This is a genomic window from Mesorhizobium erdmanii USDA 3471 (genome assembly GCF_000472705.1).
Classification (GTDB): domain Bacteria; phylum Pseudomonadota; class Alphaproteobacteria; order Rhizobiales; family Rhizobiaceae; genus Mesorhizobium; species Mesorhizobium erdmanii.
Map to the genome: position 1 here is coordinate 115,344 of NZ_AXAE01000014.1, position 109,069 is coordinate 224,412.

Genomic DNA, 109,069 nt, shown 5'->3' on the forward strand with positions numbered 1-109,069 from the left:
ATGTGCAATAACTGCGACTACACCATCCACGGGCGCCATCACCACTTCGGCTGGGACAATTCTTTTGCCCCGGCTGAGCGTGTGGCGCCCGGCTCAACCATCGAGTTCCAGTGCCTCGATTCCTCCGGCGGCCAGTTGCAGGCCGACAGCACGGTCGCCGACATCGCCAAGCTCGACTTCGCGCAGATCAACCCGGTGACCGGGCCGATCTTCGTCGAGGGCGCCGAGCCGGGCGACGCACTCAAGGTGACGATCGAGATGTTCAAACCGTCCGGCTTCGGCTGGACGGCCAACATTCCGGGCTTTGGTCTGCTCGCGGACGACTTCAAGGAGCCGGCGCTGAACATCTGGAAGTACGACGCGGCTTCGCTCGAGCCGGCGCTGTTCGGTAGACAAGCGCGCGTGCCGCTGAAGCCGTTTGCCGGCACCATCGGCAATGCGCCGGCCGAGAAGGGTCTCCACTCGGTGGTGCCACCGCGGCGCGTCGGCGGCAATCTCGACATCCGCGATCTCGCCGCCGGCACCACGCTCTATCTGCCGGTGGAAGTGGCGGGCGCGCTGTTTTCGGTTGGCGACACGCATGCCGCGCAAGGCGACGGCGAGGTCTGCGGCACCGCGATCGAAAGCCCGATGGACGTCGTGCTCAAACTCGACCTGGTCAAGGACGCCAGGCTGAAGACGCCGCGCTTCACCACGCCAGGCCCGGTGACGCGGCATCTCGACGCCAAGGGCTATGAGGTGACCACAGGAATAGGCCCGGACCTGATGACCGGGGCGAAGGAAGCGGTTGCCCAGATGGTCGACCTCATCTCCGGCCGCTACAAGATCGATCCGGTCGAAGCCTACATGTTGGCCTCGGTTTGCGGCGATCTCAGGATCAGCGAGATCGTCGACATGCCGAACTGGGTGGTGTCGTTCTACTTCCCACGCTGCGTGTTTGAATGAGAGGTCTGCGCCGCACCCCCCTCTGCCCTGCCGGGCATCTCCCCCTCAAGGGGGGAGATCGGCAGTTGCATCCGTGCCCCACAAGACATCTCGGAATCCTGCCCTTGCAATGACCTCGACCCCCGAAACAATCCTCGACATCGCCAACCTCTGCGTCTCCGTGCGCGGCGAGGATGGCTCGCGCGAGGTCGTCTCCAGCCTGTCGCTGACGCTCAAGCGTGGCGAAACGCTCTGCATTGCCGGCGAATCCGGCTCCGGCAAATCGATGACCGCGCTGGCAATCATGCAGCTCTTGCCGCAGCCGGCGGGGCGTATTTCGTCAGGCCAAATCCGGCTCGGCGACACCGAGCTAACCACCCTCGACGAACGCCAGATGCGCCGCATTCGCGGCGACCGCATCGCCATGATCTTCCAGGAGCCGATGACCTCGCTCAATCCGGTGCTGTCGATCGGCCGGCAGCTCACCGAATCCATCGAAGCCCACACCAGCCTGTCGCAGGCCGAGGCCCGCCAGCGCGCCATCGAGGCGCTGAAGGCGGTGCGCATTTCGGAAGCTGAAAGCCGGCTAAAGCAGTTTCCGCACGAATTGTCGGGCGGCATGCGCCAGCGGGTGATGATCGCCATGGCGCTGGCGCTCGAGCCCGACGTGCTGATCGCCGATGAGCCGACGACGGCGCTCGACGTCACCGTGCAGGGCGAGGTGCTGGAGCTGTTGCGAGACCTGCAGCGCCAGCACGGCACCAGTGTCATCCTCATTACCCACGACATGGGCGTAGTCGCCGAAATGGCTGATCGCGTCATCATCATGCGGCAGGGCCGCATGGTCGAGGAAGGCAAGACATCGGACATCTTCGCCCGGCCGCGGGCCGACTATACGCGCGAATTGCTGGCTGCCGTGCCGCGCATCGGCGGCGGTGTCGGCCGCCAGAAATCCAGGGAGCCGACCGAGGTTTCGAAGCCGGCAAACGTCGCCGACGTCAAGGACCTGCATGTCCGCTTCGACCTGCGCGGCGGCGTCTTAGGACGGGTGAACCGGCGTGTTCACGCTGTCGAGGGCGTCAGCTTTTCCATCGCGCCCAACGAGACGCTGGCGCTGGTCGGCGAGTCCGGCTGCGGCAAGTCGACCACCGCCAAGGCGTTGGCCGGGTTGGTGCCTTACGGCGGCGACATCGTCGTCGGCGGACGCAATCTCTCCGGCCTTGGCCGTGACGAGCGCAAGGCGGTTCGCCGCGACGTGCAGATGATCTTCCAGGATCCGTTCGCCTCGCTCGATCCGCGCATGCGCGTCGGCGACCTCGTCGCCGAGCCGCTGGTCATCCATGGCATTGCCTCGCGGGAGGAGCGGCTGAGCCGGGTGGCGACGCTGTTCGAGCGCGTCGGCCTGTCGGCCGATCAGATGGAGCTTTATCCCCACGAATTCTCCGGCGGCCAGCGCCAGCGCGTCTGTATCGCGCGAGCTCTCGCCTTGCGGCCGAAACTGATCATCGCCGACGAAAGCGTGTCGGCGCTCGATGTGTCAGTGCAGGCGCGCGTCCTCGACCTGCTGAAGGAATTGCAGCGCGAGTTCGGCGTCGCCTATCTCTTCATCTCGCATGACATGGCGGTGGTCGAGAATATCTCCGACCGCGTCGCCGTCATGTATCTCGGCCAGATCGTCGAGATGGGCACGCGCGACCAGGTGTTTTCCAACCCGCGCCATCCCTACACCAAACGGCTGATCGAAGCCGTGCCGGTGCCCGACCCGGCACAGCGCAGAAGCCGCTTCGCTCGCCTCGACCAGGAAATCCCGAGCGCCACCCGCAGGATCGGCGATGCGCCGCTGAAACTGTCATTGCAGGATGTCGGCAACGGGCATCTGGTCGCTGCCGAAGGCTAATGCATGTCGCCCAGAAGTGACCTCGGTTCTGGGAGAACGACATGCAGAAAAACAAAGACCTAAAGCGCGCCGCATGAATCCGTTTCGACGCGACGCGCTTTAGGCGCGGATCGCTTCGTCGGCAAAAAGGGCGGACGCGTCGGCAGGTTGGATCCGATATTTGGCGCGGGCAGCAGGCGCTTCCACCTTAGCCCGCCAGCCCATAACAGCCGCGCTCCACCGCAAGCCGCTTCACCAGCGCCGACACCGCATCGATGGCCGGCGTCGGCTCCCCCACCAGCCGGCCAAGCTCCTGCACCGCGCTCACCAGCGCGTCGATTTCCATCGGCCGGCCGCGCTCCAGATCCTGCAGCATCGAAGTCTTGTGCTCGCCTACATCGCCGGCGCCCTTGATGCGGCGGTCGACCCCGACCGGAAAGCGCACGCCGAGGCTTTCGCCGATCGCCTGGGCTTCCAGCATCATGGTTCGGGCAAGCGTACGGGTGCCCTCGTCGGCGACAATTGCCGCAAGCGTCGAGCCGGTCAGCGCCGAGATCGGGTTGAAGGAGAGGTTGCCCCACAGCTTCACCCAGATTTCGCTGCGGATGTCGTCGCGCACCGGCGCCTGCAGCCCCGCCTTGACCATTTCCTCGGTCAGTTGCGTCACCCGTTCGCTCTTCTCACCCGAGGGTTCGCCGAGCGAGAAGCGCTTGCCTTCGACATGGCGGATAAGGCCGGGCGCATCGACCTCGACCGCAGGGTAGACGACCGAACCGATGACGCGCTCCGGCCCGATCCGCTGCCAGATCGCGCCGCCGGGATCGACCGTGTTCAGCCTGGTGCCCTCGAGCGGCCCGCCGACCTTGTGGAAATACCACCACGGCACGCCGTTCTGCATGGTGACGACGGATGTGTGCTCCCCGAGCAGCGGCGCGATCTGGTCCAGCGCCGGGGTGAGGGAATGGGCCTTCAGCGCCAGCACGACAATATCCTGCACACCGAGTTCATCCGCCTTGGCGGCGGCGCGGACGGGGGCGGCCGCTTCCTTGCCGTCCTCGATCAGGCGAAGTCCGCTGGTCCTGATCGCCTCGAGATGGGCGCCACGCGCGACGATCGAAAGATCGGTCCGACCGGCCACGGCAAGCTTGGCCGCGAGATAGCCGCCGATCGCACCGGCGCCGAAGATGGTGATCTTCATCGTCAAAGCCCGAGTTTGGCGGCGAGCCCGATGCGCTGCAGCTTGCCGGTCGCGCCCTTGGGGATCTCGTCGAGGATCAGCACCTTGCGCGGCACCTTGAAGTCGGCGAGCCGCGTGGCTGCATGGGCGCGTATATCGCTTTCGCTGGCGCTCATCCCTTCACGCAGCACGACCGCCGCCGCCACCTCTTCGCCAAGCTTGTCATGCGGCATGGCGAAGGTGACGACCTGCGCCACCGCCGGATGGTCCATCAACACGTCGTCGACCTCGAGTGGCGAGATCTTTTCGCCGCCGCGGTTGATGATCTCCTTCAGCCGGCCGGTGACGCGCAGATAGCCATCCTCGTCGAGCACGCCCTGGTCGCCGGTGTGGAACCAGCCATGCGCGAAGGCCGTGGCGTTGGCGTCCGGGTTCTTCTCGTAGCCCGCCGTCACATTGGGGCCGCGAATGACGATCTCGCCGGTCTCGCCGGGGCTCATCAGCCGCCCGTCCGGCGCCATGACGGCGACCTCGGGCCCTGCGGAAGCACCGACGCTGCCGGGCTTGCGCAGGCCAGGCGGCAGCCGGTTCGACGCCATCTGGTGGGCGGCCTCGGTCATCCCGTAGGATTCGATCACCGGGCAGCCGAAGGTTTTCTCCAACTCGCCCATCACTTGCGCCGGCAGTGATGCCGAGGACGAGCGGATGAAGCGCAGGCGCGCCGTCGCCAGCACTTCGGCATTGCGCGCCGCCCGCGCAAGGATCGCCTGGTGCATGGTTGGCACCGCCGTGTACCAGCTCGGCCTGGCGTCGCTCAGCCACTGGAAGAAGCGCAGCGCGTTGAAGCCCGGCGTGCAGTAGATGCTGCCGCCCGCAGCCAGCGACGACAGCACCGCCGCGATCAGGCCGTGAATGTGGAACAGCGGCATGATGTTGAGGCAGCGGTCATCGGCGGTCAGGCCGAGCGTCGCGCCGATATGGCGGGCGGAGGCCGCCATATTGGCATGGCTGAGCGGCACCAGTTTGGGCCGCGATGTCGTCCCCGAAGTGTGCAGCAGCAGCGCGATGTCGCCATCCCCAGCCATATCGGAAGCCGCGCGCGGGCCGGCCGCCGCGCCCTCGATGGTGAAACTCCCGGCCGGGGCGCTTGCCGGCACCACCAGCCGTAACACGGCAATGCCGAGCCGCTCGGCCACCGTCACCGCCGGGCCGTTCTCATCGGCGGAGACCAGGATCGCCTTGGCGCCGATGTCGGAGAGATAGAAATCCAGTTCGTCGGCCCGGTAAGCGGGGTTGAGCGGCGCCGTCGAGGCGGCCGCCGCCACCGCGACGAAGCTTGTCGCCATCTCCGGCCCGTTCGGCAGCACGATCGCCACCCGGTCGCCCCGGCCGATGCCGAGTTCATGCAACCGCTCAGCCGTGGCCGCGACGAGCGCGCGCAGTCCGCCATGGGTCAGCGTTGGCCTGTCCGGCGCCAGGATGGCTGGTGCGTTGTCCGCCCCGGCGACGAGGCGGTGGGAAAGGTCCAGGTGGGTTTCAGTTTGGGTCATGGTCACCGACTATGTTCAAACGACTGCTTCCAGAAAGTCCGGTAGATCTCTTTTCCCTTTACGGGGGGGAGGTGCGGGCAGATGGATGAAGGGCAGCGCCAACGCTTCCGCTTGCCTGCCATTCCTGCGCCAATCACCTCAATAGCCCAGCGCCATCCCGTCCTTGCGCGGATCGGAGGCGCCGGTCAGTGTGCCCTTCTCCCAGTCGATCAGCACCGCTTGCCCGCCGCCAAGCGGGTGCTGCGGCTCGACGATGCGGTGGCCCCGCTTGCGCAGCCCTTCGATGGCCTCGGCGGGAATGCCGCGCTCGGCCTCGACAGTGTCATCATTGTAGAACACCCGTGGCGCGTCCAGCGCCTGCTGCGGGTCCATGCCGAAATCGATCATGTTGGTCAGAAGGTGCACGTGGCCGAACGGCTGGTAGCCGCCGCCCATGACGCCGAACGGCATCACCACGCGGCCGTTCTTCGTCGCCATGCCGGGCATGATCGTGTGCATCGGTCGCTTGCCGGGCGCGATGGCGTTGGGATGTTTGGGGTCGAGGCGGAAGCTCGAGCCACGGTTCTGCAGCACGACACCGGATTTCGGCCCGACGACGCCGCTGCCAAAGGAATAATAGGTCGAGTTGATGAAGGAAACCGCGTTGCGGTCGCGGTCGACGATCGAGATGTAGACGGTGTCGCTGCCGGGCAGTTCCAGACGCGGCAGATGTGTCATGGCCCGCTCCCGGTCGATCTCGGCGCGCAGCCGGTCGGCATAGGCGCCGGATAGGAGCTGTTTTACCGGCACCGGGACATGGTCCTGGTCGCCGACATAGCGGTCGCGGTCCTGGTAGGCGAGGCGTCCGGCCTCGATCTCCAGATGCAGGCGCTCGGCGCCATTGGGGTCGAGCCCGCCGAGCTTGAAGCCGGACAGCACGTTCAGCATCAACAGCGCGGTCAGTCCCTGATTGTTCGGCGGCATCTGATGGATGTCGTAGCCGCCATAAGAGGTGCTGACCGGCGCCACATAGTCGCCTTTGGTGGCGGCGAAATCCTCATGTGAATGCAGCCCGCCCAGCTCGTTGAGCCGGCGCACCATGTCGTCGGCGATGGCGCCCTCGTAGAATCCGGCGCGGCCCTGTTTGGCGATCACTCGCAAGGTGGCGGCGAGTTCCGGCTGGCGGTGGACGTCTCCGGCCTTCGGCGCTTGGCCGCCCGGCAGGAAGATGCGTGCGGCATACTCGTCGGCCGACAGGTCGGTCTCCGGCTCGGCCCAGTCGAAGGCGACGCGGTCATGCACGACATAGCCGTTCTCGGCATAGTGGATGGCCGGAGCCAGCACCTCGGCCAGGCTCTTGCGGCCGTGATCCTCCAGCAGCCGGCTCCAGGCGTCGACGGCGCCCGGCACCGTCACTGCGTGCGCTCCCTGCTTCGGAAGCTCGCTGAAACCCTTGTCCAGATACCAGTCGACGGTGGCCCCGGCGGGCGCGCGCCCTGAGCCGTTGAACGCCAGCACCTCGCTCTGTCCCTTCGGGCAATAGAGGACAAAACAGTCGCCGCCGATGCCGGTCGACTGTGGCTCGACCACGCCTTGCACTGCGGCGGCGCAGATGGCCGCGTCCATGGCATTGCCGCCGGCGCGCAGCATCTCGATCGCCGCGAGCGTCGACAGTGGGTGCGACGTCGCCGCGACCGCTTCGGTGGCACGAACCGGCGAGCGGCCGGGAAACTGGAAATCACGCATTCTCTCTGGATATCCCTTGGTCTGATGGATGCGGCGTTGCCATGGCGTAACACGACACGGCAACGGATCGCTTCGGCTTCTCGACACGGTGCATATTGCCAATTCTCCTCGTTAAGCCAGATGCGTATCAGGCTCGGACCCGATAAGGCGTCAGCCAGGTTTCCAGCGCATTCAGTGCCGAGATGATTGTGAAATTGATGGTGAGATAGATCGCGCCCGCGGCCACGAAAACCTCTACGGCGCGATAGGTCTGTGAAATAAGCCCCTGGGCGATGCCCGTCACTTCCATCAGGGTGACGATCGATGCGAGCGACGTACCCTTTACCATGAGGATGATCTCGTTGCTGTAGCTCGGTATGGCTTGGCGCAGCGCCAAAGGCAGAACGACGAGGCGCAGGGTGTGGAGCCGTGTCATGCCTAAGGCCGAGGCCGCCTCGAGAAGGCCGCGTGGCACACCCTGTATCGCACCCCGCAGGATTTCGCTGCCATAGGCCGCGGTATTGAGGCTGAGCGCGATGATGGCGCACCAATAGGGCTCGCGAAACAGCCACCAGAGCCCAACTGCCTGAAGTGTAGGGCGGAACTGGCCGAGTCCATAATAGATGAGGAATATCTGGACGAGCAATGGCGTGCCGCGAAAGACGGCAACGAAGGAGCGTATGGGCCAGACCAGGATCCGATGGTTTCCTTGCTGCGCCAGTGCGAGCAACAGGGCCAAGGCAAAGCCTATTGCGATCGACAACGCCGCAAGTTGCAAGGTCAACGGCAAGCCGGACAGAAGGGTGGGAACGATCTCTACAAAGAAGGCGAAGTCGATCATGCGTGGACCATGCCTCGCCACGCCCGTGCCTCGCCGTAGCGGAAGACCGATCCGGTCACCGCGGCGATGAGGAAATACAGCGCCGCGGCGGCCAGATAAAAGACGAAGGGCTCCCTCATCGATCCCGCGCCGATCTGAGATTGCCGCATCAATTCCACCAAGCCGATCACGGAGATCAAGGCCGAATCCTTGAGCACAAGCTGCCAGACATTTCCGAGGCCCGGCAGGGCGTGCCGCGTCAGTTGAGGCACGATGACGAGACGCAGCAATTGGAACCGGGACAGGCCGAGCGCCTTGCTGGCCTCGAACTGGCCGAGATCGACGGCAAGATACGCTCCGCGATAGACCTCGGCTTGATAGGCGCCCGAAATGATGCCGATCGCCAGGACGCCAGTCGCGAATGTCGGCAGCCCGACGAAGCCGGCGCTGCCGAAGAATTTTCCAATCTCGGTCAACGCTATGCTGCCGCCGTAGTAAAGCAGGTAAATCGTCAACAGATCGGGCACGCCCCTGAACACCGTGCCATAGCCCTTGGCTAACCACGACGGCACAGCTCTCGTGGAAAGCCGACCACTCGCAGCCACTGCGCCGAAGAGAGCGCCGAGCAGGAAGCCGAGGACGGACAGCGCAAACGTCACGCCTGCTGCCAAGAGCAGTGCGCCGCCCCAGCCGCCCTTGCCCAGGGACAGGATATGAAGTGCATCGGTCATGTGAAACCTGGTTGATCGGGGGGCGTCCGGCCGATCGGTCGACACCGATCGGCCGAACAAGTCCCCAAATGGCTACTTGACCGGCGTCACGTCCGTTTTCACCCATTTTTCCGAGATGCTCTTGATGGTGCCGTCGGCGATCGCGGCGCTGATCGCGTCGTTAAGCATCTGCTTGAGCTTGGTGTCTTCCTTCCTCAGGCCCGCACCCGTTCCGGCGCCGAACAGGCCGCCGACAAAGCCAGGCCCCGCTACCGTGAAGCCCGCGAATTCGGGTTTTGCGAGCGTCGCGGCGAGCGCTGTCTTCTGAGCGAATATCGCGTCGATGCGGCCCGCGGCCAGATCGAGATCGTGCTGCTCGGTCGTCTTGTATTCGCGAATCTCCACCGTGTCGCCGAAGTATTTCTTGACGAATTCGAGCATCGCCGTGGCCGCCTGGACACCGACCACCTTGCCCTTCAGCAGGGGCTTCAACTTGTCGACCGCGGCCTTGGTAGCTGCCTCATCGTCCAGTTTGAATTTCTCGGCCGAGGCGCCGAGCTTCCCCAGATCGCTATCCTTGGCGGCTGCGAAACCGCCCGGGTCGATCGCATAAGGCTGGGTGAAGTCGATGGTCTCGAGGCGTTTCGGCGTGATGAACATGCTGGCCATGATCACATCGAACTTGCCGACCTTCAGCGAAGGAATAAGTCCATCCCAATCCTGAGCGATGATGGTGCATTTGACCTTCATCCGCTCGCAAAGATTGTTGGCGAGTTCGATCTCCAGTCCGTCGAGCTTGCCGTCTGCATTGGTGAAGTTCCACGGCGCGTAGGCGCCCTCCGTGGCGATGGTAATGGCCTTGGGCGCGTCCTCGGCCAATGCGGTGTGCATGAAGCCGAACATGCTGAGTGCGGCCGCAACTGCGGCCAAACGAGAGATTTTCATATGGTTCCCCTTTTTTGATAGGCTGATCGATCTGTTCCTGCGTCCGGCCGCCTTTGCCGGTTCAAGGCCATTCTTGTCCGGCCGGCGTTCGTCACCGGCTCGGACTCACGAACTCGGCCAGCATCGGTGCTGTGCTGAGAATGTGATCCTGCATCACCTTTTCCGCGTGAAGTTCGTCGCCTGAACGCAAGGCCGCGATCACGACGGCATGCTCCTCGCGCGCGGAATGCGGCTTGTCACAATCGTCGAACCAGATGCGCATGTAGGGCTCTATCACCACATGCAGCGCAGATATCTGGTGGATGAGCTTGGGCCTCCGGCTTAGCGCACAGATACGGCCATGGAATTCCTGGTGGCGGACCACCCAGTCGCTGCTGCCGCTCTGGCCCGCGCGTTCCATGCGCTCGAGCAGGCGCTCGAGTTCCTCGAACTCCTCCTCATCGATCCGGGGCATCGCCAGCCTTACGGCTAGTCCCTCCAGAACCGAGCGAATTTCGAAAATCTCGTAAAGCTCATCGACCGTGAGGCCTGCGACCACGCATCCACGATTGGGCCGCAGAACCACCAGCCCGTCGGAGGCCAGGCGCCGAAAGGCTTCCCGCACCGGCATGCGACTCATGCCGATCTCGGCGGCAATCTCCTCCGGAATAAGCCTGTCGCCGGGTTTGTAGCGGCCGAGGCGAAGGGCTCTCTGAATGTGCCTGTAAGCCTCTTCCTCCGCAGTGGCGGACATCTGTGGCTCTGCCGGAAAGGCTGCTGGCATGGGGCACCTAAAGTATTTTTGTATCCACGTATTATCAAATCCGCATTTTATTTCATCGTCAATACCCTGTGACGACGGTTCGGAAGCCGACACCGGTGCGGTGCACCATCGGCACGATCTGTTTCGGGGCCGGGCGAGTCTTCGGATGGTGCCGAACTGGCGGCCGCCGCGGCGGCCGACAAGGACAAGGCGCGCGACGAGCATGCCGGGTTCGTCGAACCCATCTGCGCCGGCGATGCCGGCCACGCTGGCGCCCTGGCTCGCGCCCATGTACGCGGCTCCCGCGAAAATGTGCGCGGCGGCTGCAGGCGAGATCGGATTATCCGAGCTTTCTCGCCAAGGCGTCGTGAGGACGCCACGGCCTGTACACTCTCTCCAAAGAGCGTTGATCGCCGAGAAAGTGAAAGCGAGGCTACTGATGCGTGTCTTGGGTCGAGGCCTTGTTTGCCTGAGCCAGCACAGCCAGCGCCTGCTCGACATTTTTTGCCTGCGCATCGGTGCGCTCGATATGCCTTATCATCAGGTTTCGCAGCACAGCGAGCCTTGCCGCGCGATAAGCGCCACTGTTCGTTGGTTCGAAGATCATCATTGCCGCCGGCCAATCAATGCGTCGTTGCATCGATCTGACGCAGGCGCGAGCGCGCTTCGGCCAGCTGCTTTTGCTGGGATCTGATCCGGCAGCACAGCGCGAGGCTGATGCCGACGCCGCGCTCTTCGTCCAGCATTTCATTCGCTCGCGTGAGAAAGAGTTCCGCGCGCTTGACGCGCTGCCTGGCTCGCGCCAGCTCCATTTCCAGATGGTCGTGCATCGTTCCGCACCCTTGCCGTTTGCGGTCCCTTCGAAGAGAAAACCGTGGCTGGGCGCTTTGGTTCCCAATCTCCGGTAGAAGCGCGGCAGGGAGATTCAGCCCTTGTGCTCCTGAAGGCTGTTGCCGCCGTCGACCACCAGCAAAGCACCATTGACATAACTGGCGCCTTCCGAGGCCAGGAACACGACCGCTGCTGCCACCTCATCGGGCCGCCCGGCCCGCGCTGGCGGCGTATGCAGTGCCGCTGTCCGCTCCATCTCGCTCGACGCGCCGGTTTCGATCCAGCCTGGCGCCACGGCATTGACCGTGATGCCGTTTTTCGCGACTTCGAGCGCCAGTGTGCGTGTCAGCCCGACCATGCCGGCCTTGGCCGCGGAGTAAGCCGATGTGCCCTCGAACGACACCAGCGGCCCGGTGACCGACGCGACGTTGACGATGCGCCCATAGCCGGCCTCGACCATCGCGGGCAGGAACGCATGGGTGACCAGGAACGCCGTCTTCAGGCTGACGTCGATGCCGCGATCCCACTCGGCCTCGGTCATGGCGAGAAACGCCTTGTCGACCGACGGCGACGCCAGCGAACCCATGCCGGCATTGTTGACCAGTATATCGACCGCGCCGACGGTTGCCCGCAGCCGCGCGACTTCGCCGGCCTTGGTGAGATCGGCGACGACGCCCTTGGCCTCGATGCCTTCGGCGCGGAGCTCGGCGGCGCGGTCAAGCACACGCGCACTGGCGCCGGTGAGGAACACGATATGACCGGCGCTGCCAAGCTGGCGGGCAATGGCGACGCCTATGCCGTCGGCGGCTCCGGCGCCGGTGATCAGGGCGCTTTTGGGAAGGGGCATGGTCGGATCTACTCCAAAGGCTGCGTCTGCCGCTCGCGAACGGACAGCATCGGTGGCATCAGCACAAGCCTTATAATCCATCGGGAGGTCCGGCGCCGTACCGCGTGATGACCGTAGCCGCTTGCAGGTACCGGTCGCCTGGCTTCCTTAGCCGGACCTCAGGCGGGCGAGTTTGCCAAGAGGCCTCGCCAGGGCTTCGAGATCTGCAATCAGGGTGCTGGCGCGCCATTCCGCATCGACGGCGTCGCCGAGAGCGCCCGCCGCGAGTCGAAATGCGGGGTCGTTCAGCTGGCGAACGAGCGCGGCGCGGATCGTTTCCGTCGGCGCCGTGCGCGAGAGCGTGAGGCCCGCCCCGCGCTCCGTGACACGGACGGCGTTATCGGCCTGATCGCGGCCATGCGGGATGATGAGAATCGGCAGCCGATGCAGGAGTGCTGCCATCACGGTGCCATGCCCGCCATGGGTCACTACAAGCGAAGCCTCCTTCAAGATCTCGAGATGCGGCGCGCTGCGAACCACGACGGTATTCGGGGCCGGCGCCAATTCCGAGGGCTCGATCGAGCCGCCCAGCGTGACCAGAAGCCGGACGGGCAATGAGGCCGAGGCATCGATCACCCGCTGCAGGACGGCGGCGTGGTCCTGGAAGCTCGTTGAAAAGCCCGCGAGTACGAGCGGGCGGTCATCGTCCTTGCTCCAGGGCGAGGCCCAAGGTTCGGCCCAGACGGGATCGCCGAGGAGTGGACCGGCATAGCGCATATTGGGCCGCAGCACCGCCTGCTCGAAGTCGAATGCCCGTGCCGTGCCGAGCCAATGCACCGACGCGGCACTGGATTGATCGGCGAGGTGATCGAGGGGGGCGAGACCGAGCCTGGCTCGCGCCGCGTTCAGTTCCGGCAGGGCGGAATCGAAGAGGGCCTGCATCTCCGCACGCGAGGCGTCCTGGACGGCCTGCTCATGCGCGCTGCGCGCGATCCCGAGGCCCGAGCCGAGGGGCGCGATCCCCGGCAACGGGAAGAAGCTGATCATCGTGCCGAGCAGCGCCAGCTTCTGGCCGATCGCCTCCGCGCCGAGCATGGGGCCGAGCAGCATGTCGAAGCCGACAACAAGATCGGCCGGTTCGCGCCGCAACTCGTCGATCGTGTCCTCCGCATAGGCCAGCGCCGTGCCCGCAAGGAATTGGGCCACCATGCCGATGCCCTCCTTGTCGCTGACGCTCCAGTCGGGCGGATCGCCTTCGCGGGCGCGATCGACCCGGTTGGGCGCGCGCACCCAGGATCTGAACCGCGCTCCCGCCGCTTGCGCATCGGCGCGGTTCACGTCGTCGCTCATGAAGCGCACGGCATGGCCAGCGGCAACCAGGCTCTGCACGACGGGCACGATCGGCGAGACGTTGCCGCCGAGATGGGCGGTCGCAAACAGAAAGTTCAATGGCTGGCGCCTCATCATGAAGGCTCCCTTTTATGCGAGTGACGACGCTTGCGTCAGGACGGCCCTGACAAGCGTGAGCATGATCTGCGTGGCTTCGCCGCGCGAGCGCCCCATGTCGCGCCGCGCGAGTTTCCAGACATAGACATCGGTTGCGGCGACGAGTGCATCGAGCGTCCTCATCCGATCCGGGGGCGGCAGGCGCTCGAGCCAGGGCGCATAGGTCGCGGCCGTGATCGCGCGATGGCGCCCACGGCCGAGATCGAGCAGCCGCTTCAAGGCGGGGTGGCGCGGTTCCTCCGCGAGGTTGCGGATGACGCTGTCGCCCCAGGTCTCATAGATGTGGAAGAGCCGGTCGATGGCGGCCGCGACATCCCCTGGCGGTGTCTCGCGATCGACCGCGACGGTTGGAATGAAGTCGTCGACAAAAGCTTCGAGCAGTCCATCCTTGCCGCCGAACCGGCGAATGACCGTCCGTACATTGACGCCGGCCCGCCCCGCCACGTCTTCGAGCGTCACCTCGTCGAACCATTTCCCGCGCATGCTCTCGCTGAACGCGGCCAGGATTTGCCGCGCCGTTTCCTCGGCAGCCTCGGCACGGCTGGTTTGACGATAGCGGCGAGGGGTGGGAGCGCGGGTCGATTTCATGTCAACAATGATGACATTGATTTTGACCTGAGGCAATAATCATGTCATGGTCCATGACATGGAATTTGTCGGGAAGGTCCTGTCGCTCGTCTACGGTCGATCCGCATTGGCTCGAAAGCGACAGCGGCACGATTGCCTGGCGAACCGACGCTCGACGGCCCTATTGACGCAAGGACTCGGCCAACGCACGATCCCGACTTTCGGTGGCTGAAGGGGTCCGTCGTGGCTGCACTGCGCCTCAATCATGTTTCCCTGCGCGTACGCGATCTGGCAGCCAGCGCGAAGTTCTACCAGGACGCGCTCCAACTGCCCGAGATTGCCTGTGGCGCGGGGAAGCCGAACATCCGCTGGTTCGGCCTTGGCGAGGGGCAGTCGCTTCATCTGATCGAAGGTGATTTCGGCAAGACCTTCGTGACGATGTCGACGCATTTTTGCATCTCCACCACCGATTTCGCGCAGGCTTTGCAGCATTTGAAAAGCAAGGGCATTTCGTTCTGCAACCTTGCTGGCGAGATCGGCAAGGAGCATGTGAGGGCGGACGGGCAGCGATCCGTTTATCTAAGGGATCCCGATGGCTACTGGATCGAGGTCAATGGCGACTATTAAATGGTGGGCAACCGAGGAGCGTCGACTATCCAAAACCGGCTGAATTCCAAAAGTCTAGCCGGTACCAACATCGCCCGATGTGTCAAAAAGCGCTGGGAAGTCAATCGGATGGAATGGCGCGCCCGAAGAGATTCGAACTCCTGACCCCCAGATTCGTAGTCTGGTGCTCTATCCAGCTGAGCTACGGGCGCGCATCAGGCCATGTTTTCAACGGCCCCGCGATCCGATCCAAGGACCGGCCGCGATGTGTGGCAGTTCCCTAACGACTGAATTTGCGAAAAGCAAGTCGATCCGGCAAAAGTTTTGTCGCAGGCGCTTTCGCCAGTGCAGATCAGGTGTGGATTGAGCGCGGGCCGGCCTTAGCTCAAGACCAACACACTTGAAAGCGCGTCGCTCTGAAAGGGATTCGGGCGACACGCTTTAAGTCTTTGTTTTGATGCATGTCGTTGTCCCAGAACCGCTGCGCACTTCTGGGCGACATGCATTAGGCCGGGCGGCGCAGGCTGCCGCGGGCCTGGTCGAGCCGCACCGGCTGGTCGGGGATGGTAACCGCGAAAGTGGTGCGGCCACCGATCGACTCGACCAGTTCCACGTTGCCGCCATGCGCCCGGATCAGTTCGTGCGCGATGGCCAGGCCAAGGCCGGTGCCGCCGCTGCGCGCCGAGCCGCGGAACGCCGCGAACAGGTTTTCGCGCGCTTTCGGCGGCAGGCCGGGGCCGGTGTCGGAGACGGCGATGCGGCTGACGCTGCCCATGCGCTCGGCCGACACGGCGAGCCGCCGCACCACGGCGCTCTCGGTGTCCGCCGCCATTGCCTGCACCGAGTTGCGGCACAGATTGGTGAGCACCCGGAACAGCTGGTCGGAATCGGCGTCGACCTCGAACGCCGTTTCGACGGCGTTGATGAACTCGATGCCCTCCTCGATGTCGAGCAGGCCGTGCACGTCCTCGACCAGCTGACGCAGCCGCACCCTGCGGCGCGAAGGCGGCGGCTCCTGCGTGCGGCCATAGTGAAGCACGCCTTCGGAATAGGATACGGCACGGTCCAGCGCGCGCAAAAGCTTCGGCGCGAAGGCCTGCACTGTCGGATCCCTGACCTGGCGCAGGCGGTCCGAAATCAGCTGTGCGGAGGCCAGGATGTTGCGCATATCGTGGTTGATCTTCGAGACCGCCAGGCCGAGATCGGCAAGGTGCTTCTGCTCCGAGAGCATCTTTTGCAGCCGCTCCTGCATCTGCGACAGCTCGCGCTCGGCAACGCCGATCTCGTCGGCGCGGGCGGCGGGATGGATGATGCGCCCGGGGTCGTCAGGGGCTTCGGAGAAGGACAGCATCGAGCGCGTCATCGTACGGATCGGCCCGATCATGATCAGGTCGATCGCGGCATAGACCAGCATGGCGGTGAACAGCGAGATCAGCAGCGAGACGAAGGCGACGTTGCGCGAATAGATGAGCATGGCCTTGCGCAGCGAGTAATCCGGCATGATCAGCTCGAATTCCTTGTCGCTGTCGCCGACCGGACCGAAGACGCGCAGCATCCGGTCACCGCCGAAGAACAGCGTGTCGAGCGCGCCGGCCATGCCCTTGATCATGCCGATGCTGGCGAGATCGATATGCTCGTCGACCTGCGGCGGCATGTCCGCCACCACCAGCAGCCGCGAGACGCCGCCATCGCGCACCGCGATCGCCTTGGCGCCGATCGCCATCAGCACGTCATTCTGCGCCGTGCGCGACAGCGAGGTCGACTCGCCCTGCACCAGCACGATCGACACGGCCGCTGCCGTGCTCAGCCGCTCCTTGAGCCAGCTCAGCCGGTAGCTGGCGATCCAGGGCAGGAAGATGAGCACTTCGGCCAGAAGCACGAAAACGATGGTGAGCAGCAGGAGTTTTGTCGACAGGCCGCGCGACAGCGGCACAGAACGGACGGCGGCTGGCGCCGTTCCGATACCTTCCCCCGCTTGGCTGGCTTCGCTCATGCGACTCTGTCTTCACAATCACTTGATCAGCCAACATTAGGCGATTACGGCATTTTTGCCAATTTCATCCTTTGGCCGGAACATTAAATTACCGTCATGAAGCCTGCGTCCACGGTGCGACGACCCCGGATTGACTTCCAAAACCCTTCTTTCTATAAGCCCGCTCACGCTCGGGCCATTCGTCCCGGCGCGGTTTCGATCGCGCCAAAGCCGGCCCGGCAAAGCTCCTGTTACACAGTGACAGAATCAAGAAGGGCCGCACCCCGCGGTATTAAAACAAATGAAGCGTACCTACCAACCGTCCAAACTCGTCCGCAAACGCCGGCATGGTTTCCGTGCTCGCATGGCCACCAAGGGTGGTCGTGGCGTCGTCGCAGCTCGCCGCAATCGCGGCCGCAAGCGGCTCAGCGCCTAAGCGAGACGAGATCGTTGCCCGCAACCGGCAAGCCAGTGGGGCAAAATCCCAAGCGGCTTCTGAAACGCGCGGAATTCCTGGCCGTCCGTCGTGGTGAAAAGCGACGCGGACGGTTTTTCCTCGTCGAGGTCCTCGACCGCGGCGACGGCGGTGTGCCGCGCGTCGGCTACACCGTCACCAAGAAGGTCGGCAACGCTGTTGTGCGCAACCGCGTCAGGCGGCGGCTGAAAGAAGCCGTCCGCGTCCATGCCGCGGATGACATGGTGCCCGGCAATGATTATGTCATCGTCGGGCGCGACGATGCGCTGCGCGCCGCCTTCGGCCAGTTGAAGGCCGAACTCTCCCGCCGACTTCGCGGAACACGATAGGCCAAGGGCTCTCGATGGAAAACAACCGGAACTTCTTCATCACCATCGCGCTGTCGGTGCTGATCCTGACTTTGTGGCAGGTTTTCTACATGAACCCGCGCGTCGAAGCGCAGCGCGAGGCCGCCAAGGTCGAGCAGCAGCGCGTCGAAGAGCAGAAGAAGGCGGCCGAGGCGGCCAACCCGGGAGCCGGCACGCCGGCTCTGGCTCCGGGCACCATCCCCAACGCACCCGGCGGCGACCTCGTCACCGCCGCCAGCCGCGACCAGGCGCTTGTCACTTCGAAGCGCGTCAAGATCGACACGCCCAGCCTCGAAGGCTCGATCAACCTGACCGGTGCGCGCCTCGACGACCTCAAGCTGAAGCACTACACCGAGACCGTCGACAAGAATTCGCCCGAGATCAGCCTGCTCAACCCGCAGGCTCTGCCCACCGGCTACTTCGCCGAGATCGGCTTTGTCGGCAACGACAAGACCGGTACGGTGCCGGGTTCGGAGACGGTGTGGAGCGTCGAAGGCAATCCGACGCTCAGCCCGTCGACACCGGTGACGCTCACCTACACCAATGACAAGGGCCTGACCTTCAAGCGGACCTTCTCCGTCGACGCCAACTACATGTTCACCGTGTCGGACACGGTGCAGAATTCCGGCTCGAGCGCGGTCTCGCTGTTCAACTACGGCCGCGTCACGCGCTATGACAAGCCGGCCGTCGCCAGCACCTATGTGCTCCACGAAGGCCTGATCGGCGTCACGGGCACCGAGGGTCTGGCCGAATACAAATACGCCAAGATCGAATCCGACAAGCAGATTACGCCCGGCAAGTCGACCGACGGCTGGCTCGGCATCACCGACAAGTACTGGGCCGTCACGCTGGTGCCGACCGAAAAGCAGCCGTTCCAGCCGCGCTATGCCTTTTTCGAGGACGGCCGCCACCGCTACCAGTCCGACTTCCTCACCGATGCGATCAATGTCGATGCCGGCCAGTCCGCGACCGTCGAGACCGAGATCTTCGCCGGCGCCAAGGAAGTCGCCAAGATCAACGCCTATGAGGCGGACCGTCATATTCGACAGTTCAATCTGTTGATCGACTGGGGCTGGTTCTATTTCATCACCAAGCCGATGTTCTGGCTGATCGACACGCTCTACAAATTCTTCGGAAATTTTGGCCTGGCGATCCTTGCCACCACCGTCATCGTCAAGGCGCTTTTCTTCCCGCTCGCCAACAAGTCCTACGCGTCGATGGCGAACATGAAGAAGGTGCAGCCTAAGATGCTGGAAATCCGCGAGAAATACGCGGACGACAAGATGAAGCAGCAGCAGGCGATGATGGAGCTGTACAAGACCGAGAAGATCAATCCGCTTGCCGGCTGCTGGCCGGTGGCGCTGCAGATCCCGGTCTTCTTCTCGCTCTACAAGGTGCTCTACATCACCATCGAGATGCGCCACGCGCCGTTCTTCGGCTGGATCCAGGATCTGGCGGCGCCCGATCCGACGTCGCTGTTCAACCTGTTCGGCCTGATCCCGGTGACGCTGCCGCACATGCTGATGATCGGTGTGTGGCCGCTGATCATGGGTGTCACCATGTTCCTGCAGATGCGCATGAACCCGACGCCGCCGGATCCGACACAGGCCGCGATCTTCACCTGGATGCCTGTTATCTTCACCTTCATGATGGCGGGTTTCCCGGCCGGCCTTGTCATCTACTGGGCCTGGAACAACACGCTGTCGATCCTCCAGCAGGGCGTCATCATGAAGCGCCAGGGTGCCAAGATCGAGCTGTGGGACAATCTGGTCGCGCTGTTTCGAAAGAAACCATCGCCGGCGGAGTAAAGAACCCTGTCTTCTCGAAAAGCCCGGCTCGTCCGGGCTTTTTCTTTGCGCTGGTGTTCGTTCACGTTCCCGTGATCGGCGAAACTGCCGACGCTCGCCAGGCGTGACTGCGTGTGCATTTCCAAAGGCTATCAATTCCGATCAGCCCTCACCCGGAGGAAGACCACATGCGCTTGCCATCATTCAGGACCATTGCCATTTCCGCACTCGTCGCCGGCGTGGCGATTGCCGCCCCGGCCTACGCCAAGAACCCGAATGTCGGCGGCGCGCCGATGTACGCCACCAAGAACATCGTCCAGAACGCCGTCAACTCGAAGGACCACACGACGCTGGTCGCCGCCGTCAAGGCCGCCGGCCTGGTCGACACGCTGCAGGGCGCCGGCCCGTTCACCGTCTTCGCGCCGACCAACGAGGCCTTCGCGGCACTGCCCAAGGGCAATGTCGATACGCTGTTGAAGCCGGAGAACAAGGACAAGCTCACCAAGGTGCTGACCGCGCATGTCGTGGCCGGCAAGATCTCGGGCGCCGAGATGATGAAGAAGGCCAAGGCGATGGGCGGCAAATACGAGATGAAGACCGTCTCGGGCGACACGCTCACCGCCGAGGTCAAGAAGGGCAAGCTCTACATCATGGACGAGTCCGGCGGCGAGGCGAAGGTGACGATCGCCGACGTCAACCAGTCGAACGGCGTCATCCACGTCGTCAACAAGGTTCTGTTGCCGAAGTAACGGCTTCCGGCGAAAGGGTGATCGGCAGGTCGCTAGGCTTTCTCGACCCGCCATCCCCGCCTCATGACGAGGTGCCATGTTTCTTGGGAAGCCGCATCGGCGAGGCCGGGGTCCTGTAGTCCCTCACAGGACCCCGGTTTCTTTTTGCGTTCAGTCGAGACTGCCAGGCTCGGCGGCCGAACTCCGGGCGCCGCCCTTCACTCCATGACGGCGCTGTGGTCGACCTTGGCCGGCGTGCCCGGCTTGCGCAGCAAAAGCACCAGCGGAATGGCGGCCAGCGACAGGATCATCATCAGCTTGAAGTCGTCCATGTAGCTGATAACAGTCGCCTGCAGCGTCACCACGCCGTCCAGCGCCGCGCGGCCGGCTGCCGTGTAGGGGTTCATCGCCTGCGCGATCGCCGGATTGCCGAACGCCTGGTTGAAGGGCGTCACATACGCGGCGATGTTGGCATGGTTGATCTGCACGTTCTGCGTCAAGAGCGCGGTGACGACCGATATGCCGACACTGGAGCCGATGTTGCGCGACAGATTGTAAAGCCCCGTGCCTTCCGCCCGCCGTTCCGGCGCCAGCGTGGCGAAGGTGATGGTGGTCAGCGGCACGAACAGGAAGCCCAGGCCGGCGCCCTGGACGAAACCGGTGCTGATGATGGTCCATTGCGAGACATCGGGCGTCCAGCCGGTCATGTCGTACATCGCCCAGGCGGTGATCGCGAGGCCGATGAACAGCAGCCATCGTGTATCCACCTTGCCGATCAGCCTGCCGACGAGGAACATGCAGGCCATCGTGCCCAGGCCGCGTGGGCCCATGACGATGCCGGCCGTCACCACCGGATAGCCCATCAGCGTCTGCAAATAGGGCGTCATCAGCGCCAGCGAAGCGAGATAGGTGATGCCGATGATGAAGATGAAGATCATGCCGACGGCGAAATTCCGGTCGAGGAACAGGCGCGGATTCACGAAGGTGTTCTTGGCGGTGAAGGTGTGGACGAGGAAGATGTAGAAGGCCGACGCACAGATCAGCGCCTCGACGATGATCTCGGATGAGGAAAACCAGTTGAGCTGCTCGCCGCGGTCGAGAAACATCTGCAAAGCCGCGATGGTGATGCTGAGCATGCCGAAACCCAGCCAGTCCAGCCTCGCCTTGAAGTCCAGTTTGGTTTCCAGGACGTACAGCGACACGCCGGCGAAGGCCAGCGCGCCGATCGGCACGTTGATGTAGAAAACCCAGCGCCAGGAGACATTCTCGGTCAGCCAGCCGCCGATGACGGGACCCAGCACCGGCCCGACCATGACGGAAACGCCGAACAGCGCCATTGCCGAGCCGCGCTCTTCGACGCTGTAGATGTCGAGCAGGATCGACTGCGACAGCGGCACCAGGGCGGCGCCGAACAGGCCCTGCAGGAGGCGGAAGCCGACGATCTGCGACAGCGACTGCGCGAAGCCGCACAGCACCGAGGCGACGACGAAGCCGGTGATCGAGGTCAACAGGATGCGCTTGCGGCCGAAACGATTGGCGAGATAGCCAGATGGCGGCGTCATCACCGCGGCGGCGACGATATAGGAGGTCAGCACCCAGTTGATCTGGTCGGCACTGGCCGAAACGCTGCCCTGGATATAGGGCAGCGCCACATTGGCGATGGTCGTGTCCAGCGCCTGCATGATGACGGCCAGGATCACGCAAGCCGTGATGGCGCCGCGATTGGCAACCACCGGTGTGGTACCTGCCGCGGTCGCGCTGGTCATGATTTCTGTCCGAACCGGTTGACGAGGTTGGTGACGAAGTCGGGCAGGCCGCGCGCATGGCCGGTCTCGACGTCGACCACGACGCTCATGCCGCCGCGCAGCGGCAGCTTGCCCTGCGGATCATCGACCGTCACCCGCATCGGAATACGCTGCACGACCTTGACCCAGTTGCCGGTGGTGTTCTGCGCCGGCAGCAGCGAGAAGCTCGACGACGAGGCCGGGCTGATCGAGGCCACTGTGCCGTGCCAGACGGCACCCGGATAGCTGTCGACGCTGATCGTCGCCGTCTGTCCCGGCCGCACATAGGTCAGCTCGGTTTCCTTCGGCTCCGCCTCGATCCACAGATCGGTCGACGACACCAGGCTGAAGGCCGGCTGCGAGGCCGGCAGATACTTGCCGACCTGCAGCGCGTCGACATTGGTGACGATGCCGTCGAACGGCGCCTTGACGATAGAGTCGTTGAGATTGCGCTGTGCGTCGTCGACGCCCGACTGGGCCTGCAGATAGAACGGGTTCTTCTCCACGGGCTGGTTGGCGTCGCCGCCCAGCTGGGCAAGCATGGCCTGCGCCTGCGCCTTGGCGACGGACACTTTCTGGCGCGCCGCGACGAGGTCGTGCTGGGCACTGTCGAAAGTCGCCTTGGAAGCGGTGGACGTCTTGAGCAGGTCCTGCTGCCGCTGAAAGGCGGCCTCGTAATAGGGAATGTCGGCCTCGGCCTGCTCGATCTGCGACAGCGATTGTTGGTAACTGGCCTGCAGGGTCAACACCTGGTTGCGCACCGTCCCAAGCTGCGCCTGGGCGGCGGCGAGCGCGGTTTCGAAGGCGGCCGGTCGCAGCCGGAACAGCACGTCGCCCTTCTTCACCGCCTGGTTCTCGTGCACGTCGATCTCCTGCACCGTACCGGAGACGTCGGTGGACACGCCGAGCGACTGCGCCTGGATGTAGGCATTGTCGGTCGTCATCACCTGACCGCCGGTCACGTAATAATAGCCGCCGACCACCAGCGCGACGGGCAGCAAGGCAAACAGCACCGGCCGCGTCAGGCTACGCTTCGGCCTGGCCGGCGCGGGAGCAGGAGGGGCAACGGCGATCGGGGCCTGCTGCGGCTGCGGCTCCCTGGCCGGCGCCTCGAGTGCGGCCGGCTCCAGGGCAACCGGGGCTTCCAGCTCTTCATTGTCGACGGCGGCATTGGCTCGCCTCTGTTCGCGCTCGCTGTCCAGCCGGATGATCTGATCGCCGGCTCGACCCGTGGACGCATCGTCTTTGGCGGGTTTCTTGGGGGATGTTGATTCAGCCATGTACTTTCTCCGGGTCGACGGCTGGCTGGGTGCAAGCCGCGAGCAGATTGGATTTGATCAAGCTTAGGGTTTGCAGCAGGTGCTGCTGTGCATCGGACGAGAGACCGGCGAAGGCCTCGTCGCGTGTTTTCTGGCCGTTGCCACGCATGGTCGCGACCAGCGGGCGGGCCTTCGGCGTCAGGTAAAGCAGCCAGGCTCGGCGGTCGGCGGGGTTGGCGCGGCGCTCGACGAAGCCGCGCGCCTCCATCTTGTCCAGCAGCCGTGCCAGCGTGATCGGCATGATCTCGATAAGATCGGCGAGCTTGTTCTGGTGAATGCCTTCATGCAGGCAGAGACAGGCCAGCACCTGCCATTGGGCTCGGGTCAGCCCCGACATCAGCGAACGCTGCTCAAACCGCTTTCTAAGCAGGCGCGCAACGTCGTGCAGCACGAAGCTGATATTTGGCGAGGAGGACATGGGAGATGGGAGCAACTTTTCGTGAGCATGCTTATTATCATCATGCACATAATCCTGCTGGACGGCTCGCGCAAGACGGGCTAAGCCGCGAAAAAGAAAAATTGCATGGGCCACGACAGCGACTAGGCGCTTGGCGGTGGGAATTCGCCGGCAAGGATTTGACGAATGAACTGGATCAAGATCGCAGCGGTCGCGGCTCTCCTGGGCTGCCCCGATGTGGCGGTTGCGAAGCAAGCGTTCAGTTGCGGCGGCGCCGCCGTGCTTGGCGGTGCGCAATTGAATTGCAGCCACGTCGAACCCAAGGCGCCGCCGCAATTCTGCACGTTTAGCTGGGCTCTGCACACCACGGCGGGCGATCAGAAAATTGTCGAAGGCTCCTTCCTGCTGCCGCCCGGAGCGTCAAATGTCACGGTCTACCAGGGCAGCGGTTTCGACAGCGCGCTGTCCGATCCGATCGTAATCTGTCGCGGCAACAAGTGAGCTTGTCCGCAACGGAAGGCTCGCTCTTCAGTCGATTGGTGCTATAGGGCGGATCACGTTATTTTGACCAGGCGCCTTCGGTTCCGGATGCGCCTGTCTGCCAATTCCCGGACGAAACGACATGGACGGACCCAACCCTGGCATCAAGCACCCGATCCCGATGCACACACGCGTCGGCTTCCTGAAGCCATTGGTGACCGCGCCGAACATCGAGGTCGGCGACTTTACCTATTATGACGACCCGGACGGGCCGGACAAATTCGCCGAAAAGTGCGTGCTGCACCACTATCCCTTCATCGGCGACAAGCTGATCATCGGCAGGTTCTGCGCCATCGCCGAAGGCACGCGCTTCATCATGAACGGCGCCAACCACGCCATGTCCGGTTTTTCGACCTATCCGTTCAACATCTTCGGCCATGGCTGGGAACAGGGCTTCGACCCGGCGACATGGTCGAAAGAAGTGCGCGGCGACACGGTGGTCGGCAGCGATGTCTGGATCGGCATGGAGGCGGTGATCCTGCCCGGTGTGGAAATCGGCCATGGCGCCATCGTCGCCGCCAAATCGGTGGTGACGCACGATGTGCCGCCCTATGCAATCGTTGCCGGCAACGCGGCTAAAATGGTGAAGATGCGTTTCGACGACAGGACGATCAATCGGCTGCTGGCATTGGCATGGTGGGACTGGCCGGTGGACAAGATCGGCCGCAACCTCGATGCCATCAGGGGCGCCGATATCTCTCTTCTGGAGGCAGCAGCTTGAGCGCTCAAAACAGCACGACGATCGGCACGGATCTGTTTACGCGCGAGTGGATATTCATCCGCGGCGTGCCGGCCATGAAATTCCTGCCGCCGGAAGGGCCGCCGGAAATCGCCTTTGCCGGCCGCTCCAATGTCGGCAAGTCGTCGCTGATCAACGCGCTGGTCAACCAGAAGGGGCTGGCGCGCACCTCCAACACGCCGGGCCGCACGCAGGAACTCAACTATTTCGTGCCGGGCGGATTTTCGGGCGAGGGCGCCGATCTGCCGCCGATGGCGCTGGTCGACATGCCGGGCTACGGCTATGCCAGCGCGCCCAAGGAAAAGGTCGACGACTGGACCAAGCTGGTCTTCGACTATCTCAAGGGCCGCGTCACGCTGAAGCGGGTCTACGTGCTGATCGACGCCCGTCACGGCATCAAGGCCAAGGACGACGAGGTGCTGTCGCTGCTCGACAAGGCGGCGGTGTCCTACCAGATCGTGCTGACCAAGACCGACAAGATCAAGGTCGCCGGCGTGCCGCGGCTGATCGAGGAGACGCTGCAAAAGATCAAGAAGCGTCCGGCTGCGTTTCCGTTCGTGCTGGCGACGTCATCGGAAAAGACCGAGGGCCTCGAAGAACTGCAGGCGGCGATCGTGCTTGCCGCCAATGGCGGTTAAGCCGGCATAGAGTGTGCTCCTGTCCAACAGGGCCGGCGGTGCCTTACGGCCTTGCCTCCAGGGCAATCATCTGGTGGCGTTCTTCCTCGGCCAGCCTTTCGGTGCCGTAGGCCTTCAGGAAGATGTCGACGCCCGATCTGACGATGTGATCGATTTCTTCCTGGCTCGGGGCCTTGGTGCGGTAAGCGAAGATGCATTGGCGAAACAGGCCGGCCAGGCAAAGTTCGGTGAACTGATAGGCGGCAAGATCGACATCGTCGATCTTGAGCAGGCCGCGTTCGATGGCGGCATTGAGGAATTCCATGACCTTGTCATGGCCGCGTTTGGGGCCGCGTTCGTAAAACCGCGCGCCCATGTCCGGTATTCTGTCGGAGGCGCCGATCACCGTGCGCTGCGCCTGGACGACCCTGGCCGAGGTGATCTTCATGGACAGCGCCTTGCCGTACTTCACCAGCGTCTGGCGCAAATCGTCGGCGCGGTCGAGCATCTCGTACATGTTCTTGAAGATGGTGCCGCGCTCTTCCTCGATCAGCGCCTCGAACAGCTCTTCCTTGTTGGCGAAATAGACATAGATGGTGCCCTTGGAGACACCGGCTTCGCGCGTGATGTCGTTCATCGAAGCCGCCTCGAAGCCCTTGTCTATGAAGACCCGGCGGGCGCCGTCGATGATCTGGCTGCGCTTGACGGGATCCTGTCCGGCCGCCGGGCGTCCGCGGCGCAAGCTCTCCAGCAGGTCGCACTGCTCCTTGTCGAGATTGGCTGAGGTTTTGGCATTGGGTAAGGTTTCGGCCATGGGGTGACACCTCGAAAAATAATTCGAACCAACCGGTTCGATTGCCTCTTGATATGGTCCTCTTTTCGCGCTATGTCAACGGCCGGATCGAACCGAACGGTTCAGTATTATTACTTTAGAGAGATGTCATGTCCTCGAACGCGCCCAGCACCGCCGAAGTCCGCCCTTTCCCAAATGCCAAGGTCGCTCCGGCGACGGAAGCCCCGGAAATCCCCGTCCGGCCGGTCGTCGCACCGCCGCCCGCGGCTGAAGCTCCGGCCAAGAAGAAGCGCTCGGTGCGTTCCTTCCTGCTGCCGATCATCGGTCTTGCCCTGCTGGGCGGCGGTGCCTGGTACGGCTATGACTACTGGACCACGGGCCGTTTCATGATCTCGACCGACGACGCTTATGTCCAGGCCGACATGGCGTTCGTCTCGCCGAAGATTTCCGGCTATGTCGACCAGGTCAAGGTCAGCGAGAACCAGATGGTCAAGGCTGGCGACCCGCTGCTGACGATCGACGATGGCGACTACAGAATAGCTGTCGCCCAGGCCGAGGCGCAGATCGCGACGCTGGCCAAGACCCTCGACCGCATCGACGCGCAGACCAAGGCCGCGCAGGCTTCCCTGCAGCAGGCCCAGGCGCAGAAGGTGGCCGACCAGGCCGCCGCCGACAATGCCGGTCGGGCCCAGCAGCGCGCCGCGCAACTGCTCAAGACGCATGTCGGCACGCAGGCGCAGCTGGATGACGCCCAGACTGCGCTCGACCAGGCCAATGCCGCGCTGGTTGGCGCCGACGCCCAGATCGCTGCGGCGCAGGCCAATATCGGTGTGCTCGAGGCGCAGCGCGCCGAGTCGGCGAGCACGCTCGCCTCCTTGCAGCTGAACCGCGACAAGGCCGCTCGCGACCTGTCCTTCACCGTGCTCAAGGCGCCTTATGACGGCGTCGTCGGCAACCGCTCCGTCGAGCAGGGCGACCTCGTCAGCCCCGGCCAGAAGCTCGCCGTCGTCGTGCCGATGGACAAGCTCTACATCGTCGCCAACTTCAAGGAGACGCAGCTCGCCCGGCTGGTTCCCGGCGAAAAGGTCAACATCTCGGTCGACGCCATCGACGGCCAGCCCATCCAGGGAACCGTCTCGTCGCTCGCTCCGGCTTCGGGCGCGGTGTTTTCGCTGTTGCCGCCGGAAAATGCCACCGGCAACTTCACCAAGGTGGTGCAGCGTGTCCCGGTCCGCATCGATGTTCCGGCTGATGCCTTGAAGACCGGCAAGCTGCGCGCGGGCTTGAGCGTTGTCGTCAACGTCGACAGCCGCACCGCACCGGCCGCCACGACCAACTAAGCGCTTTTCGGAGGGCGGCCCGGTGGCTGATTGAGCACCGAGCCGCCCGGCCTGCCTCAAGGAGGCCCATTGAATGGCAACCGCAACCATCACCGCAGGAGCGCCGCCGGCAATGCCGGCTGTCCCCGACACCATTTCCACACGCCGCATCATTGCCTTCCTGGCGATGGTCTTCGGCATGTTCATGGCGATCCTCGACATCCAGATCGTCTCGGCCTCGCTGTCCGAGATCCAGGCGGGCCTGAGCGCCAGCTCCGATGAAATTCCGTGGGTGCAGACGGCCTATCTGATCGCCGAAGTGGTCATGATCCCGCTGTCGGGCTTCCTAAGCCGCATGCTGTCGACGCGCGTGCTGTTCACGATTGCCGCTGCCGGCTTCACCGCGGCCAGCGCCCTTGCCGCGACCGCCACCAACATCGACCAGATGATCGTCTACCGCGCCGTGCAAGGTTTCATCGGCGGCGGCATGATCCCGAGCGTCTTCGCCGCGGCCTTCACCATCTTCCCTCCTTCGCGTCGCGCCATCGTCTCGCCGATGATCGGCCTGGTGGCGACGCTGGCGCCGACCATCGGCCCGACCGTCGGCGGCTATATCAGCCACGCCTTTTCATGGCATTGGCTGTTCCTGGTCAATGTCGTGCCCGGCATCCTGGTGGCGACCGCCGCCTGGTCGCTGATCGATTTCGACAAGCCGAACCTCAAGCTGTTCAACAAGTTCGACTGGTGGGGCCTCGCCGGCATGGCGGCCTTCCTCGGCTGCATGGAGTATGTGCTGGAGGAAGGTCCGAACAATGACTGGCTGCAGGACCAGGGGGTGTTCATCTGCGCCATCGTCATGACCGTCGGCGCGCTGGTCTTCTTCTGGCGTGTCTTCACCGCCGAGGAACCGATCGTCGACCTCCGGGCCTTCAGCAACATCAACTTCGCTTTCGGCTCGCTGTTTTCCTTCGTCATCGGCATCGGCCTCTACGGCCTGACCTATCTCTATCCGGTCTTTCTCGGCCGCATCCGCGGCTACGATTCGATGATGATCGGCGAGGCGCTGTTCGTCAGCGGCCTGGCGATGTTCGTCACCGCGCCGATCTCCGGCTTCCTGTCGAGCAAGATGGATTTGCGGCTGATGATGATGATCGGCTTCTTCGGCTTCGCCACCGGCACCTGGTGGATGACGCACCTGACCGCCGACTGGGATTTCTACGAGCTGCTGATCCCGCAGATCCTGCGCGGCTGTTCGATGATGCTGTGCATGGTGCCGATCAACAACATCGCGCTCGGCACTTTGCCGCCCGACCGGTTGAAGAACGCTTCCGGCCTGTTCAACCTCACCCGCAACCTCGGCGGTGCGGTCGGCCTTGCCCTCATCAACACCGTGCTGATCGACCGCAACGCCTTCCATTATGCAAGGCTCGCCGAGCATGTGCAGTGGGGCAGTGCCGCCGCGCAGACCAAGCTGCAGAACATGACACTCAACTTCGAGCAGACCACCGGCCTCGACGCGGCCAGCGCGGCGATCTCCAAGCTGTCGGGCATGGTCCAGCAGCAGGCGGCGCTGCTGTCCTTCATGGACGTGTTCTACATGCTGACTGTGCTGTTCGCGACACTCGGCCTGTTCACCATGCTCATCAACAAGCCGGCCGCGCCGGGGGGTGGAGGCGGCGGCGGGCACTGAGCAATTCCAGGACAAGTGTGAAGCGGGTTTTCCGGGACAAGCGCGTAGCGCTTGTCCTTGGGAGTTGCGTCAAACAAAAACTACCATTCGCGGGCAGCGGTTTCGGGAAGCTCCTCCAGTCCACGCCCGAAAGCCTAGACCGCGCAAAAAAACTCCGGGCCGCAAGACCCGGAGTTTTTTGCATGTATGGCCTGTTCAGGCCGTGGCAGGCTTGAAGGTCAGCGCCACGCCGTTGATGCAATGGCGCAGGCCGGTCGGCGCCGGACCATCGTCGAAGACATGGCCGAGATGGCCGCCGCAGCGGCGGCAATGCACTTCGGTGCGGGTCATGCCGAGGGACCGGTCCTCGGTCTTGCCGATGCCATTGGCGATCTCCTGCCAGAAGCTCGGCCAGCCGGTGCCGGAATCGAATTTCGTCTCCGAGGGATAGACCGGCAGGTCGCAGCCGGCGCAGGCGAAAATGCCCTTGCGGTGCTCGTTGAGCAGCGGGCTGGTGCCGGGATATTCCGTGCCTTCCTTGCGCAGCACGTCGAAGGCGGCCGGCGATAGGATGGCTTTCCACTCGGCGTCGGTCTTGGTGACCTCGAATTTTTCGGCCGCCTGCGCGGTCTGCGGGTCGCCGATGCGCAGCAGTGTCGCCGCGGCGCCGATGACGCCAATGGCGGCGGCTCCACTCAAAAGAAAGTCCCGACGGTTCATGACCAGTTCCTCCTGTCGTCTGTTTTGCCAAACTATTGCGCCACACGGAAATAAAAAGCGGTGACGCTCACCCTCGAACGCAACTCCGCGCCGTTCCACGTTTGACCGTGGCCGGCGCGGAGCACGCGTGTCGATTGCGGATCACGGGAGCGGGATGACGCGATCGACTAAGGGCTCTTGCTGCAAGTACGTCGCGGCAAGCCCTTTGTTACAGTTTCGGGCCGATCACATCTTCGGCAACAGAACCTTGTCGATGACATGGATGACGCCGTTCGACTGCTCGACATCGGCAATCGTCACATTGGCGACATTGCCGTTCTCGTCGGTGACGGTGACCTTGCCGCCCTCGGCCTTCAGCGACAGCTCGCAGCCGCCGACGGTCTTGACCTTGTGCGTGCCGCCGTCGGCCTTGGCCATCGAGGCCACGTCCGCCGCCATCGCCTTGGCGCCGATGACATGGCAGGTCAGGATCTTGACGAGCTTGTCCTTGTTCTCGGGCTTGAGCAGCGTGTCGACCGTGCCGGCCGGCAGTGCGGCAAAGGCCTCGTTGGTCGGGGCGAACACGGTGAAAGGACCGGCGCCCTGCAGGGTCTCGACAAGGCCGGCAGCCTTGACGGCGGCTACGAGGGTGGTGTGATCCTTCGAATTGACGGCATTTTCGACGATGTTCTTGTTGGCATACATGGCGGCACCGCCGACCATCGGATTTTCAGCATAGGCAGCGGTGGCAAGCGCGGAAATGGCGATCGTACCGGCGAGCAAAAGGGTGGCGTATTTACGCATGATGTCTAACTCCTCGGGTTTTTCTCTTCCCATTCTTGGGAACGCGAGGAGATACGGAACACGAATGCGTGAGTTTCAGAATATTTTTGGATTTTTAATTTATTCACCCGGCCAAAGAGATTTATCGAGTGCAACGTTTAGCCGAATCACGCGGTTTCCTGGGCGCATGATACATAAGATAGATTTGAACTATACGGGAAAAATCTTGGCTGCGAGGAGAAGATCAGATGCTCTTCAGGTCACCCGCGGCAACCACCGGTCCTGTCGGCTGTCCGGTCGGCGAGCCGCCCGCAGGCTCCAGGCTGACGGCCAGCACCGCGCCTTGCGCGAGCTTCTGCTGCGCCGCGGGCGAGACGACGATGTGGGCCGTCGCTCCGGCCGGGATGACGCCCATCGACACCGGCGCGTTCTTGCCTTCGATCATCCACAGCTCAAAGTCCTTGCCGGCGGCGCGTTCACCGGAGACGTGAGACAGGCCCACTTCATGATGCGCGGCGTCATAGACGGCGAGGTATTTGACGTCGCTGCCGTCGGCGGCCAGCGAGGCGACAAGTCGCGCCTGCGGTTGCACGGCTGGAGGATTGAGGTAAGGCACGGCAATGTAGATCGCCAGTGCCGCGACCGCTGCCGCGGCGAGGCCGCGCCAGAAGGCGAGGCTGGACCACAGGCCAGCTGGCGCCTCGGCCGAGGTGGTCGCGGTCGATGCAAACAGCCTGCGGTCGATCGCCGGCTTCACCGCGGCCGGCGGCTCGATTTCCGGATAGGCGGCGGCCAGCGGCGAGAGATGGATCTCCCAACCATCGACAAGGCGCGCGAAGTCGGTGTCGGTGTCAATGCGCCTGGCCGCGATCTGCCGCTCTTCCGCCGGCAGAACGCCGAGAACGTATTCGGCCGCGAACATGTCGTCGCCCCCACGTTCCGGTCCATTGTCCTCTGCCAGCGTCATCTTTCCAGACATTCTCTGAGTTTCATCAAGCTGCGGCGCAGCCAGGTACGCATCGTGTTCAACGGCACGCCGTGGCGTTCCGCCAGCTCGGCATAGCTTTCGCCCTTGAGATAAGCGCCCCGGACGGCCGCCGCCCGGTCTTTCTCCAGCTCATCGAGGCAATGATGGATGCGTTCGGACTCGTCGCCCGCCACCACCATCGCTTCAGGTCCCGGTGCCGGATCGGCCACGTCGAGCGCGGCATCGATATCGGCGGCAGGCTTGCGCCGCGCCCTTATGCGATCGATCGAATGGTTTCGCGCGATCGCCACCAGCCAGGAAATCGGACTGAGATCGGAAACAGCAAAACGATCCGCCTTCATCCATATCTTGACGAAGACCTCTTGTAGCGCTTCTTCCGCTTCTCCCCGATCATTCAATACACGAAGGCAGACGCCGAAAAGTTTCGCGCTGGTCTGCCGGTAGAGCAGATCGAACGCGGCCCGATCCTTCATCGAAGTCCGGACGATCAGCTTGGTGATGTCCTGCGGCGTCATGCGTGCCAACCTAGGGGATTGCGTTGCATTTGCAACGCCGTAAATATTCTGTGCACCTAAAGTTCCGCCGCCCGGTCCAAGCTTTGATTGCCAACAAAAACGCTGCTGGCTAGCTTGGCGGGAATGGAGGAGCGCTGATGTCGGTCGAACGGATTCTGTGGGAAGAAGACGCGACCGGCCTTGCCGGCCTGGTGCGTAAGGGCGAGCTTTCCGCGACCGAGCTGACCGACGCGGCGATCGCGCGCGCCGAGGCCACAAGGCCCGAAATCAATGCCACGGCCGAGCCGCTCTATGAGGCGGCGTGGGCCAGGGCGAAGAGCATCGACCGCTCGCTGCCGCTGGCTGGCGTGCCTTTTGCCATCAAGGACCTCGGCATCGCCATCAAGGGCGTGCCCTCGCATGGCGGCAGCCGCATTCCCGCCTCGGTGCCCCAAATCAATTCGGTGATGACCGAGCGTTACCTCGCCGCCGGGCTGATCCCGATCGTTACCTCGACATCGCCGGAACATGGGCTGCGGCTGATGACTGAATCGAAAGCCTTCGGCATCACCCGCAACCCCTGGAACACCGGCCACACCAGCGGCGGCTCGTCGGGCGGTGCGGCGGCCCTTGTCGCTGTCGGCGTCGTGCCGGTGGCGCATGCCTCGGATGGCGGCGGTTCGATCCGCGTGCCGTCCGCCTGCACCGGGCTGGTCGGCCTGAAAACCTCCCGCGGCCGCGTCCCGCTGACACCGCTGGTCAGCGAAAGCTGGTACGGCATGGTGGTCGACCATGCCGTCACCCGTTCGGTGCGCGATTGCGCGCTGCTGCTCGACCTCACCCACGGGCCCGACGCCTTGTCGCCCTATGCCGCGCTGCCGCCGAGAGGCACGTTCACTGCCGCCGCCGCGCGCGATCCGGGCAAACTCAGGCTCGCCGTCTACCGCAAATCGCCGCTTGGGCTGCCGATCTCGGCCGAGACGATGAAAGCGCTGGACATTGCGGTGGCACTGGCGCGCGAGGGCGGCCATGCCGTCGAGGACATCGACCTGCCCTTCATCGGCCGCGATTTCTTCGCCGACTTCTGCAGGACGGTTGCTTCCGCCGTTGCCGGCACGCTGCGGGCCGAAGCGCTGCGTGTCGGCCGTTCCGTCACCGGCGACATCGAACGTGCCACGCGTGTGCTCGGCCGGTTGGGCGAAATGGTCTCGGCTGGCGAGGTCTATGCCGGCCTGCAGCGGCTGCATGCCGCCTCGCGGCGGTTGATCGAGGAAACCGCGCGGTATGATGCAGTGCTGATGCCCGTCATTGCGCACCCGCCGCTCGCCTGCAGCGCCATGGATCCGAAAGGCGCCGACGAGCTGATCGAAAACCTGCTCGACAAGCTTCATCTGACGCCCTTGCTCAAGCTCAAGCCGCTGTTCGGACAGTTGATGGACAAGAGCCTTTTCTTCACCCATTGGCCGGCGATCCACAATGTCAGCGGCCAGCCGTCGATCGCGTTGCCCGTCCACGTCACCGAGGCCGGCCTGCCGCTCGGCATCCAGGCCGCCGGGCGCCCGGGCGACGAGGAGACGCTTTTGTCCTTCGCCGCGCAGATGGAGAAGCTTTCGGGTTGGCTCGGCCGCAGGGCGCCCTTGATGGTGCCGTCGCGATGACGAGGCCGTGAGACGTTCGAATATGACAGCAATGCCATTTGCCCCCCGCGCCAATTCCCGCTAAGACGCCGCCGTCTTTACCAGGGCATGTCGCCCAAAAGTGCTCCGCGGTTTTGGGCCAACGACATGCATGAAACAAAGAGCCAGGGAACCAAGCCGATGACGGACATCGCCGCCACCGCCGAAATGCAGGCCGCCCTGCTGTCGCGGGCGCTGCCCTACATGCAGCGCTACGAACACAAGACGGTCGTAGTGAAATATGGTGGCCACGCCATGGGCGATATCGAGCTTGGCAAGGCTTTCGCCCGCGACATCGCGCTGCTCAAGCAATCCGGCGTCAACCCGATCGTCGTCCATGGCGGCGGCCCGCAGATCGGCGCCATGCTGGCCAAGATGGGCATCGAATCCAAATTCGAGGGCGGCCTGCGCGTCACCGACCAGAAGACGGTCGAGATCGTCGAGATGGTGCTGGCCGGCTCGATCAACAAGGAGATAGTCGCCCTGATCAACGCCGAGGGCGAATGGGCGATCGGCCTGTGCGGCAAGGACGGCAACATGGTGTTCGCCGAAAAGGCGCGCAAGACCATGATCGACCCGGACTCCAACATCGAGCGGGTGCTCGATCTCGGCTTTGTCGGCGAACCGGTCGAGGTCGACCGCACGCTGCTCGACCTTCTGGCACGCTCCGAGATGATCCCGGTGCTGGCGCCGGTGGCGCCCGGCCGCGACGGCCACACCTACAACATCAACGCCGACACTTTCGCCGGCGCCATCGCCGGCGCCTGCAAGGCCTCGCGCCTGCTGTTCCTCACCGACGTGCCCGGCGTGCTCGACAAGAACAAGAAGCTGATCGACGAGCTGACGGTTGCCGAGGCCAAGGCGCTGATCAAGGACGGCACGGTCTCGGGCGGCATGATCCCCAAGGTCGAGACCTGCATCGAGGCGATCGAGCGCGGTGTCGAAGGCGTCGTCATCCTCAACGGCAAGACGCCGCATTCGGTGCTGCTGGAGCTGTTTACCGAACACGGCGCCGGCACGCTGATCGTGCCCTAGAAAAATATCAGCCGGCTAATCTTTCATCCGGCAGCCCACGATTTGTGGCAGGGGAAAGCGCCGGTTTTGCCGCCGTGCGCCGGACAGTCATGGATTCCTCCTCGGCGTCCTGCGGCGCACCCCAGAATTCGGCAAGCGTCGGGCCGTCGGTCACCCTGATGTCGCGGGCGAGGAATCCCCAAACCTCGCGGAACCAGACGCGGCGCCCCATTTTTGTGTACCAGCGCATCGAATGCCGCTGCTCGGGATCCTTGTGGAACAGGATGCGGGCCAGCGCCTTTGGCCGCGACTGCACCGCCAGCTCGATCAGCTTGACGCTGAAGAACAGCATCCACGGCTTCAGCCGGGTCATATGCATCACCTGGTGCTTGTAGTCCCACAGCCGCGCGTCCTGCTGGATGACCTTGCGGTCCTTGGCGATCCGGAAGAACGGTGTCCAGCGATGCGGCGTCACATAGAGCGCCTGGATCTGGTCGGGGTCATAGGCGAGGAGCTGGCGAAAGCCGCGCCAAAGATCGCGAAACCCCTCATCCTCGAAGCCGGCCACCCAGGTCGCCATCGACAATATGCCGTGGTTTCGCAGCAGCCTGATCGCTTCGCGGTCGGATGAGGTGCTGCCGCCCTTGCGGATCAATTGAAGCGTCTGTTCGTCGGTGTTCTCCATGCCGAGCAGCCAGCGGATGACGCCGGCCTTGCGGTAGAGATGGAGGATGTCGGCGTCGCGCACGATGTCGTCGGCACGGGTCGAACCGACGATCAGCACCGGCACGTTCTCGGCGATCAACGCGTCGAGGAAGGCGCGCCACGCCTTCTTCGAAACAGTCGGGTTCTCGTCGGCTAGGTTGATCAGTTCGACGCCATGTTCGCGGTGCAGCCAGGCGATCTCCTGTGCGAATTTTTTTGGGTCGCGATGTCGCCAGCGGGTCCAGAAACCGCGCTGGCCGCAATAGTTGCACAGATGCGGACAGCCGCGCGAAAACTGCATCACCACCGCGCGCTTGCCGCCCCAATAGCTGTAGCGCCGGTGATCAATCAGCTCCCAGCCGACGCGATAAGCGTCGAGCTCGGCAATGGTCATCGCCGGCTGCGTGGCGAAGGGCCGGCGCAGCTCGTCGCGATAGGCGATGCCGGCGACGCTTGCCGGCGGCTGGTGCATTTCCAGCGCCTCGACCAGCGCCACCACGGTCGCCTCACCCTCGCCGCGCACGATGAAGTCGAAGACGTCGGTCGCGCCGAGGATATCGCGCCAGTGATAGGTCGGAAAAACGCCGCCATAGATGATTGTCGTCGCCGGTTTGCGCTGCTTGATCATTGCCGCGATCAGCAAGGCGGTCGGGTGCGCCGAGGTCGAGCCGGAATGGCCGATCAGGACGAAGTCCGGAAAGCCCTCCAATGCGTCGCGCACCGCCTTGTCGAGCGGCATCGGGCCGAACTCGGCATCGACGAGCCGCACCTCATGACCGGCATCGATCAGCGGGCCGCCGATCGCCAGCAGACCGAGCGGCGGCAGGTGATCGTCCGGCACCCGGCTGCCGATGGCGGTATGCGGCGGATTGATCAGGACGATTTTCATGGCGGACCTCCAGCAGAGATGGTCCGCGCATCCTGGTCGGCGATGTGGACGCCCGATTGGCCCGCTTCAGCAGTTTGCGTGCAGCTTTTCAGCAGTAACGGCGGGCGCTACTTCCTGAGATGCGCGAGCGGCACGTGGCCGGGTCCCTTGATGTTCTGCAGCACCAGCTGCGTGTGGACGTCGCGCACGCCATCGAGCCGCATCAGCCGGTGCATGACGAAGGCGTTGAGTTCGTCGACCGACGGCACCATGACATGCAGCAGGAAATCGTGGTCGCCGGTCATCGTCCAGCACGACGACACCTCGTCCATCCGCTGCACGGCAGCGATGAACTTTTCCGGCGAGCCGTCACTGTGGCTGACCAGGCGCACCTGGATGAACACCTCGACCATCAGGCCGACGGCGCGGCGGCTGATCACAGCGGTGAATCCCTTGATGATGCCCGCATCCTGCAGCGCCTCGAAGCGCCGCGCGCATGGCGTCGTCGACAGGCCGATCTCCTGCGCCAGCTCTGAGACCGGCTTGCGGCCATCGCGTTGCAGCACATCGAGCATCTTGATCTCGAAATCGTCGAACTGAGGCATTTTCACTCCTGTGACGCGGATCATGAGTGAATATTATCTAGAATGACGCGGATAGGCCACCATCAAAACCAGATTGCCTCGGCAAGCCCGGTTACCCTTTGGCCACGTCATCCCTGTGATTTGCGAGGAGAAAAACCATGACGACGATGACCGTTGCCGAATATGCCCGTGACTGCGCAGCCCAGGGTCTGCGCGGCGACTATTCGGTCTGCCGCGCCGATTTCACCGTGGCGCAGGGCTATGACTACAGCGCCGAGGAACAGGCGGTGTGGCGTACTTTGTGCGACCGCCAGACCAAACTGACGCGCAAGCTCGCCCACCATTCCTATCTAGACGGTGTCGAAAAACTCGGCCTCATCGACCGCATTCCGGATTTCGACGACGTCAGCGCCCGGCTGCGCAAACTGACCGGCTGGGAAATCGTCGCCGTGCCGGGTCTCATTCCCGCCGCCCCTTTCTTCGATCATCTCGCCAATCGCCGCTTCCCGGTCACCAACTGGCTGCGCACCAGGCAGGAACTCGACTACATTGTCGAGCCGGACATGTTCCACGATTTCTTCGGCCATGTGCCGGTGCTGTCGCAGCCGGTGTTCGCCGACTTCATGCAGATGTATGGCAAGAAGGCCGGCGACATCATCGCCCTCGGCGGTGACGAGATGATCACAAGGCTCTACTGGTACACGGCCGAATACGGCCTGATACAGGAGGCCGGCCAGCCGCTGAAGGCCTTTGGCGCGGGCCTGATGTCGTCCTTTACCGAATTGCAGTTCGCCGTCGAGGGCAAGGACGCTCACCATGTGCCCTTCGACCTCGAAACGGTGATGCGCACCGGCTACGAGATCGACAAGTTCCAGCGCGCCTATTTCGTGCTGCCGTCCTTCGACGCCTTGCGCGATGCATTCCAGACCGCTGATTTCGAGGCGATCGTCGCGCGCCGCAAGGGCCAGCCGGCGCTCGACCCGGGGACGGTCTCGTAAATCCGGCACCAGTGTTTAAGGCGCGTCGCCGTTCAGAGGCGACGCGCTTTAGACGCTTCGATCCCGATACGCTAGTGCATGGCGGCGGGGTTCATCCACAGGAACTCCCAGACGTTGCCGTCCGGGTCTTCGATGTGGCGGTTGAACATGAAGCCGAGATCCTGCGCCGGATTGGGATCAGCGCGGCCGCCTGCCGCCACGCCCTTCTCGATTATGGCGTTGACCTCGTCCTTGCTGTCCGTGGTGAGGGCGATCAGCATCTGGCTTTCACGTTTGGGGTCGCCGATCCGCCGCGCCGTGAACTGGCCGTAATGCTGGTGCGTCAGCAACATGACCCCGATGGAGTCCGAGAACATGATCGAACTGGCCTGGCCGTTCGAGAACTGCGGATTCAGTGTGCCCCCGATCGCGAGATAGAAGTTGGTCGCTGCCTGCAGATCGCGCACCGGTAGATTGAGGGAGATCATTTTGTTCATCGGCTCAAGCCCCGCTTTCGTTGACGGGTACTAGTCAGTCTAGTACTATGACGGTGACTACCACACGGGAACGGTACCGTCTAGTACTGACAAGGGGCGCTCATGGAAATCGACGGCGAGACCAGATCGGCCCGTAAGGATCGCGAGATCATCCAGGCGGCCACGGCGGCGTTTATCGGCAAGGGCTATGATGGAACCAGCATGGAGGAAATCGCCACCAGGGCGGGAGCTTCCAAGCAGACCGTCTACAAGCATTTCAAGGACAAGGAGACGCTTTTCGGCGAAGTCGTTCTATCAACGGCTACCCAGGTCAACGATGTCATCGAGTCCGTGACGACCCTGCTTTCCGAGGCGAAATTCATGCAGGGGGGCCTGCAGCAGCTTGCTCGGCGTTTGATAACGATGCTGATGGACGACGAGCTGTTGAAGTTGCGGCGCCTGATCATCGCCAACGCGGATCGAATGCCGCAGCTCGGCCGTAGCTGGTACGAAAAAGGCTTTGAGCGCATGCTTGCCTCGATGGCATCCTGCTTTGAAAAGCTCACAAATCGAGGCCTGATGCGAACCACTGACCCCCATCTGGCAGCGAGCCATCTGTTTGGAATGCTTCTCTGGATTCCCATGAATGAAGCGATGTTCACCGGAAGCAACCGGCGCTCCAAGGCCGAACTTGAACGGCACGCGGATGCCTCGGTGGAGGCGTTTCTTGTCGCCTACGGGGTCCAGCCGAAATAGTTCCGCTGCCTGCCGGCGTTTGCAGGACCGCCGCGAGCACCTAGCACCACCCTATCGCTCTGCGATATCAGACCCTTCGGCCTTCAGCCGCTCGAGCTGGGCGCGCTGCAGGTCGAGCGCGGCGTTGACGAAGCGCGAGATGGTCGCGAGCTCGGCGTCGCTGAAGGTGGCGATCACTTTTTCGCCCTCTTGAGCGATGGCGCCGTAATAGCGCGCCGACAGCTGCCGCGTCGCCTCGGTCGCCTCGATCACCACCTTGCGCCTGTCCTCTAGACTGCGCGTGCGGGTCAGCAGGCCGCGCGCCTCCAGCCGGTCGATCAGCGCCGTCACCGCGGCCGGCGTCAGCCCGGTCGCGCTCGCGACCGCGCCGGCCGATTGCGGGCCGCCATGGAGCAGCCCGATGCAATGGCGCTCGGCCATGTTCAGCCCGAGCCTCACCCCCACTGCCTCGTCATAGGCCTGGGTCGCGTCCTGCCATTGCATGACGGCAAGGCCGATCGCGGCCGTCATTTCGTTGCGATTCTTGCTTGACGAATTTATTTCGATCATCTAACTATCAATCTGTCTAACATTTAGACTATTTCAGCAATATGCAACCGCGGCCTGGACAAGGCAAGAGCCGGCCGCCGACAAGGAGTGAAAAATGAGCTTGATTCAACAACGCCCCCCTCTCTCGCACGAGGATGAGTTCAAATACGCCAAGCTGGCGATGGAATGGTATGGCTGGGGCTCCCCCATCGGCCTCGGCATTCTGCTCGTGGCGCTGGCCGCCGCGGCGGTGCTGGTGCGCATTGCCATCTACGGTTTCTGAGCATGTCTAGCGCAGCCGGCGCCTTCATTGGCGCCGGGATGCTTCAAGGTCATGGTGCAGTTTTGCGCAGGCCGCTCAGACCGCGACCACCTTGCTCAGATGTTCGCCCAGCCGGCAGGCCAGCGCGGTGATCGTCGTCGTCGGGTTGGCTTGACCGGATGTGCAGAACACCGAGGAACCGCCGACATAGAGATTGTCCATGCCATGCACCTTGCAGTCGGCGTCCACCACGCTCCTGGTGAGATCGGTGCCCATGCGCGTGCCGCCCATGTGGTGGTGTCCGGCGGTTTCCTCGTTGGTCGGATAGTCCTCGCCGTTGGCAATCCAGTCCATGAGGCGGACGCGGCCAAGATCCTTCTCGATCAGCGTCGTGCCGAACAGTTTCAGGCCTTCGACCAGCGTGCGGCGTTCCAGTTCCGATTTCTTCCAGTGCAGTTCGATGCGCGGCACGCCGGCATGATCGACATCGGTCTTCGACAGTTCGATCTGGTTGGAGGCGAGCGGCGCCTGCTCCCAGGCGACATAGAGCTGGGCCGCGCAGCGCAGATTCTGGCTGAGCTGATAAGCGGCCCATTCGGCCGCGTCGGGCGCGGTGCAGGCGAGGTCGGCGATCAGCCTCTTGACGCCGGCATAGGGCGTCTCGATCAGCCGGATGCCGAAGTTCATGATCTGAAGGCGCTGCATCGCCGCAAGCGTCGGCGAGAAGAAGGCCTCGTTGACGGCATCGACCTCGAACTCGTCATAGTTGGCCAGGATGGCATTGCCGCCCTCGAAGGTCGGATGTTCCATCCAGTAGCGGCCAAGCGCTGCCGCATTGGGCACGACACCGCCGTTGGACCGCTGGTTCGACCACAGAAGCAGCCGCGAATTCTCCAGCCCGCCGGTGCAGGTAATGAAGTAGTCGGCGCTGAAGGTACCGGCATCCTGGCCGTTCGACCACAGCCGGGCGCCCGTCACCGTCTTGCCGTCACCCGCGAGTTCGGTGGCGTAGGTGTTGAGCACGACGGCGATGTTCCTGCTCTTGTCGAGTTCGTCGGCGAATTTTTCGGCAAAGCGCACCGCCGGGCTCTTGATCAACTGCACCCAGCGTATGTCGTCCGAGATTGGCACATCCGGCCGGAATTCGGGAAGGTCGAGTATATCGCGCACTTCCGGCAGAAAGGGTTCGATGTCGGTACGGCGGATCGGCCAGCCCGTATCCGGCGCCCACACCTTCGGCTCGAAATCCAGTTTGTCGAGCACGCGGCACCAGCCGGCCCAGTGGTTGGAGCTGCCGCCCATGTACCGCAGCCTGGTGATATCTAGGTCGAAATAGAAATCGCCGACTTTGGCTCCACGGTAGAAGTCCTGCGACTCGTCGCTGAACTCCCGCGAGCCGGCTTCCAGCACCACGACCGGGATGCCGGCGGCACCCAGCTTGCGGGCAACGGTGGTGCCGGCCGGGCCCGAACCGAGGATGCAGACCTTGGGTTTGAAGTTGGCGGCGCGATACGCGTTATAGCTGTCGAAGATCATGCCAGGTCGCTTCGCTTCAGGATCCAGCCATTGACCACGACGATCTCATTCTGATCGACTTGGGATGGACCGGCATCGGCCTCGGGCAGCTTGCGGAACAGGGACAGGGCAGGCAGGGCGACCAGCGCCTGGACGATCATGCGGCGCGGCATTTTCTTGATGAAGAAACTCATGACAGGTCTCTCGGATAGGGGCTTCGATCCGCATGACATTCCCCGAACGGCACACGCATCGTCATGGAAGCCAGTATCGTGCCAAGCCCGGCCTCAAGGCAGTGAGGCGGCACAACCGAATGCAAACAGGGTTAGAAATTCCTTAACAGGCCGGTTGTGCCGGATCGGTCGGCTCAAGCGGCGGCTGAGATGTCCGTATCGAGGATCGTCAGGTTGCGGCCCCGATGCTTGGCTTGGTAGAGGCGCTGGTCCGCGGCGCGCATCAGTTCCGATACGGTGACATCCTCGCCACAGACGGTGCCGCCGATGCTGACGGTCAGTGGAATGGTGCGTTCGTCCACGGGTCGGAAACGGATCAACTCGACCTCGCGGCGAATGCGCTCGGCGACGCGCTTGGCCTCCTGCTCGGTGGCTCCGACCAGAAACGCGCAGAATTCCTCGCCGCCGATGCGGCCGAGCACGTCGCCGCTGCGCACGCCTCGCTCGATGGCGCTGGCGATCAACAGCAGCGCGTCGTCGCCAGTCAGGTGACCGAAACTGTCATTGATCTTCTTGAAATGATCGGCGTCGATGATCAGCAGCGCGCCGCGGTCGGACTTGCGCCGTGAACCATCCAGCGCGGCAAAGAAACTTTCCCGGTTGAGCATCCCGGTCATGTCGTCACGGCTCGCCTTCTCCGACAGGCGGCGGTGCGCCGCGGCGAGCTGGGCGTGCGCGCGGGCAAGTTCGCGATGCGCGTTTTTCAACCTGTCGCTCTGCCAGAAGGTGCTGGCGCAGGCCACCCAGGCAAGCACCAGCGGACAGAGCGTCGAGGCAAGCCAAATCGTCCGGTTGACCGGGAATCCCAAGGCGGGAACGATGATCAGCGTCAGAAGAAGGGAGGCGGCGACGGAGGCGAAAGCGATAGCGGCGGATTTCAGAATGATGCTGTTCATCGCGGGCTCCCCACAGGACTGTCTCTGTGCCAGCAAGCCCTGAAGGCCACCTTTCCCGGTTGCTTAAAATTTGAATCGTAGGACCATTTCTGCCACTGAAAGCGCGTGAAAGTTGTGGATAAAGTCCCTTTCGGATTCCCCGTTTCATGCCATAAGGGGCGCATGACCACGCTGCCTGATCCCGCCCGCTTCGCCCATGTCACCGACTGGGTGTTCGACCTCGACAACACGCTCTATCCGCATCATTCGAATCTGTTCTCGCAGATCGACGTCAAGATGACCGCCTATGTCGGCGAATTGCTGGCGCTGCCCCGCGAGGAGGCGCGCAAGCTGCAGAAGGAGCTTTATCGCGAATACGGCACGACGCTGAACGGGCTGATGACACGCCACGGCATCGATCCGGATGATTTCCTCGAGAAGGTGCACGACATCGATTATTCATGGCTCGTGCCCGATCCTGTCCTCGGCACCGCCATCCGCCAGCTTCCCGGCCGCAAGTTCATTTTCACCAATGGCGACCGCAGGCACGCCGAGCGCACCGCGCGCCAGCTCGGCATCCTCGACCATTTCGACGACATCTTCGATATCGTCGCCGCCGATCTCAATCCCAAGCCCGCGCGCCAGACCTACGAGAAGTTCGCCGAACTGCACGCCGTCACCGGCCACAATGCCGTGATGTTCGAGGATCTCGCCCGCAACCTGGAGGTGCCGAAGGCGCTGGGCATGACCACCGTGCTGGTCGTGCCGCGCAATTTCGAGCCGACCTTTGCCGAGATCTGGGAGCGCGATCCCACGCAGGAAGACGATGTCGATTTCGTCACCGACGATCTCGCAACGTTTCTTACGACAATAGTCGCAAAGGGGTAGGGCAGTAGGGCAGTGGGAAGTGTCTTCGGGCCTTGACTTCCCCTACTGCCCTACTCCCTTACTCCCCTAATTTGTAGAACCGGCTGATAATGCCCCAGGCTTCGTCGGCGGTGTCGACGAAATCGATGATGTCCTGGTCGCCGGGGCTGATCGTGCCTTGCTCGGCCAGGAAGTCGAGATCGATCGCCCGCTTCCAGAACGACTTGCCGAACAGGATCACCGGAACGCGCTCCATGCGTCCGGTCTGGATCAAGGTCAGCGTCTCGAAGAACTCGTCCATCGTGCCGAACCCGCCGGGAAACACCGCCACCGCCTTGGCGCGCATGACGAAATGCATCTTGCGGATGGCGAAATAGTGGAAGTTGAAACATAGCTCCGGCGTCACATAGGCGTTCGGCGCCTGCTCGTGCGGCAGCACGATGTTGAGGCCGATCGATGGCGCGCCGACGTCATCGGCGCCGCGATTCCCCGCTTCCATCACGCCAGGCCCGCCGCCGGTCACCACGACATATTCGCGGTAGTACGAAGCGGCCGACTGCTGCGAGCAAAGCCGCGCGAATTTGCGCGCCTCCTCGTAATATTTGCTGTTAGCCTCGAGGTTCTTCTTCTGCGTCTCGTTCTTGGCCGCCCAGGCTTCGCCACCGGGCTCCGGCAGGCGCGCGCCGCCAAACAGGATCACCGTCGAACGGATACCGCGCTCGGCGAGGATCATTTCCGGCTTCAGCAGCTCCAGCTGTAGCCGGACCGCGCGCAATTCGCGCCGAGTCATGAAGTCGGGATCGTTCCATGCCAGCCGATAGGTCTCGGCCCTGGTCTGCGGCGTGTCCGGCACGCTTTTCGACCGCTCCAGATCCTCGTCCGAATGCGGCAGCGGGGTCCACCCCGCCTTTTCCATGGGAGTCATCGAATCCACCGTCCAATTCCTTTACTTGCGCCGTCCCATGACGCAGGCGCGATTGACCCCCATTGAGCCTTAACATAGGGTCCGCGCGACTTTCAAAACAGGTTAAGGCGCAGCCCCTTAACAGCTTGGTAATGGAGCGGAATCATGTCGAAGCCCGATCTGGCGAGCCTCGAAAAGACCATCGAGAGGGCCTTCGAGGAACGCGACACGATTTCGACCGCGACCCGCGGCGAAACGCGCGATGCCATCCAGTCGGCGCTCGACCTGCTCGACAGCGGCGCCGCTCGCGTCGCCGAACGCCAGGCGGACGGCAAGTGGCACGTCAACCAGTGGCTGAAGAAGGCGGTGCTGCTCTCCTTCCGGCTCAACCCGATGGAGATCATCAAGGGTGGCCCGGGCGAGGCAGTCTGGTGGGACAAGGTGCCGTCGAAGTTCGATGGCTGGAGCGCCGTCGATTTCGAGAAGGCGGGCTTCCGCGCCGTGCCGTCGTCGATCGTGCGCCGTTCCGCCTATGTCGCTCCGGGCGCCGTGCTGATGCCGTCCTTCGTCAATGTCGGCGCCTATGTCGACACCGGCACCATGGTCGACACCTGGGCCTCGGTCGGCTCCTGCGCCCAGATCGGCAAGAATGTCCACCTTTCTGGTGGCGTCGGCATCGGCGGCGTGCTGGAGCCGATGCAGGCCGGCCCCACCATCATCGAGGACAATTGCTTCATCGGCGCGCGTTCGGAAGTGGTCGAGGGCTGCATCGTGCGCGAAGGCTCGGTGCTCGGCATGGGCGTCTTCATCGGCCAGTCGACCAAGATCGTCGACCGCGCCACCGGCGAGGTCTTCTACGGCGAAGTGCCGCCGAATTCGGTCGTCGTCGCCGGCTCGCTGCCGGGCAAGCCCTTGCCCAATGGTGAGCCTGGCCCCAGCCTGTACAGCGCCGTCATCGTCAAGCGCGTCGATGCCAGGACCCGGTCGAAGACCTCGATCAACGAATTGCTGCGCGATTGATCTTTCCGCAAAGCGGGCGCACCTTCCGCCGGCGCGACAATCCGTCGCGCTGATTCAACATGGAGGGGTGACATGGACTGGAAATATCTGCTGACGAGTTTCGACGGTCGCATCAACCGCGCCAAGTTCTGGGCTGGTATCGGCGTGTTCATCGTTATCGGCATTGTCGCCTTCATTCTCGACTCGATCCTCGGTACGCGTTTCACCACCAGCAGCGGCGCCCAGGTCGGCATCATCGGCATCCTCTTCGCGCTGGCATCGATCTATTTCGCCCTTGCCCTGTATGCCAAACGCTGGCACGACCGCAACAAATCGGGCTGGTGGACGCTGATCGGCCTGGTACCTGTTATCGGCGGCATCTGGCTGTTGGTCGAACTCGGCATCCTCCAAGGCACTGGTGGTGCCAATCAATACGGACCGGACCCGCTTGCCTGACAGTTCAAATCTTACCTGGCTTTTCTTCAAGACATCGGGCCGCGTCAGTCGCGCGGCCTATTTTCTTGGCGGCTTGCTGGTCGCCATCATTCAGGCATTTCCACTCTACCGCTTCACGCTGGTGCCGGAAGGCTCGGCCGAGAGCAACATGTGGTCGTTCATCTTCTTCATCGCCTTCATCGCCTCGCTGTGGTCGAACATCGTGCTGGCGGTGAAGCGGCTGCACGACCTCGACAAGCCGGGCATCGCCGCGTTGATCCTGTTCGTGCCGGTGCTGTCGATCGTCGCCTTTCTTGTGTTATGCCTGTTTCCAGGGCAGCCTGGGCCAAACCGTTATGGCCGGCGCACCAACGAGCCGGCACAACCCTAGAGCCGGATGATCTCAGGTCGGATCGACCTGAGATCTGAATCCGGCTCTAAATCAAAGAGATAGAGCATGATGTCGTCCGAAAACCGCTTCACACTTTTCGGCATAATGCTCTGAGGACCGATCGGACATGCGCTACCGTACGCTTGATCCGAACCTGATCATCGACACCGCCGAACGGCTGGAGGGCCGCGTCGCCGAGCGTTTTCCCAATGCCGGGCTGCGCGGCGTCGCCGCCGAGCTGGTCTCGCTGTCGCGCGATCTGGCCAAGGCGGCGAAAGGGCTGGAAGAACCGATCTGGTGGCTGCGCGGCCTCATCATCGCCGCCTTCGTCGCCGGGGTGCTGGTGTTCGTTTTCGTCGGCACCATCCTGCCGCTCGATCGAATTTCAGGCAATGACGATGCCCTGCAATCGGTGCAAGGCATCGAGGCATCGATCAACACCTGCATTCTCGCCGTGCTCGGCCTGCTGGCCCTGATCCGCACCGAGGAGCGCATCAAGCGCAAGAAGGTATTCCGCCAGCTGCACGGCCTGCGCTCGCTGATCCATGTCATCGACATGCACCAGCTGACCAAGGATCCGGCGGCGCTTTCGGCCAGTTTCAAGCCGATGGCCCATTCGCCGGCCCGCATCACCAATGCCGCCGATCTTGCCCGCTACCTCGATTATTGCTCGGAAATGCTGTCGATCACCGGCAAGATCGCCGCACTCTTCGCCCAGTCGGTCAATGACGATGTCGTCATCGACGGCGTCAACGACATCGAGAACCTTTCGTCCAACCTGTCGCGCAAGATCTGGCAGAAGATCACGCTGATCGAGAACCAGCCGGCGGCACAACCTGTTCCGGCGCCAGTCCCGGCGAGCCAAGCCGCGCCGCTTCCGCGGCGCGCACCAAAGCGGTAACGCTTTTCAAGAGCGGCGCCGGCGTGCCTGTTCTTTCGGCCAGGCCAAGCACCGCTCCTTGCAGTTCGCTGATCTCCGTCGGCCGGCCGCGCTGCAGGTCGTCCCACATCGACGAGCGTGCCTGAGGGTCGATCGCCAGCATGCGCCGCGCCAGCAATTTGAACAGCCAGTCCGGCAGCCGCAGCACCTTCGGCAGCAACGCCGGCCGCAGCCCGGCGATCCGCGCCGGCTCGATGCCGGTGGCCTTCATCGCCAGCAAGGCCTCGTCGATCTGGCCGGCCAGGATCAGCCGCCAGCGGCGATCGGCGAGTTCGCTCGCCAGCGGCAGTCCGGACAGCGCCACCAACGCGTTGTTGAGGTTCATCAAAAGCTTGCCCCATAGCACCGCCTTCATGTCGCCATGCGTCTCGACGGCCAGCCCCTCGACATCAAGAAGACTGGGGACGTCGAGAAGGCCGGCAAGACGGCGATCCTCGATCATCACCTTGCCGTCGCTGGCGCGGTGGACGCGCAGCGGCAAGGTGCCGTCCGGCGATTGCACGACATTGAACGGCACCATGCCGGCGAGCACCGTCCGCGAGCCGAGCTCGGCGCGAAGCCTGTCGGCATTGTCGACGCCGTTCTGCAGGCTGATCACCACGGCATCGGGGCGGGCATGGGCCTTGATCAGCGCGGCCATCTCCCGCGTCGCGCCGCTCTTGACGGTGACCAGGATCACGTCCGCCTCGGGCAAGGCGGCTGCCGGATTGGCGGTGATGCCGAGCCGGTCCGGCTCGACCAGGCGATCGCGGCCTTCAAGGTCGCTGATGCGCAATCCGCCCAGCCGCAGCGCGGTCTCGATGCGCGGGCGGGCGAGCAGAATCACCTCTCGCCCGGCTATCGCCAGGCAGCCGCCGACATAACAGCCTATGCTGCCGGCGCCGGCGATGACGATCCGTTTACCCCCGTTTGCCATCTCTCGCCCCGCACCTGTCGGCAACTATACGACATGAAAACCATAATGTCGGCGGCGTGTCAGGCCATTGGGCTGGCCTCTATGTCGGACCGTGACAGGCCCTCAGCTTTCGACTATCGCTTTTGCCATGACGCTGCCGATTGATCCCGCCACGAACCTCGCCGCCCTCATCCGTTGCGCCTCGGTGACACCAGCCGAAGGCGGTGCGCTGAGCGCGCTGGAAACGATGCTGAAACCGCTCGGCTTCCTGGTCGACCGGCCGGTCTTCTCGGAAGACGGCACGCCCGATATCGAAAACCTTTATGCCAGGCGGTCCGGCAACGGCCCGCATCTGATGTTCGCCGGCCATACCGATGTCGTGCCGGTTGGCGACGAAGCCGCCTGGACGCATCCGCCTTTCGCCGCCGAGATCGCCAATGGCGAGATGTATGGTCGTGGCGCGGTCGACATGAAGGGCGGCATTGCCTGCTTCGTCGCGGCGATAGCGCGTCATGTCGAGAAGCATGGCGGCCCCAAGGGCTCGGTCTCGCTGCTGGTCACCGGCGATGAGGAAGGCCCTGCCATCAATGGCACGGTCAAGCTGCTCGAATGGGCCGCTTCCAAAGGCGAAAAATGGGACGCCTCGATCGTCGGCGAACCGACCAACCCGGATGCGCTCGGCGACATGATCAAGATCGGCCGGCGCGGCTCGCTCTCAGGTTCGGTCATCGTCAATGGCCGTCAGGGTCATGCCGCCTATCCGCAGCTTGCCGACAATCCGGTGCGCGGCCTGATGAGCCTGGTCGACGCCTTGCTGCATCCTGTCTTCGACAAGGGAACCAGGGATTTCCAGCCGACCAATCTGGAGGTCACCTCCATCGATGTCGGCAACCCGGCCACCAATGTGATTCCGGCGAAAGCGACCGCGACCTTCAACATCCGCTTCAACGACACATGGACGGCCGAGACCGTTCAGGCCGAAATCCACAACCGGCTCGACCAGGCGGCAGAGCGCAAGAAGTATCGGCCGGGCAAGACGACGCCGGTCGATTACGATCTCGTCTGGCGCGACCGGCCGAGCCATGTCTTCCTGACCCGCGACGACAGGCTGATCGAGACGCTTCGCGGCTCGATCAAGGCCGCGGTCGGCAAGGAGCCGGCATTGTCGACTTCCGGCGGCACCTCGGATGCGCGTTTCATCAAGGATTATTGCCCGGTGGTCGAGTTCGGCCTGGTCGGCAAGACCATGCATATGGTCGACGAGCGGGTCGCCGTCGCCGATCTCGAAACACTGACGCGAATCTACCTGCGTTTTATCGAAGACTGGTTCGGACAGGGCTGAGCAGCATGCTTACGGCGGACGAAACCCAAGCTTCGCTAACCGGCGCCTGGCGGCTGATGCTCGGCAAGGTCGACGGCCTGCGACTGCTCGACCTGTCGGCCGATGGGTTCTGGAATTCCTTTTTCGCCATCATCGTCGCGGCACCGGCGCTGATCGTCGGCTGGGTCGGCATCGCCAACGAGATCGGCGATCCCGACGCCTTCGCCGGCCGCTTCAGCATGCTGTTGCGCCTGGCGACGGTCGATATCGGCTCCTGGGTGCTGCCGCTCGTCGCACTCGCTCTCGTCGCGCCGCGCGCCGGCATTGGCGGCCGCTTCGTTCATTATGTCGTCGCCAGCAACTGGGCCTCCGCTATCACCGCCTGGCTGATGCTGCCCTCGGCGCTGATCAGGCTTTTCCTGTCCTCGGCAAGCCAGGTTTCGAGCCTTGTGTCGCTGCTGCTTTTTGCCCTGTCGATGGTGCTGACCTGGCGCATGACCAACGCGACGATCGGTAAGGGCGCGGCGGTCGGCACCGCCGTTTTCGTCGGCATGTTCATAGCTTCGCTGCTGGTGCTGTTCGGGCTGCAGATGCTGCTTGGCATCACCGTTCCGGACGATATCGGGGCTCAGAGCCTTTCAGGGCTCTCCCCCGGGTAGAGCCTGCGGACTCTCTTCAGGCATAATCGACGCCGATGAGGAAAAGCCCATCGGGCGGCGCCACCTGGCCGCAAGCGGCGCGGTCTTGCGCCTCCAGTGCCGCCTTGAGGTTATCGGCGGTCCAGCCGCCGTCGCCGACGCGCTTGAGCGAGCCCACCATCGAGCGGACCTGGTTATGCAGGAAGGACCGTGCCGAAGCTCTCACCTCGATCATGTCGCCCTCCCGGCTCACATCGAGCCGCTCCAACGTCCGGACCGGACTGTTGGCCTGGCACTGGGTCGAGCGGAAGGTGGTGAAGTCGTGCCGGCCGAGCAGCACTTTCGCCGCCTCGTGCATGGCGCCGGCGTCGAGCCGCTTCGGTACCCACCACACCTTGCCCTTCTCCAGCGCCGCGGGCGCACGGCGGTTGAGGATGCGGTAGAGATAGTGGCGGCCCGTGGCCGAGAAGCGCGCGTCGAAATCGTCCGGGACGATTGTCGCCTTCAGGATGGCGACATGCGCGCCCGCCGCCTGCAGATGGGCGTTGATGGCATCGCGCACCTTGTCGCCAGCCCATGCCTTGGCCAGGTCGGCATGCGCCACCTGGGCGGTCGCATGCACGCCGGCGTCGGTGCGGCCGGCGGCGCGCAGCCGCACCGCCTCACCACTGAAATTTTCGATCGCCTGCTCGATCGCCTGCTGCACCGAAGGCTGATCGGCCTGGTGCTGCCAGCCGGCAAACAGGCTGCCGTCATATTCGATGTCGAGGCGAAAACGCGGCATGCCGGGCGGCTACACGCTCTTGCCTTAAGCGGCGAGAGCGGTGAAGGCGGAAGCATAGACCAGCTTGCCTGCCTCTGGAGCGTCGCCCCAGGACAGCGCCTGCAGCGCTTCGCCTTGGTACTCGCTCTCGAATTTTTCGGCCCGCGCGTGGCTATAACCGAAGCGGCCGTAATAGGCCGGATCGCCGAGCACCACGGACAACGTCTCGCCGGCGTCCCTGAGGCGGATATGCGCCTCGCGGATCAGCGCGCCGCCAATGCCGCTGCCATGGAACGAAGGCTCCACCGCCAGCGGCGCCAGCGCCACGGCCGCGGCACTCTTTCCGCCGGTCTGAACGAACAACCGCGAAAACAGGATGTGGCCGACCACCTGGCCGTCTTCTTCCGCCACCAGTTCGACGACGGCGTCACCGCCCGTCACCAGAGCGTCGACCAGCCCGGCCTCCGCCTGCTGGCCGAAAGCGTGTTCCTCGACGAGGCGAATGGCCTCGCGATCCCGCGGCGTTGCCGCGCGTATCGACATCATGCTCATGAGAACTTCATTCCTTTTACGATCTTGGCTCCGCGCAGGAATTCCGACGCGGCGGCGGGCTTTCCGCCCGCACGTTGAACTTCGACCAGCCTGACCGCGCCTGCCCCGCAGGCGACCGTCAGCCGGTCATCGAGAATTCCTCCCGACTCGCCCAAATTGTCCGAAAGCGCCAAATCTTCGGAAAGCGATTGGCCCTCGGACAGCGTCGAGCGAAGCAGTTTCAGCCGTTCCACGCGGCCGCCAATGTCAATTTCGGACCAGGCGCCGGGAAACGGCGACAGGCCACGAAGGTGGTTATGGACCTCGGCGGCAGGCCGCGTCCAATCCACATGCGTCTCGGATTTATCGATTTTTCTGGCGTAAGTCACCCCTTCCGCCGCTTGCGCGGTAAATGTCAGGGTGTTCTCTTCCAGCCGCGCCAGTGCTTCCACCATCAGGGTGGCGCCGAGGCTCATCAACCGATCATGCAGATCGCCGGCCGTCATATCGGGTTCGATGGCGCATTTTCCAAGCAATCCGACCGGGCCGGTATCCAAGCCCTCTTCCATGCGCATCACCATCATGCCGCTTTCCAGGTCGCCAGCCATGATGGCGCGCTGGATGGGTGCGGCACCGCGCCAGCGTGGCAAAAGCGACGCATGGCCGTTGATGCAGCCCAGGCGGGGTGCATCCAGAATCGCCTTCGGCAGCAGCAAACCATAGGCGACGACCACGGCGATATCGGCCTGCAGGGCGCCGAAAGCAGCCTGCTCGGCTTCGCTCTTGAGCGACGTCGGCGTGCGCACCTCGATGGCCAGCCGTTCGGCCTCGCGCTGCACCGGCGACGGCGTCAGCTCCAGTCCGCGGCGGCCCGCCGCGCGCGGCGGTTGCGTATAGGCTGCCGCTATCTCATGTCCCGCTTCGGCGATGGCGCGCAGCGTCGGCACCGAAAACTCTGGCGTGCCCATGAAGATGACGCGAAGGGGCATCCCCTATCCCACCAGCTTGCCCGGCGCCTTGTCCTTGGCGAGCTTCTTGAATTTCTTCACCACCATGTCGCGCTTCAGCTTCGAGATGTGGTCGATGAACAGCACGCCGTTGAGATGGTCGATCTCGTGCTGCAGGCAGGTCGCCATCAGCCCCTCGGCCTCCATCTCCTGCAGCTTGCCGTCGCGGTCGAGATACTTCACCCGCACGGAAGCGGGGCGTTCGACCTCTGCGTAATAGTCGGGGATCGACAGGCAGCCTTCCTCGTAGACGGAGCGCGCTTCGGCGCTTTCCAGGATCTCCGGGTTGATGAAGACATGCGGCGCCGGCGTCTCGTCTTCCTTGGCGAGGTCAATCACCAGCATGCGCAGCGGCTCGCCGATCTGAATCGCCGCCAGGCCGATGCCGGGCGCGTCATACATGGTCTCCAGCATGTCGTCGGCCAGTTTGCGCAAGGGCGCGTCGACGCGCTCCACCGGCTTGGAAAGCTGGCGCAGGATGGGATCGGGAAGGATGATGAGCGGCTTGATCGGCATGGCGTCCCACGTAAGACGTCCAGCGAAAAGCGTCAACCGTTGGACCTGAGCCTCGTTCACGTTTTGATCTGTGCGAGCCCCACGAATCGGCTATGCTGTCCACATGAATGATCTGAGCACCATCCTTTCCGAGCCCGTCGCGCGGCTTGGCGCCTCGACAATCACGCTCGGCCACGCTCTCGCCTTCGGCGCCTTGTTGTTTTTCGGCCTGTTCGTGGCGCTGGTCGTCGCGCTGTGGCGGTCGGCCAAGGCGCGCGCCGTCGCCGCGGCCGAAGCCGCCGATCATGCTCGCGACGCGGAAGTGCGGATGGCCGGCATATTGCAAAGCCAGGCCGAGATGCAGGGCCGCATGGGCGCCATCGCCGAAGTGTTCGGGGCTCGCCAGGCGGAGCTGACGCAGTCGATAGGCCAGCGGCTCGACGCCATGACCGGCCGCATCGGCCAGACCATGACCGAGCAGACCAAATCCACGCATGAGAGCCTGGCCAAACTGCAGGAGCGGCTCGCCGTCATCGACACCGCGCAAGGCAACATCCAGTCGCTCGCCGGCCAGGTCGTGCAGCTGCAGGCGATCCTCTCCAACAAGCAGACGCGCGGCGCCTTCGGCCAGTCGCGCATGGAGGCGATCGTCGCCGATGGCCTGCCGCATGGCGCCTATGAATTCCAGGCGACGCTGTCCAACGGCAGCCGGCCGGACTGCCTGGTGAAGATGCCGAACGGCGCGCCGTCGCTTGCCATCGATGCGAAATTTCCCCTGGAAGCCTGGAATGCCATCCGCGCCGCCGATGGTCCGGAACTGCAAAAGGGCGCGGCCCAGGCCTTCCGCCGCGACATCGAGATCCATGTCCGCGATATCTCGGAAAAATACCTGATCCAGGGCGAGACGCAGGATACCGCCTTCATGTTCGTGCCGTCCGAATCGGTGTTCGCCGAAATCCACGAGAATTTCGAGGCGATCGTCCACAAGGCGCACCGTGCCCGCGTCGTCATCGTCTCGCCGTCGTTGCTGATGCTGTCGATCCAGGTCATCCAGGCGATCCTGAAGGACGCCCGCATGCGCGAGCAGGCGCATCTGATCCAGGGCGAAGTGATCCGGCTGATGGAGGATGTGGCGCGTGTCGACGAGCGCGTGCGCAAGCTGCAGGGCCATTTCGGCCAATCGGCCAAGGACATCGAGGACATACTGGTCTCGACATCGAAGGTGACCAAGCGCGGCCAGAAGATCGAGGCGCTGGAGTTCGGCACGCAGGCCGACGGCGATGCCGGCGCCGAGACGCCGTCACGGGCACCGACCGCGAGTCCCGGCCCGCGCGTTGCCGATTCCAAGACCGGCCAGCTCAGGCTGCGGGTCGTCGAGGGCGACGACTGAACGGATAATTCCAGACTAGACCGTCGCCACGATGACGTGTGCCTGAATTTTGGCGGCAACCGCGCCGCTGCCATGTCTTTGCTCAATCGCGGATGCCGCATAGTCCGTCGCGGCGTCGAGTTTACCGGGATCGCGGGCCTCGATTTCGGTACGAAGAACCGTTCCCTGGCAATAGGCAACAGCAGGGATGCGTGGTGACGATGCGTGGCTCTGTTCGGCCCTCGTGTCGATTGCCACGGTGGAGAAACCTGCCTCATCGAGGTCGCTGCGGATCAATGCGGTATCGTGGTAGCCGTGCGGCGTGCGGGCCAGGAAGCGTGGCGGATCGTTCGGAAAAATCCTCGCCAGCGCATTGGTCACATCATCGGCAAAGACATTTTCCTCGATGCGGTCCCATACGTTGAACAGAAAACGGCCGCCGGGCTTCAGCACCCGCCTTGCTTCGCGGTAGGCGGATGGGCGGCTGGGAAAGAACATCGCGCCGAACTGGCAGCAGACCAGATCGAAAGCCGCGTCTTCAAACGGCAGCGCCATGGCATCGGCTTGGCGCCACTGGATGCGGCCGTCGGGAGCCTGTCGCGAAGCGGCGTAATCGAGCATCGGCTGGTTGAGGTCGGTCACGACATAGCTGGCGCCAGGAGACAGCCTTGGCGCCAGGGCACGGGTGACCACGCCGGTACCCGCGGCGACTTCCAGGACGGCGCTGGGCGAGAAGGACGCTGCTCGCTGAGCAAGGTTCGCGGCGAATGGCTCGAAAATCAACGGCACCATAAAGCGGTCGTAGTTTTCCGGAATCGAGCCGGAAAAGAGCTTGTCGGCCTCCAACATGCGATTACCCACCCGTGTCCATGGCGAGCCAGCATAGCATGGCTGGATCCGCCGAGGCGAACCGTTGCTATTGGTCTTCGGCGGTCGCCATGCCTTCGAATTCCGGCAGCCAGTGCAGAGCCGATCTGTGCCACTTCTGTTGTCTTGGAATCAAATCCTGGCGTTGCCGCGCGGTGCCCACCCGGATCCCATAGATTTTCGGGCCATCTCCGACCGACGTGGCGTAAAGGTGCGAACCGCAGTCGGCGCAAAAAGCCTGGGCGCGCTTGGCGCCGCTCGCCCCGGTCTTGGTATAGATTTTCGGCGTGCCCCTGGTGATCCGGTAGTGATCTTCGGGCGCCGGAACGGTGACGCGAAAGGCGGTGCCGGTCAGTTGCTGGCAGTCCGTGCAGTGGCAGATCGAGGTCTTTTCCGGGTCGACCTCAGCCTCGTAGCTAATGGCTCCGCAATGGCAGCCGCCGTCGATCTTCATCGTCGCTCCTCCAAATCCATCGACCGATCTTATCAAGGCGACGCGGCAGGGCAACGGCGCAGTTCTGGTCCAGGGCTAGTCCGACGCGGCCTCGATCAGCTTGCGCCGCTGTTCCCAGGTCCCCGTGGTCTGCGGCTTGACGAACAGCCGCGTGATCTCCGGCATCTCCTTCTTCAGCCGTGCCTCGATGCGTTCCACGCAGGCCTCGATCTCTGGCGCCGCCAGATGGTCCTCGAACTCGATGCTGAGGCCGGCGACGATTTCTTCCGGCCCCATATGAACCGTCAGCACGCCGTTCGCCCGTTGCACCGCCGGATCCTGCTGGGCGATCGCCAGCACTTTTTTCTGCACATCGGGCGAGGCCGGCTCGCCCATGAGCAGGCCCTTGCTTTCGCGGGCGAGGAAGATCGCCGTCGCGCCGAGGATGAGTGCGATGCCGATCGAGGCGGCGCCGTCGAGCTCCGGCATCTCCAGCATCTCCGCCGTCAATATGCCGGCAAAGGCGACGATCAGCCCAAGCAGTGCCGCGCTGTCCTCGAACAACACCGTATAGACGCTCGGGTCCTTGCTCGATTGCACGGCGTGCAGCCAGCCTTCTCCGCCCTTCTGCCGGCGGAATTCCTTCAGCGCCACCAGCCAGGAGCTGCCTTCGAACAGGAAGGAAGCACCAAGAACGATATAGTTCACTTTGACGTTGGCGACCGGCTCCGGCGCCATGATGTGGACGATACCCTCGTAGAACGACACGCCGGCACCCAGCGCGAAGACCAGCAGCGCGACAATAAAACTCCAGAAATAGAGCTCGCGGCCATGGCCGAGCGGATGTGTGCGGTCGGCCGGGCGCGCCGCACGATGCATGCCGTAGAGCAGCAGGCCGCCATTGCCGGTATCGACCAGCGAGTGGACGCCTTCCGACAGCATTGCCGAGCTGCCGGTGAAGAAAGCGGCGGCGAACTTGGTCAGCGCGATCGCCAGATTGCCGGCGAGCGCTGCGTAGATGACCGTCTTGGAGCCGCCATGCCCGGCCATGGTGTGATGTTCCCGTTCAATCAACCAAGTTTAACGGCCGAACCGCCGAAGCTCCGTAAGCCATCGCAACGCGTGAAACTCCGGGACGTTCAGCAAAAAGGCAAAAAAGGCTGGCTAGGCCGCGATCTCGTCGGTCCACACTTTGAAGCCGGCAAGTGTGCCGGGGCCGAAAATATGGGTCAACGGCACGTCCGCCGCGTCACGGCCGGAAGCAATCAAGATCCGGCCGATGCGGGGCGCGTTGTTACGCGGGTCGAAGGCATGCCAGCGGTCGCCGAGATAGACCTCCATCCACGCGCAGAAATCCATGCTTGCCCAAGGCTTCGGCATGCCGATATCGCTGATGTAACCGGTGCAATAGCGCGTCGGGATGTTGAGTGCCCTGCAGAAGGTGACGGCGAGGTGGGCGAAATCGCGGCACACGCCGCTCTGCTCGCGATAGGTTTCCGCCGCGGTCCGCGTCGGCCGGGCGTTGCCGTAGTTGAAAACGATGTGATTGTGGACGAAGTCGCAGACGGCCTGCACGCGCGGGATGCCGAGCGGCGTATGGCCGAACAGCCGCCACGCTTCGCTGGCCAAAAGGTCGCTCTCGCAGAAGCGGCTGGGCAGCAGGAAGAGCAGTGTGTCCGCCGGCAGGTCGCGCACCTCGTGCTGCCAGGCCATCAACTCGCCCATTTCGAACGTACCGGGGTCGCGGATCACCGCATCCGTACCGAAGGTGAAGCGTCCGGGCGGGGCGACGAAGCGATTGCACCAATTGCCGAAACTGTCGCGGTAACTTTCGATCGGCACCGACGGGTTCGAGGTCAGGAAATCCGGTCGCTCGAGATCGGAGGCGCGGGAATAGTGCACGTTGAGCATCGCAATGAGTGGCGTTTCCTGCGGGAAATCGAAGCTCATCTCGCAGCCGATGTGGATCCGCATTGTCGTCCTGACCGGCCTGCCTGACGATCACCCGGCGGAAGCACGGGTCGATGCTGCAGTGCGGAAACGACCTTGGCACGGACCGCCACGATTTACGAGCAAATTAGAAACCGGTTGAAAGCGGTCGACCGGCTGCTGCTGCAGGCGCTGCCCCCTTGCGGCAAAGCGTTTCTCTTGTTTCACTTCGCTTCCCGCAACTGGAGGAACGAATCATGGCTAAAGGTGCGATGAAGGCAGGCAAGGAAGCCCGCAAGCCGAAGAAGGATGCCAAGAAGCCGGCAGCCGCTCCCGTCCTGAAGGCGCCGCCGGTCAAGGCGATGCGCATCAAGGAAAAGTAGGCCGCGGCAAGTCAGGCGCGGCAAAGTCCCACCGGCGGCGTTCGACAATGCCGCCGGGGCCGCCGGGTTGATCGGGCGTTTGGACAGCCCTATATGTCGGGCGCGGGGACGACCTCGCGCTCCCAGAAATGCGGTCGGGACGACCCGCCCATTGTGATCCAGTGTCTGCGGATCGGATTCTGTCTCCGCTCCGATGCTGGATGGAGCGTTCCAGATGTCATGGATTCTTCTGTTTTTCGCCGGCCTGTTCGAAATCGGCTGGGCGATTGGCCTCAAATACACTGACGGCTTCAGCAAGCTCGTGCCGACCGTGCTCACGGTCGCGTCGATGGTCGTCAGCCTTACATTGCTCGGCCTGGCGCTGAAGGCGCTTCCCGTCGGCACCGCCTATGCGGTGTGGACCGGCATCGGCACGGTCGGCACGGCGCTGCTCGGCATCTGGCTGCTCGGCGAGCCCGCCACCGCGATCAGGCTCGCCTGCATCGCGCTGATCGTCGGCGGCATCATGGGGCTGAAGTTCGCGGCCTGACCGTACCGGCGCACAAGCACGTTCAGGGCCGCTGCAAGGCGACCCTGATTCAATGTTCGAACTTGGCTGCGCCGAAGCTGCTAGCGGGCCGAGAAGCCCGGAGGCGTCCTGCCGGTGCGCTGCTTGCGCGCCGCATAGCGTGCGTCGCGTTTCGCCTTGCGCTCGGCCTCGTCCGCCAGCAAACGGGCGATGCGCTCGGTCTCTTCGGCTTCCTTGATCTTCGCTTCAGCCTGAGCCGCCTCTTCGGCCGCAATGCGCGCCGCTTCAGCCGCTGCCTCGCGCTCGGCCTTCTCGACCGCCTCGCGTGCCAGCTTCTCCTGCTTCAGCCTTGCCTTCTCGGCTTCGCGGATTTCACGAGCCTCGAGGATCGCCTTGCGCTCGGCCTGTCGCGCCAGCACCGCAGGATCGTCTGCCGCCGGCTTTGACTTGAAGCGCTCCAGAAGCGCCTTCTTTGCCTCGTTCGCGGCATTGCGCCGCTCGAAAATGTCTTTTTCCCTGTAGATAGCCAAGTCCACTTCCCTGAAGTCAATTTGCGAGGCTTACATACGCGCGAATGCCAAGAGTTCAAGCGCCAAAACGGTATGCCAGCCATGAAATTCCGCGATGTTGCAGCCGGGAGACGCCTTTTCCTGCCCAAACCGACATGCACTGTTCACCGTCTGCCTCTCTGGCGGGCAGGTGCGTGCGTCGCTACCTCTAGCGTAACAATCACCACACCAGGATGACACCAGATGGAACTCGGTCTCTACACTTTTGCCGACGTCAGCCCGCTACCAGGCCCCGGCGCCATCGGCCCGCACGAGCGGCTGCGCAACCTGATCGAGGAGGTCGAACTGGCCGATCAGGTTGGTCTCGACGTCTTTGGTCTCGGCGAACATCACCGGCCCGATTATGCCGCTTCCGCGCCGGTCGTGGCGCTGGCCGCTGCCGCCGAGCGCTCGAAACGCATCAAGCTGACCAGCGCGGTCACCGTGCTCTCCTCGGACGATCCGGTGCGCGTCTTCCAGCAGTTCGCCACGCTCGATCTCCTGTCGGGCGGCCGTGCCGAGATCATGGCCGGCCGCGGGTCGTTCATCGAATCCTTCCCGCTCTTCGGCTACAATCTCGAGGACTATGACGAGCTCTTCGCCGAAAAGCTCGACCTGCTGCTTGCCATCCGCGACCAGGTGAAGGTCACCTGGTCCGGCAATCTGCGCGCGCCGATCAACGATCGCGGCGTCTATCCGAGGCCGTTCCAGGACAGGCTGCCGGTCTGGATCGCCATTGGCGGCACGCCACAGTCCGCTGCCCGCGCCGGCGCGCTCGGCCTGCCACTGGCGCTTGCCATCATCGGCGGCGAGCCGGCCCGCTTCGCGCCGCTGTTTGATCTCTACCGCGAGGCGGCCAAACGCGCCGGCAGCGACCCCAAGGGTCTCGCCACCAGCATCAACGTGCATGGCTTCATTGCCGAGACGACCGAACAGGCGGCCGACGATTTCTACGGCCCGCAGGCGGAGGTGATGAACCGCATCGGCCGCGAGCGTGGCTGGGGCCCGACATCGCGGGCGCATTTCGACCAGTCGCGCGGTCCCGATGGCGCGCTGTTCGTCGGCAATCCGGAGCAGGTGGCGGAAAAGATCGTCGCCCAGCACAGGATCTTCAACAATGACCGCTTCCTGCTGCAGATGGCGGTCGGCACCATGCCGCACGCCAAGATCATGAAGGCGATCGAACTCTACGGCACCAGAGTGGCGCCGATCGTGCGCAAGGAGACGGCGAAGTCCGCGCCGGCCGTGGCAGCGCCGGTAGCGTAAGCCCCGTCCCATAACCAAGGGCAAGGTCCGTCTAGGGCTTGCCGGCTAACGGAACCTTGAAGCCGTGCCGGCGTTTTCGGTCGACGGGTTGCACCAATTGCGGTGCGCCGTCGAGGGACTGTGATGAAACCCGAACCCGACGCGCTGGCCGCAGGCGCTGCCGAAGCGACCGAAGCGCGCGCCGTGGCGCGTGCCGACACGCATCTGATGCGCTCTTTGCTGGTAGGCATCTTCATCTTCATGAGCGTCTATGCGCTCTATTTCGGCCGCGCCTTTTTCATGCCGGTCATGCTGGCTTTCCTGCTGGCGCTGACCTTGACGCCGATCGTGCGCCTGCTGCGCAAGCACGGCATTCCCGAAGTAGTCTCGGCGACGCTTCTGGTGCTTCTGTCGATCTGCGTCTTCGCCAGCGCCGGTTACCTGCTTTCCGGCCCGATCATCGAGCTTATCAACAACACCTCGTCGATCGGTCATCAGCTTGGCGAACGGCTGGCCCAACTGCGCCGCCCCTTCGAGAAGATGATGCAGATCTCGCATCAGATCGAACAATTGACCGAGACGTCGCAGGAGCCCGGCGTCCAGAAGGTGGCGGTGGCCCAATCCGGCATCCTTTCGTCGGCCGCTAGCAACATCCTGTCGGCGGGAACAAGCCTGACCATCATCTTTGTGTTGTCGCTGTTTCTGCTCGCTTCGGGCACGATGTTCTACGAGAAGATCATCCAGTCCTTCGCCAGCCTCAGCGAAAAGAAGCGGGCGCTGCGCGTCGTCTATGACGTCGAGCGCGAAATCTCGCACTATCTGCTCACCGTCACCATCATCAATGCCGGTTTAGGCTTGGTCATCGGGCTTGGCCTGTGGGCGCTCGGCATGCCCAACCCGCTTGTCTGGGGCGTCGCCGCCGCACTCCTCAACTTCCTCCCCTATGTCGGCGCACTGTTGACCATCGTGCTGGTCGCGGTGATGGCGCTGATCAGCTTCGACACCATTTCCTACGCGCTTCTGGCGCCGGCCTTCGTGCTGTTGTGCGATATCGTCGAAGGCCAGTTCGTGACACCGATGGTGGTCGGCAGGCGCCTGGAGATCAATGCCGTGGCCATCTTCATCGCCATTGCCTTCTGGTCGTGGCTGTGGGGCTTTGTCGGCGCCCTGATGGCGGTGCCGCTGCTGGTCGTCATCAAGGTGTTCTGCGACCATTTCGAGGGGCTGGCCCATGTCGGCAATTTTCTCGCCGCGCAGCAGACCGCTGTGGTGGATGACGAGCCGGTAGAAGAGAACACCGAGGCCGCCGCGTAGCCAACCCGTCATATTTGCGGTGCCCCGACCGAATGCCTATATCCGGCCGGACAATGGCCGGTGCCCCCTCCCGATGAACGACGTTTCCTTCGACCTCGACGCCTATTTCGCTCGCATCGGCCATATCGGTTCCAGGGATGCCTCGCTGGACACGCTGCTGGCGCTGCATTTCCTGCATCCGCAGGCGATCGCCTTCGAGAACATGGATCCGTTTCTTGGCCACCCGGTCCGCCTCGACCTTGCCGCGCTGCGGGACAAGATCGTCGTCGGGGGACGCGGCGGCTATTGCTTCGAACACAATTTGCTCCTCATGCACGCGCTGAGGGCGCTTGGTTTTCAGGTCGGCGGCCTGGCCGCGCGTGTGCTCTGGGGCCAGAGCGAGGACGCCATCACCGCACGCGGCCACATGCTGCTGCGCGTCGAACTCGATGGCCGCACCCATATCGCCGATGTCGGCTTCGGCGGCCTGACCCTGACCGCGCCACTGCTGCTCGAACCGGGCCTGGAACAAAGAACCCCGCACGAGACATTCCGCATTGTCGAGGCCGACGATCACTTCCGCCTGCAGGCCTTGATCGGCGGCGACTGGCGCTCGCTTTACCGCTTCGACCTGCAGCCGCAATACGAGGTCGACTATTCCGTCACCAACTACTTCCTGTCGACCAGCCCGACATCGCATTTCCTCTCCTCCGTCATTGCCGCACGCGCCGCGCCGGACCGCCGCTATGCGTTGCGCGGCAACCGCCTGTCGATCCACCACCTTGGCGGCCGCACCGAGCAGACGGAGATAGCCACCGCCGCCGAACTCGCCGACACGCTGGAAGGTCCGCTCGGCATCATCATTCCCGACCGCGCGGCCTTCGAGGCCAAGGTGCGTGAAAAGAAGATCGTGGAGACCAACGCATGACCGAACTGTCCGTTCTCGACCTGTCGCCGATCGTCGAAGGCAGCGATGCCTCGCAGTCGCTGGCCAACTCGCTCGATCTTGCCCGCCATGCCGAGCGGCTGGGCTACAAGCGCTACTGGCTGGCCGAGCATCACAACATGCCGGGCATCGCCAGCGCCGCCACATCCGTGGTCATCGCCCATGTCGCCGGCGGCACCAGGACCATTCGCGTTGGCGCCGGCGGCATCATGCTGCCCAATCATGCGCCGCTGGTCATCGCCGAGCAGTTCGGCACGCTGGCCGCCTTGTTTCCCGGCCGCATCGATCTAGGCCTCGGCCGGGCCCCCGGCACCGACATGAACACCGCGCGCGCCTTGCGCCGCAATCTCGAGGCCGGCGCCGACAATTTTCCGCAGGATGTCGTCGAACTGATGGGTTATTTCCTCCCGGCCGAGGAAGGCCAGCGCATCAGGGCCGTGCCAGGCGAGGGCCAGAATGTGCCGATCTGGATTCTCGGCTCCAGCCTCTATGGCGCGCAGCTCGCCGCCATGCTCGGCCTGCCCTATGCCTTTGCCTCGCATTTCGCGCCGGCCGAGCTCGATCACGCGCTGGACATCTACCGTTCGCGCTTCCAGCCGTCGGAACAGCTCGACAAGCCGCATGTCATGCTCGGCCTCAATGTCTTTGCCGCGCCTACCGATGCCGAGGCGCGCCTGCTGTTCACTTCGCTGCAGCAGGCCTTCGTCAATCTGCGCACCGGCCGGCCGGGACGACTGCCGCCGCCGGTCGAGAACTATGATCGCGATCTCGACCCGATGGCCAAGACCATGCTCGGCCAGGCGTTGTCCTGCGCCGTCGTCGGCTCTCCCGAAACGGTCCGCCAGGGCATCGACGCCTTTGTGCGCCGCACCGGCGCCGACGAGCTGATGGTCACCGCGCAGATATTCGACCACGCTGCGCGGGTGCGGTCGTTCGAGATCCTGGCCGAGGCGCACAAATCGCTGTCCCAGGCGGCCTGATGTTTGTGTCTCGCCGGGTCCTTTTGTCGGTAGCGATGCTCTGCTAAGTGCGGAGCATCCAGAGGCAAGAGCGAGCTTTCCCATGACCCTTGATCTTGACGCCCGCACGCAGTTCGCCATCGACCTAGCGCGGCGGGCAGGCGAGCTTGGGCTCAAATATTTCCGCGATCTGGAAAGCCTGACCATCGAGAGCAAGGGCCATCAAGACCTGGTCTCGCAAGCCGACCGCGAGGTCGAGCTGTTCATCCGCGCGGCCATCGCTACCGACTATCCGCAAGACGGCATCGTCGGCGAGGAACATGCCTCGGTCGCAGGTTCGACCGGCTATGTCTGGGTCATCGATCCCATCGACGGCACCGCCAATTTCGTGCGCGGCATTCCTGCCTGGTGCGTGGTGATCGCTTGCGCAAAGGACGGCGAGACGGCCGTCGGCGTCATTCATGAACCATCGACCGGCGAGACGTTCCACGGCCGGCTCGGCGGCGGCGCCTTCGTCAACGGCAGGCCGATCAAGACGAGTGCGGCGACCAGCCTTGAAGAAGGATCGGTGGGGACCGGATTCTCGAACCGCGCCGAGGCCGACAACATCGCCGTGCTGATCAAGAAGATCCTCGCCGAAGGCGGTGTCTTCTTCCGCAACGCGTCCGGCGCCCTGATGCTGGCCTACGTCGCCTCGGGCCGGCTTCTTGGCTATGTCGAGGAACACATGAATGCCTGGGACTGCCTGGCCGGCATGCTGCTGATCGAGGAGGCCGGCGGCACGGTTCTGAAGGCAGATCCCAAGACGGTGCTGCAAAGCGGCACACAGGTCATATCAGGTGGCAAGGGTGTCTTTTCGAAACTGCAGGCGCTGTGTTCAGGCGTGTTCGCGGCTTAAGCGCCCACGTTCTGCATTATTGCCGCGACCGTTCGGCGCGAATTGCGCATCACCAACCGGCTTTAGGCCAGCTTCGCCAGCAGTCTCGTGAAGGTGGCGATCTCCTTGGCCGAGAGCGGCGCCAGCGTTTCCCTGGTGATCTCGCGCGCCAGCGGGATGAGCCGGTCGATCGCGTCGCGGCCCTCAGTGGTCAGATCGACCAGCAGCCGCCTTTTGTCGACCTCATGCTTGGAGAGCTCGACAAGGCCGCGCGCCTTCAGCCGGTCGATGACACCTTTTACCGTCGCCGCATCCATGGCGATCAGCGTGCCGAGCTGGTTCTGCGAGGTCTCGCCGACATCGCGCAGCTTGGCCAGGGCCGCGAATTGCGGCGGCGTCAGGTCTCCGATATGCGAGGCGAAGATCGAAACATGGCGCTGATGCGCCTTGCGCAGGATGAAGCCGACCTGGTCCTGCAGGAGGTAGTCCTGATCATCCGGCGCCTCGACCTCGACCAGTTTGAGCAGATTGTCCTCGCCGCTCACCGCAGCCCGTCCCAGGCTTTGATGTCGGTGGCCGCCAACCCGCCCATGCGGTTGTGAACCCGTGGCCCGCAGGTCATGGCCAGGCAGAAAACAATCTCGTCGGGGCGAGGGCCGTCACTGACACCGACTTCCATGGCGTCGAAATGGCTGCGCACATAGGCGGCGTTGATGTGGCCGATCGGCACGTCGAGCTTCGAGCCGAAAGCCCCGACCTTCTTGGCCGACGGCACGATCGCCCTGGCGTCGCCGAGCCGTTCGCGCATGGCATAGCCGCCCGGCACATGCCACAGCGCGCCGTGCTCCAGTTCGCCCGCCGTGCCGACGATGGCGCCCTTGCCATAGCCGTCGATCTGCTTGACGTCGCCGCCGAGTGCGGCGATCAGCCGGTCGGCGAGCAGCAAGCCAAGCGGCTTCAGATCATCCATGGCGCTTTGCAAATCCTCGGCATAACGGCCGGCGAACGGGTTCTTGACCACGGCCATGGCCGCGGCACGCCGGCGCGGCACGTCAACGGCCGGCCCGCCCTCATGAAAGATCTCTTCGCTCAGCACCGCGATCTTGCGGATCGGAAACTCAGGCATGGGCAATCTCCTCCGGTTCATGCTTGTTGGGCGCGGCGAGCGCAACGGCGCCGCTGATGCGGGCCTCACCGCCAAGAAACAGCGCCGATCCGGCAATCAGCCCGCGCCGGCGAAAATCTTCGGCGACGGCAAGGCCATTGTCCAGCGCCCGCGTCACGTCGGCAAATCCCAGCGTGCCGACCGCCTGCGTCACCAGGCGCTCGCCAAGATCGCTGTCGGGCGACAGGTCGCGCGCGGGCATGCGGCGGATGGCCGGGTTGCCGGGCAGGTCCACCGCGTTGGCGATCAGCGTCGCCGCCGCATCGGCTTCGGCGCCTGTGCGCGCCAGCACGGTGACGGCATCGGCAATGCCAAGCGAGAAAGACCGGCCGCGCCAGCCGCTGGTGGCGACGCCACCTATGCCATCCTCGGCGCGGATCGTAATCCGGTCGGCCATGCCGTTGCCGGTGCCCGCGACCGCCAGGCCGATCGACGTGCCCGTGCCGAGGTGAAGGGCGCTGTCGCCGCCATTGTTGACGTAGGCACGATCGAGCCTGCGGCCGGCCAGCAGCGCGGCGAGCATTTCGTCGGCTACCGATCCGGCGACGGCCGCCATCGGCGTGATGAAGCATTCCGCGAGCGGCATGACGGCCGCTTCCATGCGCCGCGCCGTCGGGCCGGCGAAGCTGCGCGGCGCCAGGAAAAATGCCGGCAGCCGCAATTCGGGAAGCTCCTCGACCAACTCGATCAGCATCGTCTGAAAGCGCGTGACGGCCTGCTCGTAGGCCGCGCGACGCTCATCCGCATCGCCAAAAGCCTCGACGATCAGGTCGATCGGCCCATGATTGAGATGCAGCCGCCTGCCATCCTGCAGCCAGTGCGCTTGCGGGCCGTCCATCACCCGATCCCGTTCGAACCGGCGCGGTGCAATTGCGCCAGCGGTGGCCATGGATTGCTGGTCGGCGCACCGGTGCCCCGCCGCGGATTGAGATACTCGCCGCCCTTGGCGACGATGTCCTCGACACTGCGGATTTCGGCCTCGTAGCCGCCGAGCCTGACATAATCGTCGCGGCGCAGCGTGAATTCGATCGGCGCCACCAATGCCGGTGTCGGCACATAGCCGAACGCGCCTTCCGGCACACGCGTAACATCGACCATCAGCGTTATGCCGCCGCCCGGCCAGACATAGACCGGCGCGCCGCCGACGGTGACATAGGTGTTCAAGCCTTGCACGGAGCGGGTGAGATTGACCGGGTTTTCGGTGACGCCGGCGCGCAGCGAGCCGCCGGCGCCGCCGATGAACAGCACCGTGCACAGTGCCGGCTCGCAATTGTCCTCGATCAGCCCCACCGACTTCTGCAGCCGCTCTGGAAATCGCTTTTCGACCGGCTTCAATTCGTCGTCGAGTTCGTAATAGGCGAATTGCTCGCCGGTGGTCGAAACCATCAGCAGCGACAGGCCGGGACGGGCGCCCTTCTTGGCGTTCCACTCGCCGAGGATCGACAGCGGGTCGGAAATCGAGGTGCCACCCCAGCCGAGCCCGGGCTCGGAGACCTTGAAATAGCGGCCCGGCGTCGAACGGCGGCCGATGATTTTGATGCCCGTATCCTGCCAGCCCAGCACCTTGCCGGCCTGATGCTCGGAGACAACCCCGGTGATGTGGTCGTCGACCACCACCACCTCGTCGACCAGCCCGCGCCATTGCGTGGCGAACATGCCGATGGTGGCCGAGCCGCAGCCGACGCGCATGCGGTGTTCCTGCTTGCCGTCGATGACAGGTGGTTTGCCGGCTTCGACAATGATGGTGGCGCCGCCATCGATGGTCAGTTCCACCGGTTTGCGGTTGCACAGATCAAGCAGCGCGTCGCAAGTGGCGCGGCCTTCCGATTTGGAGCCGCCGGTCAGATGATGCACGCCGCCCAGCGACAGCATCTGCGAACCGTATTCGCCCGTCGTGACATGGCCGATCGCCTCGCCCGCCGCGCGCACGATGGCTGTCTCGGGGCCGAGATGACGATCGGTGTCGATCTTCACCTTGACGCCGCAATACGAAAAAATGCCCTCGGTGACGACGGTGACGAGATCGACGCCCTCGACCTCCTGGCTGACGATGAAAGGCGCCGGTTTGTAGTCGGGATAGGTGGTGCCGGCACCGATGGCGGTGACGAAGCGGCGGCCCGTGTTGACCAGTTCGCCGTCCCATGCCCCGCCTTCAGCGATGAAGGGCACAATTGCCGCGCCGGTTTCCGCCGCATGGTCGAGGATGGTCAGCGGGTCCATGCGCACGATCCGGCCGCCGGCATTGCCGTAGCGGTCGCAGGCGCCGGTGCGGCCATCCGCGATGTAGCACATGACAGGGCAGGCATCGCAGCGGATCTTCTCCGCCACCAGCTTCTCGCCGGGATCATGGGTCTCAAAACGCTCGGCAAGCTCGCTCACGCGCGTGCCTCCTTTTCGCGGATGCCATCTTTTTCACGGATGCCAGCGCGAATCCGCGTCGGCGTCGCCGGAACCTTGGTGATGAGAACGCCGGTGGCGTGGCGGATGGCGTTGAGGATCGCCGGCGCCGTCGGGATCAGCACATGCTCGCCCAACCCCTTGGCGCCGAACGGCCCCTCGGGATCGGGAACCTCGACCAGTATGGTCTCGATCGGCGGTACGTCGCCGATGGTCGGAATGAGATAGTCGTGCAGGTTCTCGGTGCGGCCGGGAATGTACTCCTCCATCAGCGCCATGCCGATGCCTTGCGCGATACCGCCTTCGATCTGGCCCTCGACCAGCAGCGGGTTGATCGCCTTGCCGACATCATGCGCGGCGGTGATTTTGATGAGCTTCACCGTGCCCAGCTTGATATCGACCTCAAGCTCGGCGATCTGCGCACCGTAGCCGTAGACGGCATAGGGCTTGCCCTGGCCCTTGGCATCGAGCGGCACTGTCGGCGGATCATAAGTCTCTTCGGCGCGGAAGACGAAGCCATCGGCATCCACGTCGAGCGAGGCGAGATCGATACGGCGTGTGGCTTCGCCCTCGCGGATGACGATCGCCGTGCCATCCAATTGTAGAGTGGCCTTCTCCGAAACATTGGCAAACCGCAGGATCTTGTCGCGCAAGGCCCGACCAGCCTTCTCGGACGCCTTGCCGGTGACGAAGGTCTGGCGCGAGGCCGATGTCTTGCCGGCGTCGGGGCTGATCGCCGTATCGGCGCTCTTCAGCCGGAATCTTTCCAGCGGCAGGCCGAGCGCGTCGGCGCAGATCTGGGTGATGACGGTGTTGGAGCCTTGGCCGATATCGACGGCGCCCTGGTGAAGAACGACGTCGCCGTCAGCCGCGATGCCGACCCGGATGGTCGACGGGTTGGGCAGTGAGGTGTTGCCGCAGCCATACCAGCACGAAGCCACGCCGACACCGCGCTTTTTATCCCGGTTGGCATTGTTGAAGGCATCCACGTCAGCCTCCGCCCGCGCCCAATGCGGCCGCAAGGCGTCAAGGCATTCGGCAATGCCGACGCCGGACTCCAGCCTCTGCCCGGTAACCGTTTCGGAGCCGTTCCGAAGGCAGTTTCTCAAGCGAAACTCAAGGCGGTCCAGGCCAAGCTCACCGGCCAGCTCGTCGTAAAGCGTCTCCTGCATGATCGTCGCCTGCGGCACGCCGAAGCCACGGAAGGCGCCCGAGATCGGACCATGCGTGTGGACGGCGCGGCCCTCGGCGCGGTAGTTGGGCGTCGCATAGGGGCCGGAGGCATGCACCGGTACGCGGTTGGCGACGGTCGGTCCCCAGCTCGCATAGGCGCCGGTGTTGAAATCGCCTGAAAAGATCATGCCTGTGACAAGGCCGTCGGCATCGGCGCCGATGGTCGCCTTCATCTCCGAGGGATGACGCTTGGTGGTCGACATCATCGATTCGTTGCGGGTGTAGGCAAGGGTGGCCGGCCGCCCGGTCTTCAGCGCCACCAGGCCGATGAGAGGCTGCAACGATACGTCGAGTTTCGAGCCGAAGCCGCCGCCGGTCGCGGTCGGGACGATGCGCACCTTGTCGACGGGAAGACCGAGCACCTTCGCGGTGTCGTCGCGGTCCATATAGGGCGCCTGGGTGCAAGCGACGACGACCAGTGTGTCAACATCGAGATATGCATAGCCGGCTTCCGGTTCGATATAGGCATGCTCGACATAGGATGTGTCGATAGCGCCGGACACGGTGAAGGCAGCACCGGCAAGCGCTGCGTCTGGATCGCCGCGCTCGACAAAGCCGGAGGTTAGCAGATTGGCCGGGCGGTTTTCATGGATCCACGCAGCGCCGTCGGCCTGCGCTTCCGCAGGGTGCAGGAGATGCGGCAATTCGGCCCAGCGGACCGGGAAATCCGACAGATCGAGGTCGAGGATAGCCTCGCGCTCACCGGCGACCAGCGCCACCGCTTCACCGCGAAACCGCGCAAACCCTTCGGCCAGCGCCGGCTGATCGGCGAATGGGCCGATCACGCCGAAACAGTTCTTTCCCGGGATATCGGCCGCCGTGAACACACCTGTAATGCCGGGATGCGCCCTCGCCCAGCCGTCGATATCGCCGAAGGTAAAACTGGCATGATAGTGCGGCGAGCGGACCACCAGCACCGACAACGCATCGGCCGGGAAGGAATCGCCGCCGAATTTCTCGTCGCCGGTGACCTTTGGCACGCCGTCGAGCCTGACCGGTGAGGAACCAATGGCGTGGCCGGACGGAGGCAGGCGGAAATCGAGATCTGCGGCTTGCAGGGAGGCTTCCATCACCGCCGCGATGATCTTGCGATAGCCGGTGCAGCGGCAGAGGATTCCGCCCAGCGCATCCTGCACTTCGATCTCGCTCGGTGTGGGATTGGCGTCCAGCAGTGCTGTCGCCGCCACCAGCAGCGCCGGCGTGCAGATGCCGCATTGCGCCGCGCCATGTGCAAGGAAAGAGGCCTGCAAGGCCGACAGCCGGCCATTGGCCAGTCCTTCGACGGTCGTCACCGCTGTCCCCGATACGGAGGCCGCCGGCATCAGGCAGGCGCAGACAGGGTCGCCGTCGACCAGCACCGTGCAGGCACCGCAATCGCCGGCGTCGCAGCCGACCTTGGTGCCGGTCATCTGCAATTCGTCGCGCAGCACCTGGGACAGCCGGCGAAGCGGCGGCACGTTGACCGAAACGGCGGCGCCATTGACCGCGAAGGCAATGTCGGCGCGTTCAAGGCCAGACTGCGCTCTGCCCCGATCGAGCAGGGCCTCATCCGGCAGAACCTGGCTTATGTCGGTCAGAGCGTTGTTCATCTCGGGCTGAGCCTTGTTCATGCCACCGCCACCATATGCTCGTTCATCGGTCCGGCGGCGGCCAGCGCGGCCCGGACAACAATCTCGCGCACGGCGTCGAGCCGGTATTCGGCGCTGCCGCGCACATCGGCGATCGGCGACAGTTCTGTCATCGGCGCGGACCGGATCGCGGCAGCGAGCCTGCCATCGGCCGACAATCCCCGCAGCGCCTTTTCGACGCCGGCAAGCCGCCTGGCGACAGCCGAGCAGGAGCCAACGGCAATTGCGGCCTCGGCGACGGTGCCATTGTCCACGACCAGACGCGCCGCCACCATGGCAATGGAGATGACGAGGTAGCGCCGCGCGCCAAGCTTGACGAAGGCCGACGTGCCGGCGGTGGCCGTCCTTGGCACGCGGATGGCTGTCACCATTTCGCCGGGCTGCAAGGCGGTGCGTCGGTTGCCGAGAATGAAATCCGGCAACGGCAGATGACGCGTCGCGGTCGCCGAACGCAGTTCGACCTCGGCATCGAGCACGATCAGGCCGGGCACGCCATCGGCTGCCGGCGAGGCATTGCACAGATTGCCGGCGACCGAGGCGACGTTCTGGATCTGCGGCGAACCGACTTCCCGCGCGGCCTGTTTCAGCGCGTCGAAGGCCGGCGGCAAGGGATGACGGATGATGTCCGTCCAGGTCGTGCGCGCGCCGATGACAAAATGGTCGTCCGTCTCGGCGATGCCGCGTAGCGCGGCGAGACCATTGATGTCGAGGACATTGTCGCGAAATGGCCTGCTGCCCTGTGCCGGATAGAAATCCGTGCCGCCGGCAAGGATGCGCCAGGCGCCTTCGCCAAGCAAAGCGAGCGCTTCGTCAATCGTGGTGGGTTTCGCGTAACGGATCACGCTGTGCCTTCCCAGAGAGCGGGCCTTCCCCGAATTTGGCCCTCCCAGGGCGTTTACCCCAGGTATGATCTTGCCGGTCCACAAAACCGGAAATTCATTCGTATGCAAATGATATCAAGCCGGCGGAATTTGTCAAAGCCAGAGTTGTTGCCATCGTCCCGGCATGCGCTCATTCAACGAGATTGTTATGCCGCCGGAGGTTGACGCGGCCTGCCATCTGGTCAAGTTTCTGCGTCCGGTCGCGTTCGCGGCATTTTCCATTGGAGCATGACGTACAGAAGAGGGAAGCCCATGGCCGACGAAGCGCTTGTTGTCATCGACCTGCAGAACGACTTTTGCCCGGGCGGTGCGTTGGCCGTGATCGGCGGCGACGAGATCGTGCCGCTGGTCAACGACATGATCCGCCATGCCGATCACGTCGTGCTGACGCAGGACTGGCATCCCGCAGGTCATTCGAGTTTTGCCTCCAGCCATCCGGGCGCGCAGCCTTTCACGTCGATCGAAATGCCCTATGGCCAGCAGACGCTATGGCCGGACCATTGCATCCAGGGCAGCCTCGGCTCGGATTTTCATTCCGGCCTTGCCTGGACCAAGGCCGAGCTCGTCATCCGCAAGGGGTTTCGCCCGGCCATCGACAGCTATTCGGCCTTCTTCGAGAACGACCACACGACGCCGACCGGCCTCGGTGGCTATCTCAGGGAGCGCGGCATCGACACCATCACCCTGGTCGGCCTGGCGACCGATTTCTGTGTCGGTTTTTCGGCGCTGGATGCTGTCAGCCAGGGGTTCAAGACCACCGTGCGGCTCGATGCCTGCCGCGGCATCGATCTCAACGGCTCGCTCGATGCCATGCTGCAGCGCATGCGCGATGCCGGCGTCACGCTTGAAGACCATTTGTCGGACTGAACGGACGGTGGAGCATCAGAGGGGCTTTTCGCGGATCGGCGCAGGCGCGATGGCGGGCGTGGCCATCGCCGTCGTCGTGCTGTGTCCGGAAGCGGCCTTCGCGGCCGAGGAACACGGGCTGCCAGGCGCTTCCATGTCGTTGTGGTGGGCTTTGCCCTTTGCCGGCCTGCTGCTGTCGATCGCCACCGGCCCGCTGCTCTTCCACCATGTCTGGGAGCACCACTACGGCAAGATATCAGCCCTATGGGCGGCACTCGTGGTCGTGCCGCTGGCGCTCGCCTTCGGCATCCCCCAGGCGACCGAGGCGGTGCTGCATGCGCTGCTCACCGAATACATGTCCTTCATCGTCCTGCTGTTTGCGCTGTTCACAATTTCGGGCGGCATTCTGGTCGCCGGCAACATCCACGGCACGCCGCTGGTCAATGCCGGGCTGCTGCTGATCGGCGCGCTGCTTGCTTCGGTTGTCGGCACGACGGGCGCCTCGATGATCCTGATCCGGCCGATCATCCGCGCCAACGACGCCAGGCCGTTCAACGCCCATGTCATCGTCTTCTTCATCTTTCTCGTTTCCAACATCGGCGGCTCGCTGACGCCGCTCGGCGACCCGCCGCTGTTCGTCGGCTTCCTGCGCGGCGTCGATTTCTTCTGGACGACCGCCAATCTCTGGCGCGAGACGCTGTTCGTAGGCGGCCTGGTTCTGGCGGTGTTCCTGACGATCGACATCATCCTGCACCGGCGCGAAGCCGGCGCGCCGAAGATCAAGGATCCGACACCGGATTCGAAGGTACGCATCCGTGGCTTGCCCAACATTCCGCTGCTGGCCGGCGTCATCGGCGCCATCCTGCTGTCGGCAACCTGGAAGCCTGAGGTCAGCGTCGCCATCCAGGGCGTGACCCTGGAACTGCAGAACCTGGTGCGCGACGCCATCATCCTGGTGCTCGCCTTCGTGTCGCTGGCGGTTTCGCGGCGGGAATACCGTCAGGCGAATGGCTTCAACTGGGGTCCGATCGCGGAAGTGGCAAAACTGTTTGCCGGCATCTTCATCTGCATCGTGCCGGTCATCGCCATCCTGAGGGCGGGCCATGACGGCGCCCTGGCGCCATTGGTCGCGCTGGTGACCTCCGCGCAAGGCACGCCCAACGACCTCGCCTATTTCTGGCTGACCGGGGCGCTATCGTCCTTCCTCGACAATGCGCCGACCTATCTGGTGTTTTTCGAACTCGCCGGCGGCGACCCTCAACATCTGATGACCGAGTTCGCGTCGACGCTGGCGGCGATTTCGGCCGGCGCCGTGTTCATGGGCGCCAACACCTATATCGGCAATGCGCCCAACTTCATGGTCTATGCCATCGCCCGGCAGTGCGGTGTCAAGATGCCCGGCTTTTTCGGTTACATCATCTGGTCCGGGCTGGTGCTGATCCCGACCTTTTTGATTGCCGGCTTTCTGTTTTTCGGCTGATCAGCCGACACCGACATAGCGCCTTACCGCCGACGGATCGGCGCGCAATTCCTCGACATCGACCGTCTCGCGGTTGCGGCCATTTTCGATGAAGCAAACCCGGTCGGCAACCGACAGCACCGCGTCGACGCGCTGTTCGACCAGGATTGTGGAGACATCCATGGCACGCAGCTTCGACACCGTCTCGCGGATTTTCGCGATCATCGAAGGCATCAGCCCTTCCGTCGGCTCGTCGAGCAAAAGCACCTCCGGTTCCAGGCACAGCGCACGCGCCATCGCCAGCATCTGCTGCTCGCCGCCCGACAAGGTGCCCGAGCGCTGCCGCAGCCGCTGGCGCAGCAATGGAAAAAGGTCGAGGACATTGTCCCGCACGGCCCTGCCCTTGCCGCGCGCCATCAGGCCGATCTCGATGTTCTCCGCGACCGTCATCTCGGCGAATAGCCGCCGGCCTTGCGGCACATAGGCGACGCCCGCCTTCGGCACCTCATGCGCCGGCAGACCGGTGAGTTCCTTGCCGGTGAGCTTGATCGAGCCCGCGCTTGCAGGAACCAGTCCCATGATCGCCTTCAGCGTCGTCGTCTTGCCGGCGCCGTTGCGCCCGAACAGGCACAGCACCTCGCCTTTGTTCAGCACGAGGTCGAGGCGATAGAGCACCTGAACCGCGCCATGGAAGCAGTCCAGCCCCGCGATCCGCAACGCTTCCGTCTTGCTCGCTTCCGCCTTGTTCGTCTCAATCATGGGGCGGTTCCCAGATAGGCTTCCTGCACCGCGGCGTTTTCGCGGATGGCCTCCGGCGTGCCTTCGGCCAGGATCTTGCCGGCATTGAAGACGGTGATGCGGTCGGCCAATTGCATGACGACGGGCATGTTGTGCTCGATCAAAAGCACGGTCGCGCCTTTGGCGATGTCTCGCACCAGCGCGATAAAATTGTCGATCTCGCTGTCGGCCAGCCCCTGCGTCGGCTCGTCGAGGATTAGCAGGCGCGGCTTCAGCGCCAAGCCCATCGCCACCTCCAGCAGGCGCTGGTGACCATAGGACAACTGCCCGGCAGGCATATTGGCGCGGTCGGCCAGGCCCGTGCGTTCGAGCGCCGACATGACGCCCGCGCGCACCGCACCTTTCGAGCGGCCATCGCTCAGGGTCCGCTGCACGGGCAATGCGACATTGTCGTAGGCGCTGAGATTGGCGAAGACGCTGGTGATCTGGAACGTATAGGCGATCCCCTGGCGCACCCTGATATAGGCCGGCTGGCTGGTGATGTCGGCGCCGTCGAAGACGATCGCCCCCGAGGACGGCTGGATGCGGCCGCTGACCAGGCTGACGAAGGTGGTTTTCCCCGCTCCGTTGGGGCCGATGACGGCGCGGATTTCGCCCGGCATCAAGGTGAAGTCGACAGTGTCGACCGCGCGCAACCCACCGAAATTGCGCGACAGGTCCTTGGTGGTCAGCAGCGGCGTCATGGCAGCCATCCGAGCCAGCGCTGGCGGATGGTGCCGAGAATGCCTTTGGGGAAGAACAACACGAGCAGGATCAGCGCGATGCCGACGATCAGCAGATAGGCCGACGTGTAGCCGCTGGTGACGTCGATGACATAGTACATGAAGACGGTGCCGATCAGCGGCCCGATTGTGGTGGCGGCACCGCCGAGCAAGACCCACAGCAGCGGCAGGATCGAGTACTGCACCGACGCGAAGCTCGAGCCGACATAGCCGAACAGCAGCGCGTAGGCTGCGCCGGAGGCCGCGCAGATGGTGCCGGAGACGACGACGGCCATGAGCTTGTTGGAGAAGGTGTCGTAGCCCAGCATCTTGGTGCGCTCTTCATTCTCGCGGATGCCCACCAGCACCCGTCCGTATCGCGAACGCACGATGGCAAGCGTGACCAGAAGGACGAACGAGAACAGCGCCAGCGCTGTCATGTAGCGCACCGTCGGATTGGTGAGGTCGAGCGCGGTCGCGCCGAAGTCAAGGACGCGCGCCGGTTGCGGCACGACCTGGCCCTGGTCGCCGCCGGTCCAATTCGCGAAGTAGAGGATCAGCAGATAAAACACCTGCGCGAACATCATGGTGACGATCATGAAGGCGACGCCCGTGGTGCGTAGTGCCAGGAGGCCGATGATCAGCGAAAGGACGGCACCGCAGGCAATTCCAGCGATGAATGCCGCCGGCACGCCCCAGCCGAGCTGGATGATGGCCAGGCCGGCGCCATAGAGGCCGGCGCCGAAGAACATGGCATGGCCGAGGCTGAGCAGGCCGACATAGCCGAACAGCATGTTGTAGCCCATGGCGAACACCGCCAGCACCATGATGCGGGCGAGCAGGCCGTGATAGTACTCGGGCAGCACGAAGCTCAGTACGAAGAGCAGCGCGATGATGCCGAGATGCAGCGCATAGGCCTTTGCCGGCGAAGCTTCGCTCATCGCGATGCCGTCCCGAACAGGCCTTGCGGGCGGAACACCAGCACCATGGCGACCAGCAGCGTGGCGATGATCTTGGCCAGGGTCGGCGAGAAGAACATCGAGATGATGCCGTCGGAGAGGCCGATCAGCACGGCGGCGACGACGGTGCCGCGCAGCGAGCCGAGGCCGCCGATGATGACGACGATGAAGGAGAGCAGCAGCGGATCCTGCCCCATCAGATAATGCGCCTGGCTGATCGGTACGATCAGCACCGCGGCGATGGCCGCCAGCATGGCCCCAAGCGCGAAGACGCCGCCATAGACACGTCCGACCGCGATGCCGAAGGCCTGCGCCGTTTCGCTGTCATACTGCGTGGCGCGCATGATGAGCCCGACCTTCGTGCGCGTCAGCACCAGCCATGTCGCGGTAAGCAGGAGCGCGGAGGCGGCGATGATAGACAGTTTGTAGCCGGAGTAGCCGAACCAAGGCAGAAGGATGCGGTAGCTGAAGGGCGGCTCAACCGGCCGCGCCTCGGGACCATAGAAGCTCAGCGCGAGCTGCTGGATGATGTAGAGCATGCCTATGGTGGCGACGATGGTGGCTTCCGGATTGTAGTTGAGCCGGCGCAGCACCAGTCGTTCGGCGACCAGCGCGATTGCGCCGACGATCAGCGGCGCGATCACCAGCGCCGCCAGGAAGCCGAGCGCCGGATGACCCGATATCGCCGTCGAGATCGCCCAGGCGAGCACGGCCCCCAGCATGAAGAATTCGCCATGCGCGACATTGACCACCCGCATGACGCCGAACACCAGCGACAGCCCAAGCGCCGTCAGCGCCAGCACCGCTGAGGTGACGAGGCCTTCGAGGGCGGCGAGCAGGAGATGGGGTCCGAAGTGCATGAGGCTATCCGGTTACGGAGGCGCCAGGCGCCCCCCTCTGCCCGGCCGGGCAGAGGGGGGTAGGCCAAGGGCACCGGGCTTAAGGAGCCAAGCCTACAGCGCCTGCTTCGTGTAGTCCCCCTCGGCTTCGTAGAGCCCGTCCTCGATCTTGGTCTTGTGCACGACCTTCAGCTTGCCGCCTTCGACCTTGGAGATGTTCTGGATGCCGAAACACTGGTGGATCTTGCCGTTGAAGGTTTTCGGCCCCTGCGGATGCTCCGGGCCTTCGGCGAAGGCCGTCAGCGCCTCGGTCGCCTCGACCAGCTTGGCCCGGTCTTCCGGTCCCTTGTAGCCGGCGTCTTCCATCGCCTTCTTGACGACATAGAGGGTCTCCCAACAGCCGAACATGTGCGACGCGGTGGAGACATCCTTTGGATCGCCGACGGCCGCGCCATTGTCGTCGATGCCGACGGCGGCGCGATAGGCTTTCTGCGCGGCGCTGTCATCGGCCTGCGCGTAGCGCGGCGAGCCTTCCCAGAAATGGCTGCCGTCGAGGAATTCCAGCCCCGGGCTGTTGATGTCGACGGCCTCCAGCGAATCCATGAAGCCGAACAGCTGCGGCCGGTTGGAGCCGTAGAACTCGCCGAGTTCCTTGACGAAGGTGAGCACCGCGGGACCGACCATGACGTGGTAGATCACCTCGGTCTCGGCCGGGATCTGCGGGAAATATTTGGTGAAGGACGATTCCGTCGGCGGGATGGCGATTTGCGCGATGACCTCGGCGCCCTGCGCCTTCAGTGCCGGCGGCAGGTAGTCGCGATGATCGTAGCCGAAGGCGAAATCCGGGAAGATCTGTGTCACCTTCTTGCCGGCATTGGCCGCGATCCACGGCGCCATCGACTGGATCTGGCTCTTCACGTCGGTGATGCCGGGCTGGAAGACATAACGGTTGAGCTTGGTCGAAGCGACGTGATGGCCTTCGCTGACGACGAAATAGGGCATCTTGTTTTCGCCGGCGGCGGGCGCCGAGCCGATGACGACGTGCGAGAAGAGCGTGCCGAAGACGATGTCGGTCTTGTGCTGGGTGGCGAATTTGCCGACCACTTCGGCGCCACGGCCCGGATCGGTGCCGTCATCCTCGATGATCACCTCGACCTGACGGCCATTGATGCCGCCGGCGGCGTTGATCGCCTTGACCGCCGCCGCGGTGGTCTTTTCGTACCAGCGGCCATAGGCGGCGCCGATGCCGGTGCGGTGCGACTGGAAGCCGATCTTGATCGGCGCCGAGCTCTGCGCCTGGGAGTAGCGGACGAAGCCGGGCGCCATGGCGAGGCCAGCGCCGGCGGCCAGGCCCTTCAGCGCCGTGCGGCGGGTGAGACCGGTTTTCGAAAGATTGAAGGTCTTGTTCTTGTCCATGATGCCGTTCCCCTTGTTCAGCGTTAGGAGCGCAAAGTCCGCTCATGTCCGGAAGTCGAAAAATTGCATGTGTACAAACTAAATCATCAAAGTCCGGACACGGCAATGCCGGTTCCCTAGGGGAATCCCGGTTTATTTTCCAGCGCAAATGCCTCAGCCGACCGTCGGCGTCGCGAGCAGCCAGAGACCGAAGACCGTGTAGGCGATCATCAGCAGGGTGAGCGGAAACTGGCTGAGCGCGGCGCGGGCGGGCTGCGGGTGCAACCCTCCGGCGAAACCGTGGGCGACGAGGACGGCGAGCACATGGCCAAGGATGATGGCGCCGGCCTGGATGTTCCACAGCCACCAGGCCGACTCCGCGCCCGCGACGATGCCGGCCTCGATTGGCATGTCGGCGGTGCCGAACAGGTTCCAGCCCAGCGCGAACGGGTCGGACAGCGCCGCAAGCGCGTATTGGCCGTCGACCAGCAGCGCCGTCAGATAATGCGCGACATGATAGGCGAGCGCGATCGGCACGATCGACCACACCAGCAGGCCGGCGTCCTGGACGAACGGCCTACCGCCGCCGGCGAGGCGCTGGCCGAGGAAGACGGCGAAAAGGAACACCGCCGACAGCAGGGCGAAGGTCAGCACCAGCCCGAAACTGCCGCTGCCGATCAATGCCGTGCGGCCCGGGAATTCGAGCGGATTGATGCCGAACAGGCCAAGCCAGAAGAAGGTTTTCGACAGGCCGTCGAAGGAGACCGACGACAGGGCCAGGAGCAGGAAGGCGATGCCGCCGGGCGGCAAAGGTTCGGCGGCGAGCAGCTTGGCGCCCGGCCAGCACAGCCCAAGCCGGCCGCCTGCGTCGCGCTCGACCGGTGCGAAACGCGCCACCATCGAAAAGAAGATCGTCAGGAACTCGCCGCGGCGGTTCCAGCCGCGATAGCCGAACATCAGCATGGCGATAAAAGTGAACAGCCAGTAGAGGCCGGCACTCCATGCCAGTCGTGCCGGGTCGTCAGGCGCCGGATCGATCAGCTCGAACCAGGCAAAGGCGAGGAACAGGACGACAGCCGGCCAGCAGCCGAGCCATCGGGGCAGGCGCCATGATCCCTCATCGTTTGTGCCGAGCAGCCGCGAGACCAGTCGCCACGGTCCAAACCACGGGTTGAGCCACGACCAGAGGTCGCCGAAGACGCCTTGCAGCAGCGTGAGGCCGGCCCACAGCAGCGTCCAGACCACCAGCGGCAAGGGGTTGGAGAGCGGGTCGCGGCTGCCGATAAAGCCGGCGGCAACGAGAATTGCAAAGCCGGCAAAGGATATCAGGCCGACGCCGGTGCGTGCGCTGTCGCCCAAGGTGAAAAGTGGCTGGCGCCGCCGCCAGAAACGCTCAAGCGCATCCGCCGGCAGCAGCGCCAGCACGAGGAAGCTGATCGCCACGGCGAAAGCGCCGCCGACGAGATAATAGCCGGTCGGGAGAAGCAGGACGTGGCCGCGGTCGGACGCATGGGCGAAGGCGGGAGTGGGGGCGATAAGTAGTACGACAAGCAACAAGGCCAACAGCGGATGGTAGCGCCCTACGGCGAAGGAACTCTGCCTATCCAACTTTGCGGCCTCGTCTGGCGATGCCTGAAGCAGCGCTCACCTCACACCTTGACCAGTTGCTCCACGCGGTCCTTCTGGCCAAAAATCCTGATATAGCGCTCGATCTCTTTCTCGTCCCCCGTCGCCTTGGCAGGGTTGTCGGAGAGCTTCACCGCAGGCCTGCCATTGGCCTCGGTGACCTTGCAGACCAGCGATATGGCGTCCAAGCTGTTGGTTTCGATCGGCGCGCAGCCTTCGAAGTCGTTGGTCAGATTGGTGCCCCAGCCGAAGGACATGCGCACCTTGCCCTTGAAGTGGCGGTAGGTCTCCTCGATCGTTTCCACTTCGAGCCCGTCGGAGAAGATCAGCAGTTTCTGCTTGGGATCCTTGCCCTTCTCGCGCCACCAGGAAATGATCTTCTCGCCGCCTTCGATCGGCGGCGCGCTGTCTGGGCGAAAGCCGGTCCAGTCGGCCACCCAGTCCGGCGCGTCGCGCAGGAAGGAGGCGGTGCCGAAGGCATCGGGCAGCACGATCAAGAGATTGCCGCCATAATAGCGTTGCCAGTCCTGCAGCACCTTGTAGGGCGACTGTTTCAGCTCCTTCTCCGAATTCGCGAGCGCGGCAAACACCATAGGCAGCTCATGCGCATTGGTGCCGAGCGCTTCGAGGTCGTTGTCCATGGCCAAAAGCACGTTGGAGGTACCGGTGAAAGCCTCGCCGATGCCTTCCTTCAGCGCCTCGACGCACCAGCGCTGCCACAGGAAGGAATGCCGCCGGCGCGTGCCGAAGTCGGAAATGCGGATGCCGGGCAGCGCCTTCAGCCGCTCGGTCTTGGCCCACATCTTGGCCTTGGCGCGGGCATAGAGAACGTCGAGCGCGAAGGGGCCGAAGGCGCGCATGGCGGCGCGTGAGCGCAGTTCGTTGATGATGGCGAGCGCTGGAATCTCCCACAGCGTGGTATACATCCACGGACCGCTGAAGGTGAGCTCGTACTGGCCATCGCGCCTGCAGAGCTCGTATGCGGGCAGCCGGAAATTCTCCAGCCAGGCGAGGAACTCCGGTTCGAAGATCTGCTTGCGGCCATAGAAATTGTTGCCGCCGAGCCAGATCATTTCCTTCTTGGAGAAGCGCAGCGTGCGCGCATGGTCGAGCTGTTCGCGCAGGTCGCCCTCATCGATCTCGTCCGCCAACCGCACCGAAGTGGTGCGGTTGATCAGGGTGAAGGTGGTGTCGACCTTGGGATACATGCCCCAGATCATCTGCAGCATCAAAAGCTTGTAGAAATCGGTGTCGAGCAGGCTGCGCACGATCGGGTCTAGCTTCCAGGTGTGGTTGTAGACGCGCCGCGCAATATCGGTCTTAGCCATGTTTCAACACCGCCTTCGCTGCCTGCCATCCACAACCGCGACAGGCCTCATAGCATCGAATTGGCCGAAACGCTGCCCGCTTTCAGGCTGGCCCGACAAAAAGAGCGGCCTGCGTGTGGCTGTGAACAGCCGGCCTCAGCCGGTGGTCTTTGCGCCGATGACCTTGAGTTGCGGACGCTTGCGGCGGCTGATGATACGGCCGGCGACCGGTGCATCGGCGCGACCGTCATCTCCGGCCTTCTCGGCGAACAGCCAGTCGATGAACACCTGCACGATGGGCGTCGTGCGCATTTCGTTGCGGCAGACGATGTAGAACTCGTCGACCGCCGGCACTGACAGGCTGAACGGCGCGATCAGCATGCCCCTGGCCAGCAGTGCGCTTGCCGTCACGGAATCGCCGAGCGCCACGCCATGGCCGTGTACCGCTGCCTCGGTCGCCATGCGCGCGTCGCCCAGATGATGGCGGCGCCCCCTTTCGAGGTCCAGCGCGTCGGCGGCCGCCAGCCAGGTGTGCCATTCGCGGCCATCGTCGCCATGCAGGAAGACATGGTCGGCAAGGTCCCTGACGCTGCGGATCGGCCGGTTGTTGATCAAGCTCGGGCTGACCACGGGAAACAGCTCCAGCCCCGACCATTTTCGCATCCAGCAATCGGCCCACCCGCCATTGCCATAGTGCACGCAGACATCGATATGCGGCGCCCTGATGTCCCGCGGGTCGTTGGAAGGGATGAGCGTCAGCTGGATGTCGGGATATTGCGCGGTGAAACTGCCGAGCCTCGGCGTCATCCACAAAAGCAGCAATGCCGGCACGCAGGACACCGAAAGCGCGCCGCTGCTTGCCGGTCGTGTCAGCCGTTGCGTGGCTGCGGCGATGCCGTCGAAAGCCGTCGATACCGCCGGCAAGAGCTCGGCGCCATGCGGTGTCAGTTTGACCCGCTGGCCCGATCGTTCAAACAGCCTTACGCCGAGCGACTGCTCTAGTGCCTTGATCTGGTGGCTGACGGCGCCATGCGTGACATTCAGCTCACTTGCCGCCTTGGTCAGCGAGCCATGGCGAGCCGTCGCCTCGAAGGCGCGCAGCGGGTTCAGGGGTGGCAGGCGCTTGACCATGGATGCTCGGCTTCTTTGTGAGATTTTCTCACAGGAAACACCCTAACAATATCAATTGATTTTTCAATGCGGCTGCCGGACACTTCGGCCTGGAACCACGTCAGACGTGAAATCTGCAGGCAGCCAGCGGGACAAGCGACCCGGCCGGACGACGGTCAGTTCGCCTGGGCCTCCGGTGGTCAGGCAGCGGCAATCGAGGAGGAACTTGTATGGGGTATGATCGCGGCAAGCTCGACGCGTTGCGTCGCAAATATGGCGAGAGCCATGGCGGCGAGATGTTCGACCCGAAATTCCGCAAGGTTGCCGACAAGATCTTTTCCAAGTCGGGCACACGGCTCGCCCCCTATGCCGGCATCCCGACCTTCCTCGCCGCGCCCTACCGCGAAATCGCGGCGGAGAACCCTGATTTCGGTGACCTGCAGGTGGCGATCATCGGCGTGCCGATGGACCTTGGCGTCACCAACCGGCCGGGCTCGCGCTTCGGGCCCAGAGCCCTGCGGGCCATCGAGCGCATCGGTCCCTACAACCACGTGCTGGAATGCGCGCCGACACATGAGCTTCGCGTGGCCGACATCGGCGACACGCCGTTCCGCAGCCGCTACCGGCTGGAGACCAGCCATGAGGACATCGAGCGCCGCACCAACCAGATCGTCGATGCCGGCGTGCTTCCCCTCTCTGTCGGCGGCGATCACTCGATCAGCCATCCGATCCTGAAGGCGGTCGGCAAGAAGGCGCCGGTCGGCCTCATCCACATCGACGCCCATTGCGACACCAGCGGGCTGTTCGACATGACCAAGTTCCACCATGGCGGACCGTTCCGCAACGCGGTGCTCGACGGCGTGCTCGACCCGACCCGCACCATCCAGATCGGCATCCGAGGCTCGGCCGAATATCTGTGGGAGTTCACCTACGAGTCGGGAATGACCGTGGTGCACGCCGAGGAGGTGACCGGTCTTGGCATTCCCGCCATCATCGAGAAGGCGCGAAAGATCGTCGGCGACGGCCCGACCTATGTCTCCTTCGACATCGACAGCGTCGACCCAGCCTTTGCACCGGGCACCGGCACGCCGGAAGTCGGAGGCCTGACGACGCGCGAAGTGCTCGAGCTGCTGCGCGGCCTCAAGGGAATCAATATTGTCGGCGGCGACGTCGTCGAGGTGGCGCCGCAATACGACGCGACCACCAACACCGCCCATGCCGGCGCCCAGGTGCTGTTCGAGATACTGAGCCTGATGGTTTTCAGCCCGGCAATCACAGGCAAGGGCGCCTGACATCCAAGACGGAAAAGCCGGCCGCCGCTCTGGAGCCGGCGGCCTGCCCAGACAATCAAAAGCTTCCAGAAGGGGAATGACAATGACAATCCACTCGACACTGAAATCGTCGATCGCCGCTATACTGGTGCTGGGAGCCGCTGGCCTCGGCCTCGCCACGCAGGCCGCCAGGGCCGACGCGCTTGCCGACATCACCAAGGCCGGCACCATCAATGTCGGCGTCTTCGCCGACTTCCCGCCCTTCTCCTCGGCCAGCGCCGATATGAGCCTCAAGGGCTACGACATGGATGTCGCGCAATACATCGCCGACACGCTCAAGGTGAAGCTCAACCCGGTCGCCGTCACCGGCCAGAACCGCATCCCCTATCTCAACGACCATCGCGTCGACATATTGATGAGCGTCGGCTACTCGAAGGAGCGCGAGCAGGTCATCGATTTCGCCGCCGCCTACGCGCCTTACTACATCGCGGTGATTGGTCCGGCGGCGATGACGGTGAAAGGCAAGGAAGACCTTGCCGACAAGTCGATCGCCGTCAATCGTGGCACGCTCGAGGACACCTCGCTGACCGAGGCCGCGCCCGCTTCGGCCGACATCAAGCGCTTCGACAACTACAATTCGGTGATCCAGGCCTTCATCTCCGGCCAGACCCAGCTGATGGTCGTCGGCAACGATGTCGGCGCCCAGGTGCTGGCCAAGCAGGATGCCTTGAAGCCGGAGCAGAAATTCCAGCTGCTGACCTCGCCCTCGCATATCGGCCTCAACAAGAACGAGGACGCCCTCAAGAAGGCGGTCAACGACGCCATCGCCAAGATGCTGGCCGACGGCAAGCTGGACGAAAGCTCGAAAGCCTGGCTGAAGACGCCGCTCAATCCCGACAACCTCAAGGATTGAGTTTCCATGGCCTTCGGCTGGCTTCCAGGCGCCGTCGGCGACATCGCGCACGGGGCGGCCACGACGATCTTGCTGATCGCCGTGACCACTTTGGCGGGGACGCTGCTCAGCATCCTCGGCGCCGCCGGACGGCGAAACGGCCCCGCGCTGCTCAAGCGGGCCATCGCCTGCTATGTCGAGGTGATGCGCAACACACCGTTCCTGGTGCAGCTGTTCTTCATCTTCTTCGGCCTGCCCAGCCTCGGCATCCGACTCGACCCGATCCTGGCCGCCATGCTGGCGATGACGCTCAACATGGCGGCCTATACGATCGAGATCGTCGGCGCCGGACTGGATGCCGTGCCGGGCGGGCAGACGGAAGCAGCCCTGGCTCTGGGGCTTAGGCCCCGCCAGGTGTTCATCAAGATCGTGCTGCCGCAGGCGCTCAAGATCATCTATCCGGCGCTGACCAGCCAGATCGTCATCATGATGCTGGAATCGGCCGTCGTGTCGCAGATCGCGGTGCGCGAGCTGACCTATGAGGCCGACATGCTGCAGGCGCGCACCTTCCGGTCCTTCGAGACCTATTTCGTCGTGACGCTGGTCTACCTCGCCATGTCGATGGCGTTGCGCCGCTTGCTGGTCACCGGCGGGCGCCGCGCGCTCGGGGCTGGCGTGTCATGATCGAGTTCACCCTTTGGGACATCGTGCGCAACCTTCTGCTGGCCACGCGCTGGACAGTGCTTTTGTCGCTGGCTGCCTTTGTCGGCGGTGGGCTGGTCGGCATGGCGGTGCTGTTCCTGAGGATATCGAAGCACAAGTGGAGCCGGCGCCTTGCCTCCGGCTACATCGCTCTGTTCCAGGGGACGCCGCTCCTCATGCAGCTGTTCCTGATGTTCTTCGGCCTGCCGATGCTCGGCCTGCGCATCGAGCCCTGGACCGCGGCGGTGCTCGGCCTCACCTTCTTCGCCAGTGCCTATCTCGCCGAGATCTGGCGCTCCGGCGTCGATGCGCTGCCGCTTGGCCAATGGGATGCCGGCGCCAGCCTTGGCCTCCACTATCTGCAGGAGCTCAGGCTGATCATCCTGCCGCAGGCATTCTCGATCACCCGCGCACCGACGGTCGGCTTCCTGGTGCAGCTGATCAAATCGACGGCGCTGACCTCGATCATCGGCTTCGAAGAGCTGGTGCGAACCTCCAACGCCATCAACAACGCCACCTTCGAACCGTTCAAGGTCTACGGCCTGGTGGCGCTGATCTTCTTCCTCATGTGTTTCCCGCTGACGCAATACGCCCGTTCGCTCGAAAAGCGCGCGGCGGGACACTGAGCCGAAGCGTTCAAGGCGCGAATAGCCCTTTGCCTGCTGCGCCATGACATAAGCACGCAAAAAAGCCCCGTCGCAGGGTGAATCGCCGGGGCTTTAGCCATGTACGAGCTACTTATCATGTCCGCATATGATGGTGCGCTAATCTGCTCAACAAACAGTAAGTTCGGCATGCAACTTGGAGTTGGTCAGCTGCGCAGGCGCGATCGAAGCCGACGTTCAAGCCAGAGATTTAAAGCAGTGGCCCAGCGGCTTGGTTGTCAGGGGGCTGGCGAACTTAACCGCTGGGCCTAACCGGCGAGGCGGGTGCGGCGCCGATCTGCCGATATATACGATATCGCTAATATAACATGAACACACCCCTATGAACGAAGGAAGGTAGCAAAAGGTGTAGCGGCGACCTCATTCGAGACGAGGGGCTATTTCTAACTGCCCAAACTGCGCTCAGAAGGTCGATCAGTGGGGCTTATGCCGAAGCGTCTGGCACCAACACAGAGTCCGAGGCGGAACTGCCACGGCTCTAGAATTTGTTGCAAGCAATTAAGAAGCCCGCCGTCCTAGTCGCGGCAGCATCGGGTCGATCTAGCCTTGAGCGCGATCTGTGGCGGAACGAAATGAGGGATGACGACCGCCGACAGCATTAACTCCGGCTGAGTACTAATGCTCCGTCTTCAAGCTCACCGCCCGGGGAGAAGGGCGAAGCGATACACCCTCGGCGCAACAGGTCGGTTGAGCGCACGCGAAAGAGCGTCCGCAGTGCGCTGACCAAGTTCAAGCATGACATTCTCTTTCGTGTCCGAAACCTTGCAGATGGGGCAAGAGAAGAGTTCGGGACCGCTCGGAAGACTAACGCTGCAAACGGGTACCTTGCAGCGGTTACAGCCGATTAGAGAGGTGCTTGGCGTCATCGTAGAGGTGTCCCGCTTTCGTAAGCGAACACTGCAATTACGGTGCCAAGCACACTTGATCCGTTGTGGGACAGAGGCGGTCGGCGCGAGCCCGGAACTCGGTCGTCAAAGAGAACGAGACGTGAGCGTCATCGCAGAACACATGCGCTCGACCGCTAGGGTTGCCGAAACACAGCCTTTTGGACGATGGCCTGAGTGGTTCCTCATTTAATTAGAGGGTGCTAAAATATCCTTGATACCGGGAGGTGTCGGATTGGAAGCTTCGCGCATTAGCTTCGAGGCCCGGCGACGGGCAGACTCGGTTGCCCCGCCGCCTACATATGATCCTTTCCGGGCAAGTGTCACCGGGGCGGCTATAGCTGGCGGAGCGGTTGCTGTTTTTTGTTTGCTTGCCGACAGCCAGCACATAACGGGTGCGATCACCACAATCATGATACTGGCGTTTGCGCTGTCGTATTTCCATCTGCGGAGCAAGGAGCGCAAGAATATAGAGGCCTTTGACGCCTCATACATCGATCTCCTGGAACTCGAAAGGGCAAGAGAGAAATTGGACCTGGAGAGGGCCAGGGAGAAAAGCTTGCCTGCATCCAAACCAAAGTCGCTGTCCGTAACAAAAGCTCGCGTCACGATAAGAAGTCCCCGAGTGCCGATACGGAGGGCCGAGCGATCGGGCGACTCACCACTGCATGGCCCACGCTGCCCCCGCCAACGGCGCTTGCTGGCTTTCAATCATCGAAGAAAGTGATGAACGACAAGTCGCCAATGCGTCTTCTCGAAGACGCTCACGATGTAGTTGTTGCCAACTCTCAAAGCCCCCCCCGCACGGGGCGCTCTCGTAGAAGGAGTTCTGCTGGTCAACGCGTCGCTCGCGATGGCGAAGACGCCGAAAGTACGCTTGCACTTGAGAAAACCACGAAGGCGAAAAGCAGAACTGTGGCCGCCACGATTAGCGAGCCTACGGCGACGATCGGCTCAATCGCGGTATTGCCTCTCTGCAGCATTAGATACAAGGCAGGCAACATAACCACGAGGCCGATGTTATAAAGGCCGTAGTGGATCATCACGACTTTCCGCGCTGCCTTTTGCCGGGCTAAAGGCGTAGTAGCCGCCGAAGATGGCGCTTGTGACCCATCCGAGAAGATTTATATGGGCATGCGCCGGAAAGGCACCGTGGTCGCCGGAGATTGCCATCGGTAAGCCGGCGGCGATCCCGAGAATGAGCCACACAACAGCTGTCTCAAAAAAGAGATCCGAAACCTTAGGCTTTTCAATACGAAATTCGGCGTCCGCCGTTCCTTGGAACGGCTGCTTTTCAAGCTACCTGCCAAAAGCCGACGATCTGCTTGCGGCCCCTCTCGAGATGTTCACTGCCGCCGCACCGGCGCCCCCCTTTTGCCTTCAATGCCCAAACGCCAGCGACGGCGCGATTTTATCCCGCCGCAGCCAGCGCGCGAGAAGCAAAGCCGCCACCACGGCCAGCCCTATCGACAGGCCCATCCAGATGCCGACGCCGTGGAAGCCGAAATGGAAGGCGAGCAGCACGCCGAGCGGCAGGCCGACGCCCCAATAGCCAATCGCGGCATAGATCATCGGCACCTTGGTGTCGTGCAGGCCGCGCAGCATGCCGGCGGCAACCGCCTGCGCGCCGTCGAAGATCTGGAAAAGTGCTGCAAAGACCAGGAACGACACGGCCAGCGCGATCACCCTGGCATTGGCCGGATTGGTGAGATCGATGAAGGCGCTGATCAGGAGATGCGGCCACAGGATCATCACCAGCCCCATCAGCGCCATGAACGAAACGCCGAGGACGAAGGCTGTCCAGCCGGCGCGCGACACGCCTTCCGGATTGCCGGCGCCATGCGCCAGCCCGACGCGCACCGTCACCGCCTGGTTGAGGCCGAGCGGCACCATGAACGAGATCGAGGCGATCTGGATGGCGATCGCATGCGCGGCCAGCGAATCCGCGTCGATCAGGCCCATCAGCAGCGCCGCCGCGTTGAAGATCGTCACTTCGAAAGCGAGGATGCCGGCGATCGGCAGGCCGAGCCGCAGCAAGCCCTTGAAGCGTGGCCAGTCGGACCGCCAGAAGCGGCCGAACAGGCTGTAGCGCCGGAACTTCTTCTCCAGCATCACCACGGCGGCCATGCCTAGGAACATCAGCGTGCTGGACAGCGAGGTGGCAAGGCCCGAGCCGGCGATGCCCATGGCTGGGACACCGAGATTGCCGAACATGAACACCCAGTTGGCGAAAACGTTGAAAGCGACCGCGACGAACACGATGATCAGGGCCCAGCCCGGCCGCTCCAGCGCCGAGATGAACGAGCGCAGCACGATATAGCCATAAAAGGGCAGCACCGCCCATTCGAGCCAGCGCAGATAGACGCCGGCCTGGTGCGCCAGCGCGGGCTCCTGGCCCATGGCCAGCAAAATGGCCTCGCCATGCCACAGCACGAGCCAGATCGGGATCGAGATCAGGATCGCCAGCCACAGGCCCTGGCGCACGGTGCGACGCAGATCGCGCACGGAATGACGGCGGCGTCCGAGTTCGGTGGCGATCATCGGCGAGGTCGCCAGCATCAGGCCGAGGCCGAAGATCAGCGGCATGAAGTAGAGGTTGGCGCCAAGCGCGCCGCTGGCCAGCGTGTCCGGCCCGAGCCGGCCCATCATCATGACGTCGGTGGCCGTCATCGCGGTCTGGCCGAGATTGGTCAGCACCATCGGCCAGGCCAGCGCCAGCGTCGCCCTGATTTCCTGACGCCAAAGATTTTCCGGCGCGCGCGCGCCGGCTTCGATCGCAGACATTGTCCTGCTCTTTCAGAACACGGCGCATCGGGACCACGCCCGGAAGCCGTACAACAACGGCGCAAAATGGCGCCGTTTGCGTCGTCTATTGAACGAAATGCGACACGATGGCAAGGGAGGAGGCTCGGCCAGCGATTGATCCAGCCCGTTCTAGGAGCGCCGTCGCCGCGTTCCCTTGCCGGCCGCGGGCTGATACGGATTGCCTTGGAGATCGGCAACCAGCGAACCCGCTGGGAGGAGTGGATGGCGTTCAGACAGCGAAAAAACACGGCCGCGATCCCGCGCACGATGCCGGCCTTCGAACACATCGTCACCGAAGCCAGCGACAGTTTCCTGTGGCGCCTCGACGACTATCCCTGGGAACGCAATGTCTGGAATTTTCATCCGGAACACGAGATCCATCTGCTGAGGAAATCCTCCGGCGTCGTGCTGGTCGGCGATCATATTGGCGAATTCGGCCCGGGCTACCTGACCATTGTCGGCGGCGGGTTGCCGCATGACTGGGTGACGGCGGTGCAGCCGGGCGAGCTGATCGAAGGCCGCGACATCGTCCTGCAATTCGATGCGCAGCGGCTGCTTGGCTCGGCCGGCCTGCTGCCGGAACTGCGCGAACTGGAGCCGTTCCTGGAGCGGTCGCTGCGCGGCATGGTCTTTCACGGAAGCACGGCGCTGGAAGGCGCCGACCTGATGGAGCGGATGGGAACGGTGCATGGGCTCGCCCGCCTCTGCCTGTTCCTCGAACTGGTCGGCCTGCTGGCCAGGACCGAAGAATACCAGCTCTTGTCGTCGCCGGATTTCTCGCCCGTTCTCGATGCCGCCTCCCTCGACATCATCCAGCGCACGCTGACCTATCTGTTCCAGCATTTTGCCGAGGATCTGAAGCTGCCCGACATGGCCGAACTCGCCGGAATGACGGAGAGCACATTCTCGCGCTTCTTCCAGAAGAACACCGGCAATTCCTTCAGCGACCATCTCGCCAAGCTCCGACTCTGGCAGGCCTGCAAGCTGCTTGCCGACACCGATGTCCCGATCACCGACATCTGTTTCCAGGTCGGCTACATGAACATCTCAAACTTCAACCGGGCCTTCCTGCGCAAGCACAAGATGACGCCGTCCTCCTACCGCAAGCTGTCGCGGCAGAGGCTGACGCTGCGCGCATAAGCACGCCCTGAAATCAACGGCTTAGGCAGGATCGATACTTGTGTGACGCAAGCCACCGCCGGTCGCGGCATTTTGCGCTGCACAATGCATAAAAGTACAGGTTTGCTGCAACGGGGCTTCTAGCTTGGCCCGATTGAACTGCTCATTTTGGCGATGGGTGGCAGGTCGTTCGGATGACGGTGAGGGTCGCATAGTCCGAGGACTTCCGCTTCCTGCGAGTGTTCCTGGAGGAGAAAAACCAATGAAACCAATTCGGCTTGCTGCCAGCCTTGGCGCAGCTTTTATGCTTTCCGCTACCGTTTCCACCATCGCATTGGCGCAGGCGCCGGTCTGCTCGGCACCGGTCAAGGTGCTGGCGCAGCCACGCGATGGCCTGACGCTTCTGGAGGACTCCAAGGCCGAGTTCCAGAAGCTCTCCGGCGCCAGCTTCCAGATCGACTATCTGAACGAGAACGACCGCCGGGCGAAATCGCGCGCCGATGCGTCCACCGTCGGCAATTACAACGTCTATTATGTCGACGAAGCCAATGTCGCTTTGTTCGCCTCGTCGAAATGGATCGTGCCGCTGACCGATTATTATCCGGCTGACTATGACTATGCAGACTTCGATCCCGGCCGCCAGAAGGTTGCGACCTATGACGGCAAGGTCTGGTTCGCGCCACTCACCGGCGGCGGCGACCTGATGGTCTACCGCAAGGACGTGCTGGAGGCCGCCGGCATCCAGCCGCCGAAGACGCTGGACGAGCTGATCGCCGACGTGCCGAAGCTGACCAATGCCGACAAGGGCATGTACGGCATCGCGCTGCGCGGCGCGCGCGGTTCGGGCGCCAACGTCTGGCGCTGGATGCCGTTCTTCAAGGCCTATGGCGGCAAGTGGTTCGATGGCGACAAGCCGGCTTTCAACTCCGAGGCCGCCGTCAAGGCGACCGAAACCTACCTCAAGCTGTTCAAGGATTCGGCCCCCGGTACGCAGACCGGCAGCTGGGATGAATCGACCGGCGCCTTCCTGTCGGGCCAGGTCGCCATCCTCGTCGAATCCACCCCGCTTTCGGGCATGGCGGTCGATCCGAAGACCTCGCAGGTGGTCGGCAAGATCGGCTTCCTGCCGCCGCCTTCGCCGCTGCCCGGCGGCGGCTACGGCCATGGCCTCGCCATTGCGGCGAAGGCCAATGCCGACGACGCCTCGAAGAAATGCGCCGGCCTGTTCATCGCCTGGGCGACGTCGAAGGAAAACGAGAAGCGCCGGCTCGACGCCCACCAGTTCGGCGAGCTGAACCGCACCAGCATCCTGTCCAGCAAGGAATTCGCCGATATCTATGGCGCCGATCTCGGCCAGGCGCTGGCCGAAACCGGCAAGGTCACGGCGGTGAACTTCTGGCAGGATCCGCGCTGGCCCGATCTCGGCGACCGCTGGGGCATCATCCTCGAGGAACTGGTCACCGGCACCCGCACCGACATCAAGGGCGGCCTCAACGAGCTCGAGGCCTATGCCAACGATCTGGTGAAGAAATAGCCTATCCTCCCCCCGCGGCGCGCGGTCCACGGCATTCCAGCGAATGTCGGGACCTGTGCGCCGCGGGTCCCGTTATCGCCATCGCCGCTCAGGCCCGACATCGCATGAGAGAGCTCAGACATGTTCAACCGTTCGAGACGCAGCCAGGGATAGACAGATGCCTCGACGCTCTTCCTTGCCGGTCACCTTTGTCGTGCCGACCCTTGCCATCCTGCTTGTCCTGTCGATGGTGCCTACGCTCTACGCGATCGTCATCGCCTTGCAGAATCGCGAGTTGAGCGCGACGGCCTATTCCTGGGTCTGGTTTTCGAACTTTTTCGATCTGTTCTCCGACCGCCGCTTCCTCAACGCCGTCTGGGTGTCGGTGAAATGGGAGATCGTCACCGTGGTGGCGACCATGGTGGTGGCGGTCGGGCTCGGCGTGCTGATGTTCGAGGTCGCCGGCCCGCGCTTGCGTAACCTCTACTGCCTGCTGTTCATCATTCCGGTGCTTTTGCCCCGCGTCTCGGCAGCCTTCGTCTGGAAGTTCGCCTACCATCCGCTCTACGGCATCGCCACCTATCCCTACCGCTTGCTCACCGGCGGGCTGATCTTCGATCCGTTGTCGAAGCCGGGAACGGCCTTGTTCGCCGTCGCGTCGGTCGACGTCTGGCAGTGGGGGCTGTTCTTCGCCGTCATCGTGCTGAAGCTGCTCGAAACCTTGCCGCCGCAGCCGATAGAGGCGGCTCGGCTCGACCACGCCAAACGCTGGCAGATCCACGCCTATGTCACCTTGCCGATGCTGAAGGCGCCGTTGATCAGCCTGATGTTCGTCAAGATGATCGAATCGCTGCGCTCCTTCGACCTGATCTATGTCATGACCCGAGGCGGCCCCGGCGTCGCCACCGAGACGCTCGACATGTATGCCTTCTCGCAAGGCTTCATCGAGTCCGGCAAGGTCTCCTACGCCTCGGCCATGGCGGTGCTGATGATGATCGCTACGGTCATAACCTTCACCATGCTGTGGAAGCGGGTGCAGGCATGAGGCCCGGTAGATTGATCGGCCGGATCGTGCTGGCCTTTGCAGGCTTCATGGCCGTGTTCCCGCTGCTGTGGACGGCACTCAATGCGTTGAAGAACAATGTCGACATCATCACCCGCGTACCACGCCTGGTGTTCACGCCGACATTGGCCAACATCAGCTATATTATCGGCCGCGACAGCGTGCTCACCGGGCTCTACAACTCGGTCGTCGCCTGTGGCTCGGCCGTGCTGATCGGTGTCGTGCTCGGCCTGCCCGCGGCTTACGCGGTGGCGCGCTATCCCAACCGGTGGGCCGGCGACATCCAGTTCTTCGTCCTGTCGCTGCGGTTCCTGCCGCCGGTGGCGGTGGCCATCCCGCTGATGGTGATCTGGCTGCAGGTCGGCCTCTACGATACTTTGCCGGCGCTGATCATCACCTATTCGCTGCTCACCATCTCGGTGATTATGTGGCTCGCCATCCCCGCCTTCCAGGGGGTGCCGAAGGAAATCGAGGAAGCCGCCTTCGTCGACGGCTACGGCGCCTATTCGGTGTTCTGGCGCATCGCGCTGCCCGTGGCCGCCCGCTCCCTGGCCGGGGCGGTCGCCTTCAGCTTCGTGCTGGTTTGGAACGAATTCCTGATCGCGCTGATGCTGTCGAGTTCGAACGCCAAGACCTTGCCGATCGTCGCTTCCGAACTCTCCCAGCAAGGCATGAATGTGCCCTGGGGGATCCTGAATGCCTCGGTCGTACTGCTGTCGCTGCCGCCGCTGCTGTTCCTCGGCGTGCTGAGCGGCTTCCTGAATTCCGTTTTCCGGCAAAAAAAGACTTGATGCGAGGATTTCCCAATGCGGGCACTGGTGCTTGAGAAAAAAGGCGAACTATCGATGCGCGAAATCGCCCTGCCACTCGATGTCGGGCCGGACGATGTCAAAATCGCCATCCACACGGTCGGCGTCTGCGGCAGCGATGTGCACTATTACACGCATGGCGCCATCGGCAGCTATGTCGTGCGCGCGCCGATGGTGCTCGGCCACGAAGCCGCCGGGACAATTGTCGAGACCGGCGCCAATGTCTCGACGTTCAAGGTCGGCGACCGCGTCTGCATGGAGCCGGGCGTGCCGAACCTGTCGTCGCGCGCGACCAAGCTCGGCATCTACAATGTCGACCCTGATGTCTCCTTCTGGGCGACGCCGCCGGTGCATGGCGTGCTCGCGCCGTACGCGGTTCACCCCGCCGCCTTCACCTACAAGCTGCCGGACAATGTCTCCTTCGCCGAGGGCGCGATGGTCGAGCCCTTTGCCGTCGGCATGCAGGCGGCAAGCCGTGCCCGCATCGTTCCTGGCGATGTCGCCGTCGTTGTCGGCTGTGGCCCGATCGGCATCATGATCGCGCTTGCAGCCCTTGCCGGCGGCTGTTCGAAAGTGCTGATTTCCGATTTTTCCGCGCCCAAGCTGAAGATCGCCGCGCAATATGCCGGCATCATGCCCGTCAACATCGGCGAGCAGTCGCTGGTCGACGCCGTCGCTGCCGCGACCGACAATTGGGGCGCCGACATCGTCTTCGAGGCCAGCGGCAGCCCCAAGGCCTTCGCCGATCTGTTCGATGTCGTGCGGCCGGGCGGCGCGGTGGTGCTGGTCGGGCTGCCGGTGGAGCCGGTGGCCCTCAACGTGCCGGCGGCGATCTCGAAAGAGGTGCGCATCGAGACGGTGTTCCGCTACGCAAACATCTTCGACCGCGCCCTGCAATTGATCGCCTCCGGCAAGGTCGACCTCAAGCCGCTGATCACCGGCACCTATGATTTCGCCGACAGCATCAAGGCCTTCGAGCGAGCCGCCCAAGGCAACCCGCAAGACGTCAAGCTGCAGATCCTGCTCACCGGCGAGAAGGGCTGACCATGTCCGCGATCACCTGCTCCCATGTCGATAAAGCTTATGGCGCCACATCGGTCATCCGCGACCTCAACCTCTCGATAGAAGAGCACGAGTTCGTCGTCTTTCTCGGCCCGTCCGGTTGCGGCAAGTCGACCTTGCTGCGCATGCTGGCGGGGCTGGAGGATATCAGCGGCGGCGAGGTCTCCATCGGCGGCAAGGTGGTCAACGATCTCGATCCGGGCGATCGCGGCATCGCCATGGTGTTCCAGAACTATGCGCTCTATCCGCACATGACGATCTTCGACAACATCGCCTTCGGGCTGCGGCGGCAGAAGGTGCCGGCGGCCGAAATCCGCAAGCGGGTCGAAGCGGTGTCGAGGACGCTCGGCCTGGAGCCCTATCTCGGCCGCAAGCCGGCCGAGCTTTCCGGTGGCCAGCAGCAGCGCGTGGCGATTGCCCGCGCCATGATCAAGACGCCAAAAGTGTTCCTGTTCGACGAGCCGCTGTCCAATCTCGACGCCAAGCTGCGCAACCACATGCGCGTCGAGATCGCGCGCCTGCACCAGTCGCTGAAGACCACCACCGTCTACGTCACCCATGACCAGTTGGAGGCGATGACGCTCGCCGACCGCATCGTACTGCTCAAGGAGGGCGTCATCGAGCAGGTCGGCTCGCCGGCCGAAATCTACCGGCGGCCCGGCAACATGTTCGTCGCCGGCTTCATCGGCACGCCCAACATGAATTTCATCGAGGTGACGGTCGGCCGCTCAGGCAATGGCTGGACGTTGACCGGAGCCGGAACGGTCCTTTCCATAGGCGGCTCGGCATTTCATCTCCAGCATGGCGACCGCGCCGTGCTCGGCATCCGGCCTCCCGACTTGAAAACCGCCGATGCCGGCACTGCCGGCATATTGCAAGGCACGGCCGATCTCATCGAATTCCACGGCAATGATGCGCTCGTGACATTCGCCTCCGGCGGCAAGGAGATCAGTGCGCTGGTTCCGGCACGCGAATGCCCGGTGTTGCACGCCCCTGTCCGCTACACCTTCGAGGAAGACAGCATCCATCTGTTCGACGCGACGTCGGGCGCGTCCCTGCGCAAGCAATAGCGGAAAGGCCTCGAGCAATCCCAGGAAAAGTGTGAAACGGTTTTCCGTCCGGAATTGCGTCAGAACAAAGAGGTAGAGCGGCTCGCCGTTTCCGTGAAACGGTGAACTGCTCTACCGGATCGCGTCGAGCGCCTGCCGCTGCCGGTGCATCTCCAGGAAAATTCGGTAGTCGCGATCGAAGCGGGCGCCGGCGGCCGGGTTGGCGGTGCGCGACTTGCCGCCTTGCTGCATGGCGAGGCAGGCGGCGTTGAGGTCGGGGAAAAGCCCGGCGGCGGTCGCCGCGACCATCCCGGTGCCGAGCAGCACCGCCTCGTCGGCCAGCGGCTCGACCACCGTGCAGCCGGTGGCGTCGGCGTAGAGTTCCATCAGCAGCGGGTTCTTGGTGTGCCCACCGGTGACGTGCAGCGTGTCGATCAGGTAGCCGTTTTCGTTCAGCGCCTCCAGCACATGGCGCACGCCGAGTGCGATGCCGACGGCGGTGCGCCAGTAAAGCTTGCACAGGCTGTCGAAGGAGGAATCCAGCGTCAGCCCGCTGACCACGCCGACGGCGTGCGGGTCGGCGAGCGGCGAGCGGTTGCCGTGAAAATCAGGCAGCACATGCAGTCGGGCGGCGAGGGCTTCGCCCTCGGCGGCACGCAGTTCGGCCACACGCCCGGCGATTTTTGCATGCATGGCGGCATCCGGCTCGCCGCCGGCACCGTGCCAGCGGATGATGTGGTCGAGCAGGGCGCCGGTGGCCGACTGGCCACCTTCCGACAGCCACAGCTTCGGCAGCGCCGCGCCGTAATAGGGGCCCCAGACGCCGGCGAAAGGCTGCGGGTCGGGCGACATCGCCATGACGCAACTAGATGTCCCGGCAATCAGCGCCAGATGCCGTCCGATGTCCTGCTCGTCGCCGGCAAAGCCGCCGAGCACGCCGAGCGCGCCGGCATAGGCATCAATGACCCCGGCGCCGACCCGGCAGTTTTCGCTCAGGCCGAGATCGGCTGCGGCTTGAGCTGTCAGCGGACCGATGTCGGCGCCGACCGGACTGGCCCGCTCCGGCAAATTGCCATGCTCGAAGAGATCGTCGAGGCCGACGATCTCGAAGAAATCGCGCTGCCAGGCACTGTCCTCATGCGCCAGATAGGTCCATTTGGCAGTCAGCGTGCATTGCGAGCGCGCCAATGAGCCGGTCGCCTGCCAGGTCAGGAAATCGGCAAGGTCGAATAGATAGCCGGCTTCATTCCATGTCTTGCGCAGGTTGCGCTTCAGCCACATGAGCTTCGGCGTCGCCATCTCCGGTGACATGACGCCGCCAATATAGTTGAGCACCTCATGGCCGCTCGCCGTGCATTCGTCGGCTTCGGCGATGGCGCGGTGGTCGAGCCAGACGATGGTGTCCCAGCGCTTGTCGCCTGACGTCGAAACGCTGAGCTGATCGCCCTGCCGGTCGCGCACCACCAGCGAGCAGGTGGCATCAAAGGAGATGCCGACAATATCCTGCGCCGCGACGCCGGCTTTTTCGCGCGCGGCGCGCACGGCGGCGCAGACAGCCGACCAGATATCGCGCGAATCATGCTCGGCATGATCGGGCTTTGGCTGGTTCATGGCTATCGGCCGATCGGCACGGCCGAGCAAGGTACCACTGGCGTCGAGGATGCCCGCGCGAGCGCTCCCGGTGCCGACATCGACCGCGCAAACAAACTGTTTCGTCAAGATGCTCTAACTCTCGCTCCCAGGCCTGCAATCAGATCGGGCAATTGCAGCATGTCAGCGAATATAAAGTCCGGTTCACTCGACGCAAGCCGCGCTTTCAAGCCGGGGTTGCCGGCATGCGCGCCGCCGGTGAAGCCAAAGACGCGCATCCCTGCCGCGCGGGCCGCTTCTATGCCGGCCGGACTGTCCTCGATGACGAGGCATTTGCGCGGATGCGCCCGCATGCTGGCGGCGGCGTGCAGGAAAAGGTCGGGTGCCGGCTTTCCCTTGGCCACCATGGCGGCGGAAAACAGATGCGGCTCCATCAGCTTGAGCAGACCGGTGACGTCGAGCGCATAGCGGATGCGTTCCAGCGTACCTGACGAGGCGACGCAGAACGGCAGGCCGAGCTTCGGCAAGATCTCGCTGATGCCGGGGATGGGCCTCAGCTCCTCGCGAAACTTGCGCATGAGGTCGACGCGCATGGCGGTCAGATGCTGGTCGGTAAGCTCCAGGCCGAAATCGCGGCCAAGGATCTCGCGCACGCTTTTCATGCTCTTGCCGAGGAAATGTTCGTAGGCGTCGTCCTCGCTGAGGCTGCCGCCGGCGAGCTTGATCATGCCGAGCAGCGCCGAGACGGAGAGCGCCTCGCTGTCGACCAGCACGCCATCGCAGTCGAAGATGACCAGTTCAGGCGTCATGGCGGCGGATGGCTCTCAGAGCTTGCCGGCGACGTAGCGCGTCAGCGTGGCGCGGGCCCCATTCGCCCACAACAAGTTGAGCGCGCTGCCGAAGGCCTCGACGAACGCCGTGGCGCGGCCGACATCGCCGTAGATGTCTTCCATAGCCAGCCAGGCGGCGGGCGCGTCCTTTGCCGCCTTTGCCGTCGCCTGCAACCGCTCCCAGCTCGGGTCGTTGGGCTCGATGACGGCACCGCTGTCGGTCGTGCCGAAGCAGTAGCGGCACCACAGCGCTGATTCCAGCGCCAGGCCGGCGACGCCCTTGCCGGCCTTCAGACGGTCGGCAATGGTCGGGATGATGAACTTCGGCTGGCGGTTGGAGCCGTCGAGGCAGAGCCTGCGGATGGTGTCGCCGATCTTGGGATTGGAGAAGCGCTTTTCGATGAGCTGGTAATAGTCCTCCAGTACCGTGTCCGGCACCGGCGGCACGGTCGGGATGATCTCGTCATGCTCGAGCTTGTCGAGAAAGCCGCGCACCAGCGGCTCCTGCATCGCCTCATGGACAAAATGGATGTCCATCAGGCCGGCCGGATAGGCGATGGTGGCGTGGCCGCCATTGAGGATGCGGATCTTCATCAATTCATAAGGCGAGACATCCTTGACGAACTGCACGCCGACCTTTTCCAGCGGCGGGCGGCCGGCGGTGAAATGGTCCTCCAGCACCCATTGTTTGAAGGGTTCGCAGAAAACCGGCCAGGCGTCCTCGACGCCGAAATCCCTCGCCAGGATGCCGCGCTCGCGATCTGATGTGGCAGGCGTGATGCGGTCGACCATGCCGTTGGGAAAAGCGACGTGGTCGTTGACCCAGTTGGCCAGATCCTCGTCGATCAGCCGCGCCAGCCCGATGACGCCATCCGACGTTACGTGACCATTGTGAGGGATGTTGTCGCAGGACATCACGGTGAACGGCACGATGCCATCGTCGCGGCGGCGCACCAGGCCGGCGAGGATGATGCCGAACACCGTCTTGGGGGTGGCGCCCGCCTGCGCGTCGGCGACGATGTCGGGATGGGCCGGATTGAACTTGCCGGAGGCCGGATCGATGAAATAGCCGCCTTCGGTGATGGTCAGCGAAACGATCTTGATCGCCGGATCGGCCAGGCGTTCGATGATGCCGGCCGCATCGCCCGGCATCACGAAGTCGATCATCGCGCCGGTGACGCGCGCGCTCATATGGCCGTCATCCTGTTCGACCACCGTGGTCAACCAGTCCTGCTCCTGCAGCTTCCTGCGACCGATCTTCTCGCCCTCAAAGACGCCGGCGCCGACCAGCGCCCAGTCTTGTCCGACACCCGAATTGAACAGATCGTCGAGATAGACGGCCTGATGCGAACGGTGGAAATTGCCGACGCCGAAATGAACGATGCCGGCCTTCAGCTTCGAGCGGTCGTACTTCGGACCCGCGACCTTGGCGGGTAGATTTGCGAGATTGGCGGAAGAGAGTTTCACGGTCATCTGTCTACCCTTTGGCCTGATATCGGCCTCGTTGCTCCGCCTCTCCCCGTCCTGTCGGGAGGGTGGAGGACGGCTCATGCGCTGCGAGGCCGATGCGGCCCCTGATGTTGGCCTCTGCTCCTCGCGGAGGACGAGAAGCAGAGGCCGCCCCCCTCAACTCATCCACTGGCCGCCGTCGACATTGTAGGTCTGGGCAACGATGTATTCGGCCTCATCGCTGGCCAGGAAGACGGCCATGCCGGCGAGATCCTCCGGTTTGCCCATGCGGCCGTAAGGCACCCCTTCGCCGACAAGCCGCTTCTTCTCGCCCTTCGGCCGGTTCTCGTATTTGGCGAACAGCGCATCGACCTGGTCCCACATGTCGCTGTCGACGACGCCGGGCGCGATGCCGTTGACGTTGATGCGATGCTTGATCAGGTCGAGCCCCGCCGACTGGGTCAGCGAGATGACGGCGGCCTTGGTGGCGCAATAGACGCCGACCAGCGCTTCACCGCGCCGTCCGGCCTGGCTCGCCATGTTGATGATCCTGCCGCCCTTGCCTCGCGCGATCATCGAGCGAGCGGCCGCCTGCAGCATGAACAGCGTGCCGGCGACGTTCACGGAGAACAGCTTTTCGTAGCTCGCCCGAGAGATTTCGACGATCGGCGCCAGGTCGAATAAAGCCGCGTTGTTGATCAATATGTCGAGGCCGCCGGCCTTGCTTTCCACCGCCTTCACCGCTGCATCGATGGATGCCTGATCCGCGACGTCGAGTTTGACGGCATAGGCGTTGCCGCCGATCTCGGCCGCCGTTTTTTGCGCGGCCTCGAGGTTGATGTCGGCAATCGCCACCGTGGCGCCTTCGCGTAAATAGGCTTCGGCGAAGGCCCTGCCGATGCCGCGCGCCGAACCCGTGATCAGCGCCGATTTGCCGGCCAGGCGCATGCTCACATCGCCTTCCCGTCGGCGCCGAAGCGATGCAGCTTGGCCTTGTCGGGCGTCAGGTAGATGGTGTCGCCGTGATGGACGGCGAGCTCGCCGTCGGCACGCACTGTCAGCGGCCCGACGCCATCGGCCTGGACATGCAGGAAAGTGTCGGAGCCCAGATGCTCGGCAACGCCGACGGTAGCCTTCCATTCGCCGGCCGTGGTCGAGATCTCCATGTGTTCGGGACGGATGCCGATGGTCTTGGCGCCATGTTTGGCCGCCGGCGCGCCTTCGATGAGGTTCATCTTCGGCGAGCCGATGAAGCCGGCCACGAACAGGTTGCGCGGCGTCTTGTAGAGCTCCATCGGCGAGCCGACCTGCTCGATGTTGCCGGCATTCAGCACGACGATCTTGTCGGCCATGGTCATTGCTTCGACCTGGTCGTGGGTGACGTAGATCATCGTCGTCTTGAGCTGGTGGTGCAGCTCGCTGATCTCCAGCCGCATCGTGCCGCGCAGCGCCGCGTCGAGGTTGGACAGCGGCTCGTCGAACAGGAAGGCCGAAGGCTGGCGCACGATGGCGCGGCCGATGGCGACGCGCTGGCGCTGGCCGCCGGAGAGCTGGCCGGGCCGGCGTTCGAGATAGTTCGTGAGGTTCAGCACGCGTGCCGCGTCCTTCACCTTCTTGTCGATGGTCGCCTGGTCCTCGCCCGCCATCTTCAGCGGGAAGGCGATGTTCTTGGCCACCGTCATATGCGGATAGAGCGCGTAGGACTGGAACACCATGGCAAGCTTGCGCTTGGCCGGCGCCTCGCCGGTGACGTCGCGGCCATCGATGTTGATGGTGCCGCCGCTGGTGTCCTCCAGCCCGGCGATCAGCCGCAGCAGAGTGGACTTGCCGCAACCCGACGGGCCGACGAAGACGACGAACTCGCCATTCTCGATCACCAGGTCGAGGCCGGGGATGATGGACGTCGCCCCGAAGGACTTGGAGACGTTCTTGAGCGTTATGTTTCCCATGGTTTCCTCCCCGAGGGGTTACTGTCCGTCGTCGGTTGGCGTGCGCGATACTATTTCACGGCGCCAAATGTCAGACCGCGCACCAGCTGCTTCTGGCTGAACCAGCCCATGATCAGGATCGGCGCGATCGCCAGCGTCGACGCTGCCGAAAGCTTGGCCCAGAACAGGCCTTGCGGGCTGGAGAACGAACTGATGAAGGCGGTCAGCGGCGCTGCGTCCGTGGTGGTCAGCCGGATCGTCCAGAACGCCTCGTTCCAGGCCAGGATGATGTTCAACAGCATGGTCGAGGCAATGCCCGGCACCGCCATCGGGGTCAGCACATAGACGATCTCGTTCCACAGCGAGGCGCCGTCCATGCGCGCCGCCTCGAGGATCTCGCCGGGGATTTCGCGGAAGTAGGTGTAGAGCATCCACACCACGATCGGCAGGTTGATCAGCATCAGCATGACCATCAGGCCGATGCGGCTGTCGAGCAGGCCGAGATTGCGGAAGATCAGGTAGATCGGGAACAGCACCGCGACCGCCGGCATCATCTTGGTGGACAGCATCCACATCAATATGTCCTTGGTCCGCTTGGTCGGCGAGAACGCCATCGACCATGCCGCCGGAATGGCGACCAGCAGGGCCAGGATGGTCGAGCCGACCGACAGCAGCACGGAGTTCAGAAAGAACTTGAAGTAGCCGCTCTGCGCCTGAACTTCGGCATAGCTCTCGAACGTTCCCGACGGGATCAGGTTGAAGCCCTGGATCGCCTCCTGCTCCGACTTGAACGAGGTGATGATCGTATAGAGGATCGGGAAGAAGATCAGCAGCGCGACGATCCAGGCGGCGACGGTCGCGATTGTCTTGTGCTGGGTGGTGACTGAGCGTGCCATCTTGTCCTCCCTTACTTGTCCAGGTTCTTGCCGACGGCGCGCATGGCGAAGAAGGCGACGATGTTGGCGAGAATGACCGCGATGATGCCGCCGGCCGAAGCCTGGCCGATTTTGAACTCCAGCAATGCCTTCTGGTAGACCAGGAAGGGCAGGTTGGTGGAGGCGTAGCCTGGGCCGCCATTGGTGGTGACGAGGATCTCGGCATAGACCGAGAGCAGGAAGATCGTCTGGATCAGGATGACCACGGTGATGGCGCGCGACATGTGCGGCAGCGTCAGATAGATGAAGCGGCTGAAGAAACCGGCGCCGTCCATTTCGGCGGCTTCCTTCTGCTCGCCGTCGAGCGACTGCAGCGCGGTCAGCAGGATCAGCGTCGCGAAAGGCAGCCACTGCCAGGCGACGATGATGATGATCGCCGTCATCGGATGTTGCCCGAACCAGTCGATCGGTTGCGCCCCGAAGAAGCGCGCTATGTCGGCGAACACCCCATATTGCGGATGCATGATCATGTTCTTCCAGACCAATGCGGCCACCGGCGGCATGACGAAGAACGGCGATATGACGAGGATGCGCACGATGCCCTGACCCCACATCGGCTGGTCAATCAAAAGCGCCAGCAGAATGCCGCCGATCACCGTGATCAGCAGCACGCTGATCACCAGGATCAGGGTGTTGAGGATCGACTGCAGGAAGGCGGGATTGGAATAGAACAGCGCGTAGTTCGAGAGGCCGACGAAGCCGTCGCGCACCGGATTGAGCGGATTGTACTGCTGGAAGGAGAACCACAGCGTCAGCGCCAGTGGAACGACCATCCAGACCAGCAGCAGCAAAACGGATGGCGCCATCATGAAACGGGCAAGCGAACGGGTCTGCTGAGTAGCCATGACGGTCACCCTTCAATGGTCGGACTTGAATTTTTCAGAGGCGTTGAAGGCGGCCGCCCGAGCTGGGAACTCGGGCGGCCGTTGCCGGTCGAGGAGGTGACCGGCATCGGCACCGGGAGGAGCCTTACTTGATATACCCGCCTTCGGTCATCGTCGCGGTGGCGGCGTCCTGGGCCTGCTTCAGCGCATCGTCGACGCTCGACTGGCCGGCCAAGGCGGCCGAGAAGAGCTGGCCGACGGTGGTGCCAAGACCCTGGAACTCTGGGATGGCGACGAACTGGACGCCGACATAGGGCACCGGCTTGACGGTCGGATGCGTCGGGTCGGCGGCGTTGATGGAGTCCAGCGTCATCTTGGCGAACGGAGCCGCCTTCTGGTACTCGGGGTTGGCGTAGAGCGAGGAGCGCGTGCCCGGAGGAACGTTGGCCCAGCCTTCCTTCGAAGCGACGAGTTCGGCGTAGTGCTTGCTGGTCGCCCAGGAGACGAACTTCTCGGCGGCGTCGGCCTTCTTCGTACCGGCGGGGATCGCCAGCGACCACGCCCACAGCCAGTTGCCGCGCTTGCCGAGCCCATTGTCAGGCGCCAGCGCATAGCCGACCTTGTCGGCGACTGTCGAGTTCTTCGGATCGGAGACGAAGGAGGCGGCGACAGTGGCGTCGATCCACATGCCGCACTTGCCCTGCTGGAACAGCGCCAGGTTTTCGTTGAAACCGTTGGAAGAGGCGCCCTCGGGGCCGTCGGCCTTCATCAGGTCGACATAGAACTGCAGCGTCTTCTTCCATTCCGGCTGGTCGAACTGCGGCTTCCAGTTCTCGTCGAACCAGCGGGCGCCGAAGGAGTTCGACATGGCGGTCAGGAAGGCCATGTTTTCGCCCCAGCCGGCCTTGCCGCGCAGGCAGACGCCGTTCACGCCATTGGCACGGTCGGTCATCTTGTCGGCGGCCTGCTTGATGAAGTCCCAGGTCGGCGCATCGGGCATCTTCAGCCCGGCCTTGTCCATCAGGTCCTTGCGGTACATGACGAAGGAGCTTTCGCCGTAGAAGGGCGCGGCATAGAGCTTGCCGTCGACCGAAAGGCCGCCAGCGATGGCCGGGATGATGTCCTTGGTGTCGTAGTCGGCGCCGAGCTTGTCGAGCGGCAGCAGCCAGCTCTGCTTGGCCCAGATCGGAACCTCGTAGGTGCCGATGGTCATCACGTCATACTGACCACCCTTGGTGGCGATGTCGGTGGTGACGCGCTCGCGCAGCACGTTCTCTTCAAGCGTGACCCAGTTGAGCTGGACGTCGGGATTAGCCTTGGTGAAGTCTTCGGTCAGCTTCTGCATGCGGACCATATCGCCATTGTTGACGGTGGCGATGGTGATGGATTCGGCATGTGCGGCAAAAGCGAGAGCGCTGGCCGACAACAAGCCCAGGGTGAGCGTGCGCAGTTTCATCAAATTCCTCCCATGAACCAAGTGAGCATTTGCCTTGGCTATGAGCAATTACTCACTTGGCGTGAATTATGTCAAGCGGATTCGATGCTGCAGCGCAGCACCGGGCTTGCCGATACAGGGCGACGGACAGTGCCCGTGCCGGATATTAGTCGGCGGGCGTGGAAGATCGGATCGGGTGAAAAAGGGCCTGTCAGCAGGCGATCTCGGCCAGCAGCCAGTCGCGGAAGGCGCGGATCTTCGGCACGTTGCGGCGCGCTTCGGGATAGACCAGCCAGTAGGCATGGCCGTCGTCGCCGACGAGATCGAAAGGCTGGATCAGGCGGCCTTCGGCAAGTTCCGTCTTGAACAGCGCCCGGGTCAGGATCGCCACGCCATGGCCGGCGATCGCCGCGTTGGCCTCGTAGGCCTGCGCGCCCATGCTGCTGCCGGGCCGCGTGGCAAGGTCGTGCGCATGCACGCCTGCCGTCTCGAACCATTGCGTCCACCAGACGTCGCCCGGATCGAGGATCGGCAGCCGCAACAGGTCGGCCGGCTCGTTGATGCCGCCGATGCTCGCCGCGAGCTTCGGGCTCAGCATCGGCGTGAAATCGGCGTCGAGCAGCTTGTGGGCTTCCAGCCCCGGCCATTTGCCGCCGCCCGAGCGGATGGCGAGGTCGACATCCTCGCGGGCGAAATCCGTCAGCCGGCTCGACGTTTCGAGCCGCACGGCAAGGCCTGGATGGGCCAGCTGGAACGAGCCCAGATGATGCGCCAGCCAGTTCGAGGCGAAGGTCAGCACCGTGGTTACGCACAGCAACCCGTCCGCGCCACCGCGCGCCGCGGCATAGGCCTGGCCAAGAATGGCAAAGGCCTCGCTGACCGCCGGCGCCAGGCGTTGGCCGGCTTCGGTCAGCTCGATCTGCCGCGGCCGGCGCAGGAACAAAGGTGCGCCGACGCGCTCTTCGAGCACTTTGATCTGATAGCTGACCGCTGCCTGTGTCATGGCGAGTTCCACGGCCGCCTTGGTGAAGGAAAGGTGCCGCGCCACCGCCTCGAACACCCGGACCGCCTGCAGCGGCGGCAGTTGCGAAACCTGTGGCGAGCTCAGATCCGGCATAAGGCCTCCTTATGGGTCCTTATTGACGTTCGATTGGCAAAGCCGGCCGGCAAGACCGACATTTCCGTCAACCCGTCATTCGGGTTCACGATAGCGGAGGTTGACGATCATGACCATGGCGCAGCAAAAGGGCACTCCAGCTCCGGATAATCGCTGGATTTCGTGGCTCACGGACGGATTCGGCTGGTTCGCGATCAAAAGAAGGGCGCATCTCGACATCAGGGACCTGTCGCCGCATCTGCAGCGCGACCTTGGTCTTCTCGATGGCAACGACCCTTTCGGTCGGCACGGATAGACGTGTTGGCTTTATCGCAAAAGCAGTCGCCCATGCCGCATACGGCAGGGCTTCCCGGTCAGATGCCGGCCAGAAGGGCGGTCGCTGTCCGCTCATCGGTGATCAGCCCATTGACCAGCCGGCGGTTCACGGCCGCCAGGATCCCGGGCAGCTTGCGCTCGCCCATGGCCAGCGCGATGACCAGCGATTTTTCGCGGGACGGTAGCGAGGCCGACGACACCCGGTCATTGGTGATGCCCTCGATCATGCGGCCTTCCCGGTCGAACACCCAGCCGACAATCTCGGCGATGCCGCCGGCCTTCTGCAGCGCCTTCAGCTCGCTTTCGGAAATGAAGCCATCCTCGTAGAGCGGCGCCCTGGGGCCGAGGTCGCCAATGCCGATGAAGGTGACATCGGCTTCCGCCGCAAGGGCCAGCGTTGGCTGGATCATCGGCTGGTTGAGCAGCATCTCGCGCTCCTGCGGCGAGGAGGCGATGACCGGCAGCGGCATCGGGAAGGAGCGCGCCTTGACGCGGTCGGCCATGGTGAAGATGACGTTGTAGAAGGCGGCGGAGCCGTCAGGCGAGATGTTGCCGGTCAACGACACGACCTTGTGCTGCGGACATTCCATCGGCGGCAGCTGCTCGATCGCCGCCTTCAGCGTGCGCCCGGTGCCGATCCCCATGACGATCGGCGTCGGCGAGCGCAGCCGCCGCTCGATCTCGGCGGCGGCGGCCTCGGCGATACCGATGGTGGTCGACGATGAATTGGGATCGCTCGGCACCACCTCGACGAGATCGAGCGCGAAACGCGATCTCAGCCGGGCCGCGAGATCCAGGCAGTTGGCGATAGGATGGTCGACCCGAACCTTGATCAAGCCTTCCGACACCGCCAGCGACACCAGCCGCTGCGCTGTCTGCCGCGAAATGCCGAGCGTGGCGGCGATCTGGTCCTGTGTGTTGCCGGCAACGTAATAAAGCCAGCCGGCGCGCGCCGCGTCGTCCAGCCTGTTGCTGCCGCCATCCTGCCGGGTACTCACGTCCTGCCTCCCAAGACCGCCGGTCATCAAGGCGGTCTGCCTTTAGTTTCGCAGGGAACGGTTGTCTGCGCAATTGTCAATATTAAGGGCAATTGTTCGCAACTGCGAGATGGGGATTGCCCCGCCGGCAGTGTCTGGCCGCCGAGGACGGGGCGGCTTCGGCTCCCGGTCGCGGCACCTTCTGTGATTCCGACGGTTTATCTCCCGGGACAAACCCTTTAAGGGGATCGCAAAAGGAGCGCTGCATGACACCAAAAGCGGTTTTCTGGGACATGGACGGTACGCTGGTCGACAGCGAGCCGTTGCACGAGGCGGCCCTGGTGGCGGCAATGCGCAATGTCGGTCTTGTACCGCCCGCCGATCTCCATGAGCGTGTGCTCGGCGTTGCCGCCTGGCCGGTCTACGAGATGATGCGCGACGAGTTTGGCCTGGACCTGCCCTTCGACGACTGGATCGTGCGCAAATACGAGCACTATCTGCCGCTGGTCGAAAGCTTGAGGCCGCGCCCTGGTGCGATCGAGGTCTTCGATGAATTGCGCGCGCTTGGCGTGCAGCAGGCGGTGGTCTCCAATTCCGACCGGCTGATCGTCGATGCCAATCTGCGTGCCGTCGGCCTCTTTTTTCCCGGCATGAAGACCGTCAGCCGCAACGATGTGCGCGACGGCAAGCCGCATGCCGAGCCGTTCCTGCGCGCCGCCTATCTGGCCGATGTCGATCCCGCGCATGCTGTCGCTGTCGACGACAGTTGGCCGGGCGCCATGGCGGGTCTGGCGGCGGGCATGAAGACGATCTTCTGGCCGGAAAAGCCGATGGAAGGACCGCCCGGCGCCATCGTCATCAACAGCGCCGGGGAATTGCGAGCTCAGCTCGGGCTCTAGTTCCGGTAAACCGGCTCTTCCTCGTCGAGGATCGCCTTCAACTCGGCGAGATGGCGTTCGGCCTGGCCCGGATAATCGTCCATCTCGCTTGCCGTCTTCTCGGCGATCGCATCGGACAATGTGCGTAGCGGGCGGCCGGTCCACAGCGCCTTGATGTAGGTCTCCGCGGCGCGCTCGAAATAGAACATGCGGTTGAAAGCGTCCGCCACCGTGTCGCCGATGACCAGCACACCGTGATTGCCCATCACCATCACCTTGACCTTGGGATCGATGAGAAGCTGCGAGCAGCGCTCGCCCTCTTCCTCGAAGGCCAATCCGCCATAATGCGCGTCGACGACATGGCGAT

Annotated in this window: 111 protein-coding genes, 1 tRNA gene and 2 pseudogenes (2 of these 114 only partly in view); 47 read left to right on the top strand and 67 right to left on the bottom strand. The window is 63.7% G+C overall.

Features of this window, described 5'->3' with window-relative positions:
• Positions 1-11 carry the 3' portion of an ABC transporter substrate-binding protein gene (locus A3AU_RS0111015; RefSeq protein ID WP_027052864.1) on the top strand. It extends 1,633 nt beyond the left edge of the window, so the window shows 11 of its 1,644 coding nt (coding positions 1,634-1,644); its start codon lies off the left edge, out of view; the stop codon is at positions 9-11.
• On the top strand, positions 1-945 hold the full coding sequence (locus tag A3AU_RS0111020; RefSeq protein ID WP_027052865.1) for an acetamidase/formamidase family protein: 945 nt from the start codon (positions 1-3) through the stop codon (positions 943-945). Before A3AU_RS0111015 ends, A3AU_RS0111020 begins: the two co-directional genes overlap by 11 nt.
• Positions 946-1,054: 109 nt before the next feature.
• Positions 1,055-2,821, top strand: a complete 1,767-nt coding sequence (locus A3AU_RS0111025) for an ABC transporter ATP-binding protein (RefSeq protein ID WP_027052866.1) — start codon at positions 1,055-1,057, stop codon at positions 2,819-2,821.
• A 187-nt stretch (positions 2,822-3,008) separates the two neighbouring features.
• Here the strand turns inward: A3AU_RS0111025 and A3AU_RS0111030 are convergent, their stop codons facing one another.
• The 12 genes from A3AU_RS0111030 to A3AU_RS1000000137255 all read right to left on the bottom strand — a co-directional run bounded on the left by A3AU_RS0111030 (position 3,009) and on the right by A3AU_RS1000000137255 (position 14,235).
• The gene (locus A3AU_RS0111030; RefSeq protein ID WP_027052867.1) at positions 3,009-3,998 is read right to left on the bottom strand and encodes a 2-dehydropantoate 2-reductase; all 990 of its coding nucleotides are present in this window, start codon (positions 3,996-3,998) and stop codon (positions 3,009-3,011) included.
• A 2-nt stretch (positions 3,999-4,000) separates the two neighbouring features.
• Complete coding sequence (locus A3AU_RS0111035) at positions 4,001-5,527, bottom strand: acyl--CoA ligase (protein WP_032917183.1); 1,527 nt, start codon at positions 5,525-5,527, stop codon at positions 4,001-4,003.
• A 138-nt stretch (positions 5,528-5,665) separates the two neighbouring features.
• The gene (gene ggt / locus A3AU_RS0111040; RefSeq protein WP_027052869.1) at positions 5,666-7,252 is read right to left on the bottom strand and encodes a gamma-glutamyltransferase; all 1,587 of its coding nucleotides are present in this window, start codon (positions 7,250-7,252) and stop codon (positions 5,666-5,668) included.
• A 127-nt stretch (positions 7,253-7,379) separates the two neighbouring features.
• Positions 7,380-8,072 carry an ABC transporter permease gene (locus A3AU_RS0111045; RefSeq protein WP_027052870.1) on the bottom strand — a complete coding sequence of 231 codons (693 nt, stop codon included), beginning with the start codon at positions 8,070-8,072 and terminating at the stop codon, positions 7,380-7,382.
• Complete coding sequence (locus A3AU_RS0111050; RefSeq protein WP_027052871.1) at positions 8,069-8,782, bottom strand: ABC transporter permease; 714 nt, start codon at positions 8,780-8,782, stop codon at positions 8,069-8,071. Before A3AU_RS0111050 ends, A3AU_RS0111045 begins: the two co-directional genes overlap by 4 nt.
• Positions 8,783-8,854: 72 nt before the next feature.
• Positions 8,855-9,706 carry a transporter substrate-binding domain-containing protein gene (locus A3AU_RS0111055; protein ID WP_027052872.1) on the bottom strand — a complete coding sequence of 284 codons (852 nt, stop codon included), beginning with the start codon at positions 9,704-9,706 and terminating at the stop codon, positions 8,855-8,857.
• Between the two features lie 91 nt (positions 9,707-9,797).
• Positions 9,798-10,739 carry a GntR family transcriptional regulator gene (locus tag A3AU_RS0111060; RefSeq protein WP_245235458.1) on the bottom strand — a complete coding sequence of 314 codons (942 nt, stop codon included), beginning with the start codon at positions 10,737-10,739 and terminating at the stop codon, positions 9,798-9,800.
• Positions 10,740-10,881: 142 nt separating this feature from the next.
• On the bottom strand, positions 10,882-11,058 hold the full coding sequence (locus A3AU_RS1000000139805; protein WP_167335230.1) for a hypothetical protein: 177 nt from the start codon (positions 11,056-11,058) through the stop codon (positions 10,882-10,884).
• A 13-nt stretch (positions 11,059-11,071) separates the two neighbouring features.
• Positions 11,072-11,278: a hypothetical protein gene (locus A3AU_RS0111070; RefSeq protein WP_027052874.1), complete on the bottom strand. Its 207-nt coding sequence runs from the start codon at positions 11,276-11,278 to the stop codon at positions 11,072-11,074.
• A gap of 95 nt (positions 11,279-11,373) precedes the next feature.
• Positions 11,374-12,126: an SDR family NAD(P)-dependent oxidoreductase gene (locus A3AU_RS0111075; protein ID WP_027052875.1), complete on the bottom strand. Its 753-nt coding sequence runs from the start codon at positions 12,124-12,126 to the stop codon at positions 11,374-11,376.
• A gap of 147 nt (positions 12,127-12,273) precedes the next feature.
• Positions 12,274-13,572, bottom strand: a complete 1,299-nt coding sequence (locus A3AU_RS0111080; protein ID WP_051355338.1) for a nucleotide disphospho-sugar-binding domain-containing protein — start codon at positions 13,570-13,572, stop codon at positions 12,274-12,276.
• A 12-nt stretch (positions 13,573-13,584) separates the two neighbouring features.
• The gene (locus A3AU_RS1000000137255; RefSeq protein ID WP_051355339.1) at positions 13,585-14,235 is read right to left on the bottom strand and encodes a TetR/AcrR family transcriptional regulator; all 651 of its coding nucleotides are present in this window, start codon (positions 14,233-14,235) and stop codon (positions 13,585-13,587) included.
• Between the two features lie 186 nt (positions 14,236-14,421).
• Between A3AU_RS1000000137255 and A3AU_RS0111090 the strand changes: the two genes are divergently transcribed.
• Entirely contained in the window at positions 14,422-14,805 is a 384-nt protein-coding gene (locus tag A3AU_RS0111090; protein ID WP_027052877.1) for a VOC family protein, read from the top strand.
• Between the two features lie 114 nt (positions 14,806-14,919).
• Here A3AU_RS0111090 and A3AU_RS0111095 read toward each other — a convergent pair.
• Together A3AU_RS0111095 and A3AU_RS0111100 are read right to left on the bottom strand one after the other, a co-directional pair.
• Positions 14,920-14,996 (bottom strand) — tRNA-Arg (locus A3AU_RS0111095).
• A gap of 293 nt (positions 14,997-15,289) precedes the next feature.
• A complete protein-coding gene (locus A3AU_RS0111100; RefSeq protein ID WP_027052878.1) occupies positions 15,290-16,777 on the bottom strand; it encodes an ATP-binding protein in 1,488 nt (495 codons plus the stop codon).
• Positions 16,778-17,057: 280 nt separating this feature from the next.
• Between A3AU_RS0111100 and rpmH the strand changes: the two genes are divergently transcribed.
• From rpmH to A3AU_RS0111120, 4 genes are all read left to right on the top strand, one after another.
• On the top strand, positions 17,058-17,192 hold the full coding sequence (gene rpmH, locus A3AU_RS0111105) for a 50S ribosomal protein L34 (RefSeq protein WP_008833937.1): 135 nt from the start codon (positions 17,058-17,060) through the stop codon (positions 17,190-17,192).
• A gap of 14 nt (positions 17,193-17,206) precedes the next feature.
• The gene (gene rnpA / locus A3AU_RS0111110; protein WP_027052879.1) at positions 17,207-17,560 is read left to right on the top strand and encodes a ribonuclease P protein component; all 354 of its coding nucleotides are present in this window, start codon (positions 17,207-17,209) and stop codon (positions 17,558-17,560) included.
• Positions 17,561-17,574: 14 nt separating this feature from the next.
• A complete protein-coding gene (yidC, locus tag A3AU_RS0111115; RefSeq protein ID WP_027052880.1) occupies positions 17,575-19,386 on the top strand; it encodes a membrane protein insertase YidC in 1,812 nt (603 codons plus the stop codon).
• Positions 19,387-19,553: 167 nt separating this feature from the next.
• A complete protein-coding gene (locus A3AU_RS0111120; RefSeq protein ID WP_027052881.1) occupies positions 19,554-20,114 on the top strand; it encodes a fasciclin domain-containing protein in 561 nt (186 codons plus the stop codon).
• Between the two features lie 197 nt (positions 20,115-20,311).
• Here the strand turns inward: A3AU_RS0111120 and A3AU_RS0111125 are convergent, their stop codons facing one another.
• The 3 genes from A3AU_RS0111125 to A3AU_RS0111135 are packed head-to-tail and all read right to left on the bottom strand — an operon-like array spanning position 20,312 to position 23,614.
• Positions 20,312-21,859, bottom strand: coding sequence for a DHA2 family efflux MFS transporter permease subunit (locus A3AU_RS0111125; RefSeq protein ID WP_027052882.1), 1,548 nt, complete (start codon positions 21,857-21,859; stop codon positions 20,312-20,314).
• Positions 21,856-23,157 carry an HlyD family secretion protein gene (locus A3AU_RS0111130; protein ID WP_027052883.1) on the bottom strand — a complete coding sequence of 434 codons (1,302 nt, stop codon included), beginning with the start codon at positions 23,155-23,157 and terminating at the stop codon, positions 21,856-21,858. Before A3AU_RS0111130 ends, A3AU_RS0111125 begins: the two co-directional genes overlap by 4 nt.
• Complete coding sequence (locus A3AU_RS0111135; protein ID WP_027052884.1) at positions 23,150-23,614, bottom strand: MarR family winged helix-turn-helix transcriptional regulator; 465 nt, start codon at positions 23,612-23,614, stop codon at positions 23,150-23,152. Before A3AU_RS0111135 ends, A3AU_RS0111130 begins: the two co-directional genes overlap by 8 nt.
• Before the next feature lie 165 nt (positions 23,615-23,779).
• Between A3AU_RS0111135 and A3AU_RS0111140 the strand changes: the two genes are divergently transcribed.
• The 3 genes from A3AU_RS0111140 (at position 23,780) to yihA (ending at position 25,510) form a co-directional block, all read left to right on the top strand.
• A complete protein-coding gene (locus tag A3AU_RS0111140) occupies positions 23,780-24,094 on the top strand; it encodes a hypothetical protein (protein WP_027052885.1) in 315 nt (104 codons plus the stop codon).
• Positions 24,095-24,215: 121 nt separating this feature from the next.
• Positions 24,216-24,854: a CatB-related O-acetyltransferase gene (locus A3AU_RS0111145; protein WP_027052886.1), complete on the top strand. Its 639-nt coding sequence runs from the start codon at positions 24,216-24,218 to the stop codon at positions 24,852-24,854.
• The gene (yihA, locus tag A3AU_RS0111150; RefSeq protein WP_032917187.1) at positions 24,851-25,510 is read left to right on the top strand and encodes a ribosome biogenesis GTP-binding protein YihA/YsxC; all 660 of its coding nucleotides are present in this window, start codon (positions 24,851-24,853) and stop codon (positions 25,508-25,510) included. Before A3AU_RS0111145 ends, yihA begins: the two co-directional genes overlap by 4 nt.
• A 43-nt stretch (positions 25,511-25,553) precedes the next feature.
• Here yihA and A3AU_RS0111155 read toward each other — a convergent pair whose 3' ends face one another.
• Complete coding sequence (locus A3AU_RS0111155) at positions 25,554-26,303, bottom strand: TetR/AcrR family transcriptional regulator (RefSeq protein ID WP_027052888.1); 750 nt, start codon at positions 26,301-26,303, stop codon at positions 25,554-25,556.
• Between the two features lie 128 nt (positions 26,304-26,431).
• Between A3AU_RS0111155 and A3AU_RS0111160 the strand changes: the two genes are divergently transcribed.
• Entirely contained in the window at positions 26,432-27,622 is a 1,191-nt protein-coding gene (locus A3AU_RS0111160; RefSeq protein WP_027052889.1) for an HlyD family secretion protein, read from the top strand.
• Positions 27,623-27,695: 73 nt separating this feature from the next.
• Positions 27,696-29,291, top strand: coding sequence for a DHA2 family efflux MFS transporter permease subunit (locus A3AU_RS0111165; protein WP_027052890.1), 1,596 nt, complete (start codon positions 27,696-27,698; stop codon positions 29,289-29,291).
• A gap of 195 nt (positions 29,292-29,486) precedes the next feature.
• Here the strand turns inward: A3AU_RS0111165 and msrB are convergent, their stop codons facing one another.
• The 4 genes from msrB to A3AU_RS0111185 all read right to left on the bottom strand — a co-directional run bounded on the left by msrB (position 29,487) and on the right by A3AU_RS0111185 (position 32,255).
• On the bottom strand, positions 29,487-29,990 hold the full coding sequence (msrB, locus tag A3AU_RS0111170) for a peptide-methionine (R)-S-oxide reductase MsrB (protein WP_027052891.1): 504 nt from the start codon (positions 29,988-29,990) through the stop codon (positions 29,487-29,489).
• A 225-nt stretch (positions 29,991-30,215) separates the two neighbouring features.
• Entirely contained in the window at positions 30,216-30,773 is a 558-nt protein-coding gene (locus tag A3AU_RS0111175) for a fasciclin domain-containing protein (protein ID WP_027052892.1), read from the bottom strand.
• Between the two features lie 223 nt (positions 30,774-30,996).
• Entirely contained in the window at positions 30,997-31,719 is a 723-nt protein-coding gene (locus A3AU_RS0111180; RefSeq protein ID WP_027052893.1) for an anti-sigma factor, read from the bottom strand.
• Positions 31,716-32,255 carry a sigma-70 family RNA polymerase sigma factor gene (locus tag A3AU_RS0111185; RefSeq protein ID WP_027052894.1) on the bottom strand — a complete coding sequence of 180 codons (540 nt, stop codon included), beginning with the start codon at positions 32,253-32,255 and terminating at the stop codon, positions 31,716-31,718. The genes A3AU_RS0111180 and A3AU_RS0111185 overlap by 4 nt, the downstream gene beginning before the upstream one ends.
• 137 nt (positions 32,256-32,392) lie before the next feature.
• Here A3AU_RS0111185 and A3AU_RS0111190 point away from each other — a divergent pair, with 137 nt between their 5' ends.
• A complete protein-coding gene (locus A3AU_RS0111190) occupies positions 32,393-33,892 on the top strand; it encodes an amidase (protein WP_027052895.1) in 1,500 nt (499 codons plus the stop codon).
• A 159-nt stretch (positions 33,893-34,051) separates the two neighbouring features.
• A complete protein-coding gene (argB, locus tag A3AU_RS0111195; RefSeq protein ID WP_027052896.1) occupies positions 34,052-34,945 on the top strand; it encodes an acetylglutamate kinase in 894 nt (297 codons plus the stop codon).
• 7 nt (positions 34,946-34,952) lie between these two features.
• On the opposite strand, the gene bchE is transcribed toward argB, so the two are convergent.
• Positions 34,953-36,518, bottom strand: a complete 1,566-nt coding sequence (bchE, locus tag A3AU_RS0111200; protein ID WP_027052897.1) for a magnesium-protoporphyrin IX monomethyl ester anaerobic oxidative cyclase — start codon at positions 36,516-36,518, stop codon at positions 34,953-34,955.
• Between the two features lie 107 nt (positions 36,519-36,625).
• Entirely contained in the window at positions 36,626-37,102 is a 477-nt protein-coding gene (locus A3AU_RS0111205) for an Lrp/AsnC family transcriptional regulator (protein ID WP_027052898.1), read from the bottom strand.
• A gap of 137 nt (positions 37,103-37,239) precedes the next feature.
• Between A3AU_RS0111205 and phhA the strand changes: the two genes are divergently transcribed.
• Complete coding sequence (gene phhA, locus A3AU_RS0111210) at positions 37,240-38,079, top strand: phenylalanine 4-monooxygenase (protein WP_027052899.1); 840 nt, start codon at positions 37,240-37,242, stop codon at positions 38,077-38,079.
• 71 nt (positions 38,080-38,150) lie between these two features.
• On the opposite strand, the gene A3AU_RS0111215 is transcribed toward phhA, so the two are convergent.
• The gene (locus A3AU_RS0111215; RefSeq protein ID WP_027052900.1) at positions 38,151-38,555 is read right to left on the bottom strand and encodes a VOC family protein; all 405 of its coding nucleotides are present in this window, start codon (positions 38,553-38,555) and stop codon (positions 38,151-38,153) included.
• Positions 38,556-38,657: 102 nt separating this feature from the next.
• Between A3AU_RS0111215 and A3AU_RS0111220 the strand changes: the two genes are divergently transcribed.
• Positions 38,658-39,290 carry a TetR/AcrR family transcriptional regulator gene (locus tag A3AU_RS0111220; protein WP_027052901.1) on the top strand — a complete coding sequence of 211 codons (633 nt, stop codon included), beginning with the start codon at positions 38,658-38,660 and terminating at the stop codon, positions 39,288-39,290.
• Between the two features lie 51 nt (positions 39,291-39,341).
• Here A3AU_RS0111220 and A3AU_RS0111225 read toward each other — a convergent pair whose 3' ends face one another.
• Complete coding sequence (locus tag A3AU_RS0111225) at positions 39,342-39,839, bottom strand: MarR family winged helix-turn-helix transcriptional regulator (protein WP_027052902.1); 498 nt, start codon at positions 39,837-39,839, stop codon at positions 39,342-39,344.
• Between the two features lie 94 nt (positions 39,840-39,933).
• Here A3AU_RS0111225 and A3AU_RS1000000139810 point away from each other — a divergent pair, with 94 nt between their 5' ends.
• On the top strand, positions 39,934-40,101 hold the full coding sequence (locus tag A3AU_RS1000000139810; RefSeq protein ID WP_167335231.1) for a hypothetical protein: 168 nt from the start codon (positions 39,934-39,936) through the stop codon (positions 40,099-40,101).
• A 75-nt stretch (positions 40,102-40,176) separates the two neighbouring features.
• On the opposite strand, the gene A3AU_RS0111235 is transcribed toward A3AU_RS1000000139810, so the two are convergent.
• From A3AU_RS0111235 to A3AU_RS0111245, 3 genes are all read right to left on the bottom strand, one after another.
• Positions 40,177-41,616: a GMC family oxidoreductase gene (locus tag A3AU_RS0111235; protein WP_027052903.1), complete on the bottom strand. Its 1,440-nt coding sequence runs from the start codon at positions 41,614-41,616 to the stop codon at positions 40,177-40,179.
• Complete coding sequence (locus tag A3AU_RS1000000139815; RefSeq protein WP_081709497.1) at positions 41,613-41,789, bottom strand: hypothetical protein; 177 nt, start codon at positions 41,787-41,789, stop codon at positions 41,613-41,615. The genes A3AU_RS0111235 and A3AU_RS1000000139815 overlap by 4 nt, the downstream gene beginning before the upstream one ends.
• A gap of 173 nt (positions 41,790-41,962) precedes the next feature.
• Complete coding sequence (locus A3AU_RS0111245; protein WP_027052904.1) at positions 41,963-42,724, bottom strand: GGDEF domain-containing protein; 762 nt, start codon at positions 42,722-42,724, stop codon at positions 41,963-41,965.
• Between the two features lie 162 nt (positions 42,725-42,886).
• Here A3AU_RS0111245 and A3AU_RS0111250 point away from each other — a divergent pair, with 162 nt between their 5' ends.
• Positions 42,887-43,591: a pyrimidine 5'-nucleotidase gene (locus tag A3AU_RS0111250; protein WP_027052905.1), complete on the top strand. Its 705-nt coding sequence runs from the start codon at positions 42,887-42,889 to the stop codon at positions 43,589-43,591.
• A 58-nt stretch (positions 43,592-43,649) separates the two neighbouring features.
• Here the strand turns inward: A3AU_RS0111250 and A3AU_RS0111255 are convergent, their stop codons facing one another.
• Positions 43,650-44,495, bottom strand: a complete 846-nt coding sequence (locus tag A3AU_RS0111255) for an LOG family protein (protein ID WP_027052906.1) — start codon at positions 44,493-44,495, stop codon at positions 43,650-43,652.
• Between the two features lie 144 nt (positions 44,496-44,639).
• Here A3AU_RS0111255 and dapD point away from each other — a divergent pair, with 144 nt between their 5' ends.
• The 4 genes from dapD to A3AU_RS0111280 all read left to right on the top strand — a co-directional run bounded on the left by dapD (position 44,640) and on the right by A3AU_RS0111280 (position 47,200).
• A complete protein-coding gene (gene dapD / locus A3AU_RS0111260) occupies positions 44,640-45,494 on the top strand; it encodes a 2,3,4,5-tetrahydropyridine-2,6-dicarboxylate N-succinyltransferase (RefSeq protein ID WP_027052907.1) in 855 nt (284 codons plus the stop codon).
• Between the two features lie 72 nt (positions 45,495-45,566).
• Entirely contained in the window at positions 45,567-45,929 is a 363-nt protein-coding gene (locus tag A3AU_RS0111265; RefSeq protein WP_027052908.1) for a DUF805 domain-containing protein, read from the top strand.
• Entirely contained in the window at positions 45,922-46,299 is a 378-nt protein-coding gene (locus tag A3AU_RS0111270) for a DUF805 domain-containing protein (RefSeq protein ID WP_027052909.1), read from the top strand. Before A3AU_RS0111265 ends, A3AU_RS0111270 begins: the two co-directional genes overlap by 8 nt.
• A 127-nt stretch (positions 46,300-46,426) precedes the next feature.
• Positions 46,427-47,200: a hypothetical protein gene (locus tag A3AU_RS0111280; protein ID WP_027052910.1), complete on the top strand. Its 774-nt coding sequence runs from the start codon at positions 46,427-46,429 to the stop codon at positions 47,198-47,200.
• Here A3AU_RS0111280 and A3AU_RS1000000137780 read toward each other — a convergent pair.
• Positions 47,103-48,161, bottom strand: a pseudogene (locus tag A3AU_RS1000000137780) (2-dehydropantoate 2-reductase); the annotation flags it as partial. The gene A3AU_RS0111280 and the pseudogene A3AU_RS1000000137780 sit on opposite strands and share 98 nt — an antisense overlap.
• Positions 48,162-48,282: 121 nt before the next feature.
• On the opposite strand from A3AU_RS1000000137780, the gene dapE reads away from it, so the two are divergent.
• Both dapE and A3AU_RS0111300 read left to right on the top strand, forming a co-directional pair.
• Entirely contained in the window at positions 48,283-49,476 is a 1,194-nt protein-coding gene (gene dapE / locus A3AU_RS0111295) for a succinyl-diaminopimelate desuccinylase (RefSeq protein ID WP_027052913.1), read from the top strand.
• 5 nt (positions 49,477-49,481) lie between these two features.
• Complete coding sequence (locus tag A3AU_RS0111300; protein WP_027052914.1) at positions 49,482-50,114, top strand: hypothetical protein; 633 nt, start codon at positions 49,482-49,484, stop codon at positions 50,112-50,114.
• Between the two features lie 16 nt (positions 50,115-50,130).
• Here the strand turns inward: A3AU_RS0111300 and truA are convergent, their stop codons facing one another.
• From truA to def, 4 genes are read right to left on the bottom strand one after another with little or no spacing between them, the layout of a single operon-like run.
• A complete protein-coding gene (gene truA, locus A3AU_RS0111305) occupies positions 50,131-50,877 on the bottom strand; it encodes a tRNA pseudouridine(38-40) synthase TruA (RefSeq protein WP_027052915.1) in 747 nt (248 codons plus the stop codon).
• A gap of 24 nt (positions 50,878-50,901) precedes the next feature.
• A complete protein-coding gene (locus tag A3AU_RS0111310) occupies positions 50,902-51,408 on the bottom strand; it encodes a GNAT family N-acetyltransferase (RefSeq protein WP_027052916.1) in 507 nt (168 codons plus the stop codon).
• Complete coding sequence (gene fmt / locus A3AU_RS0111315) at positions 51,405-52,376, bottom strand: methionyl-tRNA formyltransferase (protein WP_027052917.1); 972 nt, start codon at positions 52,374-52,376, stop codon at positions 51,405-51,407. The genes A3AU_RS0111310 and fmt overlap by 4 nt, the downstream gene beginning before the upstream one ends.
• Positions 52,377-52,379: 3 nt before the next feature.
• Positions 52,380-52,910 (bottom strand): peptide deformylase, encoded by a 531-nt coding sequence (gene def / locus A3AU_RS0111320; protein WP_027052918.1) that lies wholly within the window; start codon positions 52,908-52,910, stop codon positions 52,380-52,382.
• A 103-nt stretch (positions 52,911-53,013) separates the two neighbouring features.
• On the opposite strand from def, the gene A3AU_RS0111325 reads away from it, so the two are divergent.
• Positions 53,014-54,279, top strand: coding sequence for a DNA recombination protein RmuC (locus tag A3AU_RS0111325; protein ID WP_027052919.1), 1,266 nt, complete (start codon positions 53,014-53,016; stop codon positions 54,277-54,279).
• 15 nt (positions 54,280-54,294) lie between these two features.
• On the opposite strand, the gene A3AU_RS0111330 is transcribed toward A3AU_RS0111325, so the two are convergent.
• The 4 genes from A3AU_RS0111330 to A3AU_RS0111345 form a co-directional block, all read right to left on the bottom strand.
• Positions 54,295-55,107, bottom strand: a complete 813-nt coding sequence (locus A3AU_RS0111330; RefSeq protein ID WP_027052920.1) for a class I SAM-dependent methyltransferase — start codon at positions 55,105-55,107, stop codon at positions 54,295-54,297.
• A 67-nt stretch (positions 55,108-55,174) separates the two neighbouring features.
• The gene (locus tag A3AU_RS0111335) at positions 55,175-55,579 is read right to left on the bottom strand and encodes a GFA family protein (RefSeq protein WP_027052921.1); all 405 of its coding nucleotides are present in this window, start codon (positions 55,577-55,579) and stop codon (positions 55,175-55,177) included.
• Between the two features lie 75 nt (positions 55,580-55,654).
• Complete coding sequence (locus A3AU_RS0111340; protein ID WP_027052922.1) at positions 55,655-56,608, bottom strand: cation diffusion facilitator family transporter; 954 nt, start codon at positions 56,606-56,608, stop codon at positions 55,655-55,657.
• A gap of 114 nt (positions 56,609-56,722) precedes the next feature.
• Complete coding sequence (locus tag A3AU_RS0111345; protein ID WP_027052923.1) at positions 56,723-57,532, bottom strand: transglutaminase-like domain-containing protein; 810 nt, start codon at positions 57,530-57,532, stop codon at positions 56,723-56,725.
• Between the two features lie 212 nt (positions 57,533-57,744).
• Here A3AU_RS0111345 and A3AU_RS1000000140745 point away from each other — a divergent pair, with 212 nt between their 5' ends.
• Complete coding sequence (locus tag A3AU_RS1000000140745; RefSeq protein WP_081294966.1) at positions 57,745-57,870, top strand: hypothetical protein; 126 nt, start codon at positions 57,745-57,747, stop codon at positions 57,868-57,870.
• Between the two features lie 214 nt (positions 57,871-58,084).
• On the top strand, positions 58,085-58,399 hold the full coding sequence (gene sugE, locus A3AU_RS0111355; RefSeq protein ID WP_027052924.1) for a quaternary ammonium compound efflux SMR transporter SugE: 315 nt from the start codon (positions 58,085-58,087) through the stop codon (positions 58,397-58,399).
• Positions 58,400-58,479: 80 nt separating this feature from the next.
• Here the strand turns inward: sugE and A3AU_RS0111360 are convergent, their stop codons facing one another.
• Positions 58,480-58,908 carry a DUF6481 family protein gene (locus A3AU_RS0111360; RefSeq protein ID WP_027052925.1) on the bottom strand — a complete coding sequence of 143 codons (429 nt, stop codon included), beginning with the start codon at positions 58,906-58,908 and terminating at the stop codon, positions 58,480-58,482.
• 222 nt (positions 58,909-59,130) lie between these two features.
• Here A3AU_RS0111360 and A3AU_RS0111365 point away from each other — a divergent pair, with 222 nt between their 5' ends.
• From A3AU_RS0111365 to A3AU_RS0111385, 5 genes are all read left to right on the top strand, one after another.
• Entirely contained in the window at positions 59,131-60,192 is a 1,062-nt protein-coding gene (locus A3AU_RS0111365; protein WP_027052926.1) for an LLM class flavin-dependent oxidoreductase, read from the top strand.
• 123 nt (positions 60,193-60,315) lie between these two features.
• A complete protein-coding gene (locus tag A3AU_RS0111370) occupies positions 60,316-61,485 on the top strand; it encodes an AI-2E family transporter (RefSeq protein WP_032917191.1) in 1,170 nt (389 codons plus the stop codon).
• Between the two features lie 73 nt (positions 61,486-61,558).
• Positions 61,559-62,392 (top strand): arylamine N-acetyltransferase family protein, encoded by an 834-nt coding sequence (locus A3AU_RS0111375; protein WP_027052928.1) that lies wholly within the window; start codon positions 61,559-61,561, stop codon positions 62,390-62,392.
• Entirely contained in the window at positions 62,389-63,390 is a 1,002-nt protein-coding gene (locus A3AU_RS0111380) for an LLM class flavin-dependent oxidoreductase (RefSeq protein WP_027052929.1), read from the top strand. The genes A3AU_RS0111375 and A3AU_RS0111380 overlap by 4 nt, the downstream gene beginning before the upstream one ends.
• Positions 63,391-63,472: 82 nt before the next feature.
• A complete protein-coding gene (locus A3AU_RS0111385) occupies positions 63,473-64,267 on the top strand; it encodes an inositol monophosphatase family protein (RefSeq protein ID WP_027052930.1) in 795 nt (264 codons plus the stop codon).
• Positions 64,268-64,329: 62 nt separating this feature from the next.
• On the opposite strand, the gene A3AU_RS0111390 is transcribed toward A3AU_RS0111385, so the two are convergent.
• The 6 genes from A3AU_RS0111390 to A3AU_RS01000000135310 are packed head-to-tail and all read right to left on the bottom strand — an operon-like array spanning position 64,330 to position 71,511.
• Positions 64,330-64,791 carry a MarR family winged helix-turn-helix transcriptional regulator gene (locus A3AU_RS0111390; RefSeq protein WP_027052931.1) on the bottom strand — a complete coding sequence of 154 codons (462 nt, stop codon included), beginning with the start codon at positions 64,789-64,791 and terminating at the stop codon, positions 64,330-64,332.
• A complete protein-coding gene (locus A3AU_RS0111395; protein ID WP_027052932.1) occupies positions 64,788-65,372 on the bottom strand; it encodes an amino acid synthesis family protein in 585 nt (194 codons plus the stop codon). The genes A3AU_RS0111390 and A3AU_RS0111395 overlap by 4 nt, the downstream gene beginning before the upstream one ends.
• Positions 65,365-66,249, bottom strand: coding sequence for a UPF0280 family protein (locus tag A3AU_RS0111400; RefSeq protein WP_027052933.1), 885 nt, complete (start codon positions 66,247-66,249; stop codon positions 65,365-65,367). Before A3AU_RS0111400 ends, A3AU_RS0111395 begins: the two co-directional genes overlap by 8 nt.
• Positions 66,249-67,790, bottom strand: a complete 1,542-nt coding sequence (locus A3AU_RS0111405) for a hypothetical protein (protein WP_027052934.1) — start codon at positions 67,788-67,790, stop codon at positions 66,249-66,251. Before A3AU_RS0111405 ends, A3AU_RS0111400 begins: the two co-directional genes overlap by 1 nt.
• The gene (locus tag A3AU_RS0111410; protein ID WP_245235459.1) at positions 67,787-70,651 is read right to left on the bottom strand and encodes a molybdopterin-dependent oxidoreductase; all 2,865 of its coding nucleotides are present in this window, start codon (positions 70,649-70,651) and stop codon (positions 67,787-67,789) included. The genes A3AU_RS0111405 and A3AU_RS0111410 overlap by 4 nt, the downstream gene beginning before the upstream one ends.
• Positions 70,648-71,511: an FAD binding domain-containing protein gene (locus tag A3AU_RS01000000135310; RefSeq protein WP_032917193.1), complete on the bottom strand. Its 864-nt coding sequence runs from the start codon at positions 71,509-71,511 to the stop codon at positions 70,648-70,650. Before A3AU_RS01000000135310 ends, A3AU_RS0111410 begins: the two co-directional genes overlap by 4 nt.
• Before the next feature lie 291 nt (positions 71,512-71,802).
• Here A3AU_RS01000000135310 and pncA point away from each other — a divergent pair, with 291 nt between their 5' ends.
• Together pncA and A3AU_RS0111445 are read left to right on the top strand one after the other, a co-directional pair.
• Positions 71,803-72,417 carry a bifunctional nicotinamidase/pyrazinamidase gene (pncA, locus tag A3AU_RS0111440; RefSeq protein WP_027052937.1) on the top strand — a complete coding sequence of 205 codons (615 nt, stop codon included), beginning with the start codon at positions 71,803-71,805 and terminating at the stop codon, positions 72,415-72,417.
• 49 nt (positions 72,418-72,466) lie between these two features.
• Positions 72,467-73,876, top strand: a complete 1,410-nt coding sequence (locus A3AU_RS0111445; RefSeq protein WP_027052938.1) for a sodium:proton antiporter — start codon at positions 72,467-72,469, stop codon at positions 73,874-73,876.
• Here the strand turns inward: A3AU_RS0111445 and A3AU_RS0111450 are convergent, their stop codons facing one another.
• The 8 genes from A3AU_RS0111450 to gcvA (A3AU_RS0111485) form a co-directional block, all read right to left on the bottom strand.
• A complete protein-coding gene (locus tag A3AU_RS0111450; RefSeq protein WP_027052939.1) occupies positions 73,877-74,614 on the bottom strand; it encodes an ABC transporter ATP-binding protein in 738 nt (245 codons plus the stop codon).
• Positions 74,611-75,336 (bottom strand): ABC transporter ATP-binding protein, encoded by a 726-nt coding sequence (locus A3AU_RS0111455; RefSeq protein WP_027052940.1) that lies wholly within the window; start codon positions 75,334-75,336, stop codon positions 74,611-74,613. The genes A3AU_RS0111450 and A3AU_RS0111455 overlap by 4 nt, the downstream gene beginning before the upstream one ends.
• Positions 75,333-76,295: a branched-chain amino acid ABC transporter permease gene (locus A3AU_RS0111460; RefSeq protein ID WP_027052941.1), complete on the bottom strand. Its 963-nt coding sequence runs from the start codon at positions 76,293-76,295 to the stop codon at positions 75,333-75,335. The genes A3AU_RS0111455 and A3AU_RS0111460 overlap by 4 nt, the downstream gene beginning before the upstream one ends.
• The gene (locus A3AU_RS0111465; RefSeq protein ID WP_027052942.1) at positions 76,292-77,173 is read right to left on the bottom strand and encodes a branched-chain amino acid ABC transporter permease; all 882 of its coding nucleotides are present in this window, start codon (positions 77,171-77,173) and stop codon (positions 76,292-76,294) included. Before A3AU_RS0111465 ends, A3AU_RS0111460 begins: the two co-directional genes overlap by 4 nt.
• 93 nt (positions 77,174-77,266) lie before the next feature.
• Positions 77,267-78,571 carry an ABC transporter substrate-binding protein gene (locus A3AU_RS0111470; protein WP_027052943.1) on the bottom strand — a complete coding sequence of 435 codons (1,305 nt, stop codon included), beginning with the start codon at positions 78,569-78,571 and terminating at the stop codon, positions 77,267-77,269.
• A 150-nt stretch (positions 78,572-78,721) separates the two neighbouring features.
• The gene (locus A3AU_RS0111475; protein ID WP_051355340.1) at positions 78,722-80,155 is read right to left on the bottom strand and encodes a hypothetical protein; all 1,434 of its coding nucleotides are present in this window, start codon (positions 80,153-80,155) and stop codon (positions 78,722-78,724) included.
• Positions 80,156-80,196: 41 nt separating this feature from the next.
• A complete protein-coding gene (gene pncB, locus A3AU_RS0111480) occupies positions 80,197-81,501 on the bottom strand; it encodes a nicotinate phosphoribosyltransferase (RefSeq protein ID WP_027052945.1) in 1,305 nt (434 codons plus the stop codon).
• Positions 81,502-81,636: 135 nt separating this feature from the next.
• On the bottom strand, positions 81,637-82,611 hold the full coding sequence (gcvA, locus tag A3AU_RS0111485) for a transcriptional regulator GcvA (RefSeq protein WP_027052946.1): 975 nt from the start codon (positions 82,609-82,611) through the stop codon (positions 81,637-81,639).
• 209 nt (positions 82,612-82,820) lie between these two features.
• On the opposite strand from gcvA (A3AU_RS0111485), the gene speB reads away from it, so the two are divergent.
• The 4 genes from speB (at position 82,821) to A3AU_RS0111505 (ending at position 86,081) form a co-directional block, all read left to right on the top strand.
• Positions 82,821-83,882: an agmatinase gene (speB, locus tag A3AU_RS0111490; RefSeq protein WP_027052947.1), complete on the top strand. Its 1,062-nt coding sequence runs from the start codon at positions 82,821-82,823 to the stop codon at positions 83,880-83,882.
• A gap of 82 nt (positions 83,883-83,964) precedes the next feature.
• A complete protein-coding gene (locus A3AU_RS0111495) occupies positions 83,965-84,774 on the top strand; it encodes a transporter substrate-binding domain-containing protein (protein ID WP_027052948.1) in 810 nt (269 codons plus the stop codon).
• Between the two features lie 6 nt (positions 84,775-84,780).
• On the top strand, positions 84,781-85,437 hold the full coding sequence (locus tag A3AU_RS0111500; RefSeq protein ID WP_027052949.1) for an amino acid ABC transporter permease: 657 nt from the start codon (positions 84,781-84,783) through the stop codon (positions 85,435-85,437).
• Positions 85,434-86,081: an amino acid ABC transporter permease gene (locus A3AU_RS0111505; protein ID WP_027052950.1), complete on the top strand. Its 648-nt coding sequence runs from the start codon at positions 85,434-85,436 to the stop codon at positions 86,079-86,081. Before A3AU_RS0111500 ends, A3AU_RS0111505 begins: the two co-directional genes overlap by 4 nt.
• A gap of 1,759 nt (positions 86,082-87,840) precedes the next feature.
• Here A3AU_RS0111505 and A3AU_RS1000000136825 read toward each other — a convergent pair.
• Together A3AU_RS1000000136825 and A3AU_RS0111515 are read right to left on the bottom strand one after the other, a co-directional pair.
• Positions 87,841-88,258, bottom strand: a pseudogene (locus tag A3AU_RS1000000136825) (hypothetical protein).
• A 126-nt stretch (positions 88,259-88,384) separates the two neighbouring features.
• Positions 88,385-89,788 carry an MATE family efflux transporter gene (locus A3AU_RS0111515; RefSeq protein WP_027052951.1) on the bottom strand — a complete coding sequence of 468 codons (1,404 nt, stop codon included), beginning with the start codon at positions 89,786-89,788 and terminating at the stop codon, positions 88,385-88,387.
• Positions 89,789-90,031: 243 nt separating this feature from the next.
• Between A3AU_RS0111515 and A3AU_RS0111520 the strand changes: the two genes are divergently transcribed.
• The 6 genes from A3AU_RS0111520 to A3AU_RS0111545 all read left to right on the top strand — a co-directional run bounded on the left by A3AU_RS0111520 (position 90,032) and on the right by A3AU_RS0111545 (position 96,445).
• Positions 90,032-90,949, top strand: a complete 918-nt coding sequence (locus A3AU_RS0111520) for a helix-turn-helix domain-containing protein (protein WP_027052952.1) — start codon at positions 90,032-90,034, stop codon at positions 90,947-90,949.
• Between the two features lie 241 nt (positions 90,950-91,190).
• Complete coding sequence (locus A3AU_RS0111525) at positions 91,191-92,462, top strand: ABC transporter substrate-binding protein (protein ID WP_032917194.1); 1,272 nt, start codon at positions 91,191-91,193, stop codon at positions 92,460-92,462.
• A 157-nt stretch (positions 92,463-92,619) separates the two neighbouring features.
• The gene (locus A3AU_RS0111530) at positions 92,620-93,486 is read left to right on the top strand and encodes a carbohydrate ABC transporter permease (RefSeq protein ID WP_027052954.1); all 867 of its coding nucleotides are present in this window, start codon (positions 92,620-92,622) and stop codon (positions 93,484-93,486) included.
• Positions 93,483-94,295 carry a carbohydrate ABC transporter permease gene (locus tag A3AU_RS0111535; RefSeq protein WP_027052955.1) on the top strand — a complete coding sequence of 271 codons (813 nt, stop codon included), beginning with the start codon at positions 93,483-93,485 and terminating at the stop codon, positions 94,293-94,295. Before A3AU_RS0111530 ends, A3AU_RS0111535 begins: the two co-directional genes overlap by 4 nt.
• A 15-nt stretch (positions 94,296-94,310) precedes the next feature.
• Positions 94,311-95,357: an NAD(P)-dependent alcohol dehydrogenase gene (locus A3AU_RS0111540; RefSeq protein ID WP_027052956.1), complete on the top strand. Its 1,047-nt coding sequence runs from the start codon at positions 94,311-94,313 to the stop codon at positions 95,355-95,357.
• A gap of 2 nt (positions 95,358-95,359) precedes the next feature.
• Positions 95,360-96,445: an ABC transporter ATP-binding protein gene (locus tag A3AU_RS0111545; RefSeq protein WP_027052957.1), complete on the top strand. Its 1,086-nt coding sequence runs from the start codon at positions 95,360-95,362 to the stop codon at positions 96,443-96,445.
• Between the two features lie 111 nt (positions 96,446-96,556).
• Here A3AU_RS0111545 and A3AU_RS0111550 read toward each other — a convergent pair whose 3' ends face one another.
• From A3AU_RS0111550 to gcvA (A3AU_RS0111590), 9 genes are all read right to left on the bottom strand, one after another.
• Positions 96,557-98,143, bottom strand: a complete 1,587-nt coding sequence (locus tag A3AU_RS0111550) for an FGGY-family carbohydrate kinase (RefSeq protein ID WP_027052958.1) — start codon at positions 98,141-98,143, stop codon at positions 96,557-96,559.
• Positions 98,140-98,823: an HAD family hydrolase gene (locus tag A3AU_RS0111555; RefSeq protein WP_027052959.1), complete on the bottom strand. Its 684-nt coding sequence runs from the start codon at positions 98,821-98,823 to the stop codon at positions 98,140-98,142. The genes A3AU_RS0111550 and A3AU_RS0111555 overlap by 4 nt, the downstream gene beginning before the upstream one ends.
• A 15-nt stretch (positions 98,824-98,838) precedes the next feature.
• The gene (locus tag A3AU_RS0111560) at positions 98,839-100,317 is read right to left on the bottom strand and encodes a mannitol dehydrogenase family protein (protein WP_027052960.1); all 1,479 of its coding nucleotides are present in this window, start codon (positions 100,315-100,317) and stop codon (positions 98,839-98,841) included.
• 153 nt (positions 100,318-100,470) lie between these two features.
• Complete coding sequence (locus tag A3AU_RS0111565; RefSeq protein WP_027052961.1) at positions 100,471-101,241, bottom strand: L-iditol 2-dehydrogenase; 771 nt, start codon at positions 101,239-101,241, stop codon at positions 100,471-100,473.
• Positions 101,242-101,243: 2 nt separating this feature from the next.
• The gene (locus tag A3AU_RS0111570) at positions 101,244-102,242 is read right to left on the bottom strand and encodes an ABC transporter ATP-binding protein (RefSeq protein ID WP_027052962.1); all 999 of its coding nucleotides are present in this window, start codon (positions 102,240-102,242) and stop codon (positions 101,244-101,246) included.
• Positions 102,243-102,292: 50 nt separating this feature from the next.
• On the bottom strand, positions 102,293-103,117 hold the full coding sequence (locus A3AU_RS0111575; protein ID WP_027052963.1) for a carbohydrate ABC transporter permease: 825 nt from the start codon (positions 103,115-103,117) through the stop codon (positions 102,293-102,295).
• 11 nt (positions 103,118-103,128) lie between these two features.
• Positions 103,129-104,001, bottom strand: coding sequence for a carbohydrate ABC transporter permease (locus A3AU_RS0111580; protein WP_027052964.1), 873 nt, complete (start codon positions 103,999-104,001; stop codon positions 103,129-103,131).
• Positions 104,002-104,125: 124 nt separating this feature from the next.
• Positions 104,126-105,436, bottom strand: a complete 1,311-nt coding sequence (locus tag A3AU_RS0111585; protein ID WP_027052965.1) for an ABC transporter substrate-binding protein — start codon at positions 105,434-105,436, stop codon at positions 104,126-104,128.
• 190 nt (positions 105,437-105,626) lie between these two features.
• The gene (gene gcvA, locus A3AU_RS0111590) at positions 105,627-106,532 is read right to left on the bottom strand and encodes a transcriptional regulator GcvA (protein ID WP_027052966.1); all 906 of its coding nucleotides are present in this window, start codon (positions 106,530-106,532) and stop codon (positions 105,627-105,629) included.
• A 109-nt stretch (positions 106,533-106,641) separates the two neighbouring features.
• Here gcvA (A3AU_RS0111590) and A3AU_RS0111595 point away from each other — a divergent pair, with 109 nt between their 5' ends.
• A complete protein-coding gene (locus A3AU_RS0111595) occupies positions 106,642-106,827 on the top strand; it encodes a hypothetical protein (protein ID WP_027052967.1) in 186 nt (61 codons plus the stop codon).
• A 58-nt stretch (positions 106,828-106,885) separates the two neighbouring features.
• On the opposite strand, the gene A3AU_RS0111600 is transcribed toward A3AU_RS0111595, so the two are convergent.
• The gene (locus A3AU_RS0111600; RefSeq protein WP_027052968.1) at positions 106,886-107,845 is read right to left on the bottom strand and encodes a sugar-binding transcriptional regulator; all 960 of its coding nucleotides are present in this window, start codon (positions 107,843-107,845) and stop codon (positions 106,886-106,888) included.
• 245 nt (positions 107,846-108,090) lie between these two features.
• On the opposite strand from A3AU_RS0111600, the gene A3AU_RS0111605 reads away from it, so the two are divergent.
• On the top strand, positions 108,091-108,723 hold the full coding sequence (locus A3AU_RS0111605) for an HAD family hydrolase (protein ID WP_027052969.1): 633 nt from the start codon (positions 108,091-108,093) through the stop codon (positions 108,721-108,723).
• Here the strand turns inward: A3AU_RS0111605 and A3AU_RS0111610 are convergent.
• Positions 108,720-109,069, bottom strand: the 3' end of a protein-coding gene (locus A3AU_RS0111610) for a class II aldolase and adducin N-terminal domain-containing protein (RefSeq protein ID WP_027052970.1). It continues 418 nt past the right edge of the window; only the last 350 of its 768 coding nucleotides appear in the window; its start codon lies off the right edge, out of view; it ends in the stop codon at positions 108,720-108,722. The genes A3AU_RS0111605 and A3AU_RS0111610 overlap by 4 nt on opposite strands.

What these genes read in the sequence shown, in the direction of transcription:
- A3AU_RS0111565 (WP_027052961.1), bottom strand. Translation starts at nt 101,241, where the DNA reads ATGCGCCTGGCCGGCAAATCGGCGCTGATCACGGGTTCGGCGCGCGGC.
- yidC (WP_027052880.1), top strand. Translation starts at nt 17,575, where the DNA reads ATGGAAAACAACCGGAACTTCTTCATCACCATCGCGCTGTCGGTGCTG.
- A3AU_RS1000000140745 (WP_081294966.1), top strand. Translation starts at nt 57,745, where the DNA reads ATGGCTAAAGGTGCGATGAAGGCAGGCAAGGAAGCCCGCAAGCCGAAG.
- A3AU_RS0111570 (WP_027052962.1), bottom strand. Translation starts at nt 102,242, where the DNA reads ATGGGAAACATAACGCTCAAGAACGTCTCCAAGTCCTTCGGGGCGACG.
- A3AU_RS0111155 (WP_027052888.1), bottom strand. Translation starts at nt 26,303, where the DNA reads ATGGCCGAAACCTTACCCAATGCCAAAACCTCAGCCAATCTCGACAAG.
- A3AU_RS0111340 (WP_027052922.1), bottom strand. Translation starts at nt 56,608, where the DNA reads ATGGCCGGGCATGGCGGCTCCAAGACGGTCATCTACGCAGCGCTCGCC.
- A3AU_RS0111205 (WP_027052898.1), bottom strand. Translation starts at nt 37,102, where the DNA reads ATGCCTCAGTTCGACGATTTCGAGATCAAGATGCTCGATGTGCTGCAA.
- A3AU_RS0111100 (WP_027052878.1), bottom strand. Translation starts at nt 16,777, where the DNA reads ATGAGCGAAGCCAGCCAAGCGGGGGAAGGTATCGGAACGGCGCCAGCC.
- speB (WP_027052947.1), top strand. Translation starts at nt 82,821, where the DNA reads ATGGGGTATGATCGCGGCAAGCTCGACGCGTTGCGTCGCAAATATGGC.
- A3AU_RS0111530 (WP_027052954.1), top strand. Translation starts at nt 92,620, where the DNA reads ATGCCTCGACGCTCTTCCTTGCCGGTCACCTTTGTCGTGCCGACCCTT.
- A3AU_RS0111520 (WP_027052952.1), top strand. Translation starts at nt 90,032, where the DNA reads ATGGCGTTCAGACAGCGAAAAAACACGGCCGCGATCCCGCGCACGATG.
- A3AU_RS0111460 (WP_027052941.1), bottom strand. Translation starts at nt 76,295, where the DNA reads ATGAGCGAAGCTTCGCCGGCAAAGGCCTATGCGCTGCATCTCGGCATC.
- A3AU_RS0111180 (WP_027052893.1), bottom strand. Translation starts at nt 31,719, where the DNA reads ATGACGCTGGCAGAGGACAATGGACCGGAACGTGGGGGCGACGACATG.
- A3AU_RS0111400 (WP_027052933.1), bottom strand. Translation starts at nt 66,249, where the DNA reads ATGGACGGCCCGCAAGCGCACTGGCTGCAGGATGGCAGGCGGCTGCAT.
- A3AU_RS0111070 (WP_027052874.1), bottom strand. Translation starts at nt 11,278, where the DNA reads ATGCACGACCATCTGGAAATGGAGCTGGCGCGAGCCAGGCAGCGCGTC.
- dapE (WP_027052913.1), top strand. Translation starts at nt 48,283, where the DNA reads ATGACGCTGCCGATTGATCCCGCCACGAACCTCGCCGCCCTCATCCGT.
- A3AU_RS0111515 (WP_027052951.1), bottom strand. Translation starts at nt 89,788, where the DNA reads ATGTCTGCGATCGAAGCCGGCGCGCGCGCGCCGGAAAATCTTTGGCGT.
- A3AU_RS0111175 (WP_027052892.1), bottom strand. Translation starts at nt 30,773, where the DNA reads ATGCGTAAATACGCCACCCTTTTGCTCGCCGGTACGATCGCCATTTCC.
- A3AU_RS0111370 (WP_032917191.1), top strand. Translation starts at nt 60,316, where the DNA reads ATGAAACCCGAACCCGACGCGCTGGCCGCAGGCGCTGCCGAAGCGACC.
- A3AU_RS0111500 (WP_027052949.1), top strand. Translation starts at nt 84,781, where the DNA reads ATGGCCTTCGGCTGGCTTCCAGGCGCCGTCGGCGACATCGCGCACGGG.
- A3AU_RS0111465 (WP_027052942.1), bottom strand. Translation starts at nt 77,173, where the DNA reads ATGCACTTCGGACCCCATCTCCTGCTCGCCGCCCTCGAAGGCCTCGTC.
- A3AU_RS0111080 (WP_051355338.1), bottom strand. Translation starts at nt 13,572, where the DNA reads ATGATGAGGCGCCAGCCATTGAACTTTCTGTTTGCGACCGCCCATCTC.
- A3AU_RS0111365 (WP_027052926.1), top strand. Translation starts at nt 59,131, where the DNA reads ATGGAACTCGGTCTCTACACTTTTGCCGACGTCAGCCCGCTACCAGGC.
- A3AU_RS0111145 (WP_027052886.1), top strand. Translation starts at nt 24,216, where the DNA reads ATGGACGGACCCAACCCTGGCATCAAGCACCCGATCCCGATGCACACA.
- A3AU_RS0111035 (WP_032917183.1), bottom strand. Translation starts at nt 5,527, where the DNA reads ATGACCCAAACTGAAACCCACCTGGACCTTTCCCACCGCCTCGTCGCC.
- A3AU_RS0111055 (WP_027052872.1), bottom strand. Translation starts at nt 9,706, where the DNA reads ATGAAAATCTCTCGTTTGGCCGCAGTTGCGGCCGCACTCAGCATGTTC.
- A3AU_RS0111265 (WP_027052908.1), top strand. Translation starts at nt 45,567, where the DNA reads ATGGACTGGAAATATCTGCTGACGAGTTTCGACGGTCGCATCAACCGC.
- argB (WP_027052896.1), top strand. Translation starts at nt 34,052, where the DNA reads ATGACGGACATCGCCGCCACCGCCGAAATGCAGGCCGCCCTGCTGTCG.
- A3AU_RS0111375 (WP_027052928.1), top strand. Translation starts at nt 61,559, where the DNA reads ATGAACGACGTTTCCTTCGACCTCGACGCCTATTTCGCTCGCATCGGC.
- A3AU_RS1000000139815 (WP_081709497.1), bottom strand. Translation starts at nt 41,789, where the DNA reads ATGAGTTTCTTCATCAAGAAAATGCCGCGCCGCATGATCGTCCAGGCG.
- gcvA (WP_027052966.1), bottom strand. Translation starts at nt 106,532, where the DNA reads ATGCCGGATCTGAGCTCGCCACAGGTTTCGCAACTGCCGCCGCTGCAG.
- A3AU_RS0111495 (WP_027052948.1), top strand. Translation starts at nt 83,965, where the DNA reads ATGACAATCCACTCGACACTGAAATCGTCGATCGCCGCTATACTGGTG.
- gcvA (WP_027052946.1), bottom strand. Translation starts at nt 82,611, where the DNA reads ATGGTCAAGCGCCTGCCACCCCTGAACCCGCTGCGCGCCTTCGAGGCG.
- def (WP_027052918.1), bottom strand. Translation starts at nt 52,910, where the DNA reads ATGCCGATCAAGCCGCTCATCATCCTTCCCGATCCCATCCTGCGCCAG.
- A3AU_RS0111245 (WP_027052904.1), bottom strand. Translation starts at nt 42,724, where the DNA reads ATGAACAGCATCATTCTGAAATCCGCCGCTATCGCTTTCGCCTCCGTC.
- A3AU_RS0111120 (WP_027052881.1), top strand. Translation starts at nt 19,554, where the DNA reads ATGCGCTTGCCATCATTCAGGACCATTGCCATTTCCGCACTCGTCGCC.
- A3AU_RS0111020 (WP_027052865.1), top strand. Translation starts at nt 1, where the DNA reads ATGTGCAATAACTGCGACTACACCATCCACGGGCGCCATCACCACTTC.
- A3AU_RS0111045 (WP_027052870.1), bottom strand. Translation starts at nt 8,072, where the DNA reads ATGATCGACTTCGCCTTCTTTGTAGAGATCGTTCCCACCCTTCTGTCC.
- A3AU_RS0111540 (WP_027052956.1), top strand. Translation starts at nt 94,311, where the DNA reads ATGCGGGCACTGGTGCTTGAGAAAAAAGGCGAACTATCGATGCGCGAA.
- A3AU_RS0111325 (WP_027052919.1), top strand. Translation starts at nt 53,014, where the DNA reads ATGAATGATCTGAGCACCATCCTTTCCGAGCCCGTCGCGCGGCTTGGC.
- bchE (WP_027052897.1), bottom strand. Translation starts at nt 36,518, where the DNA reads ATGAAAATCGTCCTGATCAATCCGCCGCATACCGCCATCGGCAGCCGG.
- A3AU_RS0111595 (WP_027052967.1), top strand. Translation starts at nt 106,642, where the DNA reads ATGACCATGGCGCAGCAAAAGGGCACTCCAGCTCCGGATAATCGCTGG.
- msrB (WP_027052891.1), bottom strand. Translation starts at nt 29,990, where the DNA reads ATGAACCGTCGGGACTTTCTTTTGAGTGGAGCCGCCGCCATTGGCGTC.
- pncA (WP_027052937.1), top strand. Translation starts at nt 71,803, where the DNA reads ATGGCCGACGAAGCGCTTGTTGTCATCGACCTGCAGAACGACTTTTGC.
- A3AU_RS0111215 (WP_027052900.1), bottom strand. Translation starts at nt 38,555, where the DNA reads ATGAACAAAATGATCTCCCTCAATCTACCGGTGCGCGATCTGCAGGCA.
- A3AU_RS0111250 (WP_027052905.1), top strand. Translation starts at nt 42,887, where the DNA reads ATGACCACGCTGCCTGATCCCGCCCGCTTCGCCCATGTCACCGACTGG.
- A3AU_RS0111605 (WP_027052969.1), top strand. Translation starts at nt 108,091, where the DNA reads ATGACACCAAAAGCGGTTTTCTGGGACATGGACGGTACGCTGGTCGAC.
- A3AU_RS0111225 (WP_027052902.1), bottom strand. Translation starts at nt 39,839, where the DNA reads ATGATCGAAATAAATTCGTCAAGCAAGAATCGCAACGAAATGACGGCC.
- A3AU_RS0111220 (WP_027052901.1), top strand. Translation starts at nt 38,658, where the DNA reads ATGGAAATCGACGGCGAGACCAGATCGGCCCGTAAGGATCGCGAGATC.
- A3AU_RS0111160 (WP_027052889.1), top strand. Translation starts at nt 26,432, where the DNA reads ATGTCCTCGAACGCGCCCAGCACCGCCGAAGTCCGCCCTTTCCCAAAT.
- A3AU_RS0111395 (WP_027052932.1), bottom strand. Translation starts at nt 65,372, where the DNA reads ATGCCTGAGTTTCCGATCCGCAAGATCGCGGTGCTGAGCGAAGAGATC.
- A3AU_RS0111060 (WP_245235458.1), bottom strand. Translation starts at nt 10,739, where the DNA reads ATGGGCGCGAGCCAGGGCGCCAGCGTGGCCGGCATCGCCGGCGCAGAT.
- A3AU_RS1000000139810 (WP_167335231.1), top strand. Translation starts at nt 39,934, where the DNA reads ATGAGCTTGATTCAACAACGCCCCCCTCTCTCGCACGAGGATGAGTTC.
- A3AU_RS0111025 (WP_027052866.1), top strand. Translation starts at nt 1,055, where the DNA reads ATGACCTCGACCCCCGAAACAATCCTCGACATCGCCAACCTCTGCGTC.
- fmt (WP_027052917.1), bottom strand. Translation starts at nt 52,376, where the DNA reads ATGCCCCTTCGCGTCATCTTCATGGGCACGCCAGAGTTTTCGGTGCCG.
- A3AU_RS1000000139805 (WP_167335230.1), bottom strand. Translation starts at nt 11,058, where the DNA reads ATGATGATCTTCGAACCAACGAACAGTGGCGCTTATCGCGCGGCAAGG.
- A3AU_RS0111410 (WP_245235459.1), bottom strand. Translation starts at nt 70,651, where the DNA reads ATGAACAAGGCTCAGCCCGAGATGAACAACGCTCTGACCGACATAAGC.
- A3AU_RS0111330 (WP_027052920.1), bottom strand. Translation starts at nt 55,107, where the DNA reads ATGTTGGAGGCCGACAAGCTCTTTTCCGGCTCGATTCCGGAAAACTAC.
- A3AU_RS0111560 (WP_027052960.1), bottom strand. Translation starts at nt 100,317, where the DNA reads ATGACCGTGAAACTCTCTTCCGCCAATCTCGCAAATCTACCCGCCAAG.
- A3AU_RS0111450 (WP_027052939.1), bottom strand. Translation starts at nt 74,614, where the DNA reads ATGATTGAGACGAACAAGGCGGAAGCGAGCAAGACGGAAGCGTTGCGG.
- sugE (WP_027052924.1), top strand. Translation starts at nt 58,085, where the DNA reads ATGTCATGGATTCTTCTGTTTTTCGCCGGCCTGTTCGAAATCGGCTGG.
- A3AU_RS0111310 (WP_027052916.1), bottom strand. Translation starts at nt 51,408, where the DNA reads ATGAGCATGATGTCGATACGCGCGGCAACGCCGCGGGATCGCGAGGCC.
- truA (WP_027052915.1), bottom strand. Translation starts at nt 50,877, where the DNA reads ATGCCGCGTTTTCGCCTCGACATCGAATATGACGGCAGCCTGTTTGCC.
- A3AU_RS0111140 (WP_027052885.1), top strand. Translation starts at nt 23,780, where the DNA reads ATGAACTGGATCAAGATCGCAGCGGTCGCGGCTCTCCTGGGCTGCCCC.
- A3AU_RS0111575 (WP_027052963.1), bottom strand. Translation starts at nt 103,117, where the DNA reads ATGGCACGCTCAGTCACCACCCAGCACAAGACAATCGCGACCGTCGCC.
- A3AU_RS0111050 (WP_027052871.1), bottom strand. Translation starts at nt 8,782, where the DNA reads ATGACCGATGCACTTCATATCCTGTCCCTGGGCAAGGGCGGCTGGGGC.
- A3AU_RS0111535 (WP_027052955.1), top strand. Translation starts at nt 93,483, where the DNA reads ATGAGGCCCGGTAGATTGATCGGCCGGATCGTGCTGGCCTTTGCAGGC.
- A3AU_RS0111380 (WP_027052929.1), top strand. Translation starts at nt 62,389, where the DNA reads ATGACCGAACTGTCCGTTCTCGACCTGTCGCCGATCGTCGAAGGCAGC.
- A3AU_RS0111335 (WP_027052921.1), bottom strand. Translation starts at nt 55,579, where the DNA reads ATGAAGATCGACGGCGGCTGCCATTGCGGAGCCATTAGCTACGAGGCT.
- A3AU_RS0111555 (WP_027052959.1), bottom strand. Translation starts at nt 98,823, where the DNA reads ATGACGCCTGAACTGGTCATCTTCGACTGCGATGGCGTGCTGGTCGAC.
- A3AU_RS0111235 (WP_027052903.1), bottom strand. Translation starts at nt 41,616, where the DNA reads ATGATCTTCGACAGCTATAACGCGTATCGCGCCGCCAACTTCAAACCC.
- A3AU_RS0111185 (WP_027052894.1), bottom strand. Translation starts at nt 32,255, where the DNA reads ATGACGCCGCAGGACATCACCAAGCTGATCGTCCGGACTTCGATGAAG.
- ggt (WP_027052869.1), bottom strand. Translation starts at nt 7,252, where the DNA reads ATGCGTGATTTCCAGTTTCCCGGCCGCTCGCCGGTTCGTGCCACCGAA.
- A3AU_RS0111075 (WP_027052875.1), bottom strand. Translation starts at nt 12,126, where the DNA reads ATGCCCCTTCCCAAAAGCGCCCTGATCACCGGCGCCGGAGCCGCCGAC.
- A3AU_RS0111190 (WP_027052895.1), top strand. Translation starts at nt 32,393, where the DNA reads ATGTCGGTCGAACGGATTCTGTGGGAAGAAGACGCGACCGGCCTTGCC.
- A3AU_RS0111545 (WP_027052957.1), top strand. Translation starts at nt 95,360, where the DNA reads ATGTCCGCGATCACCTGCTCCCATGTCGATAAAGCTTATGGCGCCACA.
- pncB (WP_027052945.1), bottom strand. Translation starts at nt 81,501, where the DNA reads ATGGCTAAGACCGATATTGCGCGGCGCGTCTACAACCACACCTGGAAG.
- A3AU_RS0111385 (WP_027052930.1), top strand. Translation starts at nt 63,473, where the DNA reads ATGACCCTTGATCTTGACGCCCGCACGCAGTTCGCCATCGACCTAGCG.
- A3AU_RS0111525 (WP_032917194.1), top strand. Translation starts at nt 91,191, where the DNA reads ATGAAACCAATTCGGCTTGCTGCCAGCCTTGGCGCAGCTTTTATGCTT.
- A3AU_RS0111345 (WP_027052923.1), bottom strand. Translation starts at nt 57,532, where the DNA reads ATGCGGATCCACATCGGCTGCGAGATGAGCTTCGATTTCCCGCAGGAA.
- A3AU_RS0111580 (WP_027052964.1), bottom strand. Translation starts at nt 104,001, where the DNA reads ATGGCTACTCAGCAGACCCGTTCGCTTGCCCGTTTCATGATGGCGCCA.
- A3AU_RS0111455 (WP_027052940.1), bottom strand. Translation starts at nt 75,336, where the DNA reads ATGACGCCGCTGCTGACCACCAAGGACCTGTCGCGCAATTTCGGTGGG.
- A3AU_RS0111300 (WP_027052914.1), top strand. Translation starts at nt 49,482, where the DNA reads ATGCTTACGGCGGACGAAACCCAAGCTTCGCTAACCGGCGCCTGGCGG.
- A3AU_RS0111135 (WP_027052884.1), bottom strand. Translation starts at nt 23,614, where the DNA reads ATGTCCTCCTCGCCAAATATCAGCTTCGTGCTGCACGACGTTGCGCGC.
- A3AU_RS0111125 (WP_027052882.1), bottom strand. Translation starts at nt 21,859, where the DNA reads ATGACCAGCGCGACCGCGGCAGGTACCACACCGGTGGTTGCCAATCGC.
- A3AU_RS0111505 (WP_027052950.1), top strand. Translation starts at nt 85,434, where the DNA reads ATGATCGAGTTCACCCTTTGGGACATCGTGCGCAACCTTCTGCTGGCC.
- A3AU_RS0111165 (WP_027052890.1), top strand. Translation starts at nt 27,696, where the DNA reads ATGGCAACCGCAACCATCACCGCAGGAGCGCCGCCGGCAATGCCGGCT.
- A3AU_RS0111585 (WP_027052965.1), bottom strand. Translation starts at nt 105,436, where the DNA reads ATGAAACTGCGCACGCTCACCCTGGGCTTGTTGTCGGCCAGCGCTCTC.
- A3AU_RS0111255 (WP_027052906.1), bottom strand. Translation starts at nt 44,495, where the DNA reads ATGACTCCCATGGAAAAGGCGGGGTGGACCCCGCTGCCGCATTCGGAC.
- rpmH (WP_008833937.1), top strand. Translation starts at nt 17,058, where the DNA reads ATGAAGCGTACCTACCAACCGTCCAAACTCGTCCGCAAACGCCGGCAT.
- A3AU_RS0111445 (WP_027052938.1), top strand. Translation starts at nt 72,467, where the DNA reads ATGGCGGGCGTGGCCATCGCCGTCGTCGTGCTGTGTCCGGAAGCGGCC.
- dapD (WP_027052907.1), top strand. Translation starts at nt 44,640, where the DNA reads ATGTCGAAGCCCGATCTGGCGAGCCTCGAAAAGACCATCGAGAGGGCC.
- A3AU_RS0111030 (WP_027052867.1), bottom strand. Translation starts at nt 3,998, where the DNA reads ATGAAGATCACCATCTTCGGCGCCGGTGCGATCGGCGGCTATCTCGCG.
- phhA (WP_027052899.1), top strand. Translation starts at nt 37,240, where the DNA reads ATGACGACGATGACCGTTGCCGAATATGCCCGTGACTGCGCAGCCCAG.
- A3AU_RS0111130 (WP_027052883.1), bottom strand. Translation starts at nt 23,157, where the DNA reads ATGGCTGAATCAACATCCCCCAAGAAACCCGCCAAAGACGATGCGTCC.
- A3AU_RS0111280 (WP_027052910.1), top strand. Translation starts at nt 46,427, where the DNA reads ATGCGCTACCGTACGCTTGATCCGAACCTGATCATCGACACCGCCGAA.